87 protein-coding genes, 2 tRNA genes, 1 other RNA gene and 2 pseudogenes are annotated in these 98,939 nt (G+C 62.0%); 48 read left to right on the top strand and 44 right to left on the bottom strand.

What is annotated here, in order from left to right; genetic code table 11:
* A pseudogene (locus RT582_RS13160) lies at positions 1 to 205 on the top strand (hypothetical protein); the annotation flags it as partial.
* Between the two features lie 17 nt (positions 206 to 222).
* On the opposite strand, the gene msrQ reads toward RT582_RS13160, so the two are convergent.
* The 6 genes from msrQ to RT582_RS13190 form a co-directional block, all read right to left on the bottom strand.
* Positions 223 to 846, bottom strand: coding sequence for a protein-methionine-sulfoxide reductase heme-binding subunit MsrQ (gene msrQ, locus RT582_RS13165; RefSeq protein ID WP_313477760.1), 624 nt, complete (start codon positions 844 to 846; stop codon positions 223 to 225).
* The gene (msrP, locus tag RT582_RS13170; RefSeq protein ID WP_313477763.1) at positions 846 to 1,853 is read right to left on the bottom strand and encodes a protein-methionine-sulfoxide reductase catalytic subunit MsrP; all 1,008 of its coding nucleotides are present in this window, start codon (positions 1,851 to 1,853) and stop codon (positions 846 to 848) included. Before msrP ends, msrQ begins: the two co-directional genes overlap by 1 nt.
* A 54-nt stretch (positions 1,854 to 1,907) precedes the next feature.
* Positions 1,908 to 2,747, bottom strand: coding sequence for a CDP-diacylglycerol--serine O-phosphatidyltransferase (gene pssA, locus RT582_RS13175; protein WP_003279867.1), 840 nt, complete (start codon positions 2,745 to 2,747; stop codon positions 1,908 to 1,910).
* A gap of 153 nt (positions 2,748 to 2,900) precedes the next feature.
* Complete coding sequence (ilvC, locus tag RT582_RS13180; protein ID WP_011914321.1) at positions 2,901 to 3,917, bottom strand: ketol-acid reductoisomerase; 1,017 nt, start codon at positions 3,915 to 3,917, stop codon at positions 2,901 to 2,903.
* A gap of 76 nt (positions 3,918 to 3,993) precedes the next feature.
* Entirely contained in the window at positions 3,994 to 4,485 is a 492-nt protein-coding gene (gene ilvN, locus RT582_RS13185; protein ID WP_003279875.1) for an acetolactate synthase small subunit, read from the bottom strand.
* A gap of 2 nt (positions 4,486 to 4,487) precedes the next feature.
* The gene (locus RT582_RS13190; protein ID WP_058065614.1) at positions 4,488 to 6,212 is read right to left on the bottom strand and encodes an acetolactate synthase 3 large subunit; all 1,725 of its coding nucleotides are present in this window, start codon (positions 6,210 to 6,212) and stop codon (positions 4,488 to 4,490) included.
* Between the two features lie 407 nt (positions 6,213 to 6,619).
* Here RT582_RS13190 and RT582_RS13195 point away from each other — a divergent pair, with 407 nt between their 5' ends.
* Positions 6,620 to 7,057 carry a DUF4124 domain-containing protein gene (locus RT582_RS13195; RefSeq protein ID WP_003279878.1) on the top strand — a complete coding sequence of 146 codons (438 nt, stop codon included), beginning with the start codon at positions 6,620 to 6,622 and terminating at the stop codon, positions 7,055 to 7,057.
* Positions 7,058 to 7,093: 36 nt separating this feature from the next.
* On the opposite strand, the gene RT582_RS13200 is transcribed toward RT582_RS13195, so the two are convergent.
* From RT582_RS13200 to mrcB, 3 genes are all read right to left on the bottom strand, one after another.
* Positions 7,094 to 7,429 carry a YqcC family protein gene (locus tag RT582_RS13200; RefSeq protein ID WP_058065488.1) on the bottom strand — a complete coding sequence of 112 codons (336 nt, stop codon included), beginning with the start codon at positions 7,427 to 7,429 and terminating at the stop codon, positions 7,094 to 7,096.
* Positions 7,429 to 8,133, bottom strand: a complete 705-nt coding sequence (locus RT582_RS13205; protein WP_003279883.1) for a tetratricopeptide repeat protein — start codon at positions 8,131 to 8,133, stop codon at positions 7,429 to 7,431. Before RT582_RS13205 ends, RT582_RS13200 begins: the two co-directional genes overlap by 1 nt.
* Positions 8,134 to 8,199: 66 nt before the next feature.
* Complete coding sequence (gene mrcB, locus RT582_RS13210; RefSeq protein ID WP_058065490.1) at positions 8,200 to 10,512, bottom strand: penicillin-binding protein 1B; 2,313 nt, start codon at positions 10,510 to 10,512, stop codon at positions 8,200 to 8,202.
* Positions 10,513 to 10,670: 158 nt separating this feature from the next.
* Here mrcB and RT582_RS13215 point away from each other — a divergent pair, with 158 nt between their 5' ends.
* The 4 genes from RT582_RS13215 to RT582_RS13230 all read left to right on the top strand — a co-directional run bounded on the left by RT582_RS13215 (position 10,671) and on the right by RT582_RS13230 (position 14,283).
* Entirely contained in the window at positions 10,671 to 12,233 is a 1,563-nt protein-coding gene (locus RT582_RS13215) for a bifunctional aminoglycoside phosphotransferase/ATP-binding protein (protein ID WP_313477775.1), read from the top strand.
* Positions 12,234 to 12,306: 73 nt separating this feature from the next.
* On the top strand, positions 12,307 to 13,092 hold the full coding sequence (locus RT582_RS13220) for a class I SAM-dependent methyltransferase (protein WP_102821446.1): 786 nt from the start codon (positions 12,307 to 12,309) through the stop codon (positions 13,090 to 13,092).
* 18 nt (positions 13,093 to 13,110) lie between these two features.
* Positions 13,111 to 13,374, top strand: a complete 264-nt coding sequence (locus RT582_RS13225) for a TfoX/Sxy family protein (RefSeq protein ID WP_003279889.1) — start codon at positions 13,111 to 13,113, stop codon at positions 13,372 to 13,374.
* Between the two features lie 111 nt (positions 13,375 to 13,485).
* Complete coding sequence (locus RT582_RS13230; protein WP_003279890.1) at positions 13,486 to 14,283, top strand: Crp/Fnr family transcriptional regulator; 798 nt, start codon at positions 13,486 to 13,488, stop codon at positions 14,281 to 14,283.
* 207 nt (positions 14,284 to 14,490) lie between these two features.
* On the opposite strand, the gene RT582_RS13235 is transcribed toward RT582_RS13230, so the two are convergent.
* From RT582_RS13235 to RT582_RS13245, 3 genes are read right to left on the bottom strand one after another with little or no spacing between them, the layout of a single operon-like run.
* Entirely contained in the window at positions 14,491 to 15,384 is an 894-nt protein-coding gene (locus tag RT582_RS13235) for a ChaN family lipoprotein (RefSeq protein ID WP_104096847.1), read from the bottom strand.
* Positions 15,385 to 15,395: 11 nt separating this feature from the next.
* Positions 15,396 to 16,163, bottom strand: a complete 768-nt coding sequence (locus RT582_RS13240; protein WP_313477784.1) for a heme ABC transporter ATP-binding protein — start codon at positions 16,161 to 16,163, stop codon at positions 15,396 to 15,398.
* Positions 16,163 to 17,200, bottom strand: coding sequence for a FecCD family ABC transporter permease (locus tag RT582_RS13245; protein WP_104096845.1), 1,038 nt, complete (start codon positions 17,198 to 17,200; stop codon positions 16,163 to 16,165). The genes RT582_RS13240 and RT582_RS13245 overlap by 1 nt, the downstream gene beginning before the upstream one ends.
* Positions 17,201 to 17,333: 133 nt before the next feature.
* Between RT582_RS13245 and RT582_RS13250 the strand changes: the two genes are divergently transcribed.
* The 14 genes from RT582_RS13250 to RT582_RS13315 all read left to right on the top strand — a co-directional run bounded on the left by RT582_RS13250 (position 17,334) and on the right by RT582_RS13315 (position 34,232).
* Positions 17,334 to 17,657, top strand: a complete 324-nt coding sequence (locus tag RT582_RS13250) for a Rieske (2Fe-2S) protein (RefSeq protein ID WP_312144909.1) — start codon at positions 17,334 to 17,336, stop codon at positions 17,655 to 17,657.
* Positions 17,658 to 17,700: 43 nt separating this feature from the next.
* On the top strand, positions 17,701 to 19,518 hold the full coding sequence (locus tag RT582_RS13255; protein WP_312965593.1) for a protein-disulfide reductase DsbD: 1,818 nt from the start codon (positions 17,701 to 17,703) through the stop codon (positions 19,516 to 19,518).
* 209 nt (positions 19,519 to 19,727) lie between these two features.
* On the top strand, positions 19,728 to 20,171 hold the full coding sequence (gene aroQ, locus RT582_RS13260; protein ID WP_125859640.1) for a type II 3-dehydroquinate dehydratase: 444 nt from the start codon (positions 19,728 to 19,730) through the stop codon (positions 20,169 to 20,171).
* Positions 20,172 to 20,246: 75 nt separating this feature from the next.
* A complete protein-coding gene (gene accB / locus RT582_RS13265) occupies positions 20,247 to 20,705 on the top strand; it encodes an acetyl-CoA carboxylase biotin carboxyl carrier protein (RefSeq protein ID WP_023446134.1) in 459 nt (152 codons plus the stop codon).
* A 17-nt stretch (positions 20,706 to 20,722) separates the two neighbouring features.
* Positions 20,723 to 22,072, top strand: a complete 1,350-nt coding sequence (gene accC / locus RT582_RS13270; RefSeq protein WP_014819268.1) for an acetyl-CoA carboxylase biotin carboxylase subunit — start codon at positions 20,723 to 20,725, stop codon at positions 22,070 to 22,072.
* A gap of 145 nt (positions 22,073 to 22,217) precedes the next feature.
* The gene (gene prmA / locus RT582_RS13275) at positions 22,218 to 23,099 is read left to right on the top strand and encodes a 50S ribosomal protein L11 methyltransferase (RefSeq protein ID WP_313477792.1); all 882 of its coding nucleotides are present in this window, start codon (positions 22,218 to 22,220) and stop codon (positions 23,097 to 23,099) included.
* A gap of 109 nt (positions 23,100 to 23,208) precedes the next feature.
* Positions 23,209 to 24,453, top strand: a complete 1,245-nt coding sequence (locus tag RT582_RS13280) for a DUF3426 domain-containing protein (RefSeq protein WP_313477795.1) — start codon at positions 23,209 to 23,211, stop codon at positions 24,451 to 24,453.
* Positions 24,454 to 24,654: 201 nt separating this feature from the next.
* The gene (gene dusB / locus RT582_RS13285) at positions 24,655 to 25,668 is read left to right on the top strand and encodes a tRNA dihydrouridine synthase DusB (protein WP_313477799.1); all 1,014 of its coding nucleotides are present in this window, start codon (positions 24,655 to 24,657) and stop codon (positions 25,666 to 25,668) included.
* On the top strand, positions 25,665 to 25,985 hold the full coding sequence (fis, locus tag RT582_RS13290) for a DNA-binding transcriptional regulator Fis (protein ID WP_003279911.1): 321 nt from the start codon (positions 25,665 to 25,667) through the stop codon (positions 25,983 to 25,985). Before dusB ends, fis begins: the two co-directional genes overlap by 4 nt.
* Before the next feature lie 76 nt (positions 25,986 to 26,061).
* Complete coding sequence (gene purH / locus RT582_RS13295; protein WP_313477802.1) at positions 26,062 to 27,666, top strand: bifunctional phosphoribosylaminoimidazolecarboxamide formyltransferase/IMP cyclohydrolase; 1,605 nt, start codon at positions 26,062 to 26,064, stop codon at positions 27,664 to 27,666.
* 199 nt (positions 27,667 to 27,865) lie between these two features.
* Positions 27,866 to 29,158, top strand: a complete 1,293-nt coding sequence (gene purD / locus RT582_RS13300) for a phosphoribosylamine--glycine ligase (protein ID WP_313477805.1) — start codon at positions 27,866 to 27,868, stop codon at positions 29,156 to 29,158.
* 116 nt (positions 29,159 to 29,274) lie between these two features.
* The gene (locus tag RT582_RS13305) at positions 29,275 to 32,082 is read left to right on the top strand and encodes a response regulator (RefSeq protein ID WP_313477808.1); all 2,808 of its coding nucleotides are present in this window, start codon (positions 29,275 to 29,277) and stop codon (positions 32,080 to 32,082) included.
* A gap of 370 nt (positions 32,083 to 32,452) precedes the next feature.
* Positions 32,453 to 33,400: a lysylphosphatidylglycerol synthase transmembrane domain-containing protein gene (locus RT582_RS13310; protein ID WP_041016163.1), complete on the top strand. Its 948-nt coding sequence runs from the start codon at positions 32,453 to 32,455 to the stop codon at positions 33,398 to 33,400.
* A gap of 100 nt (positions 33,401 to 33,500) precedes the next feature.
* Positions 33,501 to 34,232 carry a VC0807 family protein gene (locus RT582_RS13315; RefSeq protein WP_281429800.1) on the top strand — a complete coding sequence of 244 codons (732 nt, stop codon included), beginning with the start codon at positions 33,501 to 33,503 and terminating at the stop codon, positions 34,230 to 34,232.
* A 55-nt stretch (positions 34,233 to 34,287) separates the two neighbouring features.
* Here RT582_RS13315 and RT582_RS22480 read toward each other — a convergent pair whose 3' ends face one another.
* The 5 genes from RT582_RS22480 to RT582_RS13335 all read right to left on the bottom strand — a co-directional run bounded on the left by RT582_RS22480 (position 34,288) and on the right by RT582_RS13335 (position 38,551).
* Positions 34,288 to 34,374 (bottom strand): hypothetical protein, encoded by an 87-nt coding sequence (locus tag RT582_RS22480; protein WP_443977743.1) that lies wholly within the window; start codon positions 34,372 to 34,374, stop codon positions 34,288 to 34,290.
* A gap of 93 nt (positions 34,375 to 34,467) precedes the next feature.
* On the bottom strand, positions 34,468 to 35,367 hold the full coding sequence (locus tag RT582_RS13320) for an AEC family transporter (RefSeq protein ID WP_090523134.1): 900 nt from the start codon (positions 35,365 to 35,367) through the stop codon (positions 34,468 to 34,470).
* A 112-nt stretch (positions 35,368 to 35,479) separates the two neighbouring features.
* Positions 35,480 to 36,400: a dTDP-4-dehydrorhamnose reductase gene (rfbD, locus tag RT582_RS13325; RefSeq protein ID WP_313477811.1), complete on the bottom strand. Its 921-nt coding sequence runs from the start codon at positions 36,398 to 36,400 to the stop codon at positions 35,480 to 35,482.
* 271 nt (positions 36,401 to 36,671) lie between these two features.
* Positions 36,672 to 37,379: a DNA/RNA nuclease SfsA gene (gene sfsA, locus RT582_RS13330; RefSeq protein WP_313477814.1), complete on the bottom strand. Its 708-nt coding sequence runs from the start codon at positions 37,377 to 37,379 to the stop codon at positions 36,672 to 36,674.
* A complete protein-coding gene (locus RT582_RS13335; protein WP_313477817.1) occupies positions 37,379 to 38,551 on the bottom strand; it encodes a pyridoxal phosphate-dependent aminotransferase in 1,173 nt (390 codons plus the stop codon). Before RT582_RS13335 ends, sfsA begins: the two co-directional genes overlap by 1 nt.
* Positions 38,552 to 38,742: 191 nt before the next feature.
* Here RT582_RS13335 and dksA point away from each other — a divergent pair, with 191 nt between their 5' ends.
* The 16 genes and pseudogenes from dksA to RT582_RS13415 all read left to right on the top strand — a co-directional run bounded on the left by dksA (position 38,743) and on the right by RT582_RS13415 (position 57,513).
* Positions 38,743 to 39,189 carry an RNA polymerase-binding protein DksA gene (gene dksA / locus RT582_RS13340; RefSeq protein ID WP_003284903.1) on the top strand — a complete coding sequence of 149 codons (447 nt, stop codon included), beginning with the start codon at positions 38,743 to 38,745 and terminating at the stop codon, positions 39,187 to 39,189.
* A gap of 90 nt (positions 39,190 to 39,279) precedes the next feature.
* Positions 39,280 to 40,185 (top strand): tRNA glutamyl-Q(34) synthetase GluQRS, encoded by a 906-nt coding sequence (gene gluQRS, locus RT582_RS13345; RefSeq protein ID WP_044315869.1) that lies wholly within the window; start codon positions 39,280 to 39,282, stop codon positions 40,183 to 40,185.
* A 95-nt stretch (positions 40,186 to 40,280) separates the two neighbouring features.
* Positions 40,281 to 40,457: a hypothetical protein gene (locus RT582_RS13350; RefSeq protein ID WP_003284901.1), complete on the top strand. Its 177-nt coding sequence runs from the start codon at positions 40,281 to 40,283 to the stop codon at positions 40,455 to 40,457.
* Positions 40,441 to 43,395 (top strand): sensor histidine kinase, encoded by a 2,955-nt coding sequence (locus tag RT582_RS13355; RefSeq protein ID WP_313477821.1) that lies wholly within the window; start codon positions 40,441 to 40,443, stop codon positions 43,393 to 43,395. Before RT582_RS13350 ends, RT582_RS13355 begins: the two co-directional genes overlap by 17 nt.
* Before the next feature lie 61 nt (positions 43,396 to 43,456).
* Positions 43,457 to 44,869 (top strand): sigma-54-dependent transcriptional regulator, encoded by a 1,413-nt coding sequence (locus RT582_RS13360; protein ID WP_313477825.1) that lies wholly within the window; start codon positions 43,457 to 43,459, stop codon positions 44,867 to 44,869.
* A gap of 737 nt (positions 44,870 to 45,606) precedes the next feature.
* Positions 45,607 to 47,001 (top strand): polynucleotide adenylyltransferase PcnB, encoded by a 1,395-nt coding sequence (locus tag RT582_RS13365; RefSeq protein ID WP_014819252.1) that lies wholly within the window; start codon positions 45,607 to 45,609, stop codon positions 46,999 to 47,001.
* A 1-nt stretch (position 47,002) separates the two neighbouring features.
* Complete coding sequence (gene folK / locus RT582_RS13370; protein ID WP_014819251.1) at positions 47,003 to 47,530, top strand: 2-amino-4-hydroxy-6-hydroxymethyldihydropteridine diphosphokinase; 528 nt, start codon at positions 47,003 to 47,005, stop codon at positions 47,528 to 47,530.
* Positions 47,531 to 47,657: 127 nt separating this feature from the next.
* Positions 47,658 to 48,458: a 3-methyl-2-oxobutanoate hydroxymethyltransferase gene (panB, locus tag RT582_RS13375; protein ID WP_014819250.1), complete on the top strand. Its 801-nt coding sequence runs from the start codon at positions 47,658 to 47,660 to the stop codon at positions 48,456 to 48,458.
* The gene (panC, locus tag RT582_RS13380; protein WP_313477828.1) at positions 48,455 to 49,315 is read left to right on the top strand and encodes a pantoate--beta-alanine ligase; all 861 of its coding nucleotides are present in this window, start codon (positions 48,455 to 48,457) and stop codon (positions 49,313 to 49,315) included. The genes panB and panC overlap by 4 nt, the downstream gene beginning before the upstream one ends.
* Positions 49,316 to 49,398: 83 nt before the next feature.
* Positions 49,399 to 49,779 carry an aspartate 1-decarboxylase gene (panD, locus tag RT582_RS13385; RefSeq protein ID WP_014597581.1) on the top strand — a complete coding sequence of 127 codons (381 nt, stop codon included), beginning with the start codon at positions 49,399 to 49,401 and terminating at the stop codon, positions 49,777 to 49,779.
* Positions 49,780 to 50,148: 369 nt separating this feature from the next.
* Positions 50,149 to 51,813 (top strand): glucose-6-phosphate isomerase, encoded by a 1,665-nt coding sequence (gene pgi, locus RT582_RS13390; RefSeq protein ID WP_042924339.1) that lies wholly within the window; start codon positions 50,149 to 50,151, stop codon positions 51,811 to 51,813.
* Positions 51,814 to 51,956: 143 nt separating this feature from the next.
* Positions 51,957 to 52,832 (top strand): oxygenase MpaB family protein, encoded by an 876-nt coding sequence (locus RT582_RS13395; protein WP_104096830.1) that lies wholly within the window; start codon positions 51,957 to 51,959, stop codon positions 52,830 to 52,832.
* Positions 52,833 to 52,896: 64 nt separating this feature from the next.
* On the top strand, positions 52,897 to 53,913 hold the full coding sequence (locus tag RT582_RS13400; RefSeq protein WP_313409971.1) for a class I SAM-dependent rRNA methyltransferase: 1,017 nt from the start codon (positions 52,897 to 52,899) through the stop codon (positions 53,911 to 53,913).
* Between the two features lie 85 nt (positions 53,914 to 53,998).
* A pseudogene (locus RT582_RS13405) lies at positions 53,999 to 56,888 on the top strand (DUF748 domain-containing protein).
* Positions 56,888 to 57,184, top strand: coding sequence for a DUF2845 domain-containing protein (locus RT582_RS13410; RefSeq protein WP_101275046.1), 297 nt, complete (start codon positions 56,888 to 56,890; stop codon positions 57,182 to 57,184). The pseudogene RT582_RS13405 and the gene RT582_RS13410 overlap by 1 nt, the downstream one beginning before the upstream one ends.
* A 17-nt stretch (positions 57,185 to 57,201) precedes the next feature.
* Positions 57,202 to 57,513: a DUF2845 domain-containing protein gene (locus RT582_RS13415; protein WP_014819243.1), complete on the top strand. Its 312-nt coding sequence runs from the start codon at positions 57,202 to 57,204 to the stop codon at positions 57,511 to 57,513.
* 73 nt (positions 57,514 to 57,586) lie between these two features.
* Here the strand turns inward: RT582_RS13415 and RT582_RS13420 are convergent, their stop codons facing one another.
* The 15 genes from RT582_RS13420 to ftsH form a co-directional block, all read right to left on the bottom strand.
* A complete protein-coding gene (locus RT582_RS13420) occupies positions 57,587 to 57,955 on the bottom strand; it encodes a BON domain-containing protein (RefSeq protein ID WP_014819242.1) in 369 nt (122 codons plus the stop codon).
* 264 nt (positions 57,956 to 58,219) lie between these two features.
* On the bottom strand, positions 58,220 to 60,325 hold the full coding sequence (gene pnp / locus RT582_RS13425) for a polyribonucleotide nucleotidyltransferase (protein WP_125859672.1): 2,106 nt from the start codon (positions 60,323 to 60,325) through the stop codon (positions 58,220 to 58,222).
* 164 nt (positions 60,326 to 60,489) lie between these two features.
* On the bottom strand, positions 60,490 to 60,759 hold the full coding sequence (gene rpsO / locus RT582_RS13430; RefSeq protein ID WP_003293213.1) for a 30S ribosomal protein S15: 270 nt from the start codon (positions 60,757 to 60,759) through the stop codon (positions 60,490 to 60,492).
* 114 nt (positions 60,760 to 60,873) lie between these two features.
* A complete protein-coding gene (gene truB / locus RT582_RS13435) occupies positions 60,874 to 61,791 on the bottom strand; it encodes a tRNA pseudouridine(55) synthase TruB (protein WP_313477839.1) in 918 nt (305 codons plus the stop codon).
* 2 nt (positions 61,792 to 61,793) lie between these two features.
* Positions 61,794 to 62,183, bottom strand: a complete 390-nt coding sequence (gene rbfA, locus RT582_RS13440) for a 30S ribosome-binding factor RbfA (protein ID WP_090523108.1) — start codon at positions 62,181 to 62,183, stop codon at positions 61,794 to 61,796.
* A 102-nt stretch (positions 62,184 to 62,285) separates the two neighbouring features.
* Positions 62,286 to 64,787 (bottom strand): translation initiation factor IF-2, encoded by a 2,502-nt coding sequence (gene infB / locus RT582_RS13445; protein WP_014819238.1) that lies wholly within the window; start codon positions 64,785 to 64,787, stop codon positions 62,286 to 62,288.
* A 28-nt stretch (positions 64,788 to 64,815) separates the two neighbouring features.
* Positions 64,816 to 66,297, bottom strand: coding sequence for a transcription termination factor NusA (gene nusA / locus RT582_RS13450; RefSeq protein WP_014819237.1), 1,482 nt, complete (start codon positions 66,295 to 66,297; stop codon positions 64,816 to 64,818).
* A gap of 47 nt (positions 66,298 to 66,344) precedes the next feature.
* Complete coding sequence (gene rimP, locus RT582_RS13455) at positions 66,345 to 66,803, bottom strand: ribosome maturation factor RimP (RefSeq protein ID WP_041016123.1); 459 nt, start codon at positions 66,801 to 66,803, stop codon at positions 66,345 to 66,347.
* Between the two features lie 127 nt (positions 66,804 to 66,930).
* A tRNA-Met gene (locus RT582_RS13460) sits at positions 66,931 to 67,007 on the bottom strand.
* Between the two features lie 96 nt (positions 67,008 to 67,103).
* Positions 67,104 to 67,189, bottom strand: a tRNA-Leu gene (locus tag RT582_RS13465).
* 7 nt (positions 67,190 to 67,196) lie between these two features.
* The gene (secG, locus tag RT582_RS13470; protein ID WP_313477844.1) at positions 67,197 to 67,580 is read right to left on the bottom strand and encodes a preprotein translocase subunit SecG; all 384 of its coding nucleotides are present in this window, start codon (positions 67,578 to 67,580) and stop codon (positions 67,197 to 67,199) included.
* Between the two features lie 4 nt (positions 67,581 to 67,584).
* Positions 67,585 to 68,340 (bottom strand): triose-phosphate isomerase, encoded by a 756-nt coding sequence (gene tpiA, locus RT582_RS13475; RefSeq protein ID WP_312723490.1) that lies wholly within the window; start codon positions 68,338 to 68,340, stop codon positions 67,585 to 67,587.
* A gap of 65 nt (positions 68,341 to 68,405) precedes the next feature.
* A complete protein-coding gene (glmM, locus tag RT582_RS13480) occupies positions 68,406 to 69,743 on the bottom strand; it encodes a phosphoglucosamine mutase (protein ID WP_313477847.1) in 1,338 nt (445 codons plus the stop codon).
* A 10-nt stretch (positions 69,744 to 69,753) separates the two neighbouring features.
* Positions 69,754 to 70,605, bottom strand: a complete 852-nt coding sequence (gene folP / locus RT582_RS13485) for a dihydropteroate synthase (RefSeq protein ID WP_041016120.1) — start codon at positions 70,603 to 70,605, stop codon at positions 69,754 to 69,756.
* A 172-nt stretch (positions 70,606 to 70,777) separates the two neighbouring features.
* Positions 70,778 to 72,688 carry an ATP-dependent zinc metalloprotease FtsH gene (gene ftsH / locus RT582_RS13490; RefSeq protein ID WP_041016119.1) on the bottom strand — a complete coding sequence of 637 codons (1,911 nt, stop codon included), beginning with the start codon at positions 72,686 to 72,688 and terminating at the stop codon, positions 70,778 to 70,780.
* 490 nt (positions 72,689 to 73,178) lie between these two features.
* Between ftsH and yhbY the strand changes: the two genes are divergently transcribed.
* A complete protein-coding gene (yhbY, locus tag RT582_RS13495; protein WP_221102666.1) occupies positions 73,179 to 73,490 on the top strand; it encodes a ribosome assembly RNA-binding protein YhbY in 312 nt (103 codons plus the stop codon).
* A gap of 33 nt (positions 73,491 to 73,523) precedes the next feature.
* On the opposite strand, the gene RT582_RS13500 is transcribed toward yhbY, so the two are convergent.
* The 8 genes from RT582_RS13500 to grpE form a co-directional block, all read right to left on the bottom strand.
* Positions 73,524 to 73,955 carry a DUF4149 domain-containing protein gene (locus tag RT582_RS13500; protein WP_313477851.1) on the bottom strand — a complete coding sequence of 144 codons (432 nt, stop codon included), beginning with the start codon at positions 73,953 to 73,955 and terminating at the stop codon, positions 73,524 to 73,526.
* Positions 73,933 to 74,409, bottom strand: coding sequence for a transcription elongation factor GreA (greA, locus tag RT582_RS13505; protein ID WP_014819228.1), 477 nt, complete (start codon positions 74,407 to 74,409; stop codon positions 73,933 to 73,935). The genes RT582_RS13500 and greA overlap by 23 nt, the downstream gene beginning before the upstream one ends.
* Positions 74,406 to 77,627, bottom strand: a complete 3,222-nt coding sequence (carB, locus tag RT582_RS13510; RefSeq protein WP_125859674.1) for a carbamoyl-phosphate synthase large subunit — start codon at positions 77,625 to 77,627, stop codon at positions 74,406 to 74,408. The genes greA and carB overlap by 4 nt, the downstream gene beginning before the upstream one ends.
* Positions 77,628 to 77,799: 172 nt before the next feature.
* Complete coding sequence (gene carA / locus RT582_RS13515; RefSeq protein WP_313477854.1) at positions 77,800 to 78,948, bottom strand: glutamine-hydrolyzing carbamoyl-phosphate synthase small subunit; 1,149 nt, start codon at positions 78,946 to 78,948, stop codon at positions 77,800 to 77,802.
* 216 nt (positions 78,949 to 79,164) lie between these two features.
* Positions 79,165 to 79,971 (bottom strand): 4-hydroxy-tetrahydrodipicolinate reductase, encoded by an 807-nt coding sequence (gene dapB, locus RT582_RS13520; protein WP_014819225.1) that lies wholly within the window; start codon positions 79,969 to 79,971, stop codon positions 79,165 to 79,167.
* Positions 79,972 to 80,048: 77 nt separating this feature from the next.
* The gene (gene dnaJ / locus RT582_RS13525) at positions 80,049 to 81,179 is read right to left on the bottom strand and encodes a molecular chaperone DnaJ (RefSeq protein ID WP_003280872.1); all 1,131 of its coding nucleotides are present in this window, start codon (positions 81,177 to 81,179) and stop codon (positions 80,049 to 80,051) included.
* A 122-nt stretch (positions 81,180 to 81,301) separates the two neighbouring features.
* Positions 81,302 to 83,215 (bottom strand): molecular chaperone DnaK, encoded by a 1,914-nt coding sequence (gene dnaK, locus RT582_RS13530; protein WP_125859677.1) that lies wholly within the window; start codon positions 83,213 to 83,215, stop codon positions 81,302 to 81,304.
* Positions 83,216 to 83,313: 98 nt separating this feature from the next.
* Positions 83,314 to 83,883, bottom strand: coding sequence for a nucleotide exchange factor GrpE (gene grpE / locus RT582_RS13535; protein ID WP_041016112.1), 570 nt, complete (start codon positions 83,881 to 83,883; stop codon positions 83,314 to 83,316).
* 201 nt (positions 83,884 to 84,084) lie between these two features.
* Between grpE and recN the strand changes: the two genes are divergently transcribed.
* Positions 84,085 to 85,758 (top strand): DNA repair protein RecN, encoded by a 1,674-nt coding sequence (gene recN / locus RT582_RS13540; RefSeq protein ID WP_179485763.1) that lies wholly within the window; start codon positions 84,085 to 84,087, stop codon positions 85,756 to 85,758.
* A 56-nt stretch (positions 85,759 to 85,814) separates the two neighbouring features.
* On the opposite strand, the gene fur is transcribed toward recN, so the two are convergent.
* Complete coding sequence (fur, locus tag RT582_RS13545) at positions 85,815 to 86,219, bottom strand: ferric iron uptake transcriptional regulator (protein ID WP_003280866.1); 405 nt, start codon at positions 86,217 to 86,219, stop codon at positions 85,815 to 85,817.
* A gap of 95 nt (positions 86,220 to 86,314) precedes the next feature.
* On the opposite strand from fur, the gene RT582_RS13550 reads away from it, so the two are divergent.
* Positions 86,315 to 86,830, top strand: a complete 516-nt coding sequence (locus RT582_RS13550; protein ID WP_014819220.1) for an outer membrane protein assembly factor BamE — start codon at positions 86,315 to 86,317, stop codon at positions 86,828 to 86,830.
* A 41-nt stretch (positions 86,831 to 86,871) separates the two neighbouring features.
* Here RT582_RS13550 and RT582_RS13555 read toward each other — a convergent pair whose 3' ends face one another.
* Together RT582_RS13555 and RT582_RS13560 are read right to left on the bottom strand one after the other, a co-directional pair.
* Positions 86,872 to 87,186 carry an RnfH family protein gene (locus tag RT582_RS13555; protein WP_014819219.1) on the bottom strand — a complete coding sequence of 105 codons (315 nt, stop codon included), beginning with the start codon at positions 87,184 to 87,186 and terminating at the stop codon, positions 86,872 to 86,874.
* Positions 87,179 to 87,613 carry a type II toxin-antitoxin system RatA family toxin gene (locus RT582_RS13560; RefSeq protein ID WP_023446175.1) on the bottom strand — a complete coding sequence of 145 codons (435 nt, stop codon included), beginning with the start codon at positions 87,611 to 87,613 and terminating at the stop codon, positions 87,179 to 87,181. The genes RT582_RS13555 and RT582_RS13560 overlap by 8 nt, the downstream gene beginning before the upstream one ends.
* Positions 87,614 to 87,823: 210 nt before the next feature.
* Between RT582_RS13560 and smpB the strand changes: the two genes are divergently transcribed.
* On the top strand, positions 87,824 to 88,306 hold the full coding sequence (gene smpB / locus RT582_RS13565; RefSeq protein ID WP_003299438.1) for an SsrA-binding protein SmpB: 483 nt from the start codon (positions 87,824 to 87,826) through the stop codon (positions 88,304 to 88,306).
* Positions 88,307 to 88,378: 72 nt separating this feature from the next.
* On the opposite strand, the gene RT582_RS13570 is transcribed toward smpB, so the two are convergent.
* Positions 88,379 to 89,164 carry a GntR family transcriptional regulator gene (locus RT582_RS13570; protein WP_041016108.1) on the bottom strand — a complete coding sequence of 262 codons (786 nt, stop codon included), beginning with the start codon at positions 89,162 to 89,164 and terminating at the stop codon, positions 88,379 to 88,381.
* Positions 89,165 to 89,431: 267 nt separating this feature from the next.
* Here RT582_RS13570 and RT582_RS13575 point away from each other — a divergent pair, with 267 nt between their 5' ends.
* The 8 genes from RT582_RS13575 to RT582_RS13610 all read left to right on the top strand — a co-directional run.
* Positions 89,432 to 91,126, top strand: coding sequence for an L-lactate permease (locus RT582_RS13575; protein ID WP_313477858.1), 1,695 nt, complete (start codon positions 89,432 to 89,434; stop codon positions 91,124 to 91,126).
* A gap of 169 nt (positions 91,127 to 91,295) precedes the next feature.
* Positions 91,296 to 92,117, top strand: a complete 822-nt coding sequence (locus tag RT582_RS13580) for a (Fe-S)-binding protein (RefSeq protein WP_313477859.1) — start codon at positions 91,296 to 91,298, stop codon at positions 92,115 to 92,117.
* Complete coding sequence (locus tag RT582_RS13585; RefSeq protein ID WP_313477862.1) at positions 92,114 to 93,574, top strand: LutB/LldF family L-lactate oxidation iron-sulfur protein; 1,461 nt, start codon at positions 92,114 to 92,116, stop codon at positions 93,572 to 93,574. Before RT582_RS13580 ends, RT582_RS13585 begins: the two co-directional genes overlap by 4 nt.
* Positions 93,571 to 94,242: a LutC/YkgG family protein gene (locus RT582_RS13590; protein ID WP_038663056.1), complete on the top strand. Its 672-nt coding sequence runs from the start codon at positions 93,571 to 93,573 to the stop codon at positions 94,240 to 94,242. Before RT582_RS13585 ends, RT582_RS13590 begins: the two co-directional genes overlap by 4 nt.
* Positions 94,239 to 97,091 carry an FAD-binding and (Fe-S)-binding domain-containing protein gene (locus RT582_RS13595; protein ID WP_313477865.1) on the top strand — a complete coding sequence of 951 codons (2,853 nt, stop codon included), beginning with the start codon at positions 94,239 to 94,241 and terminating at the stop codon, positions 97,089 to 97,091. Before RT582_RS13590 ends, RT582_RS13595 begins: the two co-directional genes overlap by 4 nt.
* A 181-nt stretch (positions 97,092 to 97,272) precedes the next feature.
* Positions 97,273 to 97,578 (top strand): hypothetical protein, encoded by a 306-nt coding sequence (locus tag RT582_RS13600; RefSeq protein ID WP_313477868.1) that lies wholly within the window; start codon positions 97,273 to 97,275, stop codon positions 97,576 to 97,578.
* A gap of 132 nt (positions 97,579 to 97,710) precedes the next feature.
* Positions 97,711 to 98,089, top strand: a transfer-messenger RNA (tmRNA) gene (ssrA, locus tag RT582_RS13605).
* 173 nt (positions 98,090 to 98,262) lie between these two features.
* On the top strand, positions 98,263 to 98,939 hold a 677-nt coding region (locus RT582_RS13610), incomplete at its 3' end, for a tyrosine-type recombinase/integrase (RefSeq protein WP_313477871.1).

Below are 98,939 nucleotides of genomic sequence, written 5' to 3' on the forward strand. Positions count from 1 at the left end.
CAAAACCGCTGTCAACCACCTCTTTCAACCGCTTCCGATCAACCCGACCGAAGCCACCAACAGGACTCAACCACCACCCTGTCAGCCCGGCGCATTCTACTCGAATCCGCCATCCGTGCAATCCTTTTATTTAGCTAACCTTTTGATTTACAAGAGGTTTTGCTTGAGGACTGCGCCGGAAGTGGTGCGCATTATAGGGGCCTGAAAACTACCGTCAACCGTTTATTTCAGTTTTCTTCCTGACTTACCTCTTATGCCACGCAGCGTATCGAGAGCAGCAGCTACGACAGGAACGCGTAGCAGAAGTAGAGCTACACCGGTGCCGGCATAGAGGAACCAACGCGCAGAGTCCGCACGAACCACCCAGAGCATATGTAACAGCACCACTATGACGATGATGTAAACCAGGCGATGCACCTTTTTCCAGCGCTTACCAAGCCGACGCATGCTCCACCGGGATGATGTCATCGCCAAGACGGTCAGTCCGACAAACCCTAGTCCACCGACCAGAACATAGGGGCGTTCGCGCAATTCCTCGCCCAAACGAGAAAACTCGCCACCCAATAAGAAGTATAGATAACCACTCAGGTGCAGCAGTGCATAGGTGAAACACCACAGTCCGAGCTGACGTCGGACGGCAAGCCAGCCACCCCATTCAGTCAGCCGTTGCATCGGAGTCATCGAAAGCGTCAGAAGCAGCAAAACCAGCGCACCCTCACCGAGATTATCGACCAGCACCTTGCCTGGGTCAGGACCAAGCGCGAACTGCCAGCCCAGATACAGCCAATACAACGGCAAGCTCGCGGCGCAGGCGAAAACCGCCGGCCGCCACACGGGGTAGCGCATCAATAGTCCTTACTGAGATCCATCGAGCTATATAACCCCGCGACTTGCTCCGCGTAGCCGTTGAACAGTTGGGTGTCCCGGAGGTTTGTGCTGAACAGGCTTCCTGGGAGCCGGCGCTCACGAGCTTGCGACCATCGCGGATGCGATACCCTCGGATTCACGTTCGCATAGAACCCATATTCCTGCGGCGCCATCGACTGCCAAGTCGTTGCCGGCTGGTCGCGTACGAAACTGATGCGCACGATCGACTTGATGCTTTTGAAACCGTACTTCCACGGAACAACCAAACGCAGCGGCGCCCCATTCTGATTAGGCAAAGTACGACCATACATGCCCACCGCGAGCAAGGTCAGCGGGTGCAAGGCTTCATCCATTCGCAACCCTTCGACATAGGGCCAATCGATCAGGCCAAACCCGGAGCGGGTTCCGCGCATTTCCTCCGGCCGGTACGCCGTTTCGAAGCGAATGAACTTGGCGGACGAGTGCGGCTGTACCTTGCGAACCAGATCGGCGAGAGGAAAACCCAGCCAAGGAATGACCATCGACCAGGCTTCTACACAGCGAAGCCGATAGATGCGCTCCTCAAGCCGACTTTCCGAACATAGATCCTCAAGAGCGTAGCGCCCGGGCCGGTCGACCTCGCCGTCGATCAAGACCGACCAAGGCTCGACCTTCAAAGCCGAAGCGTATCGCGCCGGGTCCCCCTTATCAGGGCCGAACTCGTAGAAGTTGTTGTATTGGCTAGCATCTTTAAAAGGCGTTATGGCCTCGCCTTCGGGGACCACCGCCTCCCACCTGGCCTCGGCCATTTTGTCAGTGAACCATTTCGGCCCAGGCGGCGGGGTAACACCCGGGTAGCGCTCGGAAGCACTGGAGAGAGAAGGCACTCCGGCCACGGCACCGGAGAGCACCGCTCCAACGAGCACCTGTCGGCGACTGAAGTAAGCCGCCTCGGGTGTTACTTCTGATTCACGACACTGGCCAGAGGCGGCAATCTTGATAAGCATGGGTAGCTCCGCGTATTGGCTCCGTTGAAGCAATACGCGCAGCCGGATTGAAAATCAACCCTCGACACGTTTGCGACGGCGCACCTGCATCAGGTACTGCACGGGACCGGAAACCGCATACGCCAGGAAGATCAAAAGCAGAATACGCGGCGGATCACTAAACACAACGGCGAACACCAGTACCACTACAAGAATGGCAACAAAGGGAACGCGCCCCTTCAGATCCAGATCCTTGAAGCTGTAGTACTTGATATTGCTCACCATCAATAGACCGGCAGCAGCGACCATCAGCGCGAACAGCATGACCAGTACCAGCGGCAGATCGCCCCCACGGATGCCGACATCATCCAGCGCCCAAACGGCCCACACCCAACCGGCTACGACACCCGCTGCGGCCGGACTGGCCAGACCGATGAACCAGCGCTTGTCCACCTTGCCAATCTGCGTATTGAAACGAGCCAAGCGCAGCGCGGCGCATGCGACATAAATGAACGCAACGGTAAGGCCGACATTGCCCAGCTCGGACAAAGCCCACTCGTACGCCAGCACCGCTGGCGCCAGACCAAACGCTACCATGTCAGACAGCGAATCGTACTCGGCACCAAAAGCGCTTTGAGTATTGGTCAAACGCGCCACGCGGCCATCCAGCCCATCGAGCACCATCGCGACAAACACCGTGGCCGCGGCTACATAGAAGTTTCCGTTAATGGCCGTAATGATCGAAAAGAATCCGGCAAACAGATTGGCGGTGGTGAACAGGTTGGGCAGCAGGTAAATGCCACGATGGCGCACCTTGCGGCCGTCAGGCTCCTGGATTTCCTCGACATGCTCGTCGATCGGCAGAATGCTCTCTGGCTCGACTGGCTTGTTTGGCTCTTCGGGTTGTCCACTCATGCGCATTCACCTTCTACAACAGGTACGGATAGATTTCGACCAGGCCGATGGACCTGCGGTTCAGCCTGGCCAAACCCGCGATTTATACCAGAAGCCAGGCAGACAGAACGAAAAAACGCGGCCGAAGCCGCGTTTTGTTGAGCAGGAGAAGGATCAGTTCTTGCTCTTGTCGACGATCTTGTTCGCCGCGATCCAAGGCATCATTGCGCGCAGCTTCTCACCAACCACCTCGATACCGTGAGCCGCATTGTTGCGACGGTAGGCAGTCATCGACGGATAGTTTGCGGCACCTTCGGTGATGAACATCTTGGCGTACTCACCATCCTGAATGCGCTTCAGGGCATTGCGCATGGCAGCACGGGATTCGGCGTTGATTACTTCAGGACCGGTCACGTACTCGCCGTACTCGGCGTTGTTGGAGATCGAGTAGTTCATGTTGGCGATGCCGCCTTCGAACATCAGATCGACGATCAGCTTCAGCTCGTGCAGGCACTCGAAGTAGGCCATTTCCGGCGCGTAGCCAGCTTCGACCAGTGTTTCAAAGCCAGCCTTGACCAGCTCAACGCAACCACCACAAAGAACAGCCTGCTCGCCGAACAGATCGGTTTCGGTTTCGTCCTTGAAGGTGGTTTCGATGATGCCGGTACGACCACCGCCAACGCCACAGGCGTAGGACAGTGCGACGTTACGAGCATTGCCGGAAGCGTCCTGGTAAATCGCGATCAGATCAGGGATGCCGCCGCCCTTGACGAACTCGGAACGCACGGTGTGACCCGGCGCCTTGGGAGCGATCATGATCACGTCCAGATCGGCACGCGGTACAACCTGGTTGTAGTGGATCGAGAAGCCGTGAGCGAAGGCCAGAGTCGCGCCCTGCTTCAGGTTCGGCTCGACTTCGTCCTTGTACAGACGGCCCTGGAACTCGTCCGGGGTCAGGATCATTACCAGATCGGCAGCGGCAACGGCAGCCGGCACGTCGCTGACCTTCAGGCCATGGGCCTCGGCCTTGGCAATGGAGGACGAGCCCGGACGCAGGCCGACGGTGACGTCGACGCCGGAATCCTTCAGGTTGCACGCGTGCGCGTGACCCTGGGAGCCGTAACCGATGATGGCGACCTTCTTGCCCTGAATGATGGAGAGGTCGCAGTCTTTATCGTAAGAAACCTTCATGAATTACCCCTGTTGCCGGCCTCGTGGGCCATTCGATAAAACGTAGTTGAGTGCCGAGACGCGTGTCCGACAGCCGTTAGATACTCAGTACTTTGTCACCGCGAGAAATCCCGGTAACGCCACTGCGCACAACTTCCAGGATCGAAGCGGTGCCCACGGCCTGAATGAAACTGTCCAGCTTGTCACTGGTTCCGGCGAGCTGAATCGTATAGACGCTGGTAGTCACGTCGACGATCTGCCCGCGGAAGATATCGGTGGTGCGCTTAACCTCGGCACGCTGGGCGCCGGTGGCCTTGACCTTGATGAGCATCAGTTCACGCTCGATATGGGCGCTTTCCGACAGGTCTACCAGCTTGACCACCTCAACCAGCTTGTTGAGGTTCTTGGTGATCTGTTCGATCACCTCCTCGTGACCTACCGTGGTCAGCGTCAGACGCGACAGGGTCGGATCCTCGGTCGGCGCCACGGTGAGGCTTTCGATGTTGTAGTTGCGTTGCGAAAACAGGCCGACCACACGAGACAATGCACCCGGTTCGTTTTCCATCAGCAGGGAAATGATGTGTCTCATGATCAGGTCCGCTCCGTCTTGCTCAGCCACATATCGCGCATTGCACCGTCTTTGATCTGCATCGGATAGACGTGCTCGGCGGTATCGACAGCGATATCCAGGAAGACCAGGCGATCCTTCATGGCGAACGCCTCTTCCATCATTGGCTTGAGGTCCTTGAGGTCGGTGATGCGCATTCCGACGTGACCATAAGCCTCGGCCAGCTTGACGAAGTCAGGCAGCGACTCCATGTAGGAGTGCGAATAGCGGCTGTTGTACACCATGTCCTGCCACTGGCGAACCATTCCCAGCGCACCGTTGTTGAGGTTGATGATCTTCACCGGCAGGTCGTACTGCAGGCAGGTGGACAGCTCCTGGATGTTCATCTGGATGCTGCCCTCACCCGTCACCACCGCGACATCGGCTTCGGGGAAGTTCAGCTTCACGCCCATGGCTGCAGGCAGACCAAAGCCCATGGTGCCGAGGCCGCCCGAGTTGAGCCATCGGTTGGGCTTGTCGAACTTGTAATACTGGCAGGCGAACATCTGGTGTTGACCGACGTCCGAAGCTACATAGGCATCGCCCTTGGTCACTTCGCAAAGGACCTCGATGGCGGCCTGAGGCTTGATGATCGAACCATCGCCCTTGTCGTAGGGGAACAGGCCACGGTTGCCGCGCCACTCGTCGATCTGTTTCCACCAGCTGGCGACCGTCTCGGCATTCGGCGTCTGACCGATTTCCTTGACGATGGCGACCATCTCGGTCAGCACACTGTCGACCGGACCGACGATCGGAATGTCGGCCTTGATGGTCTTGGAGATGGACGCCGGGTCGATGTCGATATGGATGATCTTGGCGTTCGGGCAGAATTTCGCAGCACCATTGATGACGCGGTCATCGAAGCGCGCACCGACCGCCAGGATCACGTCGGAATGGTGCATGGCCAGGTTGGCGGTGTAACTGCCGTGCATGCCGAGCATGCCGACGAACTGGCGGTCACCGCCCGGATAGCAACCCAAGCCCATCAGGGTGTTGGTCACCGGCAGGTTGAGCATCTTCGCCAGCTCGGTCAGTTGCGCCGAGGCCTTGCCCAGAATCACGCCGCCACCGGCGTAGATGATGGGTCGCTTGGCTCCCAGCAGCAGTTCCGCCGCTTTGCGAATCTGGCCCGAATGCCCACGCACGGCCGGGCTGTACGAACGCAGCTTGGCCTTCTTCGGATAGACGTACTCGAACTTCTCGGCCGGGTTGGTCATGTCCTTCGGAATGTCGATGACAACCGGCCCTGGACGCCCGGATTCGGCGAGATAGAACGCTTTTTTCATCACTTCGGGGATTTCCGAAGGATGCTTGATCATGAAGCTGTGCTTCACGATGGGCCGGGAGATACCGATCATGTCGGTTTCCTGGAAGGCATCGGTGCCGACCATGTTGCTCGGCACCTGACCGGAGATGACCACCATCGGGATCGAGTCCATGAAGGCGGTGGCGATACCGGTGATGGCGTTAGTCGCCCCTGGTCCGGATGTCACCAGCACCACGCCGGCCTTGCCGGTCGCGCGCGCATAGCCATCAGCCATGTGCGTGGCGGCCTGCTCGTGACGAACCAGGATATGTTCGATGGCCTTTTCCTTGAAAAGCGCATCGTAGATATGCAGGACGGCACCGCCCGGGTACCCGTAGATGTACTTAACGCCTTCGTCACGCAGGGAGCGGACGACCATTTCAGCGCCGGATAAGAGTTCCACGTTGTTCACCTCTGAAACGCCAGATAGCGATTCCAAGTCGGAGCCGCCAGAAATAGGTTTACTGCTAGCAGGGCATGAGCGACGGTGGTCGCCGACTACGTCAGCCACTGACTGAGCCAGTATTGGAAGAGACCCTGGTGTCTCGGGCTCTCCACCCAGCGCGAGGTAACGCGTTGCGGGTGATGCAGGTCGGCGCGGGTAGCACCTCATGTCTGTCTAGACTGAGCCGGTATCGCTTGCGGCGAGGCGACTCAGGACAGCAAGCTTCGAATTGTTCGGATTCAGCACCAGCAAGTCAAGCTTGCCGTTGTGTTTGAGCAACCTTGAGCTGTGACAGGGTGCAGAAGCAGCGCGTTGGCTTTTGGGTATAGTGACTGCCGGTTTCCGATTCCAATGAAGGTAACGACATGCGATTCATGTTTCTTGCGGGCGGCTTGCTACTGGCGCTTTGCGGCAACGTCATGGCTGCCCAGGTGTACAAGTGGGTAGACGCTCAGGGAGTTACGCACTTCGGCGCGCAACCGCCGCAAGGGCAGCAGGTGGAAACTGTCAACACAGTGACGGCGCCGGCAAAACCAGCCGCGAAGCCAGACACCAGCGCACCGGATGAAACCGGTAGCGAGGCAGACCAAAACAGCATTGACCGCAAGGTTAAACAGCAGGTCGCCGCCCAAGAAGCTGAGCGCAAGCGTTATTGCGAAAGCATGCGCACGAACCTGGCCCAGTTGCAGAACAATCCACGCGTGCGCGTCGAGGACAATGGCGAGACCCGGCGGGTTACCGAAGAAGAGCGGCAGGCGCGGATCGCTGAAACCCGCGACAAAATCGCCGAACACTGCAACTGATCAAGCCACTGAGCGAGAACGCGCTACAGCAGCGCCTCATGAACCCGAGGCGCTAGGCGCATCGATCAGCTCGTCGAAGCCTCGCAACGCCTCTAGCAGGCTCGCGACTTGCGCATCTCGATAGGCCATCTCAGCCATTGCACAGATGCCAGACACAGCCGGTAATGGATGATCCGCCTCAACGATGGTTTTCATCCGGGGCAGGAAAATCCATTGCAGCCACTCCTCGAACCGCAGCGTATCCACGCAAAACGGTTCGACACTGGCAAGCGCCTCCGCCCCCGGACTCTCGACACCCCAAAGCTCCAACGCCCGCAGCTCACGCTCGATCAATAGCAGCTGCTGCGCGACCGCCGGCAGGCGCTTATCCATCACAGGCTGACCTTGGCGCGCTCACGAGCCTGAGCGGCACCTGCGCTGTCGCCCTGCCTCTCGCGCGCCTGAGCGATCAGCTCCCACAGGCTCGCCTGCAAGGCCGGGCGGTCACCGGCATAACTCAGCGCGCGCCGTGACAGCTGCTCGGCCTGCGTTGCATCGCCTTGAGCCAGACGAACCTGGGCCAAGCGATAAAGCACCTGCGGCTCGCGCGGAGCGATGCGCTGGGCACGCTCGAGGCTGGATGCAGCACCATTCAAGTCGCCACCACCCTGCTGTTGCTGGGCAGTGGTCAGCAGAGCCAGGACGGGACCATCGAGTTGCTCGTCGGCAGCTAGGCCACTACGGGACGAGGGAATGCCACTGGGCATGCTTGGCTGGGGCGCACTGACCGGGGCGGATATCGAAGGTGCAGGCTGCCAGGCTGGCTGCTGCGTCCCGCTCGTCGTATCGATCGCGCCGGAGAACGGCACATCAGGCGCGGCGAATGTCTCAAGAGGTGCAGAGGTGCCCTGCGGCACCATTACGACCACACCTGAGTCCTCCTGCTGCTGACGCGGCGCCGCGGCGGCCGGCGCACGATAGCCCTGACGAGCGGCAATTTCCTCGGACACGGGAGCCCCCGCATCAACAACCGGAATCGAGCGGCGATCCACGGTGGCACAGCCCTGAATCAGAGCCACCGCTGCAACAACAGTCATCCACTGCTTGTTCACTAATTACAACCTCTTCGACAAATAGCACGAGATGCACCGCGGGCCGCGCTGCTATTGCAGCCAGCCACGCACCCAATCCATGACCGACTCCGCAGGTGCCTGAATGCCGCAGCCAGGTCCTGCGGCTGGTTCGCTGCCGCGAATATAGGGCATCTGTACGGCATCCGGGCAACGCTCATCGGTGCCCAGACCACTTCTAGCATCTACCCAGGCATAAGCCACGTTATCCGGCATCGGCATCTGCAGAGGCAGCGGATCAGCACGACGCATGAAATCACTCCACACCTGCAGCGCACCCGTTGCCCCGGTCAGCGACGTCTTACCGTTGTCATCACGCCCCAACCAGACCACCGCCAGCAAATCCTGGCTGAAGCCGGCAAACCAGCTGTCACGCGAATCATTGGTGGTGCCGGTCTTGCCGGCCAGATTGAGCGACCGCGGCAGACGATTGTAGGCAGATCGCCCCGTCCCCTCGCTCATGGCGCGCTGCATCGCGTACTGCGTAAGGTAGATGGCTCCCGGATCGAAGCGCTGCTGAATCTGAAACGGATAGCGCTTGAGCGGTTCGCCGTCAGCTGTCAGCACACTGCGGATGCCGCGTAACGGTGTATTGAAGCCACCATTGGCGAGCGTCTGGTACATGTCCGCCACTTCGATCGGCTTCAGCCCACCCGCGCCGAGCAACATCGAAGGATAGGCCGGCCATTTCGGCGAGGCACCCAGCCGCTCGAGTGTCTTCAGTACGTTCGGTACGCCCAGATCGAGCCCCAGCCTCGCTGTGGACAGGTTGTAGGAGTTGGCGAGCGCCTGATAGAGATAGACGGTGCCGTAAGCCTGACGGCCATAGTTCTGTGGCTTCCATATCTGCCCGTCCGCACCCTTGACCGAAAAGGGCTCATCTTCGAGCAGACTGGTCAGCGTGTACTGGCTGGGCTTCTCGAGCGCGGCTAGGTAGATGGCAGGTTTGATCAGCGAGCCGATCGGCCGCGACGCGTCCAATGCCCGGTTGAAGCCGGCGTACCCAGGCTGGCGACCGCCCAGCATTGCCTGAATCTCCCCGGTTTCAGGGTTGGTCACGATCATCGCGCCCTCAACGCCCTCGGTGCTCTTGCCGAGGCGCTTGAGCGTTTCGCTCATGGCCTGCTCGGCCTTCAGTTGAAGGATCGGATCGAAACTGGTGAAGACTCGCAGGCCCTCTTCGGTAAGGTCCTCATCTCGATAATCCTCGCGCAGCTGGCGTTTGACGAGGTCGAGGAACGCCGGATACGAGCTGTCCGCCATGCTGCCACGCTGGGTCACGCCCAAAGGTGCCTGCTTGGCCTTGGCTACGACCTCAGCGCTGACGACCTGCTGTTCAGCCAGCAGATCGAGAACCAGATTGCGCCGCTCTAACGCCCGCTCGGGGTTGCGGCGAGGATTGTAGTAAGTCGGACCTTTCACCATGCCGACCAGCAGAGCTACCTGCGGAAGCTTCAACTCGGCCAGCGGCTGTCCAAAGAAGTACTGGCTCGCCAGGCCGAAGCCATGCACGGCGCGACGGCCATCCTGACCAAGAAACACCTCATTCAGATAGGCTTCGAGGATTTCCTCTTTTCCGTAATGCAACTCCAGCAGCACCGCCATCATCGCCTCGGTGGCCTTGCGGTTGAGGCTGCGCTCATTGGTCAGGTAAAAGTTCTTTACCAACTGCTGGGTAAGAGTACTGCCACCCTGCCGGACCTGGCCCGCAGTCAGGTTGACCCACACGGCGCGAGCAATCGACTTGGGTGACACACCGAAGTGATTGAAGAACTCACGGTCCTCCACCGCCACAAGTGTCTCTATCAGATATGGCGGCACCTGATCGAGCTTGATCAGAATCCGGTCCTCGTTATGCGCCGGGTACAGCCCGCCAATCAGCACAGGTTCAAGGCGAGCAACGGGCGTGGCGCTGCCGTTGCCCGCGTTCAGGCCGGCAACAAAATCGCCGGAGAAGCGCACCCGCAGTCGCTGCGACTGCTCCGCTCCTTCGTAAAACTGAAAGCCGCGGGTATGCAATTCGATGTCGTTGCCCGCAACAGAAGCCCCGCCCGGACCGCTGACCGCCTTTTCGCGGCGATAGCCCAACGCGTCCAATTCCGCCAAGAAGTCGTTCTTGTCCAACTTCTGGCCCACGAACAGCTCCAGCGGCCGCGCATAGACCTTGGCCGGGATCGTCCAGCGCTTGCCGGAAAACTTCTCCTGCACCACGGCATCGAGATAGATAGCGAAACCGGCCAGGATTACCAGGCCGACAATGGACAGTTTGATCGCCCAGCCCAACCAGGGGCGAGCGCCCGCAGAGCGGCGCTTGGAGCGTGTACGAGAGGAGCGAGGTTTAGTCATGGCGGCGCATTATACGCACTTTGCAGCGACGGACCGACGGCCTCTCAGCAGTTTGCAGTGCACCGCTCAACGGCCATAATGCCAGCGACTTTTCGACTGTGTGAACTGCTTTGCAGTGGACTCGCACGCCCGTTCAAGAACTTCAACAAGGAATGACCGTGAGCCAAGCACTGATCGCCGCCCTGCAGAACCCTGCGTGTTATCCGCACCCCGCCGAGGGATGCAGGGTCATCGAAACCCACATTTCCTGGGTGATCCTCACCGGCACTTACGCGTACAAAATCAAGAAGCCAGTGGACTTCGGCTTCCTCATTTTCACCGATCTCGCGGCGCGCAAGCATTTCTGCGAAGAGGAGCTGCGCCTCAATCAGCGCATGGCACCGGATCTTTACCTCGAAGTGCTGCCCGTCAGCGGCTCGCCAGAGGCACCAGAGATCAACGGTACAGGTGAACCCTTCGAATACGTATTGAAGATGCGCGAATTTCCGCAGACCCAGCTGCTGGCCGAGCTGCAGGCACGGGGCGAGCTGACGGATGCGCATATCGACGCGCTGGCCGAGCAAATCGCACAGTTTCACCAGAGCACTCCTCAGGTACCGGAGGGGCATGCACTGCGCAGCGCCGACGCAATCGTCGCGCCGATGCGGCAGAACTTCGAGCAGATTCGACCGCTACTCAGCGAAGCGGCGGATCTGCGCCAGCTGGACGCGCTCGAAGAGTGGACCGAGACCAGTGTCGAGCGCCTGCGCCCGTTGCTTGATCAGCGCTGCCAGCAGGGTTTTGTCCGCGAGTGCCACGGCGACCTTCACTTGGGCAATGCCACATTGATCGATGGCAGCGTCGTGCTGTTCGATTGCATCGAGTTCAACGAGCCGTTCCGCTTGATCGATGTCGCTTCCGATGCCGCATTCCTGGCGATGGACCTCGAAGACCGAGGCCTGAAGTGCCAGGCGCGCCGGTTCATCAATGGCTGGTTTGAGCACACCGGTGACTATGCGGCACTGGCGCTGCTGAATCTGTACAAGGCCTATCGTGCACTGGTGCGTGCCAAGGTCAGCCTGTTCCGCCTGTATCAAGAGCAGGACGCCGTGCAGCGCAAAGTGATCGTGCGCCAGTACCGCAGCTACGCCAACCTGGCCGAGAGCTACAGCGCCATTCCCTCACGCTTTCTCGCGATCACCCATGGCGTATCCGCCGTTGGCAAGAGCCATGTCGCACTGCGTCTGGTCGAGGCTCTTGGCGCGATACGTCTGCGTTCGGATGTCGAACGCAAACGCCTGCACGGCGAGCAGTCCGAGGCGCAGCAGGGCCAACTCGATACCGGCATCTATAGCCGGCAGGCCAGCGACGAGACCTATCAGCGCCTGCACCAGCTGGCGACAACTGCGCTACAGGCAGGCTTCTCCGTGGTGATCGATGCCGCATACCTGAAACAACAGCAACGTCAGGATGCTTGGCAGGCGGCAGAGACCACCGGCGTGCCCTTCCTGATTCTCGATTGCCAGGCTCCGGATGCGGTGATCGCCCAGTGGCTGGCGCAACGTCAGGCAGAAGGTGTCGACCCATCCGACGCCACCATGGACGTAGTACACGCCCAGCAAGCCAGCCGCGAAGCGCTAAGTGAAAGCGAGCGCCTCCACAGTCGTCGCGTCGATACGCAGGACGCAGGCAGCCTCGACGAACTCGTCGCGAGCATTCGCCAGCATCTGCCAGGTCTCTGACCGGTAGGCACCGCCGCCAGCAGAGCGCGGCGGTGCTTCTATACTTGCGGTATTCCAATCATGGAACACTGCCATGTCTGCCAGCGAAGCACCTACGGCTAAGCCAGCCAGCGATAGCATTCAGCTGTTCTCTAGCCGCTCTACTGACTATGCACGCTTTCGCCCGACTTACCCCGAGGCGCTGTTCAGCTGGCTCGCAAACCAGTGCGCAACGACCGACACAGCACTGGATCTCGCCGCAGGTAACGGGCAAGCCAGCTCGCCGCTGACGCGATATTTTCGCCATGTCTTGGCGTGCGATGCCAGTGCTGAGCAGCTCAGCGCAGGGGGTGATTGGCCGGAGGTGCAGCGATTCGTCGCCGACGCGGAACACCTCCCGCTGCGTCGTGGCCAGCTCGATCTACTGGTAGTCGCGCAAGCGCTGCACTGGTTTGCCACGCCACCATTCTTCTCCCAGGTACAGCTAGCGCTGAAGCCGAGCGGCCTGTTCTGCGCGTGGTGCTACAGCCTGCTGGAGGTATCGGCTGAGGTAGATGCGCTCATCCGCACTCTGTATAGCGAGACCCTCGCTGGTTACTGGCCAGCCGGTCGCGCCAGCGTCGACGCTGGTTACAGCGATATCCAGGTTCCATTTACATGTATCGACACCCCGGCCTTCGCACTCGAAGCGTATTGGAACCTCTCAGAACTGATTGGCTATCTAGGCACCTGGTCAGCCGTAAAGCAGTGGCAACGGCGCCAAGGCCGCGACCCCATTGCGATGATCGAGTCGCAGCTGTCGTCGGCGTGGGGCTCAGCCGAACAGCGACGTCTCATCCGCTGGCCGTTACATTTTCTGACGGGATTCCCCAACCGCTAGCACCGCAAGGACGCCACCATGCACGACGAACTGCTTTCGCTCCGCAATCTCGGCAAGACCTCGGTGCAATGGCTGCACGCATCGGGCATACACACCGCGGCGGATCTACGCCGTCTGGGCGCGGTGAGCTCATATCGCGCAGTGAAGTCTCGGGGCTTCGGCGCCTCGAAGGTGCTGCTGTATGCCATCGAAGGCGCACTACGCGACGTGCCCTGGCAGCAATTGCCAGCGCCGCTGAAAGAAGAGCTCAATCGAAATCTAGGCACCAATCCCGACAACTAGAGCTAGCTCACAACCTCTGCTCGACGAGATTTACTCAGAACCTTGCCCGAGCCTATTGTGCGCCGACGTGACCCTGCCAATCGTCTGCCCGTTCGTTCAAGGATTACCGACATGTATTTACTCGGGGAGCAACCGGCGTACGCCGATCGCCTGATCAACCGCCTGCAAACAATCCCCTGCCAATTGCTGGAAGGCCTGCAGCCATCGGGGCCAAATATTGAACTCAAACACACCGACAACCTGTGCGCCGAGCTTCCTGCGCAGCAGCTGTTCATCATCGAGAGCGGCCTGCTGCATGCGCTGATCGACGATAAGGCGCTGTTCTATCTACAGGAAGGCGACCTCGTCGGGCTGCGTCAGTCTGGCGACCTGCCGGACTGCCGCTATTGCAGCGATGAGCCCGTCAGCCTGATCCCCTACTCGCGCAATGCAGTGTTTCAGCATATACACGCAGACGAGCATCGCCAGGAGCTGTTCACTCAGTACCTGATCGGGCATACGGCCCTACTCGGCGACGCCCTAGCGCGCCTAAAGCAACCGGAGATACGCCCGGCTACTGGCTTCAAGCACTTCGCCGTTGGTGAAGAGCTGATTCACCAAGGAGACGAGGCGGACAATGTGTTCATCATCATCGAAGGCCATGCCGAGGCCGTAGTCGATGGACAGAAGGTGGGCGACGTACAAAAGGACGAGATCTTTGGCGCAATGGCAGTCTTCACCCGCGAGCGACGCAGCGCAACAGTGGTTGCCAGCGAACCCTGTACGGTCATGGTCATTCCCAAGGAGCAGTTTCTCGGTCTGACCCAAAGCAATCCGCGCATTGCTCATAGCCTTATTGAGAGCATGGCTCGGCGCATCGACTTACTAAATAAAGAAGTCACTCACCTGCGAGTCAATGTCGCCGTTTGAGGCGAACAAGGCGTTTTTGCAGCGCAAAAATATTTTCACGAAAGACTGTTGACGCAGAAATGAGAATTGTTATTATTATCGCAACTGATCGCGAGGTCAGCCGATAGCTGAAGGCTCAGGCAGTCGATCCTTCAGGTTATCTCCTCATCAGGCTAATCACGGTTTTGACCCGGCTCTGCCGGGTCTTTTTTTTGCCTGTAGAAAATGTCAGCCAGGTTGCTTCCCCGGTCGGCGCAGCTGTTCGCAATGATCCTGCTCCGGTTGCGCCGGGGTGTACCAGACATAGTCGGCCTGCGCAGCGGATACCGTCTCGCCCACTTCAGCAAGCATCAACACCGCGACTGACTTCCCTGACAGATCCTCGATATGCAACGGCACGCCCAGGTCTCGACGGACATGGAACGCGCCGGCCAGCAGCATGGCTGGCTCGGCTGCGGCGAGCGTTCGCTCGGCCATGCGTCGATCACGCTGCTGCTGCACCGCCAGCATCGCCGGCAGCTGGGAGGCCGGCAGCATCCCGCAGTGAGAGACCTCGATCTGCGCCAGTAATGCCTCGCTTACCGCCGCAGCCGCAGATTTGCGCCCCTGCAATGACGGTGCGGCACGATAGATCGACATGATTTCGTCGCGCCCGAGATTGGCATGCAGCAATGGGTAAGGCTGCGCGAGTGCATGTGAAACCAGGGCTCCGTACTGAGCCCAATCCCAGCCCCTCTGCCAGCCCAATGCATCAGGAAGATCGGCTGGCGCTCGCCCCTCACGCACCTCGCGGCGCACTGCATCGACTAGCGCCTGCTGTTGGGGGGCGAGCATCTCCAGCAACAAGCTGCCCTGCGGACGTTCTTCGGCCAACGCCCGCAGCAACCAGAGCTGCAGCGCATGGTGATCCGGGTTGTCGTGCCGCTCGCCGACCAGCAGCCGATCCTGCGCCTGCAGCTTCGCTACCAGCTGCGCGGGCGTGAGTACCGCGTCACTGCGCAGATCGACGATCAGACCGAGCTCCGGATGCTCACGCCCTTCGGGACTTTGCCACTCAGGTAGCGACGGTAGCGAATGGCATGCCGTCAGCAAACCCAGCACAAGCAACACAAGAATGCGCACGATGAACCTCCTCAACGGGCAATGATCAGCGGGTGACCGAGTTCCGGATGTCGCTGCACCAACACATCCAGACCGAATACCGCTCGCAGCGGCTCGGCTTGCAGCACTTCATCGGGTGGCCCTGCCACGATTGGCCGACCATCCTTTAGCAGCAGTAACCGATCACAATAGCGCGCAGCCAGATTCAGATCGTGCAGGATCACCAGAGCGGCGGCGCCTTGCGCGGCGAAGGCCCTGACCGCCTTTAAAATGCTGTGCTGGTGCGCAGGATCGAGCATCGACGTAGGCTCGTCGAGCATCAGCACCTGCCCTGTCTCGCCCGGCCACAGCTGCGCCAGCACCCGAGCGAGATGCACACGCTGACGCTCGCCTCCAGACAGTTCGAGGTAGCTGCGCGTCGCAAGGTGCCGCGCGTCCGCCGCAGCCATCGCTGCTGCAACGAAGGCGGCATCGGCTCCGCGCCCGGTGCGATGAGGCAGGCGCCCCATGGCCACCACATCCGCCACGCGGAAGGCGAAGCTGAGCGTCGAACTCTGCGGCAGCACGGCTAGGCAACGCGCGCGCTCCACATCCGCCCAGTCGCCGAGCGGCCGCCCGTGGAGCAAGACCTGCCCCCTGGAAGGCCTGAGCTCGCCGGATAACGTCGCCAGCAGCGTGCTCTTGCCCGCACCGTTCGGGCCGAGCACACCGAAAACCTGCCCAGGGCGCAGCTCGAGGGAAACATCCTGCAGCGCCGTTATCGCGCCACGGCGCACGGTCAGATCGCGGCCCACCAGCATCAGAGGCGCTCCCGCAACAGCAGATAAAGGAAGAAAGGTGCACCGAGCAACGCAGTGACAATGCCGATCGGCAGCTCCGCCGGCGCTATCACCAGCCGCGCGGCGACATCGGCAAGCAGCAGCAAGCTGCCGCCAGCAAGTGCCGAAGCTGGTAGCAGCAAGCGGTGATCGGGGCCGACCAACAGGCGCATCAGGTGCGGAACCACCAATCCGATAAAGCCGATCAGACCGGTAGCAGCCACCGCTGCGCCGACACCCAGCGCCGTGCAGACCACCAGTTCACGCTTGATCCGCTCCACATCGAAACCGAGATGACGCGCTTCCGATTCGCCGAGCAACAACGCATTCAGGGCTTTCGCCCGCCGCGGCAGCCACAGTGCGACTGCGATGGTGATCAGCAGCAGCGGCCATAGCCGTGCATAACTGGCGCCGTTCAGACTGCCGAGATTCCAGAAGGTCAGCGAGCGCAACGTTCTGTCGTCGGCCAGATAACTGAACAACCCAACCACTGCACCGGCCAGCGAGGTCAGCGCAATGCCGGCCAGCAGCATCGTGCCGACGTGGGTCTGCCCGTCGCGCCGGCCGAGTCGGTAAACCAGCAAGGTCACGCCCAGCCCGCCAACGAAGGCGAAGACCGACAGCAGGTAGGGCTCCCACCCCGCAGGCAACGCCGGAATGAATGTGCTACCGACTATGGCGACCGCCGCGCCCAACGCAGCACCGCTGGAAACCCCGACCAGCCCTGGATCGGCCAGCGGGTTGCGGAACAGCCCCTGCATCGCCACCCCGCAAAGCGCCAGTACTGCCCCGGCGGCGCAGCCCAGCAAGGTCCGCGGCAGGCGGATCTGCGCAAGAATCAGCTCAGCCTGCTCGAGCCCGGACGCTTCGATCGGCACGCCTACCAAGCGCAGCGCCGCAGCCAGACTGTCGCCCAGCGCCAGGCTCAGCGGTCCCAGCGCCAGCGACAGCCAGATCGCGACCAGCAACAACAAGCCGAGTACGAAGAACAGAAAGCGCGCAGGAACCGGACTACCCATCGGATTGCTTTGCCAAGCGGTATGTGCGGCGAAGGATAAGAGCCCGCCGCCGCAGCCGCCAGCCCGGCAAAAATTATCCGACTGCACTTCCTCGCCGGCTGCGGGATAATTCCGGCTTATGGCGGAGGACCCGATGATCAGATTGTGCGCGACATCCGAGCTTCTCGAAGGGCAGAGCCGCGGCTTCACGGTCGGGGAGCTGAAAGTGATCGCCGTGCGCCGGGATGGCCGGACATACCTGTACGAGAACCGTTGCCCACACCGCGGTGTTCCGCTGGAGTGGCGTCCCGACCAGTTCCTCGACGACAGTGGCAGCCTGCTGCAATGCGCCACTCACGGCGCGCTGTTTCTCATCGAATCCGGTGAGTGCGTGGCCGGCCCCTGCGCCGGCCAGACGCTGCGCCAGCTGGATGCAGTCGAGGACAAGGACAGCATCTGGTTGCAAACTGATCGGTAGAGCGACAGTTGAGCACGGGCGCCGGGCGTCGGGCTTGGTTATCATGCCGCCACAGCTTTACCGTGAGATCGCCATGCTTCGCCTGCTGAGTCTGCTGCTCCTGCTATTCGTACTTCCTGCCCACGCCGGCCTGTTCGACAACAAGCCCAGCGCCAGTCTTGGCGGTGCGCTGAACAACAGCAGCGATTTCCTGCCGGTACGCGAAGCCTTTCGACTGAGTCTCGTTGAAGCTACGCCTGAACAGATCACCCTGCGTTTCGTCGCAGCGGAGGGCTACTACCTCTACCGTCATCGTTTCGCCTTCAAGGCCGACCAGTCAGGTGTCGTGATCGGTGAGCCGAAGCTGCCCGCCGGCGTGCCCAAGGTCGATGACTATTTCGGTGAGATCGAAGCCTATTACGGCATTGTCGATGTCGAGCTACCGCTGACCAACCCGGACAACCGCCCCTTCGTCCTGCAGGTCTCCTACCAGGGCTGTGCCGATAAAGGCCTGTGCTACCCGCCGGAAACCGAATCGCTCCCCATCGGCGACGTTGCCGGCGCCCCCAGCGGAGCGACCACCGAAGCGTCAGCCAGCCAGCAGGCCAGCGAACGCGACCTCTCCTGGCGCTCCATCGCGCTGTTCTTCCTCGCCGGTCTGGGCCTGACCTTCACCCCCTGCGTGCTGCCGATGTTGCCGATTCTCACCGGCGTCGTGCTGCGCGACCAGCCCGGCGGAATGCGCAGCTTCCTGCTGTCGCTCGCCTACGTACTGCCAATGGCTGGCGGCTTCGCCCTGCTCGGCGCGCTGATGGGCGTATTCGGCGCCGAGCTGAATCTGCAGGCGCGCCTGCAATCACCTTGGATTCTTGTACCCTTCGCATTATTCTTCGTCGCCTTCGCCCTGGCCATGTTCGGGCTGTTCGAGCTGCGCCTACCACAGGCACTCAGCAGTCGACTCGACCGTCTTGCCGGCAACGCACGCGGCGGCTCGTTTACCGGAGCGGCGCTGCTCGGTGCCGTGTCCAGTCTGCTGGTATCGCCTTGTGTTTCCGCTCCGCTGGCCGGCGCACTGCTGTACATCAGTGCCAGCGGCGATGCGCTAGGCGGCGGCCTGAAGCTGTTCGCCCTGGGCCTGGGTATGGGCGCACCGCTGGTGCTGTTCGCCACCGGCGGTGGCGCGCTACTGCCCAAGAGCGGCCCATGGATGATCAGCGTGCGCAACGTATTCGGCGTACTGCTGCTCGCCGTCGCCGTCTGGATGCTCGAGCGCGTACTGCCCGGTCCGCTTGCTCTGGCGGCGTGGGGCCTGCTCGCGGCCGGCAGCGCCGTATTTCTCGGGACCCTGGAATTCACCAGCAAGACGCCCAGGCAGAAGCTCGCGCAGCTGATGGGACTGGTATTGCTGGTCTACGCGCTGGCCGCGTGGGTCGGGGCGCTACAGGGCGGCTCCGATCCACTTCGGCCGTTGCCAACCTCCGTAGCCGGATCAGCGCCGGGCAGCATGACCAGTGAAGGCTGGCACACCATTTCCACGCCGGCCGAGCTCGATACCCAACTGGCCGCCGCCCGCGCCGCCGGCCAACCGCTGATGCTCGACTGGTACGCCGACTGGTGCATCAGCTGCAAGGTGATCGAACGCGAGGTGTTCGCCAACCCACAGGTGGCACCGCGGCTGACCGACTATCGTCTGATCCGCTTCGACATCACCGAAAGCAACGCCGCCCAACGCAGCCTGCTGGACCGCTACAAACTGTTCGGCCCCCCGGCCATCCTGTTCTTCGATCGGCGTGGCAATGAGATGTCCGAAGTACGCGTAGTCGGCGAGATAGACGCTCCCGGTTTCAGCGAGCGTCTGGATCGCGCGGCACCTCTGCTCTAGCTCACGTACGCATTTTCGCGGGATCGATCCATGACAAGCCGACGATCCTCAGCCCAATGAATCATTGCGGCAATCTTCAGACATAATGCGGGCATTTCCTTCGATCGCGACATGACTGGACAGTCATACCCTGCTTGGGGCATAGTTTTTCCCTTCTCGCGACCAGCCACCTCGACTGATCAGCGCATACAGAAAAACAAGGAATACCGATGGCCACGCTTCTGGTCCTCCACGGGCCGAATCTGAACATGCTCGGCACCCGCGAGCCGGGCGTCTACGGCGCAGTGACGCTGGCGCAGATCAATCAGGATCTGGAGCAGCGTGCCCGAGATCGCGGACATCATCTGCTGCATCTGCAATCCAACGCCGAGTACGAACTGATCGAGCGCATCCATGCTGCACGCAGCGAAGGCGTCGATTTCATCCTGATCAATCCCGCGGCATTCACGCATACCAGCGTCGCATTACGTGACGCGTTGCTGGCCGTGAGCATCCCATTCATCGAAGTGCACCTGTCCAACGTGCACAAGCGTGAACCTTTCCGCCATCACTCCTACTTTTCCGATATCGCGGTGGGTGTGATCTGCGGCCTTGGCGCCAGCGGCTACCGACTGGCCTTGGAGGCCGCCCTGGAACAACTCGCTGCTTCCTGAGGGGCTCGTGCACATGCCGAGCCTTGAAGAAGCGAGCAGCAATGCCCTTTGAACTTACCTGGGAGTCAATGCTTCATGGATATTCGCAAAGTCAAAAAGCTGATCGAACTGCTGGAAGAGTCCGGTATCGACGAACTGGAGATCCACGAGGGTGAAGAGTCGGTACGCATCAGCCGCCACAGCAAGCAGGTAGCGATGCAGCAGCCGATCTACGCTCAGGCTCCGGCTGCACCGGCTCCTGCTCCGGTAGCTGCTGCCGCCCCGGCTGCCGACGCTGCCCCGGCCGCGCCCAAGCTGAACGGCAATGTGGTCCGCTCGCCGATGGTCGGCACCTTCTACCGTGCGTCCTCGCCGGAATCCAAGGCGTTCGTCGAAGTCGGTCAGAGCGTCAAGAAGGGCGACATCCTCTGCATCGTCGAAGCCATGAAGATGATGAACCACATCGAGGCCGAGATCAGCGGCACCATCGAATCCATCCTGGTGGAGAATGGTCAGCCGGTCGAATACGACCAGCCGCTGTTCACCATCGTTTGAACCGCGGAGAGCCAGCGATGTTGGAAAAAGTACTGATCGCCAACCGCGGCGAGATAGCCCTTCGAGTTCTGCGCGCATGCAAGGAACTGGGCATCAAAACCGTGGCTGTGCACTCCACTGCAGACCGTGACCTGATGCACGTGTCGCTGGCCGACGAGTCCGTCTGCATCGGCCCGGCCGCCTCTGCCAAGTCCTACCTGAGCATCCCGGCACTGATTGCCGCTGCCGAAGTCACCGGCGCCGACGGCATTCATCCCGGCTACGGCTTCCTCGCCGAGAACGCCGACTTCGCCGAACAGGTGGAGAAGTCTGGCTTTACCTTCATCGGCCCGACCGCCGACGTTATCCGCCTGATGGGTGACAAGGTATCGGCCAAGGACGCGATGAAGCAGGCCGGCGTACCGACCGTTCCGGGTTCTGACGGCCCGCTGCCGGAAGACGAGAAGGAAGCGCTGCGGATCGCCCGCGAGGTAGGCTATCCAGTGATCATCAAGGCCGCCGGTGGCGGTGGTGGTCGCGGCATGCGCGTTGTGCACAAGGAAGAGGACCTGATCGCCTCGGCCAAGCTGACCCGCAACGAAGCAGGCGCAGCCTTCGGCAATCCGATGGTTTACCTCGAGAAGTTCCTGACCAATCCGCGCCACGTGGAAATCCAGGTCCTGGCCGACGGCCAGGGCAACGCCATCCACCTCGGCGATCGCGACTGCTCGCTGCAGCGCCGTCACCAGAAGGTGATCGAGGAGGCCCCTGCCCCGCTGATCGACGAAGAAGCCCGCCGCAAGGTGCAGGCCCGCTGCGTCAAGGCGTGCATCGATATCGGCTACCGCGGCGCCGGTACGTTCGAGTTCCTCTATGAAGACGGCAACTTCTACTTCATCGAGATGAACACTCGCGTACAGGTCGAGCATCCGGTTACCGAGATGGTTACCGGCATCGACATCGTCAAGGAGATGCTGCTTATCGGTGGCGGCCAGAAGCTGTCGATCAAGCAGGAAGATGTCGTCATCCGCGGCCATGCCGTCGAATGTCGCATCAACGCCGAAGACCCGCGCACCTTCATGCCCAGCCCGGGCAAGGTCAAGCACTTCCACGCGCCGGGCGGCAACGGTGTTCGCGTTGATTCGCACCTCTACGATGGCTACTCGGTTCCGCCGCACTACGACTCGCTGATCGGCAAGCTGATCACCTTCGGGGCGAACCGCGACGAGGCCATGGGCCGCATGCGCAACGCGCTGGACGAGTTGATCGTCGACGGCATCAAGACCAACGCCCCGCTGCACCGCGACCTGGTGCGCGACGAAGGCTTCTGCAAGGGCGGCGTGAACATCCATTACCTGGAGAAAAAACTGGGCATGGATAAGCACTGAGCCACGCTCGGCGCTGTACTGCAGAGGCCGCCTTCGGGCGGCCTCTGTCGTTTCTGTCAGGCGGATATCTAGTCCACGCTGGCCGCCCAACGCCCCCTCCAGTAAGCTTGCCGGCTTTTCCCGCGACCCCACTCGAGAGGCCTCCATGTCCTGGCTGCAGATCCGACTCGCCATCACCCCCGATCAGGCCGAAGCGCTGGAAGACCAGCTGCTGGATCTGGGCGCGGTTTCCGTGACCTTCATGGACGCCGAGGATCAGCCGATCTTCGAGCCGGATCTCAACACCACTCCGCTGTGGTCGCACACGCACCTGTTGGCATTGTTCGAAGCCGACACCGACCCGGACTCCCTGCTCGCCCACCTGCAGCTGCTGCGCGGCGGCGAGCTGCCCGAGCACCAGGTCGAAGTGATCGAAGACCAGGACTGGGAGCGCAGCTGGATGGACAACTTCCAGCCGATGCGCTTCGGCCGCCGCCTGTGGATCGTCCCCAGCTGGCACGCGGCGCCGGAGCCCGACGCGGTCAACCTGCTGCTGGATCCTGGCCTGGCGTTCGGTACCGGCACCCACCCCACTACCGCACTCTGTCTCGAGTGGCTGGATGCCCAGCCTCTGCAGGACCAGTCCCTGCTGGATTTTGGCTGCGGCTCGGGCATCCTGGCGATCGCCGGCCTGTTGCTGGGCGCCGAGCATGCCGTCGGCACCGACATCGATACCCAGGCGCTGGACGCTTCACGCGACAACGCCGAGCGCAACGGCATCGCCGCAGAGCGTTTCGCGCTCTACCTGCCTGAACAGCTGCCGGAAAAGGCTGCCGACGTGGTGGTCGCCAACATTCTTGCTGGCCCGCTGGTTTCGCTGGCGCCGCGCATCACCGCACTGGTCAAGCCCGGCGGCCGCCTGGCACTGTCCGGCATCCTAGCCGAACAGGCCGAGGAGGTGCGCGCAGCCTACAGCGGTGCATTCGAGCTCGACCCAACCGCCGACAAAGATGGCTGGGTACGCATCAGCGGCGTCCGACGTGCCTGAGCAGCGCCTTGCGACCTCGCCCGCACACTTGCACAACAGGCGCCGCAGCCCCTGCCGCTGCGCGACTGGCATACGCTAGACTAGCCGGCACCTTCGCGCGGAAAGACGCATGACCAGCTTCATCACCCAGTGCCCCAACTGCAGCACCCGCTTTCGCGTCGCCCGCAGCCAGTTGCGCGCGGCCCGCGGCGCAGTGCGTTGCGGCGCCTGCATGGAAGTCTTCAACGCCGCCCATCATCTGCTGCGCGATGAGCTGGACCCGACGCAACCACTGACAACTCCCGTCGACAAGTCGATCCAGACGCAGGCTACCGAGCATCCCAGGGCTACCATGCCGACGCCAACCGCCAAGGCCGATGAAACGCTGTGGATTCACGATGACCTGGACCTCGACAGCCTCGACCTGGACGAAGAGCTGGCCAAACTGGAGCGCCAGGAGCGCGAATTGTCTCGCGACCTGCTCAGCCTCGAAGCCAACGGCGACGCGGCAACCAGGCCTCGCGATCCGCTACCGGAGATATCCTCCACGCAGGACGAAAGCTGGGCCGAGATCCTGCTGAACGCCGAACAAGGCGTCACGCAGTCGCCGGCGAGCCCGAGCGATGAGGTGGTCAGCTTCACCCCGGTCACCTCGGAGTCTCCGCAACCGCTGAGCCCATTGGCAGCCAGTCCCACGCCGTTCGCGATCGCCGAAGCCCAGCAGGCGCACGACGAAAGGGTCGAACCTGAACTGGCAACGCCATCGGCTACCGAACAGCTCGCCCCTGTCGTCGATCCTGCAGCGCCACGCCGCGAGCCCGACCTGCGCGACGAGCCGCTGTTCGAGCTCGACGATGAGCCACTGCAGCTGGACTGGCAGGAAGCGAAGAAACCCTGGGGGCGCTGGCTCGGCTGGAGCGTACTGAACCTGTTGGCACTGCTTGCGTTGGGTACCCAGTACGTTGCCTACAACTACGACGAGCTGTCGAGGCAGCACCAGTATCGCAGCTGGTTCGAGCGTATCTGCCCGACCGTTGGCTGCGAACTGCCGGCCCTGGTCGACATTGGCCAGATCAAGAGCAGCAACCTGGTCGTGCGCAGCCATCCCGAGTTCACCGGCGCGCTGGTCGTCGACGCGATCCTCTACAACCGCGCGGCCTTTGCACAGCCGTTTCCGCTTTTGGAAATCCGCTTCGCCGACCTCAACGGCAAACTGATCGCCAGCCGCAGCTTCAAGCCCAGCGAATATCTTTCTGGAGAACTGGCAGGACAGGCCCAGATGCCACCGCAGGTTCCCATCCATATCGCCCTGGATATCCTCGACCCGGGCGCAAAGGCAGTTAATTACAGCCTGAGCTTCCATTCGCCCAAATAGCGACGAGCTTGCAGTTCAGACTGCCGCCGCCGGCGCTCATCGCGCGGGCGGTGGGCGCGTCCAAACTCCCGGCGATAAGGCGACCACTGTTCAGAATTTGTTCAAAACAGCCTTTAACCCGTCATGCGTAGCGGGTATTATGCCCACCCTTTTTTGCAGTCCCGATCTACCTAACAAGCAGGCCCCAAGCAGGGAATCTTCATGTCAGCGGTACGCATCGGCCCTTACACCTTGACCAATCGATTGATCCTCGCGCCCATGGCCGGCGTGACCGATCAGCCGTTCCGCCAGTTGTGCCGCCGCTTCGGCGCGGCTCTGGTGGTCTCGGAAATGCTCACCAGCGATGTGCGTCTGTGGAACAGTCGCAAATCTCGCCTGCGCATTCCCCATGCGGACGAGCCCGAGCCCCGCTCAGTGCAGATTGCCGGGGGCGACCCGCAGATGCTGGCCGAGGCGGCGCAGCGCAATGTGGAGCTGGGGGCGCAGATCATCGACATCAACATGGGCTGCCCGGCGAAGAAGGTCTGCAACAAGGCCGCCGGCTCGGCGTTGATGCGTGACGAGAAGCTGGTCGCGGATATCCTCGAAGCCGTGGTCGGCGCCGTGACCGTTCCGGTGACGTTGAAGATTCGCACCGGCTGGGATCGGCAGAACAAGAACGGCCTGACCGTCGCGCGTATCGCCGAGCAATCGGGCATCGCAGCACTTGCCGCTCACGGCCGCACCCGCGCCGACCTGTACACCGGCGAAGCCGAGTACGACACCATCGCCGCCATCAAGCAGGCGGTGTCGATTCCGGTGTTCGCCAATGGCGATATCGATTCGCCGCACAAGGCGGCCCAGGTACTACAGGCAACCGGAGCGGACGGTCTGTTGATCGGACGTGCGGCGCAGGGTCGCCCGTGGATCTTTCGCGAAGTGGAGCATTATCTGCGCACCGGTGAGCTGCTCGCGGCGCCGACGCTGGACGAAGTTGAAAGCACCCTGCTGGAGCATGTGCAGGCGCTGCATGAATTCTATGGCGAGGTGATGGGAGTCCGTATCGCCCGCAAGCACGCGGGTTGGTATCTCGCAACACTGCCGGGCGCGCGGGACTTCCGCGCCCGTTTCAATCATCTGGAAGACAGGGATGCACAGGCCTTCAGCATTCAGCAGTTCTTTGCCGAACAACGCTCAGGGCCTGGCTCGGTGGATGGAACAGAGGTGGCCGCATGACGCTGTTGAATGAAACATTGGTAAGTGGAACAACATCCGTGAGTGACAACGTGAACCTCAAGCAGCACCTGAACACGCCGAGCGAAGCGGGGCAGACGCTGCGAGGCAGCGTCGAGAAAGCGCTGCACAACTATTTCGCCCGCCTCGAAGGTGCAGACGTCACGGACGTTTACAACCTCGTACTCTCCGAAGTGGAAGCGCCGTTGCTGGAAACCGTGATGCACTACGTCAAGGGTAACCAGACCAAGGCTTCCGAGCTGCTGGGTCTGAACCGCGGCACCCTGCGCAAGAAACTCAAACAGTACGACCTGCTCTGACGCGGCAGCTGGCAGGCGCGGCTGTCCGCACCTGCCAGCTTCGCGGACTCAAGCCTGTAGCCTCTAGGAAACGTCAATGACCGACCAAACCACCCGCCTTCCCGTGCGCCGCGCGCTGATCAGCGTGTCCGACAAGACCGGCGTCGTCGACTTCGCCCGCGAACTCGAAGCCCTCGGCGTCGAGATCCTCTCCACCGGCGGCACCTTCAAGCTGCTGCGTGACAACGGCATTGCTGCTGTCGAAGTGGCCGACTACACCGGCTTCCCGGAGATGATGGACGGCCGGGTGAAAACTCTGCACCCGAAGATTCACGGCGGCATCCTCGGCCGCCGCGACCTGGACGGCGCGGTGATGGCCGAGCACGGCATTGCCCCGATTGATCTGGTGGCGGTCAACCTCTATCCGTTCGCAGCCACGGTGGCCAAGCCCGGATGCACCCTGCCGGACGCCATCGAGAACATCGACATCGGCGGCCCGACCATGGTCCGCAGCGCGGCCAAGAACCACAAGGACGTCGCCATCGTGGTCAATGCCGAGGACTACGCGGCAGTGGTCGACAACTTGAAGAACGGCGGGCTGACCTACGCCCAGCGCTTCGACCTGGCGCTCAAGGCGTTCGAGCACACCGCCGGCTACGACGGCATGATCGCCAACTACCTGGGCGGCATCGACCAGAGCACCGAGCAGCTCAGCACCGAAAATCGCAGCCTGTTTCCGCGCACCTACAACATGCAGTTCATCAAGGCGCAGGACATGCGCTACGGCGAGAATCCGCATCAGCAAGCCGCCTTCTATGTCGAGAAGCCCGACGAGGCTTGCGTCGCCACCGCCACGCAACTGCAGGGCAAGGAGCTGTCGTTCAACAACGTGGCCGACACCGACGCTGCGTTGGAGTGTGTGAAGAGCTTTACCAAGCCGGCCTGCGTAATCGTCAAGCATGCCAACCCGTGCGGCGTGGCTGTGGTACCGGAAGATGAAGGCGGCATCCGCAAGGCCTATGACCTGGCCTACGCCACCGACAGCGAGTCGGCCTTTGGCGGCATCATCGCCTTCAACCGCGAGCTGGACGGCGAAACCGCCCAGGCCATCGTCGAGCGTCAGTTCCTCGAGGTGATCATCGCACCCAGGGTCTCTCAAGCCGCGCGCGACGTCGTCGCCAGCAAAGCCAACGTGCGCCTGCTCGAGTGCGGCGAATGGCCGGCCGAGCGCAGCCCGGGCTGGGACTACAAGCGCGTCAACGGCGGCCTGCTGATCCAGAGCCGCGACATCGGCATGATCACCGAAGCAGACTTGAAGATCGTCACCCAGCGCGCGCCGACCGAGCAGGAAATCCACGACCTGATCTTCGCCTGGAAGGTGGCCAAGTTCGTCAAGTCCAACGCCATCGTCTATGCCAAGAACCGCCAGACCGTCGGCGTCGGCGCCGGCCAGATGAGCCGCGTCAACTCCGCGCGCATCGCCGCGATCAAGGCCGAGCACGCCGGCCTGCCGGTTCCCGGCGCGGTGATGGCCTCGGACGCGTTCTTCCCGTTCCGCGACGGCATCGACAACGCGGCCAAGGCCGGTATCACCGCGGTGATCCAGCCGGGCGGCTCGATGCGTGACAACGAAGTGATCGCCGCGGCTGATGAAGCCGGCATTGCCATGGTGTTCACCGGCATGCGCCACTTCCGCCACTAAAATCGGCCGCACTCGGACAGGCATCTGCGGCGTTGCCCGACTCTTCCCCCATGCTCATTGCCAGAAGGCAACTCCACTGGGTGAAGAATCGGGCGCCTTGCATCTACCAGCCCGATCGCGACCTCGGTATTCGTAGGGTGGATAACGCTTCGCTTATCCACCAAGCGGGCTACCGGCCCGCCTCCATTGGGAGAGAGAAATGAACGTACTGATCATCGGCAGCGGCGGCCGCGAGCACGCCCTGGCCTGGAAAGTGGCGCAGGACAAACGCGTCGAAAAGGTCTTCGTCGCCCCGGGCAACGCCGGCACCGCCACTGAAGCCAAGTGCGAGAACGTCGCCATCGACGTACTGGCCATCGAGCAACTGGCGGATTTTGCCGCTGCCAACGTACAACTGACCATCGTCGGTCCGGAAGCACCGCTGGTGAAGGGCGTAGTCGATCTGTTCCGTTCGCGCGGCCTGGACATCTTCGGACCGACCGCCGCCGCCGCGCAGCTGGAAGGCTCCAAGGCCTTCACCAAGGACTTCCTGGCGCGCCAGAACATCCCCACCGCCGACTACCAGAACTTCACCGAAGTCGAGCCGGCGCTGGCCTACCTGCGCGAGAAGGGCGCGCCGATCGTCATCAAGGCCGACGGCCTGGCCGCCGGCAAGGGTGTGATCGTCGCCATGACCCTGGTCGAAGCCGAGGAAGCGGTACGCGACATGCTGTCCGGCAACGCCTTCGGCGACGCCGGCGCGCGCGTAGTCATTGAAGAATTCCTGGATGGCGAAGAGGCCAGCTTCATCGTCATGGTCGACGGCGAGAACGTGCTGCCGATGGCCACCAGCCAGGACCACAAGCGAGTCGGCGACGGCGACAGCGGCCCCAATACCGGCGGCATGGGCGCCTATTCGCCGGCTCCGGTGGTCACCGCCGATGTGCATAAGCGCGTGATGGACGAGGTGATCTACCCGACCGTGCGCGGCATGGCTGCCGAAGGCAATGTCTACACCGGCTTCCTCTACGCCGGCCTGATGATCGACAAGGCTGGCCAGCCGAAGGTCATCGAGTTCAACTGCCGCTTCGGCGACCCGGAAACCCAGCCGATCATGGTGCGCCTCGAATCCTCGCTGGTGCTGCTGGTCGAAGCCGCGCTAGCCAAGGCGCTGGACAAGGTCGAGGCGACCTGGGATCCGCGCCCGACCGTCGGCGTGGTGCTGGCCGCTGGCGGCTACCCGGGCGATTACGCCAAGGGCGATGTGATCGAAGGGTTGGACGATGCCGCTGCGCTGGATGGCAAGGTGTTTCATGCCGGTACCGCGCTGAATGACCAGGGCCAGGTCGTCACCGCCGGTGGCCGCGTACTTTGCGCAACTGCCATCGGCCGCACCGTCTCCGAGGCGCAGCAGCAGGCATACCGTCTGGCGGAAAAAATCCACTGGAATGGCTGTTTCTATCGCAAAGATATCGGCTATCGCGCCATCTCCCGGGAGCTGGGCGACAGCTGAGCGTAGCCAGGCGCCAGGAATGCGTGCGGCGCCAAGTTTTATAGCTGCCGCACGCATTACAGGCCGACAAAGGCATGGCTATAATCGGCCGTCACACACATGAACGGACTTCTCAAGTGGGTCGGCTCCGGATTGCCATCGCTGTTTTCTTCGGCCTGCTGCTGATCAACCTGATCCCGCTTCCGGCCCTGGCGTCCATTACCCAGTCGACGCCCTCCCCAGCACTATCTGCTCCACCCAATTCCGTGCCACAGAACTGGCGCATGCTGATCGACCAGTCGGGAGGGCTTACGCTCGACGAGGTGGTTTCCCAGCGCGCACTGTTCCAGCGTCTCGAAAAACTCTCCTACAGCGCTCCGGCCAGCGACCGAGCCGTCTGGCTGCAGGTCAGCCTGCCGTCACTGACCCGACCGAAGTGGCTGTGGCTGTTTGCACCGCGAGTGCAGTATCTGGACTTCTACCTGCTGCGTGACGGCAAGCTCGAGCAGCATACGGCGACCGGGGAACTGCGCCCCTTCAGCGCCCGGCCATTGCCCAACCGGGCGTACCTGTTCAGCCTTCCCAATGACGGGCAGCCACGCGAGGCCTATATCCGCCTGCAGTCCAGCCATCCGGTGATGACCTGGTTCAAGACCATCGATGAAGCCGGCCTGGTCAGCCTGAGCAAGCCTGCCTACCTGTTCGGCGCGCTCTTCGGCGCACTAGCCCTGTTGATGATCTACAACCTGCTGCGCTTTGCCTACACGCTCAGCTACACGCATATCTGGCTGAGCCTGCTGCACGGCGCCCTGCTGGCCTGCGCCATGGCCAATCTCGGGGTCATGGCGGCGTGGCTGCCCTGGCTGACCTACAGTCAGCCGCTGATCGCCGACCTATCGGCGATGGCCGCCAGCGCCGCGCTGCTCGGCTACACGCTGGGTTTCTTCCATCACCGCGGGCGAACCTGGATCACCTGGCTGCTGGGCATCGAACTCAACCTGGTACTGGCGCTGGCAGCCAGCATCCTGCTCGGTCAGTGGCCGTGGTACAGCTGGCTGATCTATTCGCTGGTGCTGGCCGCATCGTGCAGCACTCTGTTCGTCGCGATCTATCACTGGCGCCAGGGCTATCAGCCGGCGCGCCTGGTGGTGGCCGGAACGACCCTGTTCAACGTCGGCATGATCTTCTTCATGCCCATGTTGCTGGGCTTCGACCAGCTCGACCCGGGCTGGTTGACTGGCGGCTTGTTCAGCCTGGCGACCCTCGCAGGGTTGCTGCTCAGCTTCGCCCTGCTCGAACGTCAACGTCAGCGCCACACCGACAGCCGCACCCAATACACAGCAGCGGCAGTCAGCAGCGCGGAGCTCAAGACCAAGGCCGATTTCCTGTCCAAGATCAGCCATGAACTGAGAACGCCAATGAACGGCGTGTTGGGCATGAGCGAATTGCTGCTGGGCACATCGCTGTCGGCCAAGCAACGCGACTACGTCCAGACGATTCATAGCTCCGGCAACGAACTGCTCAATCTGATCAACGAGATTCTCGACATTTCCAAGCTGGAATCCGGCCAGATCGAGCTGGATGACGTGCAGTTCGATTTCAACGCACTGATCGAGGACTGTCTGAGCATCTTCCGCGCCAAGGCAGAACAACAGAAGGTCGAGCTGATCAGCTTTATCCAGCCGCAGCTGCCGCAGGTGGTGACCGGCGATCCGACCCGCCTGCGCCAGACCCTGCTCAACCTGCTGGAGAATGCCTTCAAGCAGACCGACGAAGGCGAGGTGTTGCTGATCGCCGCGGTCGACGGACCGCCCGAGAGCCCGCGCCTGCGCATCACCGTGCAGGATAGTGGGCGGCCACTCGAGGCGTACGAGCGCGATGCGCTGCTCAATGCCGCGGTCGACAGTCATGACTTTCTTGCAGCGACACGCCATGGCGGGCGCCTGGGGCTGATCATCGCGCGCCAGCTGGTGCAACTGATGGATGGTGATTTCGGTATCCAGACTGGCACCAGCCAGGGCAACACCTTGTGGATCAGCCTGCCGCTGGCCAGTGAAGGGCTGGCGCAGAGCAATGCAGACCTGGACGGGCCGCTGCAAGGCACTCGCCTGCTGATCGTCGATGACAACGACACCTGCCGCAAGGTACTGGTCCAGCAATGCAGCGGCTGGGGCCTGGAGGTCAGCGCCGTTGCGTCGGGCAAAGAGGCGTTGGCCCTGCTGCGGACCAAGGCGCACCTCAAGGAATACTTCGATGTGGTCCTGCTCGATCAGGACATGCCCGGCATGACCGGCATGCAGCTGGCGAGCAAGATCAAGGAAGATTACAGCCTCAACCATGACGTCCTGCTGATCATGCTCACCGGCATGAGCAGCGCACCGAGCAAGATCATTGCGCGCAATGCGGGTATCAAGCGCATCCTCGCCAAACCGGTCGCCGGTTACACGCTGAAGACCACCTTGGCCGACGAACTCGCGCAGCGGCAGCCGGGCATCCAGCAGCGCCAGGCAACGGTGCCGCAGAACCTACTCGCGCTCGAAGTCCCGAGTGACTTCCGCATCTTGGTCGCCGAGGACAACAGTATTTCCACCAAGGTCATCCGCGGCATGTTGAACAAACTCAACCTGCAACCGGACACCGCCTGCAACGGCGAAGAGGCGCTGGAGGCGATCAAGGCGCAGCCGTATGACCTGGTCCTGATGGATTGCGAGATGCCCGTGCTCGACGGCTTTCAGGCCACCCACCAGCTGCGTGAATGGGAAGTCAGGAATGCGCGCCGGCGTACTCCCGTCGTTGCCCTGACTGCGCATATCCTCAGCGAGCACCGCGACCGCGCGCGAGAAGCAGGCATGGACGGTCATATGGCCAAGCCGGTGGAACTCTCGAACCTGCGCGAACTTGTCGACCACTGGGTTCGCGTCAAGCAGGCAGAGAGCGTCGACTGACCGCGCCCTACCGTCCCCGCAGGCTTCCAATCCCTGACAACAGTCGACATCCCAGTTTCCAGGCAAGCACCGCACTGGTACCGCTTCTACACCCCCTACACCACATGCACAGCATCGCCTCAGGCTACCGATGCCCAGACGACCGCCCTGGCATCGGCGCTCTCCTGCGAGATACCAATCCAAGAGGAACCCTCCTCCTACCGGTCCGAGCGAGAAGACCACTTGGGTGAAAAACTGAACAAAACCGGTCGCCAGCTGCCGATTGTTTGACGATTCGAGAACAGGTGGAGGTTTGGCATGGCGGTCGATCAGGGATGAGTGTGCTTCAGCGCAAGACGTGGCCAATCCTCTTCCCTCAAGGAGCCACGTGATTATGAAGCGGAGCGATGTCGCCTGGACCCTCATCGGAGTCCTGGCCGTGCTGCTGTCCGGCTACCTGCTGTACCACGAAGTGCGCAACATCTCGCTCGGCGAGCTTACCGACAGCCTGCAGGCGATCGGCGCGCGGCGTTGGCTGCTGGCCGCGCTATCGACCCTGGGCGCCTATGTCGCGCTGGCCTGGTACGACCGCATCGCGATGGCTCATCTGGGCAAGAAGATGTCCTGGTGGTTCATCGCACTCTGTTCCTTCACCACCTACGCGCTGGCGCACAACATCGGCGCATCGGTGTTTTCCGGCGCCCTGGTGCGCTATCGCGCCTACCGCAGCCGGGGCCTGACGCCCCAGGAAATCGGCATCCTGATCGTCTTCTGCTCGCTGACCTTCGCGCTGGGCACCCTGCTTGCCGGGGGTGCCGTGCTGATTCTGAAACCGCAGCTCCTTCATCGGGCTGTCGATAGCGACAGCTGGGTATCCATCGCCGTCGGTTCGACCCTGCTCATGCTGGTCGCGCTCTACGCGTTCGGCGCATGGCGTCAGTTGCCACCCTGGCGGCTGGGCAAATGGCACATCGAGTACCCGCGACTGCCGATCGTCGGCCGTCAGCTGCTGGCGGGCCCGCTTGAGCTGCTCTGCGCCGCGGCGATCATCTACTTCGCGCTGCCGCCGGAACACAGCCCGGGCTATCTGACCGTCCTTGGCGTATTCCTCGCCTCCTTCACCCTGGCATTGCTGTCCCACGCACCCGGCGGGCTCGGTGTGCTGGAGCTGACCTTCGTAGCCGCCCTTCCGGAAATTCCCACGGTGGACGTGCTGGCAGCACTCATCGTGTTCCGCGGTTTCTATCTGCTACTGCCCTTCGCTCTGGCCATGATCGTCGTACTGATATTCGAGTACGGCCAATGGCGCGCGAAACGCAGCACGGCGTCCGAACATTGATGATGGGGAAACGATACCAATCGCCATCCCGACGAAGATGGTATGGCGATTGATCGCAACACAGGCGATCATGCAGCCCTCTCCAGACCAACCCGATGTCATGACCGATACCGACCAGACCCACGCCGAACACAAACCGCGCCCGCTAATTGACCTGGCCGTCAGCATCCTGATTCCTTCGCTGATCCTGATGAAGCTCAGTGGTGAAGACCGCCTCGGCGCAGACGGTGCACTGCTGCTTGCCCTGGCCTTTCCGCTGGGCTGGGGGCTGTGGGAGCTGGCCAAATACCGCAAGTTCAACTGGATAGCCCTGCTCGGCCTGATCAGTGTGCTGCTGACTGGCGGCATCGGGCTGCTTCAGCTCGATACCCAGTGGCTCGCCATCAAGGAAGCAGCGGTTCCCGGCATCATCGGCATCGCTGTGCTGGCCTCGACGCGCACCCGCTACCCGCTGATTCGCACCCTGCTGTACAACCCTAAAGTGCTCAACGTGGACAAGATCCACGAACAGCTCGAGCAAAACGGCCAGGTCGAACACTTCGAAACGCGGCTGCTGCGGGCGACCTACCTGCTCAGCGGCACCTTCTTCTTCTCGTCGTTCATGAATTACGTGCTGGCCAAATGGATCGTCAACAGCCCCGCCGGCAGCGAAGCCTTCAACGCCGAACTGGGCCGCATGACCCTGCTCAGCTACCCGATGATCGCCATTCCCAGCATGTTGATGATGATGGCGATCTTCTTCTACCTCTGGCGCACCATCCACGGGCTGACCGGCCTGCGACTCGAGGACATCATGGCAACCTCGGCGCAGGAACCGCGCAGCAACAAATAGCCGCGCATGAAAAAGGCGGGCGGGCTTGCGCCGGCCGGCCTGTCGCCCCCGCTCGTCAGAACAGCAGCTTGAATATCCCGATCACCACGATCAGGCCGATGATGAAGATGATGCCTGCGGTCCCACCGATGAATTTCAACATGCCGTGCTCTCCGGTTTTTTCAGGTCTGTGATTTTTGTGACAGTCCTGTCCCGGAGCCGTTCGTCAAAACTGCAGCGGAGTCCTAGTCGCTGACTAGCCAGCAGCGAGTAGCATCCATAGCGGCAGGCTGATGACTGCAGTCACGGTCGAGAGAAACACGGTCGAGCTGACTGCTCGCGTGTCCTCGGAATGCTTGACGAACGCCAGCACGTTAACGCCGCTCGGGCAGGCTGCAAGCAGCACCAGCACGTTGCGTGCATCCTGATTCAGCCCTGGCAGCAACCCGCTCAGCCACCAGACCAGTGCCGGAAACGCCGCCAGTTTGACCAGCGTCAGCAGCAGCGCCGTCCCGTTTGGCCGCAGGCGATAGCGCGACAGGCTGATGCCCAGCACCATCAGCGCACAGGGCAATGCCGCCTGCGCCAGCCATACAGCAACACGCCAGAGCGGCTCGGGCAGCTCGAGCCCGGAAAGATTCAACAGGGCACCGAGCACCAGACCGATGATCAGCGGATTCGCCAGATTCCTCAGCAGCGCCGGAGCGCTGACCTTGTCGCCGTCACCCAGTGCCGCGTAGAAGCTCTGCAGCGAGAACAGGACGAGACTGTGAAACACCAGGATGGCGAACACATAGACCAGGCTTTCAGCGCCAAGCAGCGTGGTCACCAGCGGGATGCCGACCAGTACGTTGTTCGAGTAGGCGGCCGTAAGGCCAAGCGGAGTGGCGCGCCCGGCGCGGCGGTGAGCGACCAGATTGACCAGCAGGAACACCAGCAGCACCGGTACGAAATAGGCCAGCAGGAGCATTGGCGACATGCCATTACTCAGCTCGGCGCGGGCGATCCCGGTAAACAGCACTGCCGGCATGAACAGCTTGAAGGTGACACTGGCCAGCCCGGCCGCTCCTTCGTTGTTGAGCCATTGCCGCCAGCCGAACAGATACCCGAGCGTGATCAGACCGAAGATCGGCAGGATTGCCAACACCACTACCATGCTGCGCCCCTTCTAGAGCCGAACGTCAGGCCACGCCTTGGCGTGGGGGCGCAAGAATACACCGGAGGCCAGGAAAATCGCACGGCGCCGGGTAACTGCCGTGCACTTTCTGTCAGGCGCGGGAGGACCGCTCACGGCTGATCGCCGGGTGCTCCTGCTGGCGCAGGATCGCCAGCACATCGGACAGGTCTTCCTGCCAGTGACGGGGCGCGAGGCCAAAGGTCGACTCGAAGCGGCTGCAGTCGAGCACCGACCAGGCCGGCCGCCGGGCGGGAGTCGGGTACTGCGCCGTGGCAATCGGCGACACCGTCGGCTGCCGCGAGATCAACCCGGCGCCTTCGCCCTGACGGAATATTTCCACGGCGAAGTCGTACCACGAACAAGCCGGTACGCCGCTGTAGTGGTACACCCCCCAGGCGAGATCCGCGCCGGCTGCGTAGCGGCGTGCCAGTTCGAGCAACACCGAAGCGATGCTGCCAGCCTGGGTCGGGCAGCCTATCTGGTCGCTCACCACGCCAAGCGCATCGCGCTGCCGGGCGAGCCGCAGCATGGTCTTGACGAAGTTGTGCCCGTGCACGCCATACACCCAGCTGGTGCGAAGGATCAGATGCGATTGCAGACGTTCACGGATCGCTTCCTCGCCCGCCAGCTTGCTCGCACCGTAGACGCCGGTCGGACCGGTTGCGTCGCTCTCGGTATAGGGGCGATCGGCCTCACCGGAGAACACATAGTCGGTGGAAATATGGAACAACGGAACGCCAGCGTGCTCGGCCGCCTCGGCGAGGTGGCGTGCGCCGTCGCGGTTCACCGCATAGGCCTGCTCACGATGAGATTCGGCATTGTCCACATGGGTATAGGCGGCCGCATTGATGATCAGCCCGGGACGTTGACGCATCACTGCCGCAACCTGCTCGGGTTGCGCGATGTCCAGCTGGGCCCGTGCAGGCGCCAGCACCTCCAGCCCGAAACTTGCTGCCCGTTCCACCAGTTCTCGACCCACTTGGCCGCCGGCACCGCAAACGAGGATTCGCATTCTTTGTAGCCTCATCGACGACGCCCGCGCCAGGCGCGAGCGTCCGAAATTAGTTTCATCCACGGTGCTACACGCGCATCAGAGATGTCGCGCTGGCGCCGCAGGAGCCATCGAAAACGGGCTGGAACGCGTCATAACGCCGCGTGGAACAGCGGAGCAGAGCCTTCCCGTATGTGATGGATGTGGTTTCCAGCCTCGTTGAGGCCAGACGAAAGGCGCTTTGTTCCCGAGCCGGGCAGAAAAATTTCCAACCGTCACGACCGTCCACCCATCAGAGCAATACCGGCAATCGGCCAGCAATACGCAACTCCTCGACGGAAAGATCGACGCCGTAAGCCAGCACTTCCACGCCGGCCGCCTGCGCTTCCCGCAGCGCAGCGGCATAGGCCGGATCGATCTCCTCGGCCGGCCGCACAGCTTCGATGCCGCTCAAATTGACGCAGTACAGCTGCACCGCACGCACACCGGCACGGGCCAGCGTCGCCAGCTCACGCAGGTGCCTGGCGCCGCGTGTCGTTACGGCGTCGGGAAAGGCCGCCACTGGCGTTTCGGCAAAGCCGAGGGTGACACTCTTCACCTCGACGAAGGCGACAGTTCCGGCGTAGTCGAGACGAAAATCCACTCGGCTGTTCTCCACGCCATAAGCCACCTCGCGCTTGAGCGTCGTGAAACCGGCCAATTCGGCGATATGCCCATTCAGCAGCGCCTCCTCGACCAGCGGATTGGCCCGCGCCGTGTTCACGCACGCCAACCGCCCCTGCGGGGTTTCGACCAGCTCCCAGGTCCCCGGCAATTTGCGCCGTGGATCGCTGCTGCGCTGGAACCACACTCGCGCACCCTCGCCCATGCAATTGAGCATCGAGCCGGTGTTGGGGCAGTGGATGCACAGCGCCTCACCTTCATCGGTGATGATATCGGCAAGAAAACGCTTGTAGCGCCTGACCAGTCGCCCCTGCTCCAGCGGTTGCGCGAAACGCATCAGGATTGCCAACTGCGCAAGCCGCGGGCAATGCGCTCGACAGCCTGCTCCAGGCGCGGCAGGTCCTGGGTGTAGGCGAAACGCACATGATGTCCGGCCTGGAAACGACCGAAATCCAGGCCTGGGGTGATCGCGACGAACTCCGTTTCCAGCATGTGCTGGCAGAAGGCATAGGCATCGCCGCCAAAGGCGCTGATGTCGGCGTACAGATAGAACGCGCCCTGCGGCTCGACCGCGATACCGAAGCCGAGCTCCCGCAAGGCTGGCAAGAGGAAATCACGGCGGCGGGCGAACTCGCCGCGGCGTGCCTCGAGAATCTCTAGCGTCGCCGGCTGGAAACACGCCAGGGCCGCGTGCTGAGCCATGCTCGGCGCGCTGATGTAGAGATTCTGCGCGAGCTTTTCCAGCTCCGGAACCGCAGCCGGCGGCGCCACCAGCCAGCCCAGGCGCCAGCCGGTCATGCCGAAATATTTGGAGAAGCTGTTGAGCACGAAGGCGTCGTCGTCGACTTCCAGCACGCTTGCCGCGTCCACGCCATAGGTCAGCCCGTGGTAGATCTCATCGACCACCAAATGGCCACCACGCGCTTTCAGCGCTGCCGAAAGCCCAGCCAGCTCCTCGCGATCCAGCAGCGTCCCGGTGGGATTGGCCGGCGAGGCGACCAGCGCACCGACGCTGTCGCGATCCCAGTAGCGCTCGACCAGCTCCGGAGTCAGCTGATAACGAACCTCCGGGCCGACCGGCACCAGTTGCGCGGCACCTTCGACCAGGCGCAGAAAATGCCGGTTGCAGGGGTAACCCGGATCGGCGAGCAGCCAATGCTTGCCGGGGTCCACCAGCAGGCTGGCAGCCAGCAGCAACGCGCCGGAGCCGCCGGGTGTAATCAGGATGCGTTCGGGGTCAATGGATAATCCGTAGCGCTGCGCATAGAAACCGGCAATGGCTTGACGCAGCTGCGGCAGGCCGCGCGCCGGGGTATAGCGCGTGTGCCCGGCGGCCAGCGCGGCCTGCCCTGCCGCCACGATGGGCGCCGCGGTGGTGAAGTCCGGCTCGCCGATTTCCAAATGAATGACGTCGTGGCCTTGAACTTGCAGCTGGTTGGCCCGCTCCAAAAGCGCCATGACGTGGAAAGGTTCGATTGCGCGGCTGCGCGCACTGTATGACGAGGTCATCTGACCTTCCTGTTGAGAACGAAACGTGAATTCTACCCAAGGTCCCGATACCGCTGCAGTTACTGTTGGATTCGGGAGTAGCGCGCCCCGATCCGATCTGGTAAGTTCGCCCGCTTGCAGCCGCAGGGCCGGCACGGGCCGGCAAGGGACAAATCATCCTGCGCAATGGACATAGCGAGAGGCGTTCATCCATGCCCATTACCAAAGAAACACCGTCGAGCAAGCAACTGATTCGCGCCTTCGAGCCCTATAAGGAAAGCAAGGGCGAGGAATACATGAGCGACAAGATGCGCGCCCATTTCACCGGCATCCTGAACAAGTGGAAACAGGAGCTGATGGAAGAGGTCGATCGCACCGTGCACCACATGCAGGACGAGGCTGCCAACTTCCCTGATCCGGCCGACCGTGCCAGCCAGGAAGAAGAGTTCAGCCTGGAACTGCGCGCCCGCGACCGCGAGCGCAAGCTGATCAAGAAGATCGACGAGACGCTGCAGCTGATCGAAGACAACGAGTACGGCTGGTGCGATTCCTGCGGCGTCGAGATCGGCATCCGCCGACTGGAAGCCCGCCCTACCGCTACGCTCTGCATCGACTGCAAGACGCTGGCGGAGATCAAGGAAAAGCAGATCGGTTCCTGATCCCGAACGGGGCGCTTCGGCGCCCCGCTTCATTTCCAGCCCCTGCAGCGTTTCATCCGCCCCGCCATCCCAGATAGCGCCGGCCCCAACATGCCCTTTCCTGCCCCGTTCCAAACCCATCACTACGTCGGCCGTTTTGCCCCGACACCCAGCGGCTATCTGCATTTCGGCTCACTGGTGGCCGCCCTCGCTTCCTATCTTGACGCCCGCGCGATCGGCGGCCGCTGGCTGCTGCGCATGGAAGACATCGACCCGCCACGGGAGATGCCCGGCGCCCAGCGAGCCATCGTCGAGACGCTGTCGAGCTACGGATTCGAATGGGACGGCGAGATGTTGCGCCAGAGCGAGCGTCAGGTCGCCTACGGCGCCGCCATCGAGCGCCTGCTGGATGAAGGCTTGGCGTATGCCTGCACCTGCTCGCGCAAGCAGCTCGAAGGCTATCCGGGCCCATACCCGGGTTTCTGCCGCAACGCCGGCCACGGCCTCGACGACGCAGCCATTCGCCTGCGGGTGCCTGATCGCGAATACGGTTTCATAGACCGCGTGCAGGGCGAATTCCGCCAGCGCCTGGGTCGCGAGGTCGGCGACTTCGTGATCCGCCGTCGCGACGGCTTGATCGCCTATCAGCTGGCGGTGGTGCTGGATGACGCGTGGCAGGGAGTAACCGACGTCGTACGCGGTGCCGATCTGCTCGACTCCACGCCGCGTCAGCTGTACCTGCAGGAAGTGCTCGGTCTACCCCAGCCGCGCTATCTGCACCTGCCGCTGATCATCCAGCCGGATGGACACAAGCTGGGCAAGAGTTACCGCTCGCCACCCTTGCAGCCTCACGAGGCCAGTCCGCTGCTGCTGCGTGCTTTGCGCGCGCTAGGCCAGCAACCGCCCACAGAGCTGAACGACGCACTGCCAGCCGACATCCTCGCCTGGGCGGTGCTGCACTGGGACGCTCAGCGCATCCCTCGCACACGGACACTGGCCGAATCGCAGCTGCGCTAGGCGGATTGCCACGCTGCGCCAGCTTTTGCCTGCCGCAGGTGGCTTGCCGCCCGCCGCTGCTCTACCATCGCCCCACTTCCGACACGAGACCCGGCATGTATATCTACCGACTGGTGCTGCTCCTGGTGGTGGGGATCTATCTGTTCTCCCCCGCCATCATGGACTGGTGGATCGACCCCAACGGGGCCTGGTATCGGCCCTACGTGCTGTGGCTGATCCTCATCGTGGTGACCTTCATCCTCCAGAGCCAGCGTGATGCAGACGAGCTTTAGCCTGAGCCACCTGATCCTGATCAGCGTTGCCTACCTGATCATGCTGTTCGGCGTCGCCTGGGTCAGCGAGCGCGGATTGATTCCACGCTGGGTGATCCGCCACCCGCTGACCTACACATTGTCGCTGGGCGTCTACGCCAGCGCCTGGGCCTTCTACGGCACGGTTGGCCTGGCCTACCAGTACGGTTACGGCTTTCTCGCCACCTATCTGGGGGTTTGCGGTGCTTTCCTGCTGGCGCCGGTGCTGCTCTATCCGATCCTGCGGATCACCCGCACCTACCAGCTCTCGTCATTGGCCGATCTGGTCGCCTTCCGCTTTCGCAGCACCTGGAGCGGGGCGCTGACCACACTGGTCATGCTGATCGGCATGCTGCCGTTGCTCGCCCTGCAGATCCAGGCGGTGGCCGACGCCATCGGCATTCTCACTCTGGAGCCGCTGCAGGAGCGCGTGGCGCTGGGCTATTGCCTGATGATCATGCTGTTCACCATCCTCTTCGGCGCCCGCCACATCGCCACGCGGGAGAAGCACGAAGGCCTGGTGTTCGCCATCGCCTTCGAATCCATCGTCAAGCTGGTGACCTTCGGTGCCATCGGCCTCTACGCCATGTATGTGGTATTCGGCGGCCCGCATCAGCTGGAGATCTGGCTGCTGCAGAACCAGTCGGCGCTGCAGGCACTGCACACGCCCTTGCAGGAAGGGCCCTGGCGCACACTGCTGCTGGTGTTCTTTGCGTCGGCCATCGTGATGCCGCACATGTATCACATGACCTTCACCGAGAACCTTGATCCTCGCGGCCTGGTGAGCGCCAGCTGGGGCCTGCCGCTCTATCTGCTGCTGATGAGCCTGGCCGTGCCGCTGATCCTCTGGGCCGGACTCAAGCTGGGGGTCAGCACCAACCCCGAGTACTTCACCTTGGGCCTGGGCATCGCCGCACAGAGCGAAACCCTGGCGCTGCTGGCCTTCGTCGGCGGTCTCTCGGCATCCAGCGGGCTGATCATCGTCAGCACCCTGGCACTGTCGGGCATGGCGCTCAACCACTTGGTGCTGCCGCTGTATCAGCCATCCAGCGAAGGCAACATCTACCGCTGGCTGAAGTGGACGCGCCGCAGCCTGATCTTCGCCATCATCATGGCCGGCTACGGCTTCTACCTGCTGCTCGGTGCCGAGCAGGACCTGTCCAACCTCGGCATCGTCGCCTTCGTCGCCACCCTGCAGTTCCTGCCGGGCGTGCTGTCCGTACTCTACTGGCCGACCGCCAATCGCCGCGGCTACATTGCGGGCCTGCTGGCCGGCATCGGCGTCTGGGTAGTGACCATGCTGCTGCCGCTGGTGGGCAACCTGGATGGCTTCTACATTCCGCTGTTCAACGTCGTCTATGTACTGGACGACACCAGCTGGCATCTGGCGGCAATCGCGTCACTGGCGGTCAACGTCCTGGCGTTCTCGCTGTTCTCGATCTTCAGTGAAACCAGCCCCGAGGAGCAGAGCGCTGCCGAGGCCTGCGCCGTGGAGAACGTCCGCCGCCCGCAACGGCGCGAACTGATCGCCGCGTCTCCGCAGGAATTCGCCACCCAGCTGGCCAAGCCATTGGGCGCCAAGACCGCGCAACGGGAAGTGGAACAGGCCCTGCGCGATCTGCAGCTACCGTTCGACGAGCATCGCCCCTACGCGCTGCGCCGCCTGCGCGATCGTATCGAAGCCAATCTCTCCGGCCTGATGGGCCCCAGCGTAGCCCAGGACATCGTCGAGAATTTCCTGGCCTACAAGAACGGTGCAGATGGTTACATCACCGAGGACATCCACTTCATCGAAAGCCGGCTGGAGGAGTATCACTCGCGCCTGACCGGCCTGGCCGCGGAACTGGACGCCCTGCGCCGCTATCACCGCCAGACATTGCAAGAGCTGCCCATGGGGGTCTGCTCGCTGGCCAAGGATCAGGAAATCCTCATGTGGAACCGTGCGCTCGAGGAACTCACCGAGATCCCCGCGCTGCAAGTCGTCGGCTCGCGTCTGACGACCATCGCCGAACCCTGGCGCAGCCTGCTGAGCGACTTCATCGAGCAGGCCGATGAACACCTGCACAAGCAGCGCCTGGCGCACAACGGCCATCGCCGCTGCCTCAACCTGCACAAGGCAGCCATTGCCGAGCCACTGGCACCGGGCAACAGCGGCCTCGTGCTGCTGGTCGAGGACCTGACCGAAACACAGCAGCTCGAAGACCGCCTGGTTCACTCCGAACGCCTGGCGAGCATTGGCCGCCTGGCCGCCGGCGTGGCGCACGAGATCGGCAACCCGATCACCGGCATTGCCTGTCTGACGCAGAACCTGCGGGACGAGCGCGAAGGCGATGGAGAGATCGTCGAGATCAGCGGCCAGATCATCGAGCAAACAAAACGTGTCTCGCGCATCGTGCAATCGCTGATGAGCTTCGCCCACGCCGGCGAGCGCCAGCAGCAGCTGTATCCGGTGAGCCTGGCGCAGGTGACGCAGGACGCCATCGGCCTGCTCTCGCTCAACCGCAACCGCACCGAAGTGCAGTTCATCAACATCTGCGATCCGACGCATTTCGCCGAGGGCGATCCGCAGCGGCTCGCCCAGGTGCTGATCAACCTGCTATCCAACGCCCGCGACGCGTCGCCGCAAGGCGGCTTGATCCGCATCAGCAGCGAAGTTGCCGAACAGACGGTGTACCTGACGGTGGAAGACGAAGGCAGCGGCATTCCGAAGGACATCCAGGACCGGCTGTTCGAGCCATTCTTCACCACCAAGGACCCTGGCGAAGGCACCGGCCTGGGCCTCGCGCTGGTCTATTCGATCATTGAAGAGCATTATGGCCAGATCGATATCGACAGCCCGGCCGACCCGGAAACACAGCGCGGCACCCGTTTTCGCATCACCCTGCCGCGGCATGTCGAAGCGTCCCATGCCGTAAGTTGAAGAGGCGACTGCCGTACCGGCCCTTTACCGGTTATGCCTCCAGACCGTCGAGAGAGTACTGATGTCACACATTCTGATCGTCGAAGACGAAACCATCATCCGCTCCGCCCTGCGACGCCTCCTCGAGCGTAACCAGTACGAGGTCAGCGAAGCCGGCTCGGTGCAGGAAGCACAGGAGCGCTACAGCATCCCGGGTTTCGACCTCATCGTCAGCGACCTGAGACTTCCCGGCGCCCCCGGCACCGAGCTGATCAAGCTCGCCGAAGGTACCCCGGTGTTGATTATGACCAGCTACGCCAGCCTGCGCTCGGCCGTGGACTCGATGAAGATGGGCGCGGTCGACTACATTGCCAAACCGTTCGACCATGACGAGATGCTGCAGACCGTGGCACGCATCCTCACCGACCATCAGCACAACCCCGCGGTACAGGCGCAGCCCTCCCGTGGCGCAAGCGCCGCCTCAGCGACAACCGACCGAGAAGACATCGGCATCATCGGCCACTGCGCGCCCATGCAGGACCTGTTCGGCAAGATCCGCAAGGTCGCCCCGACCGACTCCAACGTGCTGATCCAGGGCGAATCGGGCACCGGCAAGGAACTGGTCGCCCGCGCGCTGCATAACCTCTCGCGCCGCGCCAAGGCCCCGATGATTTCCGTCAACTGCGCGGCCATCCCGGAAACGCTGATCGAATCCGAACTGTTCGGACACGAGAAAGGCGCCTTCACCGGCGCCAGCGCTGGCCGCGCCGGGCTGGTCGAAGCCGCTGACGGTGGCACGCTGTTCCTCGACGAGATCGGCGAACTGCCGCTTGAGGCACAGGCACGTCTGCTCCGGGTCCTGCAGGAAGGCGAGATCCGCCGGGTTGGTTCGGTGCAGTCACAGAAGGTCGACGTACGCCTGATCGCTGCCACGCACCGCGATCTGAAAACCCTGGCCAAGACCGGCCAGTTCCGTGAAGACCTCTATTACCGCCTGCACGTCATCGCGCTCAAGCTGCCGCCACTGCGCGAGCGGGGTGGTGACGTGCTGGAGATCGCCAAAGCGTTCCTGGCACGCCAGGGCGAGCGCATGAGCAGCGACGACCTGCATTTTTCCCGCGATGCCGAGCAGGCTATCCGTCACTACTCGTGGCCGGGCAATGTTCGCGAGCTGGAAAACGCGATCGAGCGCGCAGCCATTCTCAGCGAAAGCCCGGAGATCGATGCCGAGCTGCTGGGCATTGATATCGAGCTGGACGAACTGGACGACGATTTCGACGAGCCCCTTGGCACCATTCGCGGCATTGCCACGGGCAACGAGCCGACCGAGGATCTGTCGCTGGAGGACTACTTCCAGCACTTCGTACTCGAGCATCAGGATCACATGACCGAGACCGAGCTGGCTCGCAAGCTGGGCATCAGCCGCAAATGTCTGTGGGAACGCCGCCAGCGCCTGGGCATTCCGCGGCGCAAGTCGAGTAGCGCGGCCGGGTAATCTGTTACCGCCCGCCATGACTCGTAACAAAAACCGGGAGCAACGGTAACGCTGCCCCGGTTTTTTATTGCCCGTCTCAGTCCAGGTAATTACCAAGCCGTTGATAAATAAGGAGTTTCAAAATCTGGCACGGCAACTGCTTACTTACAGGCACAACAACAATAACAAGCAGATCCCACAATAAGAACAAGACGTAACGGCTCCAGCAAAATAACGACAAGAAGGCGGAGGCGCAGCTAACTGATTCTTTTGGAGAGGACTTGCCACGGGGTTCGCCCCACGACCAGGCCGAGAACAACAAAAAACTGCATCAGCAGGGCCCGCACTGGTTGGATCGAAGATCAAGGCAAAGTCAGCGACCAAAGAAATCCGTTTGCTATTAGCTCCCAGTGTGGAGTGCTCCTGACGGCTGCGGCCCGATGGAACAGGCGAACAACAAAAACAGCAACGCCTGAGCGACTAATAACAATAAAGCACGCAACAGTATTCAAAGGGGAGCTTCGGCTCCCCTTTGTGCTATCCGGGGGCTTACCCATTTTCCTTCACAGCAGTCTTACTGCTCGACAATCGCGCGGTCTCCGCCCTGCGCCAAGCACTGCCTGCGTGACGCGGCGCACGATGCTTTTTGACACCTCCCTGCGCATCGTTCAACATCCAGCACTCTCGGTGCTAGAATCCGCGCAGGTTTCGCGGCCATTCGCGACACCGGCCCGTCTTCCGCCACACAGTTGCCCCCCATGCTGAAAAAGCTGTTCCAGTCTTTTCGTCTTCCTCTGCGCCGCATCCCGCATCCCCGCCGCACACCTGAAATTCTGTCCAGCCGGCAGCATTCCCTGCATCGCAACGAGATCAGTCGTTACGCGGTGAGCGTGGTCGAACGACTGCAGCAGGCGGGTTACGAGGCATATGTGGTCGGCGGCTGCGTGCGCGACCTGCTGCTGCAGCTGAATCCCAAGGATTACGACGTCGCGACCAGCGCGACCCCCGAACAGGTCCGCGCCGAATTCCGCAACGCCCGCGTGATCGGACGCCGTTTCAAGCTGGTGCATGTTCATTTCGGTCGCGAGATCATCGAGGTCGCCACCTTCCGCGCCAACCATCCGGAAGAGGATGACGACGATGCCAGCCATCTCGCTTCGCGCAACGAGAGCGGCCGCATACTGCGTGACAACATCTATGGCACCCTCGAAGACGACGCCCAGCGCCGCGACTTCACCATCAATGCGCTGTATTACGATCCGACTACCGAGCGCATCCTCGACCACACCCGTGGCGTACACGACATCCGCAATCGCCTGATCCGTCTGATCGGCGACCCCGAGCAGCGCTACCAGGAAGACCCGGTGCGCATGCTGCGTGCCGTGCGTTTCGCCGCCAAGCTCGACTTCGAGATCGAACGGCACAGCGCCGAACCCATCGTCGACCTCGCCGACCTGCTCGACGGCATTCCCTCGGCACGCCTGTTCGACGAAGTGCTCAAGCTATTCCTCGGCGGCAAGGCCGAGCGCACCTTCGAGCTGCTGCTCGAGTACGATCTCTTCGCCCCGCTGTTCCCGGCGAGCGCCGCAGCACTCGAGCGCAACCCCGAGTATGCCGGAACGCTGATCCGCAACGCCCTGGCCAACACCGACCTGCGCATTCAGCAGGGAAAACCAGTGACGCCGGCATTCCTCTTTGCCGCGTTGCTCTGGCCCGCCCTGCCCGCCCGCGTACTGGAACTGCAGGACCGTGGCATGCCGCCGATCCCGGCGATGCAGGAAGCGGCGCACGACATCATCTGGGAGCAGTGCCAGCGCACCGCGATTCCGAAACGCTTCACCATCCCCATGCGCGAGATCTGGGACATGCAGGAGCGCCTGCCGCGCCGCCAGGGGCGCCGCGCCGATCAGTTGCTGGAAAATCCGCGCTTCCGCGCTGGCTACGATTTCCTTCTGCTACGCGAAAGCGCCGGAGAGAAAACCAACGGCCTCGGCGACTGGTGGACCGAATATCAGGAAGCCAGCGACAGCGAACGTCGCAACATGATTCGCGGCCTCAGCAACAAGGAAGAAGCCGGCGGAGCGAAGAAGCGTCGTCGTGGGGGGCGCCGCCGCCGTGGTCCGGGCGACAACGCCGCCAACCCGGCCGAGTAAAATGGAACGCGTCTACATCGGCCTGGGCAGCAACCTGGCCGATCCGCAACAGCAACTGCGCGGCGCCCTGCAAGCGCTGGCTGACTTGCCACAGAGCAGTCTCGCAGCAGTATCGTCACTCTATGCCAGCGACCCACTCGGACCAGCCGACCAACCACGTTACGTCAACGCCGTGGCCGCACTGGACACCAGTCTCGCGCCGCTCGATCTGCTCGACGCCCTGCAACGCATCGAGCAGGCCCAGGGCCGTGAGCGCAAGGCGGAGCGCTGGGGTCCGCGTACGCTGGATCTGGACATCCTGCTGTTCGGCGATCGCCTGATCGCCGAACCCCGTCTGCAGGTTCCGCATTATCACCTGCAAGCCCGCGCGTTCGTGCTCTACCCGCTCGCTGAAGTCGCTCCGGCGGAGTTGCTGCTGGCCGATGGTCGCCGACTCGTCGACCTGCTCACCGCCTGCCCATTCAGCGGTCTCGAGAGGCTTGGCGATGACGGTGTCACCGCCGCGGTAACGAACGTAACGCGCGGGTAACACTCGCGATTGACTTACTCTGTCGCCGCCGGGACTATAAGCGCCCTCTGCCATCCGCGGCCCCATGCACCCAACCGGTGCGCCGCGCGGCAACCCTGACCTCCGAGGCTCGAAGAGGACGACATTCATGCCAGACGTAACCCTGACCACGCTGCAAGGGCTCAAGCAGAAGGGCGAAAAGATCGTCATGCTCACCTGCTATGACGCCACCTTCGCCAAGACCGCCTGCGATGCGGGCGTCGAGATGCTTCTGATCGGCGATTCACTCGGCATGGTCCTGCAAGGTCACGACAGCACCCTGCCGGTCACCGTTGCCGACATGGCCTATCACACCGCCAGCGTCAAACGCGGTAATCGTGGCGCGATGATCGTCGCCGACCTGCCGTTCATGGCCAACGCCACCACCGAGCAGACCCTGAACAATTCGGCCGTGCTGATGCAGGCTGGCGCACACATGATCAAGCTGGAGGGCACCGCCTGGCTGGCCGAGTCGATCCGCCTGCTGGCCGAGCGTGGCATTCCAGTCTGCGCACACATGGGCCTGACGCCACAGGCGGTCAACATCTTCGGCGGTTACAAGGTACAAGGCCGCGAGGAAGCCCAGGCACTTCAGATGCTGGAGGACGCCAAGGCGCTGGAAGCCGCCGGTGCAGCCATGCTGCTGCTCGAGTGCGTACCCAGCGAACTGGCTGCGCGCATCACCCGGGCGGTGCAGATTCCGGTGATCGGCATCGGCGCCGGCAGCGACACCGACGGCCAGGTGCTGGTGTTGCACGATATGCTCGGGCTCTCGCTCGGTGGCCGCGTACCGAAGTTCGTCAAGAACTTCATGCGTGAGCACGGTGACATCCCATCCGCCATCGCCGGCTACGTGAAGGCCGTCAAGGCCACCGAATTCCCCGCCGTCGAACACGGTTTCTCCGCATGAACATCGTCAAGACCATCGCCGACCTGCGTGCCGCAGTGTCCCGCGCCCGTGGGGAAGGCAAGCGCATCGGCTTCGTACCGACCATGGGCAACCTGCACGCCGGTCACATGGCGCTGGTGAAGAAGGCCGGGCAGCGCGCCGACTTCGTGGTCGCCAGCATCTTCGTCAATCCACTGCAGTTCGGCCCCAACGAAGACCTGGACAACTACCCGCGCACCCTCGCTGCGGATCAGGACAAGCTGTTCGAAGCCGGCTGCCACCTGCTCTTTGCGCCGAGCGTCGAAGAGATGTATCCGCACGGCCAGGCCCAGCAGACCATCGTTCGCGTGCCCGGCGTTTCCGAAGGTCTCTGCGGTGGCAGCCGCCCAGGGCATTTCGACGGTGTCTCCACCGTGGTCAGCAAACTGTTCAACATGGTGCTGCCGGACCTCGCCGTATTCGGTCAGAAAGACTTCCAGCAGCTGGCGGTGATCCGCACCATGGTCCGCGATCTGAACATGCCGGTGCAGATCCTCTCGGAGCCGGTCGTTCGCGCCGCCGACGGCCTGGCGCTGTCTTCACGCAACGGCTATCTGAGTAAAGACGAACGCGCCACGGCTCCATCGCTGTACCGCACCCTGAGCCAGCTGGACGTAGCGATCCGGGGCGGTCGGCGCGACTACCCGGCGCTGATCGCCGAAGGCCTGAGCGCTTTGCAGGCTGCTGGCCTGCGTCCGGACTATCTGGAGATTCGCAACGCAATCGACCTGCAGCCAGTCAGCGAGCGCTCCACCGAGCTGGTCATCCTCGCCGCCGCCTACCTGGGCAAGACGCGGCTGATCGACAACCTGCTGGTGGACATCCACACATCGGCCTGATCCCAGCCATTTGCCCGCAGCCTTGATCACGTTCGAGGCTTAAGGCACACTCTGCGCCGCTTGCGCACCCGGAGGACCCCGCCATGCACGCCATCATGCTCAAGGCCAAACTGCACCGCGCCCAGGTAACTCACTCGGTGCTCGATTATGAAGGTTCCTGCGCCATCGACGGCGAGTGGCTGGACCTGGCCGGCATCCGTGAATACGAACAAATCCAGATCTACAACGTCGACAATGGCGAGCGCTTCACCACCTACGCCATCCGCGGCGAGGAAGGTTCGAAGATCATCTCGGTCAACGGTGCCGCTGCTCACAAGGCCGGTGTCGGTCACCGCCTGATCATCTGCGCCTACGCCCACTACAGCGAGGCCGAGCTGGCCAATTTCAAACCGCATGTGCTTTACATGGGTGCCGACGGCGAGCTGAGCCATACCAGCAACGCAATCCCGGTACAGGTCGCCTGAGCCACCGTTCAGGTGTCGTCGAATAGAAGCCCGAAGTGTTCTGCACTTCGGGCTTCTTCGTTTGAACATGGCTGAATGGTCGATAGGTCGATAGGTGCGAGAGTGAAAGCACGGGCTCGAGCAGAATAGAAGGCAATGGCCCGGAACGGAGTGGGGGTTTCCCCTGTCTGAGCTGACTCTGATGGCATAGGATGTGCCTTCACCGGCTCGGTGAAAGCCGGGTTCGGCCAGCATCCGCAGCATTCAGGAGGAGTGCCGGCGCGCCCGCACGGTCATACACATTACTGAATCCCGTCGCGACCAACGCGCGCCTGCGCGTGCAACTGCAGGGGTTCAGCGGCCTGTCAAAGCAAAGGAAGCCGCATCACCATGAGCTACTACCAGCATCCGCTCGATGTCACCGGCCTGCCGTCCTGGAAGGCCCTGGAAGAACACCGCCTGGCCATGCAGAACTTCAGCATGCGCGAAGCATTCAAGGCCGACCCGACGCGCTTCGATGATCTGTCGGTTTCCTGCAGCGGCCTGTTTCTCGACTACTCGAAGAACCTCATCACGCCCGAAACCCGCACCCTGCTGGTGAATCTGGCCCGCGAGGCCGGCGTCGAGCAGGCGGCTCGCGCCATGTTCGACGGCGAGCGCATCAACGCCTCGGAAAACCGTCCCGTGCTGCACACCGCCCTGCGCCGCCCGATGGGCGAATCGGTGATGGTCGACGGCAAGAACATCATGCGTGACGTGCACACCGCGCTGGCGCAGATGACCGACATCGTCACCCGCATCCACAACAACCTATGGCGCGGCTTCAGCGACAAGACCATCACCGACGTGGTGAACATTGGCATCGGCGGCTCGTTCCTCGGCCCGCAGCTGGTATCCGAGGCGCTGTTGCCGTTCACCCAGCACGGCGTACGCACGCACTACCTGGCGAACATCGACGGCAGCGAATTCCGCGAAGTGACCGCCAAGCTGAATGTCGAAACCACGCTGTTCATCATCTCCAGCAAGACGTTCGGCACTCTCGAGACGCTGAAGAACGCCCAGGCCGCACGCACCTGGTATCTGGGCAAGGGCGGCACCGAAGAGAAGCTCTACCGCCACTTCATCGCCGTCACCAGCAACAAGCAGGCGGCGGTCGAATTCGGTATCCGCGAAAAGAACATCTTTCCGATGTGGGACTGGGTCGGCGGTCGATATTCGCTGTGGTCGGCGATCGGCTTGCCCATCGCCCTGGCGATCGGCATGTCCAACTTCAAGGATCTGCTGTCCGGCGCCTACAGCATGGACCAGCATTTCCTCAGCGAGCCGTTCGAAAGCAACATGCCGGTGCTGCTGGCGATGCTCGGCGTCTGGTACCACAACTTCTGGGGTGCACAGAGCTACGCGTTCCTGCCCTACGACCACTACCTGCGCAACTTCGTCAAACACCTGCAGCAGATGGACATGGAGTCCAACGGCAAGAGCGTGCGCCAGGACGGCACACCGGTGTCCTGCACCACCGGCCCGGTGATCTGGGGCGGTGTCGGCTGTAACGGCCAACACGCCTACCACCAGCTGCTGCACCAGGGCACACCGCTGATCCCGGCCGACTTCATCGTGCCCGTGGTCAGCCACAACCCTGTCGCCGATCACCACGAGTGGCTCTACGCCAACTGCCTGTCGCAGAGCCAGGCCTTGATGCGCGGCAAGACGCGCGAAGAAGCCGAGGCTGAACTGCGCGCCAAGGGCCTCAGCGAAGCCGAGGTGCAGCGTCTCGCCCCGCACAAAGTGATCCCCGGCAACCGCCCGAGCAACACCGTGGTGATGGAAACCATCAGCCCCGGCCGCCTCGGCGCACTGATCGCGCTGTACGAGCACAAGGTCTTCGTCCAGGGCGTGATCTGGGGGATCAACTCCTTCGACCAGTGGGGCGTGGAGCTCGGCAAGGATCTGGGCAAGGCCGTCTACAACCAGATGACCCGCTTCGATGCTGCGCCCGCAGAGGATGCCTCCACCCAGGGCCTGATCGACTTCTTCCGCGGTCGCCACCGCGGCTGATTGCGCCACCTGACCGGACAGTGCAACGCTGTCCGGTCACTCCGCCTTGCCATGCCCCCTCGTCCGAACCTGCCTGCAACCGAAAGCAATGATCGTCTCCTCAGGTACTATCGGTCGCTTCGCAAGCCAGCAGCGCCATTGCCATGGAATTCATCCGCCGCCAGATCGAAACCCGCGTGCTGAGCCTCACCGGCCTGGCAATCGGCGGTGTCGACTACGAAAACCCTCCGGGCGACCCCGGCCTGTTCGGGCCTGAGTCAGTGTGCTGGCGGGTGCATGGCGACTTCACCTCGATGATGGTCGGCGGAATCTCCGCACTCCTATTGCAGGCGCTGCACCCGCTGGCGCTGTCCGGTGTGTGGGATCACTCTAATTTTCGCGAGGACCTGCTCGGCCGCCTGCGGCGCACCGGGCAGTTCATCTCCGCCACTACGTTCGGTAGCCACGCCGATGCCGACCGACTGATCGAGCGGGTCAAGCGGATTCATGCAGGCGTATCCGGTACGGCGCCGGATGGTCGTCCCTACGCCGCGTCGGATCCCGACCTGCTGACCTGGGTGCACGTCGCCGAGGTCAGCAGCTTTCTCAAATCACACTTGCGCTACCTCAATCCGGATCTACCCGCTGCCGAGCAGGATCGCTATTACGCCGAAGTGGCGCTGATCGCCGAGCGCCTCGGCGCCGGTGACGTGCCGCGTTCGCGCGCGCAGATCGAGGCTTATCTCGAGCGCACCAGCCCCCAGCTCCGGAGCGACGAGCGTGCGCTAGAAATCCTGCAGATACTGCGTACCGCGCCGGCGCCCAGCCCCCTGCTCAGGCCCTTCGGAACGCTGATGCTGCACGCTGGTGTCGAGCTCTTACCCGAATGGGCTCAGGAAATGCTTGGACTGACACTGAGCGAAAGCCGACGCCAGCTGATCCGCGCCGGGGTTCGCAGCACCGCGCCGGTAGTGCGCTGGGCCGTACGCAGCGGCTCGGTACACCGCGCGCGTCGACGCATGGGCCTGCCGCCACGCTAGCGTCAGGCAACCAGCGCAGCGATTCTTGATAGACTGCGCGCCCTTCTATTTCGAGTCGCCGCGCATGTCATCCCTCGTCCAGGCGCTGCGCGCCGCCTTCGATAGCCGCCGCCCACTGCTCGACGAATTGCAGCAGCAAGGCACCGATTGCTACCGGCTGTTCCATGGCAGCCAGGAAGGCGCTGCCGGCTTGACGGTCGATCGCTACGGCCCGCAGCTGATGGTGCAAAGCTTCCATCAAGCGCTCGACGCGCAAGCGCTGCAGAGCATCCATGACGAAGCCACCGACTTTCTCGGGCAACCGCTCCAGCTCATCTACAACGATCGCTCGCAGAGCAATTCACGGATCGACCGCAGCAACCAGGCGCATCAACCTGAGGACGTGGCGCTGGAAGATCAGGTCGCCCATGAGTGGGGCCTGCGCTATCGCGTGCGAGGTCGCCACAGCGGGCAGGACCCACTGCTGTTCCTCGACCTGCGCAACGCCCGCGGCTGGGTCAAGCAACACAGCGCCGGCAAGTCGGTACTCAATCTGTTTTCCTACACCTGCGGCGTCGGCCTGTGCGCCGCCGCAGGCGGAGCGTCGGAAGTCTGGAATGTCGATTTCGCCGAGCGCAACCTGGCAGTGGGCCGGGAAAACGGCGAGCTGAACCCTTCCCTGCCGCCAATGCAGTTCGTACATTCCGACTACTTCCCGGCGATCCGCCAACTGGCCGGTCTGCCGGTCAGCGCCCGTCGCGGACGAGCCTTGCCGGACTACCCGCGCCTGGTACAACGTCAGTTCGATCTGGTACTGCTCGATCCGCCCGCCTGGGCACGCAGCGCCTTCGGCACGGTGGACCTGCTGCGCGACTATCAGAGCCTGCTCAAACCGGCATTGCTGGCAACCGCTGAAGATGGGGTGCTGATCTGCTGCAACAACCTGGCGAAGGTATCGATGGATGAGTGGCGGCCCCTGGTGCTGCGCTGCGCCGAGAAGGCCGGCAGGCCGGTACGCGAATGGCAGGCGCTGGCACCGGCTGCCGACTTCCCCTCGCGCGATGGGCTGCCCCCACTGAAGACCCTGATTCTGCGGCTTTGAGCGCATTGCCCGTATCGCTCGATTCGGGGAACCGCGTACGCGTGCCATACTCCAAGGCAACCATCCGCCAGGAATACTTCCGGTCATGCCCAATGGAATGAAGCGTGCGTTCACCGGGGGTGGCGCTCGTGCTGATCTGCTACAGCCTGCTTGGCTTTCTGATCCTGCCGGGTATCGCCCAGCGCATCGCCAATCAGCAGCTTGCGGCCTACGCAACCGTGCCGGCCAGCCTGCAACGTATCGAATTCAACCCCTTCAGCCTCGAGCTCTCGCTGTTCGGCCTGCGCATCGGCGAGCAGGACGATCGTCAGCTGGCCTTCGAGCGGCTCTTTCTCGACCTGCAGTGGGACAGCCTCTGGCAACGCACGCTGCACCTGGCCAATGTCGAGCTGATCGAGCCGGACGTCGAGGTGCGCTTCGCCGAAGATGGCACGCTCAATCTCAGCCAGCTGTTCGAGGTGCCTGAATCAGAGCCGACGGCCAGCGAGGACGCTGACACCTTTCCGCTACGCGTGGATCGTCTGCAACTGGCAGGCGGCCGCCTCGCCTTCATGGACCAGCGTCCGAGCGAACCCATTGCCCTGGTCTACGATTCACTGGATTTCGAACTGCACAATCTCGCCACCCGCAGCGACGGCAGCGCCGATGCCCGTCTAACCGCCAGCGGGCCGAGCGGTGGGCGCGTCGACTGGCAGGGCGATATCAGCCTGCAACCCCTGACATCCAGCGGTCAGTTGCAGATCAGCGATCTCCAGCTCAAGGACCTGTGGCCCTATGTACGCGATGCCGTGCCGCTGACACTCAAGGATGGCAGTCTCGAGTTCAGCACGAACTATCGCCTGGACCTCAGCGACGACCTCGCGCTGCGACTGGAGAATGCCAAGGCCGCACTCGGCCCACTGGCCCTCGACAGCCCCGATGGGCACAAGCTGATCCGCATGGAGCGACTCGAGCTGAGCGAAACATCGCTGGACCTGGCCAGGCAGCAGATCAGCATTGGCAAACTGCGCAGCCGCAATCTGGAAACCTGGGCGGCCCGGGAAGCGGACGGAGAACTCGACTGGCAGAAACTGTTCGCCTCGACCAGCGACAAGACAGATGCCGACGCGCCGGCCACGGACGACACAACAAAGGGAGCCAACGCACCCTGGCAGGTGTTGTTACGCGACGCTCAGTTGCGCGACTACCGGGTCCATCTCGTTGATCGCGTCCCGGACGATGAAGTCGCGCTGGAGCTGGGCCCGCTAGATCTGAACATCCGCGAGTTCGACAGCCTCGGCACCAGCCCCTTCTCCCTGGAACTGGAAACCGGAGTCGGTAAGCAAGGCGCCATCCAGGCCAACGGGCAACTTCAGATGAGCCCCGTGAGCGGCAAGCTGGCGGTGACGACGCGAGATATCGACCTGCGCATCGCTCAGGCCTATCTCAGCCCACTGGTCCATCTGGAAGTGCGCAGCGGCCTGCTGGCCAGCGAACTCGAGGTCGAGCTGAAGTCCACCGAGCCACTGGCCTTCAGCGTTCGCGGCAGCGTAGACGCCACTCAGCTGCATACGCTGGACACGATCAACAATCGCGATTTCGTCAAATGGCAGCGCCTGCAACTCAGCGGCCTTGATTACCAGCACCCAAGCAGCCTGGCAATCGAGCGCGTCGACCTCAGCCAGCCTTATGCGCGCTTCATCATCAACCCGGACCTGAGCACCAACATCAACGACCTGCTGGTCGAGCGCAGTGAGGCTGGGGATGACAACGCACAGGCACAAGACTCCTCCGAGCCGCTGGCTATCCGTATCGGCGGCATTGCCATTGCCGACGGCTCGGCGAACTTTGCCGACTTCAGCCTGCGACCGCCCTTCGTCACCGCCATCCAGTCGCTCAACGGAGATATCGGCACCCTGGACAACCGCGAGCAGAAAGCCGCCTCGGTAGATGTCGCCGGCAAGGTGGATCAGTATGCGCCGGTCAGCATCAAGGGCAGCCTGACGCCTTTCGATCCACTGCAGAGCCTCGACATCGCCACGAGCTTCCGCCAGGTCGAATTGACCACGCTGACGCCTTATTCCGGCAAATTCGCCGGCTACCGGATCCGCAAGGGCCGCCTCAATCTGGATCTGCATTACCGGATTGAGCAGGGTCGTCTAAACGCAGAAAACAAGGTCGTTCTGGAGCAGCTGCAGCTTGGCGAGAAGGTCGACAGTCCTGATGCCGTGGATCTGCCTGTTCGGCTGGCGGTCGCCCTGCTCAAGGACAGCAAGGGCACCATCTCCATCGAATTGCCGGTGCAGGGCAACCTGAACGACCCGCAGTTCAGCGTCATGCCGATCGTCTGGCAGACGCTGCGCAATCTGGTGGTTCGCGCAGCCCAGGCGCCATTCAAGTTCATAGCCGGACTGGCCGGCGGAAGCGACGCCGACCTCAGCCATGTCGGCTTCGAACCGGCCAGCAGCGAGCTGGATAGCGAAGCGCGCAAACGTCTGGACACGCTGGCCTCGGCCCTGAAGCAACGTCCGGCTCTACGCCTGGAGGTGGAAGGCATGAGCGCCGCTGCCGTCGATGGCGCGCTGCTGGCCGAGCAACGCCTACAGCAGGAGTTCCGCGAAACCCAGTATCGAATCCTGCAGCGTCGTGGCGACAAGGTGCCCGCGGACGCCAGTCAGATCCAGGTCGAAGCGGACGACGAGGCCGCGTTGCTGGAAGGCATCTACCGCAGTCGCCTCAAGCAGCAGCCGCCAGCCGAGTGGCGCGAACTCGACGACGAAGAGCGCGCCGCACAGATGCGCAAGGCCGTGCTCGATTCCTGGAGGGGCAGTGCAGCGTTGCTGCGCCGCCTCAGCCGCGAACGTGCGGCCGCGATAAAGGACTATCTGGTAGACGTGGGCCTGGACTCGGAGCGGGTGTACCTGCTGGACACCGGCACAACCGAACAGGGAAGCGACGGTAAGGTCGCGACGGCGATGCACCTGGGGAGTGAATGATGATCTCGCGTAAATACGTTGTTGCTTGTGTACTGCTGGTCGCGTTTTCCGGGGCTCACGCCGATACCCTGCGTTGCGGGAGCCAGCTCGTCACCACGGGTGACCGCGCCTTCGAAGTGGAAAGCAAGTGCGGCGTGCCGCAGCACCGCGATCTTGTCGGCTACACGCTCAGCCGTAACGACCGCCAGGAGTTCGCGCTGGAGGAATGGGTTTACGGTCCGCGTAATGGCATGCTCAGCATCCTGACCTTCGAAGGCAACCGCCTGGTTCGCATCGAAACCCGCAGAGCCAACTGATCCCTGGAGCCATACCGATGGACCGTCGCGTTCCCGCCACACTTCTGCTTTGCCTGTTGCTTGTCACCCTGCAAGCGCAGGCCTCTTCTACCTATCGCTGCAACAGCCGCCTGGTGAGCCTGGAAGCCACCGCGGCCGAGGTTCGCAGCAAATGCGGCGAGCCATCCAGCGCCGCCTTGGTCGGTTACAAGGAGATCGTTGATGATCATGGCTACCAACAGGAGGTGCCTGTCGAGGAATGGGTCTACGGGCCGAACAACGGCATGCTCCATTTCCTGCGATTCGAAGGCAATCGTCTCCGGCAAATCACCAGTGAGCGAGGAAACTAGGACACAAAAAACCCCACTATAGAGTGGGGTTTTCTGATTTGCGCCCCGCCAGCGACTGGCGAGGAGAACTCTGTTACTCGGCGGTTTTCAGGCCGTCGGCAGAGACTTCACGAACGCCTTTGATGCCCTTGGCCTTGGCCACGGCAGCTTCTTTCTCGGCTTCGGTAGCTACGGTCCCGGACAGCGAGACGACGCCATCCTTGGTTTCCACTTCGATGTCCATGCCGGGAGTCGCGTCTTCGGCCAGCAGGGTGGATTTCACCTTGGTGGTGATCCAGGTATCGGAAGCAGCATCACCGGCATCGTCCATAGTGTTGGCGGCCAGCATGACGGTATCGGTCTTGTCGATGGCAGGCGTGGTATCGGCCAGAGCGGCACCGGCGAACGGCAGGCTAAGAGCAGCGGCGATGGCAGCGGCAGTAAGTGTCTGAGTAGTCTTCATAGATGTCACTCCTGTTCTCGTGGTTTCTGGGGCATGACTCCGGCCTCAGATGCACGAATAACAGCGCAAGCGTTGTGCCAACTTGCTGTTATTTTTTTATCCTTAATAATCAATAAGTTATGCATGGCAGCAATTCACGAGTTACTTGCACATTGCAAGTTTCCCCCGGCCGCTGCGTGCATCTTGCAATCTCGCACAGGCATTGAATAAATACCACGATCAAACAAAAAGGGCCCGAAGGCCCTTCTGTTCAACTGCCAGCTGTCAAACGCCAGAGGCTTCAGCGGCGGCAACGTCCTTGATGGAGAGCTTGATACGGCCGCGGTTGTCCACGTCCAGCACCAGCACCTTCACTTCCTGACCTTCTTTAAGCACATCGGTGACTTTCTCGATACGCTGATCGCTGATTTGCGAGATGTGCACCAGGCCATCCTTGCCCGGGAGGATGTTTACGAACGCGCCGAAGTCGACGATGCGCTCGATCTTGCCGACGTAGATCTTGCCGATTTCGGCTTCAGCGGTGATGCCCAGTACGCGCTGCTTGGCCGCCTCTGCCGCTTCCTTGGTTTCGCCGAATATCTTGATCGAGCCATCGTCTTCGATGTCGATCGAGGCCTTGGTCTCTTCGCAGATAGCGCGAATGGTGGCGCCACCCTTGCCGATCACGTCACGGATCTTGTCCTGGTCGATCTTCATCGCCAGCATGGTCGGGGCATTGGCCGACAGCTCGCTGCGTGACTGGGCGATGACCTGGTTCATCTGGCCGAGGATGTTCAGGCGAGCTTCCAGAGCCTGCTCCAGCGCCTGCTCCATGATCTCTTCGGTGATGCCCTGGATTTTGATGTCCATCTGCAGCGCGGTCACGCCCTTGGCGGTACCGGCTACCTTGAAGTCCATGTCGCCCAGGTGATCTTCGTCACCGAGGATGTCGGTCAGAACGGCAAACTTCTCGCCTTCCTTGACCAGACCCATGGCGATACCGGCCACCGGAGCCTTCATCGGCACACCAGCGTCCATCAGAGCAAGGGAAGCACCGCAGACGGAAGCCATAGAGGACGAACCATTGGATTCGGTGATTTCCGACACTACACGGATGGTGTAGGGGAATTCGTCGGCGCTCGGCAGCATGGCGGCGACGCCACGACGGGCCAGGCGCCCATGACCGATTTCACGGCGACCGGTAGCGCCCATGCGACCACACTCGCCCACCGAGTACGGCGGGAAGTTGTAGTGAAGCATGAAGGGGTCTTTCTTCTCGCCTTCCAGGGTATCGAGCAGCTGTGCGTCACGGGCGGTGCCGAGAGTGGCAACTACCAGAGCCTGGGTCTCACCACGGGTGAACAGCGCCGAACCGTGGGTCTTGTCGAGTACGCCGACCTCGATGTTCAGCCCGCGGACGGTGCGGGTGTCGCGACCATCGATGCGTGGCTTGCCGTTGACGATGTTCTCGCGAACGGTGCGGTACTCGATCTCACCGAAGGCATCCTTCACTTCGCCGGCAGACGGCTGGCCTTCTTCACCAGAGAACTTGGCAACGACCTGGTCCTTCAGCTCGCCCAGGCGCGCATAGCGATCCTGCTTGATGGTGATGGTGTAGGCCTGGGAGATGGCTTCACCGAACTCGGCACGGATGGCGTCCAACAGCGCGGTGTTGGCCTGCGGAGCAGTCCAGTCCCAGCGCGGCTTGCCGGCTTCGGCGGCGAGTTCTTCGACCGCCTTGATCACGGCCTGGAACTCGTCATGGGCGAACAGCACGGCGCCCAGCATCTGGTCTTCGGTCAGCTCTTTGGCTTCCGATTCGACCATCAGTACAGCGTCTTTGGTGCCGGCTACGACCATGTCCAGGCTGGAGGCCTTGAGCTGCTCGTAGTTCGGGTTCAGCAGGTAGCCGGTTTCCGGGTGGAAAGCCACGCGTGCAGCACCGATCGGGCCGTCGAACGGAATGCCGGAAACAGCCAGAGCGGCCGAAGTACCGATCATCGCGGCGATGTCCGGGTCAGTCTTCTTGCTGGTGGAAACGACGGTACAGATGACCTGCACTTCGTTCTGGAAACCTTCCGGGAACAGCGGACGAATCGGACGATCGATTAGACGAGAGGTCAGGGTTTCCTTCTCGGAAGGACGCGCCTCCCGCTTGAAGAAGCCGCCAGGGATCTTGCCGGCTGCATAGGTCTTCTCCTGGTAATGCACGGAGAGCGGGAAGAACCCCTTGCTCGGATCGGCGGTCTTGGCACCGACCACGCTTACCAGCACGGTGACGTCGTCATCGACGGTGACCAGCACTGCGCCGGAGGCCTGGCGGGCGATACGACCCGTTTCCAGGGTTACGGTCGACTGACCGAATTGAAACTTCTTGATTACCGGATTCACGGTTTTTCCTTCTCTTTGTTGCCTTGGGGAAATTGGCAGAACGTTCGGGAGTCGGCCCGAAACGACCTGCAAGAAAGCCAAAAGCTGGAAGACCGAAGCTGATCGAGGGATACCCCACTTTCAACTTCAGGCTTCCAGCTTCCGGCTTCCAGCGCGGGCGCGTCTTAGCGACGCAGACCCAGACGACCGATCAGGGTGCTGTAACGAGTGGTGTCCTTACCCTTCAGGTAATCCAGCAGCTTGCGGCGCTGGTTAACCATACGGATCAGACCACGACGCGAGTGGTGGTCTTTGCCGTTGGCCTTGAAGTGGTCCTGCAGCTTGTTGATGTTGGCGGTCAGCAGGGCTACCTGCACTTCCGGAGAACCGGTATCGCCTTCAGCTTGCTTGTACTCGTTAACGATCTGGGCTTTTTCTTCAACGCTCAGTGCCATGATAGGGCTCCTTGAGTGAACAGGCCGGGAATCATCCCGTGTTTAATAAAGAGAAATGACCGTGCCTGCTGACAGCCACCCTCTGACGCAACGCGCGAACGCGCCGCGTAACGGTCATTCCGACCGAATCAACCGACGTGGCGCGATGCGCCCGTCCTCGCTCACTTCACCGATGCCGATGAAGCGACCATTATTATCCTGTACGCGAACCATGCCGTACTGCGGCGCCTCCGGTGCCCGCACCGGCTGTCCGTGCAGCCAGTAGTAAGCGCTGTGTTCCGACAACTGCAACAACGGCCAATGCTCCAGCCCGCTGTCCACCGGTTGCAGGAATCCATCCAGGGCCTCGGAGCCGCCGTCAGCATGCGCCCGCTCCAGTGTTTCGAGCGTCACCGTCTGCGAAAGGTCGAACGGACCGGCCTGGGTGCGCCGCAGCTCGGCGACATGCGCGCCGCAGCCGAGCAATTGGCCGATGTCTTCCACCAAGGTCCGGATATAGGTGCCCTTGCTGCAGGTCACAGCCAGTCGCGCCTTGTCGCCTTCGAGCGCGAGCAACTCCAAGCGCGCAATATTAACAGAACGCGGCTCGCGCTCCACCACTTCACCGGCACGCGCCAGCTTGTATAGCGGCTGGCCGTCCCGCTTGAGCGCCGAATACATCGGCGGCACCTGCAGGATGTCACCGCGAAACTGCGGCAGCAGCGCCTCCAGCTGTTCGACGGTGACCGCGACCGGCTTGCGCTCCAGGACCTCGCCCTCGGCATCGGCGGTGGCCGTGGTGACCCCAAGCTGCATGACCGTCTCGTAGGCCTTGTCCGCGTCCAGAAGGTACTGCGAGAACTTGGTCGCCTCTCCAAAACACAGCGGCAACACACCTGTGGCGAGCGGATCGAGACTCCCGGTATGTCCGGCCTTCTCAGCATTCAGCAGCCAGCGAACCTTCTGCAAGGCCGCATTGGAGGTGAACCCACGCGGCTTGTCGAGCAGGATGATGCCGTTGACGTTGCGCCGTACACGCTTGACCTGTGCCACGCTTATTCTCCGCGCTCGTCGCTGTGCTTGCGATCTTCCGCCACCGCACGCTCGATCAGCGAGCTCAGCTCGACACCCCGACGAATGCTCGCGTCGTAGTTGAAGTGCAGCTGCGGAACAGTGCGCAGCTTCATGCTCTTGCCCAGCTGCATGCGCAGGAATCCGGCAGCGTCGTTGAGGATGCGCAGGTTGCCCTTGACCGCCTCTTGGTCGTCATCTTGCCCCATGATGGTGATGAAGATCTTCGCGTGGGACAGATCGCGACTGACGTCGACCGCGGTGATGGTAATCAGGCCCAGACGCGGATCCTTGATCTCACGCTGAATGAGCAACGCCAGTTCGCGCTGCATCTGATCGCCGATGCGCTGGGTACGACTGAATTCTTTGGCCATAAATTTCCACCCGTTTAAAAGCCGAAAGCTGGAAGCTCGAAGCAGTGACCGCATTCAGGCGGCCACCGACTCCTTGCTTCCAGCTTTCAGATTGACGCTTGCTTACAGCGAACGCGCCACTTCGACCTTTTCGAACACTTCGATCTTGTCGCCGACCTTGACGTCGTTGTAGCTCTTCACGCCGATACCACACTCCATGCCGGCGCGGACTTCCGCGACGTCATCCTTGAAGCGACGCAGAGACTCCAGCTCGCCCTCGAAGATGACTACGTCGTCGCGCAGGACGCGGATCGGACGATTGCGGTGCACCATACCCTCGGTGACCATACAACCAGCAATCGCGCCGAACTTCGGCGAACGGAACACGTCACGTACTTCGGCGATGCCGAGGATGTTCTCGCGAACGTCGCTGCCGAGCATACCGGTGAGCGCCTTCTTGACGTCCTCGATGATGTCGTAGATGACGTTGTAGTAGCGCATATCCAGGCCTTCGGCCTCGACGATCTTGCGCGCACCAGCATCGGCACGGACGTTGAAGCCGAACAGCACGGCGTTGGAGGCCAGCGCCAGGTTGGCATCGGACTCGGTGATACCACCGACACCGCCGCCGACCACACGAACCTGCACTTCGTCGTTACCCAGGCCGTTGAGCGAGCCCTGCAGCGCCTCGAGCGAGCCGCGTACGTCCGCCTTGAGCACGATGTTGAGCGTCTTCTTCTCGTCCTGACCCATGGTCTCGAAGATGTTTTCCAGCTTGCCGGCATGGGCACGAGCCAGTTTCACTTCGCGGAACTTGCCCTGGCGGAACAGGGCAACTTCACGGGCCTTCTTCTCGTCGGCCACAACGGTGAGGTCGTCACCGGCTTCCGGCGTACCATCCAGGCCGAGGATCTCGACCGGAATCGACGGACCGGCCTCCTTCACAGGCTTGCCGTTCTCGTCGAGCATGGCGCGAACGCGACCGAAGTTGACGCCACACAGGACCATGTCACCCTGACGCAGGGTACCGTCCTGAACCAGCACGGTGGCTACCGGACCGCGACCCTTGTCAAGGCGCGACTCGACCACCACACCGCGACCAGGCGCAGAAGGCGTTGCCTTGAGCTCGAGGAGCTCGGCCTGCAGCAGAACGGCTTCGAGCAGTTCATCGACGCCGGTACCCATCTTCGCGGAGACCGGGATGAACGGCGTGTCGCCGCCCCACTCTTCCGGAATCACGTCGAGCGCGCCCAGGCCGTTCTTGATGTTGTCCGGATTCGCATCCGGCTTGTCGATCTTGTTCACCGCGACCACGATCGGCACGCCGGCAGCCTTGGCATGCTGGACGGCTTCCTGCGTCTGAGGCATCACGCCGTCATCCGCCGCGACCACCAGGATCACGATGTCGGTGGCCTTGGCACCACGAGCACGCATGGCGGTAAACGCCGCGTGACCAGGGGTGTCGAGGAAGGTGACCATGCCACGCTCGGTTTCGACGTGATAGGCACCGATATGCTGGGTGATACCACCAGCCTCGCCGACAGCCACCTTGGCGCGACGAATGTAGTCGAGCAGCGAGGTCTTGCCATGGTCAACGTGACCCATCACGGTCACGACCGGCGCACGCGAGACCGACTCACCTTCGAACTTCAGCAGCTCGGCCAACTGCTCTTCCAGAGCGTTGTCGCTGACCAGCTTGACCTTGTGGCCCAGCTCTTCGGCAACCAGCTGAGCAGTTTCCTGATCCAGCACCTGGTTGATGGTGACGGGCGAGCCCATCTTGAACATGAACTTGATGACTTCGGCCGCTTTCACCGACATCTGCTGGGCCAGTTCGGCCACAGTGATGGTTTCGCCGATCGACACTTCGCGCACTACAGGTCCTGTTGGGCTCTGGAACCCATGCTGATTACGCTTCTTGAGCTTGGACTTGCCGCGACCGCCGCGACGGAAACCATCGGCCTCGTCTTCACCGGTACGTACGGTACGCGCCAGCGGAGCCTTGGTCTTGAGCGAAGGACGATGCTGCGCATGCTTGCGATCACGACGCTCGTCGTCATCACTGCGTGGCTTCTCGACACGACGAGGCTCTTCCTTCTTACGCTCAGGCGCAGGAGCTACAGGCTCGACCGCAACCGGTGCAGGTTCGGCGCTCACCGCCGGCTCAACAGCTGCTGGCGTAGAGGCCTCGCCCTGAGGCTTGACCGACTCAGCCTGACGGCGTGCTTCTTCTTCGGCACGCTCGCGCGCGTCCTGCTCGGCCTTCAGGCGAGCAGCCTCTTCAGCCGCGCGTTGCTCCTCGGCTTCGCGACGCTGTTCGGCTTCGATTTCCTCGGCGCTGCGCTTGACGAAGGTCTTCTTCTTGCGCACTTCAACGCTGATGGTCTTGCTACCGCCAACCTTGAGTTTGGTAGTGGTCTTGCGCTGCAAGGTGATCTTGCGCGGCTCGTCCACTTTCGCCCCGTGGCTGCTTTTCAAATGGGCCAACAGAGCCTGTTTCTCGTTATCGGTCACTACTTGCTCGGCGCTGGTGTGCGACAGTCCTGCCTCACGCATCTGCTGAAGCAGTCGCTCGACCGGTGTGGCGACCACCTGGGCCAGTTCTTTCACCGTGACTTGCGTCATGCATTTCTCTCCTCAGGCCGCTAATTACTTACTCGAACCAATGGGCTCGGGCGGCCATGATCAGCTTGCCGGCACGCTCTTCATCGATGCCGTCTATGTCGAGCAGGTCGTCTATCGACTGCTCGGCCAGGTCTTCGCGGGTGATGACGCCCCGCACGGCCAACTCGACCGCCAGTTCTTTATCCATGCCATCGAGTGCCAGCAGATCTTCAGCCGGCTGAGCATCCGCAAGCTTCTCCTCGTTGGCGATGGCCTTGGTCAGCAGGCGATCTTTGGCCCGCGTACGCAGCTCATTGACGATGTCTTCGTCGAAGCCTTCGATGCCAAGCATTTCCTCCATGGGGACATAGGCAATCTCTTCGAGGGAGGTGAAGCCCTCTTCCACCAGCACCTGTGCAAGTTCCTCATCAACGTCCAACTCATCAATGAAGTTGCGCAGGATGTCACCGGTTTCTTCCTGCTGCTTGGCCTGGATGTCCGCTTCAGTCATGACGTTGAGCGTCCAACCACTAAGCTGACTGGCCAGACGCACATTCTGACCGCCACGACCGATCGCCTGCGCCAGATTGTCTTCGGCAACCGCGATATCCATGGCGTGAGCGTCTTCGTCGACGATGATCGCGGCCACTTCAGCCGGAGCCATCGCATTGATGACAAACTGAGCCGGGTTCTCATCCCACAGGACGATATCGACGCGCTCGCCGCCAATTTCGCCAGAGACGGCCTGAACCCGCGAACCGCGCATGCCGATGCAGGCGCCCTGCGGATCGATGCGCTTGTCCTTGGAGCGAACGGCGATCTTGGCCCGCGAACCAGGATCACGCGACGCACCCATGACCTCAATGAGGCCTTCGGCGATTTCTGGCACTTCGATGCGGAACAGCTCGATCAGCATCTGCGGCGCAGTACGCGACAGAATCAACTGCGGGCCGCGGTTCTCAGTGCGAATTTCCTTGAGCAGTGCGCGAACACGGGCACCGACGCGGAAGGTTTCACGCGCAATGATGTCTTCGCGAGCCAGCAACGCTTCGGCGTTATTGCCGAGGTCGACGATAACGCTATCGCGGGTCACTTTCTTGACCGTGCCGGAGATGATCTCACCCAGACGATCACGATAGGCTTCAACCACCTGCGCACGCTCGGCCTCGCGCACTTTCTGCACGATGACCTGCTTGGCGGTCTGCGCGGCAATACGGCCGAACTCGATGGACTCGATTTTCTCTTCGAACACATCACCAAGCTTGGCGTCGGGATTACGCGCCTGAGCCTGATCCAATGCCAACTGATGGGCCGGATCTTCAAAGTGCTCATCGTCTACGACAGTCCAGCGACGGAAGGATTCGTAGCTGCCATTGTGGCGATTGATTTCCACACGCAGATCAACTTCGTCCTCGTAGCGCTTCTTGGTAGCCGTGGCCAAGGCCAGCTCAAGCGCTTCGAAAATCACACTCGCCGGTACGCCCTTTTCATTGGACACCGACTCCACAACCAGCAGTACTTCTTTGCTCATCGTACGCCTCGCCTTTCGCAATCCATTGGGTTCCGCGGGATCCGTTCTCAGTCAAAACGGGGAATGATGTTGGCCTTATCGATCATGTCGATCGGCAGCAGGTACTCATGGTCGTCCACCTGCACCACGACATCCTGCTCTTCCACCCCACGGAGAAGACCCTGGAAATTGCGCCTGCCCTCGAAGGGCGAGCGCAGCTTTATTTTTACCTGGTCACCGACATGGGCGGTGTACTGCTCAATGGTGAACAGGGGCCGATCCATACCGGGAGAAGAAACCTCAAGGGTGTAGTCCACGCTGATCGGATCTTCCACGTCGAGCACACCACTCAATTGACGGCTGACCTTCTCGCAGTCGTCGATGAGGATGCCGTCGGCATGGTCGATATAGACTCGCAGCAGTGAATGCCGCCCCTGGGAAATGAACTCAATACCCCAGCACTGATAGCCAAGCGCCTCAACCACCGGGGCCAACAAGGCCTGCAACTGTTCTAGCTTGCTCGACATCGAAGTCCCTCGCGCATGCTGTACAAATGAAAAATGGGCGAAACGCCCATCCCTTTGACCGCCTGTAAATGCCGGCGACCTGGCCTCAAGCTAATAAAAAGCCCCTGTACAGGGGCTCTTTATTGACTGGTTGCGGGGGCTGGATTTGAACCAACGACCTTCGGGTTATGAGCCCGACGAGCTACCAGACTGCTCCACCCCGCGTCAAACTGGGCACGAATTATACGACTCACGCCTAATACAGGTCAACTTAAAACCCTTAAAACACAAGAAAGCCCGCACTAGGCGGGCCTGCTTGTTTGGTACCGAGGAGGGGACTCGAACCCCTACAGCCTATGGCCACTACCACCTCAAGGTAGCGTGTCTACCAATTCCACCACCTCGGCAAAAACCTTATTGCCCTTCTTCTACCTCAGGCAGATCACTAGCAGCATCTGCCGGCCTGCGCTGCTCGAGCACAGGCACATCTTCTACCGCCGGCTTACTGACCGGAACTTCCAGCACAGCTGGATCCGGCAACCCCGCCTGAGACAACTGATCAGCCTGCTGCTTCGCGAAGAACGCCAAACCGAGACTAGTCACGAAAAAAACGCCGGCGAGTATAGCAGTAAGACGACTCAAAAAGGTAGCAGAACCTTGGCTTCCGAAAACAGTTGCCGAAGCACCCGAACCGAACGAAGCACCAGCATCTGCGCCCTTGCCCTGCTGCAGCAGCACCAGCGCAACAACACCTAGAGCAACCAGCAGATGCACCACAATCACGACAGTCTGCAACATCTGTTCAGTTCCCCGCGGCGCGACAAATCGCACCAAATTCATCCGCTTTCAGAGAGGCCCCGCCAACCAGCCCCCCATCAATATCCGCCATTGCGAATAGCTCAGCGGCATTCTCCGCCTTGACGCTGCCGCCGTACAGAAGCCTTACGCCTTCAGCGATGCGGCCATCATGACGCGACAACTGCTCTCGAATGGCAGCATGTACTTCCTGCGCCTGCTCAGGCGTTGCGGTCAAGCCACTACCAATCGCCCAAACAGGCTCGTAAGCAATAACCGCCGACTCGAATGCGGCGACACCACGGTCATCCAGCACTCGCGCCAACTGACGCCCAACCACTTCAAGCGTCTTGCCTGCCCGTCGCTCTTCAAGCGTCTCACCCAGGCACAACACAGGCTTAAGACCACCCACCTGCGCTGCCGAAAACTTGCGACTGACCACTTCGTCCGTCTCACCCAACAACAGGCGACGCTCGGAGTGACCAACCAGAACCCACTTACAACCGAAATCAGCGAACTGCTCAGCCGAAACCTCACCGGTCAGCGCCCCGAAGCCATTCTGCGCCGCACAATCCTGGGTACCGACGGCAACGCGCTCACCATCAACACCATCCAGAACCTGAGAGACATGCACAGCGGAGGGAAACACCGCAATCTCGACATCCGCAGGCAAAACCTGCATCCGGAGAGACTCGACAAGCTCTGCGACGCTAGCGCGGGTACCGTTCATTTTCCAGTTACCAGCTACCATGGGGCGACGCATGCTTTACCTCATCGGTCAAAGTGGGCGCAGATGTTACTCAACAGCAAACGCCCTGGCAAGCGCGATTACGCACAAACTTCGGTAACGATCTTCGCCAGCTCCTCAGCCATGCCACGCACCTGACTTTCGTCATCGCCTTCAACCATGACACGTACCAGCGGCTCGGTCCCGGACTTGCGCAAAAGCACGCGGCCACGCCCACCCATGCGCTCGGTAACACTGTCGCAAGCAGTTTGCACGCTAGGATGCGAAATTGGATCGCGCTCGCCAGAAAAGCGCACGTTGATCAGCACCTGAGGGCACTTGTGCCAAGCCAGTCGCTCCTGTGCGAGCGTCTGGCCGCGCCGACGAAGCGCCAGCACCACCTGCAACGCCGCGATGATCGCATCGCCCGTGGTGGTGTGCTGCGCACAGACTATATGCCCGGAGTTCTCACCACCCAATGCCCAGCCACGCTCAAGCATCTCCGCGATCACGTAGCGATCTCCCACCTTGGCGCGGGTGAACGGTATCTCCCGCGCTTTCAAGGCAAGCTCAAGCCCCAGGTTACTCATCAGCGTGCCGACAACGCCGCCAGCCAACCGATCTCGCTCCTGCAAATCAGTCGCGATGATGTAAAGCAGTTCGTCGCCATCCACGACCGCACCGGTGTGGTCGACCATCATCACCCTGTCACCGTCGCCATCGAAGGCTATGCCCAGATCCGCGCCATGATCGACAACCGCCTTCTGCAGCTGCCCGACATGAGTGGAGCCGACATCGGCATTGATGTTCAGACCGTCCGGCTGCGCACCTATAACCACCACCTCGGCGCCCAGCTCACGGAACACGCTGGGTGCAACCTTGTAGGTCGCGCCATGCGCGCAGTCGATCACCAGCTTCAACCCGGAGAAATCAGTGCTGGTTGGCACGCTGCTCTTGCAGAACTCGATATAACGGCCAGCCGCGTCATTGATGCGGGATGCCTTGCCAAGCTGTGCCGAGTCGACCACGGTCATCGGCGCATCGATCAACTCCTCGATCATCAGCTCCACTTCATCAGGAAGCTTGGTGCCGCGACCGGAAAAGAACTTGATTCCGTTATCGTGATGCGGATTGTGCGAGGCGCTGATCACAATACCCGCCTCAGCATGGAAGGTACGCGTCAGATAGGCGACTGCGGGCGTCGGCATAGGCCCAAGCAACAGTACGTCCGCGCCAGCCGCCGACAAGCCCGCCTGCAATGCTGACTCGAACATGTAGCCCGAAATACGCGTGTCCTTTCCGATCAGAATCCGGCACTTTCCCTGCTTGCGAAAGGCCATGCCAGCCGCCCAACCCAGCTTGAGCATGAAGTCCGGGGTGATCGGAGCCTGCCCGACATGCCCACGGATGCCATCGGTACCGAAGTATTTTCTAGTCATGGTGCCTTCCCTATTGCGCCGCTTGCACTGCAGCAATCATTCGAACTACATCAACCGTCTCGGCAACGTCATGAACGCGCACAATTTGCGCGCCCTTGCCTACGGCGAGCGCCGCCAAAGCCAGACTGCCGTACAAGCGCTCATCAACTGGCCGACCCAGTACGGCCCCGATCATGCTCTTGCGCGAGACACCGACCAGCAACGGCCGCCCCAGTCGATGCAGTACCTCCATACGCCTGAACAGCACAAGATTATGGTTCAGCGTCTTGGCGAAGCCGAAGCCGGGATCTAGGACGATGCGATCGAGCGGGATTCCCGCCGCAGCACACGCACCCATTCGCTGCTCAAGAAACGAACAAACCTCCTCCACAACGTCGTCGTAGCGGGGATCCCTCTGCATATCACCTGGCTCGCCGCGCATGTGCATGAGGCAGACCGGCAGGCCAGCGTCAGCCGCGGCATCCAGCGCACCGTCGCGCTGCAGCGAGCGCACGTCGTTAATCAGCCCAGCGCCCAGCCTCGCACACTCGCGGATGACTGCGGGCGTGGACGTATCCACCGAAACGACCACGTCGAGCTCCCGCGCGATCATCTCTACGATCGGTGCGACCCGCTCCAGCTCCTCGGTCGGCGAGACGGCGCGCGCGCCAGGGCGCGTAGACTCGCCACCAACATCGATCAGCGTAGCCCCAGCCACGGCCATTGCTTCGGCATGCCGCAGGGCTGCCTCGCGCTCGGCAAAGCGACCACCATCAGAGAAAGAATCGGGTGTGACATTGAGAATCCCCATCACATGAGGACGGGAAAGATCGAGAACCCGGCTGCCACATACCAGCCGAGCGGGAGAAAGAGATTCGGTCATTTACGAGCCTTGAGCTTTCAGGCCGGACACCCTGGACAGGCGCCCACCACACCAGCTGCACCACCATGGCGCAACGGGCTGGACAATTTACACCAGAAGGGGCGCCTATGCGCCCCTTCTGGTGTACTCCGATTTTCACGCGCCCGATGCAGCCACTGGCTTGCGCATGCCCTCAATGCTCGCCGGCAGGACCACCGATCGGGGTTTGCGGGCGACTATCATCCGGCACGACTGGCGTACCGGACGCGCCCGAGCCACCTTCCCAATCACGCGGCTCCCGAGGGGTGCGCCCAGCCATGATGTCGTCGATCTGCGGCGCATCGATGGTCTCGTACTTCATCAAGGCTTCGGCCATCACATCCAGCTTGTCGCGATTATCGGTCAAGATCTGCTTGGCCGTCCCGTAGCAGTGATCGATGATGCTGCGCACTTCTTCATCGATCAGCCGCGCGGTTTCACCGGATACATTGGAATGCTGGCTGCCAGCACTGCGACCGAGAAACACCTCGCCCTCTTCCTCGGCGTACATCAACGGCCCAAGCTTCTCCGACAAGCCCCACTTGGTCACCATGTTCCGCGCCAACTGCGTGGCGCGCATGATGTCGTTCGACGCACCCGTGGTGACACCCTCGAAGCCCAGCGTCATCTCTTCCGCAATCCGCCCTCCGAACAAAGAACAGATCTGGCTGATCAGCGCGCGCTTCGACAGGCTGTAACGATCTTCCTCTGGCAGGAACATGGTGACGCCTAGCGCCCGACCACGAGGAATGATGGAGACCTTGTAGACGGGATCATGCTCGGGGACCACGCGCCCAACGATGGCATGACCTGCTTCGTGGTAAGCGGTGTTGAGCTTCTCCTTTTCGGACATGACCATGGACTTGCGCTCGGCGCCCATCATGATCTTGTCCTTGGCCAGCTCGAACTCACGCATTTCGACGATGCGCTTATTGGAACGCGCGGCAAACAGCGAAGCTTCGTTGACCAGGTTGGCGAGATCCGCACCGGAGAAACCCGGCGTCCCACGCGCAATTACAGCGGGCTCGACGTTCTCACTGATCGGCACCTTGCGCATGTGCACCTTCAGGATCTGCTCGCGACCGCGAATGTCCGGCAGGCCGACCACCACCTGACGGTCGAAACGACCTGGGCGCAGAAGTGCAGGATCGAGTACGTCCGGACGGTTAGTTGCAGCGATGACGATGATCCCATCGTTCATCTCGAAGCCGTCCATCTCCACCAGCAACTGGTTGAGGGTCTGCTCGCGCTCATCGTGCCCGCCACCGAGACCTGCGCCACGATGACGACCAACTGCATCGATCTCGTCGATAAAGATGATGCACGGCGCGTGCTTCTTCGCCTGTTCGAACATGTCGCGGACACGGCTGGCACCGACACCGACGAACATCTCGACGAAATCCGAACCGGAAATGGTGAAGAACGGCACCTTGGCTTCACCTGCAATCGCCTTGGCCAGCAGCGTCTTACCAGTGCCGGGCGGGCCGACCATCAGCACACCACGCGGAATGCGACCGCCGAGACGTTGAAACTTGCCAGGATCACGCAGGAACTCGACCAGCTCGTGGACTTCTTCCTTCGCCTCATCGCAGCCGGCGACGTCAGCAAAGGTCGTCTTGACCTGATCCTCGGAAAGCAGGCGCGCCTTGCTCTTGCCGAAACTCATCGGCCCACCCTTGCCACCCGCACCGCCCTGCATCTGCCGCATGAAAAACATGAATACAGCGATGATCACCAGAATCGGGAAGCTGGCAACGAGAAGCTGAGTCCAGATACTTTGCTGCTCAGGCTGCTTGCCCTCGATCAGCACATTGTTGTCGAGCAGATCACCGATCAGACCATTGTCCTGAATCGCCGGGCGAATGGTCTTGAAGGTATCGCCTTCGCTGCGCTTGCCGATGATCACGAAACCATCGACCGTCACACGCTCGACGCGCCCTTCCTTGACCTGCTCGAGGAAGTCGGAATAGCTCAGCGTCTGCGGCTCGCTGGGGCTGGAGAAGTTGTTCATCACCGTGACCAGGACGGCGGCGATGATCAGCCACAGAATCAGGTTTTTTGCCATGTCGTTCAAATTAACTACCCTCTGGAGCAAACCCGTTGTCTGCGGGCCGCATGACGGCCGGTTGGTTGCTCGGCCTAACTTACTACACAACGTACTGGAACTGGCAGCCGGTCTGTAACCCTATGAAACAGCCTAGCCCTTGTAACACCGAGCCGTCCATTCAACTGAAGCCTGCACGATAGACCGCAAGATATGGCATTTTGCACCGAGCGCTATTCGCTACATTTTTTGAAGCAGCGCGCCCCGCGACGCAACTCTGCAACCGATATTGGGGCCGTATGGACAATCACAAGGCCGGCATGATTTTTCGTCAGCTGATATCTGACGCGTATCCAGAGACATTCGACGCACGACCCCAGCCACCGAAGAAGAACTTTTTGTCGGTACGGACGGATACAGCATGCCCCAAGCTGACGCCTCATCTGTGCGGTCATGCACCTCTCGGTTACACTAGCCGCCGTTTCCAAGGTTCTGACGCAAGGGTCGACATATGCCGCTCACCAACGAGCAAAAGAAGCAGTACAAATCCATCGGCCACCATCTGAAACCGGTCCTGATCGTAGCCGAGAACGGACTGACCGAAGGCGTTCAAGCCGAACTCGAGCGGGCCCTGAACGACCATGAGCTGATCAAGATCCAGTTCCGCCTCGCAGAGCGTGAAGACCGCCGCGCGCTGATAGAAGAACTGTGCAAGGTCGGCAAGTGCGAGCTGGTACAGACCATCGGCAAGATGGCCCTGGTGTACCGCAAGAATCCAAAGCCGAACAAGCAGCTTTCGAACATTCACCGCTTCCAGGCCTGAGATCGTGCGCGGCAGACTCAATCTGCCGCGCGCTCAGTACTCGCGTCCCGGAGCGGGCTGCAAGACCAGCATCAGGCCACACAGCGCCATCGCCAGAAAGCTGAAGCTGGCCCAGTAGAGCGAGTCGAACCAGCCCGCCCGCATCAACAACTGGCTGCCCGCGAGCATCATTACTGTCAGCAAAAGCTGGCCGCGAACGTCACGCCACAAGCCGCGCAGCCCCATCACCTGAACCAAGACCAGCGCCTGCAGCGCGCTACAGAATGCGGCAAAGCCGACCAGCAGCGGCTTCAGGCTGCCAGCGATCTCATCGACCAATAAAGGTGCCAGCCCGACGCGCCCAAGGGCAGGCAAGACCAGAAATTGCAGCAGCCACAAGCCGCCGACCCAGAACGTCTGGGCCAGCTGCCAGGTGATGATGCCAGCCCGCGCCGGCTGTCGGTCAGACGTGGCGGACTTCGACAATCTCGTACTCGATCAACCCACTGGGCGTTTTGACGGCTACGACATCACCTTCTTCCTTGCCGATCAATGCGCGGGCAATCGGCGAACTGACCGAAAGCTTGCCCTGCTTGATGTCAGCTTCATCGTCGCCGACGATCTGGTAGGTCACCTGCTCGTCGGTCTCGACATTGGCGATATCCACAGTGGTACCGAAGATTACCTTGCCAGTCGGCGTGATGTTGGCGATATCGATAACCTGCGCGTTCTGCAGTCGACCCTCGATGTCGCGGATACGCGCCTCAACCATGCCCTGCTGCTCACGCGCAGCATGATACTCGGCGTTCTCCTTGAGATCGCCGAGTTCGCGCGCCTCGGCGATCGCCTGGGTAATCTGCGGACGCAAAACGGTCTTCAGATGCTTGAGTTCGTCTTCCAGGGCGCGAGCGCCCTGGATGGTCATTGGAAATTTTGTCATGCCTTGATTCCTGCATGGAGATCCTGCAAGCGGCGCACAGTCTTCTCGGGACCGAACTTGAGCGCCTCACAGATTGCCTGGCCACCCGCGATAGTGGTGGTGATGCAGATCTTGTGCTGCAGGGCGTTGCGCCGAATGGAATACGAATCGGCGATGGACTGGCGGCCTTCGGTAGTGTTGATGACCAATGTGACTTCGTCATTCTTGATCATGTCGACCACGTGCGGACGGCCTTCGGTCACCTTGTTCACACGGCGCACCGGCAGTCCGGCCGCCTCGATGATCCGCGCGGTGCCGGCGGTCGCCACCACCTCGAAACCGAGCCCGACCAGATCACGAGCGACCTGCTCGACGTAAGGCTTGTCGTCTTCGCGCACGCTGAGGAACGCGCAACCCGAGGTCGGCAGGATTTCGCTAGCGCCCAGCTGGGCCTTGGCAAAGGCTTCGGCAAAGCTGTCGCCTACGCCCATCACCTCACCGGTGGACTTCATCTCCGGACCGAGGATGGTATCGACGCCGGGGAACTTGGCGAACGGGAATACCGCTTCCTTGACGCTGTAGTAGGTCGGGATGATTTCGCGAGTGAAGCCGATTTCCTTCAGTGTCTTGCCAGCCATCACGCGCGCCGCAACCTTGGCCAACGACTCGCCAATGCACTTGGAAACGAACGGCACCGTACGCGAAGCACGCGGGTTGACCTCGAGCACGTAGATATCTTCGCCCTGCACGGCCATCTGTACGTTCATCAGGCCTATCACGTCGAGCTCCAGGGCCATCTTGCGCACCTGGTCACGAATCTCGTCCTGAATATGCTGCGGCAGCGAGTAGGCCGGAAGCGAGCAGGCCGAGTCACCGGAGTGGACACCGGCCTGCTCGATGTGCTGCATGATGCCGCCGATGACGACGTCAGTACCGTCGCAGACCGCGTCGATATCCACTTCGATGGCGCAGTTGAGGAAGTGATCCAGCAGCACCGGGCTGTCGTTGGACACCTGGACCGCTTCACGCATATAGCGCTTGAGCTCTTCTTCCTCGTAAACGATCTCCATCGCCCGGCCGCCCAGCACGTAGGACGGGCGCACCACCAGCGGGTAGCCAATCGCCTTGGACGCAGCGATGGCTTCCTCCTCACTACGCGCCGTGGCGTTCTGCGGCTGACGCAGATTCAGACGCTGCACCATCTGCTGGAAGCGTTCACGGTCTTCGGCGCGGTCGATTGCATCCGGACTAGTGCCGATGATCGGTACACCCGCCTCCTCCAACGCACGGCAGATCTTCAGCGGGGTCTGCCCGCCATATTGCACAATCACGCCCTTGGGCTGCTCGACACGGACGATTTCCAGCACGTCTTCCAGGGTTACCGGCTCGAAGTACAGGCGGTCGGACGTGTCGTAGTCGGTGGAGACGGTTTCCGGGTTGCAGTTGACCATGATGGTCTCGTAGCCGTCTTCGCGCATCGCCAGCGCGGCGTGCACACAACAGTAGTCGAACTCGATGCCCTGTCCGATACGGTTGGGGCCGCCACCCAGGATCATGATCTTGTCGCGGCTCGACGGGTTTGCCTCGCACTCTTCCTCGTAGGTCGAATACATGTAGGCCGTGTCGGTAGCGAACTCGGCGGCGCAGGTGTCGACGCGCTTGTAGACCGGCAGCACCTTGAGCTTGTGACGGTGACTGCGCAGGTTCTTCTCGGTGACGCCTAACAGCTTGGCCAGACGCGCGTCGGAAAAACCCTTGCGCTTGAGCTTGTACATCATGTCGCGGTCGATGCTGGACAGGCCCAGCGTCTTGACGTGCTCTTCATCCTTGACCAGATCCTCGATCTGCACCAGGAACCAAGGATCGATCTTGGTCAGCGCGAACACATCTTCGACACTCTTGCCGGCACGGAAGGCGTCGGCGACATACCAGATGCGATCGGCGCCCGGCACCGTCAGTTCGCGCTTGAGGGTGCTCTCGGCCTCGGCGTCAGCCAGATTCAGTTTCGGATCGAAACCGGTTGCGCCGACTTCCAGGCCACGCAGCGCTTTCTGCATGGATTCCTGGAAGGTGCGACCAATCGCCATGACCTCACCGACCGACTTCATCTGAGTAGTCAGGCGCGCGTCGGCCTTGGGGAATTTCTCGAAGGCAAAGCGCGGCACCTTGGTCACGACGTAGTCGATGGCCGGCTCGAAAGAAGCAGGCGTGCGACCGCCAGTGATGTCGTTCTGCAGTTCGTCGAGGGTGTAACCGACGGCCAGCTTGGCGGCGATCTTGGCGATCGGGAAGCCTGTGGCCTTGGACGCCAGCGCCGAGGAACGCGACACCCGCGGGTTCATCTCGATCACCACCATGCGGCCGGTATCTGGACAAATGCCGAACTGCACGTTGGAGCCACCAGTTTCCACGCCGATCTCGCGCAGCACCGCCAGCGAGGCGTTACGCAGGATCTGGTATTCCTTGTCGGTCAGGGTCTGGGCCGGCGCGACGGTGATCGAGTCGCCGGTGTGCACGCCCATCGGATCGAAGTTCTCGATGGAGCAGACGATGATGCAGTTGTCCTTCTTGTCGCGGACCACCTCCATCTCGTATTCCTTCCAACCGATCAGCGACTCGTCGATCAGCAGCTCACTGGTCGGTGAAAGGTCCAGGCCGCGGGCGCAGATCTCTTCGAACTCTTCACGGTTATAGGCGATGCCGCCGCCGGTGCCACCCATGGTGAACGACGGGCGAATGATGCAGGGGAAGCCGACCTTGTCGAGCACGCCGTAGGCTTCTTCCATGTTGTGCGCGATGCCGGATACCGGACAGGCAAGACCGATGTCCTTCATCGCCTTGTCGAAGCGCGAACGGTCTTCGGCCTTGTCGATGGTGTCGGCGTTGGCACCGATCATCTCGACGCCGAACTTCTCCAGAATGCCGTGCTTTTCCAGGTCCAGCGCGCAGTTCAGCGCGGTCTGACCACCCATGGTCGGCAGCAGTGCGTCCGGACGCTCCTTCTCGATGATCTTGGCCACGGTGGCCCATTTGATCGGCTCGATGTAGGTGGCGTCAGCCATGGCCGGGTCGGTCATGATGGTCGCCGGGTTGGAATTCACCAGGATGACGCGGAAGCCTTCCTCCTTAAGCGCCTTGCAGGCCTGAGCGCCGGAGTAATCGAACTCGCACGCCTGGCCGATGACGATGGGGCCGGCGCCGAGGATGAGGATGCTTTTGATATCTGTACGTTTTGGCATTTTCGTTACTCGAATCCTTAGGTCAGTCGGCGAGTCATCTTGAGAGTTACTGCGCGCCGCCTGGGCTGCGCTGCGCGGTACTCACTTCCTCGCCGTACTACCTGTACTGTCTCGTCGTTGCGTTCCGGGCGCCTTGCCCAGACCGCGCTCGCTACACTCTCAAGACGACTCGTTACTGTCGTTTGGCCATGGCTTCGATGAAACGGTCGAACAGCGGCGCGACGTCATGCGGCCCCGGGCTCGCTTCGGGGTGACCCTGGAAGCTGAAGGCAACCTTGTCGGTGCGCTCGATGCCCTGCAGGGTGCCATCGAACAGCGACTTGTGTGTCGCACGCACATTGGCCGGCAGACTAGCTTCGTCCACGGCAAAGCCATGGTTCTGACTGGTGATCATCACCACACCGGTCTTCAGATCCTGAACCGGGTGGTTAGCACCGTGGTGACCGTTGGGCATCTTCACGGTCGTGGCGCCGGAGGCGAGCGCCAGCAACTGGTGGCCAAGGCAGATGCCGAATACCGGGATGTCGGTTTCGAGCACTTGCTGGATCGCCTTGATCGCGTAGTCGCATGGCTCGGGGTCACCCGGACCGTTTGCCAGGAAGATACCGTCCGGGTTCAGCGCCAAGGCTTCGCTGGCAGGCGTCTGTGCCGGAAGCACGGTGACGCGGCAACCGCGGGCGACCAGCATGCGCAGGATGTTGTACTTCACGCCGTAGTCGAAGGCGACGACATGGTAGGGCAGCTCGCTGGCGGGAATCTCGGCATGGCCGTCATCCTTCAGGCACCAGACACTGGAGCGCCACTCGTAACGCTCCTTGACGCTGACTTCCTTCGCCAGATCCATGCCCTTGAGGCCAGGGAAGCTGCGCGCCAGCTCCAGCGCTTTCTCTTCTGTCGCATCGCTACCAGCCAGGATGCAGCCGTTCTGCGCACCCTTCTCTCGCAGGATACGGGTCAGGCGACGAGTATCGATGCCGGCGATGGCAACGGTGCCATTGGCCTTGAGGTAGTCAGGCAGGGGTTGCTTGTCGCGCCAGTTGCTGGAAATCAGCGGCAGGTCGCGAATAACCAGACCCGCAGCCCAGACTTTCCTGGACTCGGCATCCTCCGGCGTGGTACCAGTGTTGCCGACATGAGGATAGGTCAGGGTTACGATCTGCTTGGCGTAGGAAGGATCGGTGAGGATTTCCTGATAGCCGGTCATGGCGGTGTTGAACACCACCTCACCAATGGTTTGCCCATCGGCGCCGATGGATTCGCCGCGAAAGATGCTGCCATCGGCAAGAGCCAGAATGGCTGGCGTAAGGGCTGGCTTAGTCAAGAGACCTCCCATAGATCAAGGCTGGAGCAGACGCAGATTGTAAAAAAGCGGGATGACGTGTGAAGGTCATCCCGCTTTTTGTTTGATTCATTTCTGCGCAACTTTTAGTGGACACACTAAAGCGGGAAGCTTACATAAAACCGCCTTTCGGGTCCAGCCAAAATAGCCGGCAAACGCACTCGAACGGTGCGCGACGCTGCCAGCCGACGCAGCGAATCATTTCAGACCGAGCACATCCTGCATGTCGTAAAGACCTGCCGGCTTCTCGTCCAGCCATAGCGCGGCACGCACGGCGCCCTTGGCGAAGGTCATGCGGCTGGAGGCCTTGTGGGTGATTTCCACGCGTTCACCATCGGCGGCGAACAACACTGTGTGATCACCGACCACGTCGCCGGCACGGACGGTAGCGAAGCCGATGGTGTCGCGCTGACGCGCACCGGTTTGCCCCTCACGCCCATATACCGCAACCTTCTGAAGGTCACGCCCAAGCGCCTCGGCGACGACTTCACCCATGCGCAGCGCGGTACCAGAAGGTGCGTCCACCTTGTGCCGGTGATGCGCCTCGATGATCTCGATATCCACGTCGTCACCTAATACCCGCGCTGCCGTGTCCAGCAGCTTGAGGCACAGATTGACGCCAACACTGAAGTTGGCGGCAAAGACGATCGGGATGTCCCTGGCCGCCGCAACGAGACGCTCCTTCTCGTCAGGCGAGAAGCCGGTGGTACCGATCACCATCGCCTTGCCGGCGCGCCGGCAGACTTCCAGATTCTTCAGGGTCACCGAAGGATGGGTGAAATCGATCAGCACGTCGAACTCATCGATGGCCCTGACGAGCTCACCGGTCAGCGGCACACCCAGACGACCGATGGCTGCCAGCTCGCCGGCATCGGCACCCACCAGAGTGCTGTCCGGACGATCGATGGCCGCCGTCAGGCCGGCGGCACCACTGGTCTGCTGCACCGCCTCGATCAAGGTCTTGCCCATACGCCCGGCGGCGCCGGTCACTGCAATACGTCGCATCAATTCAGCTCCAGGCTGCAGGCTTCAAGCGGAGGACGCAGGCACGAAGCCTGTCATCCTCCACCCATAGGCCCTTGTCATACATCACCGAAAAAGCGCTTCACACCTTCGAACCAGCCACTGGCCTTGGGGGAATGCGAGGTGTCACCCTGCAGGGTGCCGCGAAACTCCTCGAGCATCTCACGCTGACGCTTGCTCAGGTTGACCGGCGTCTCCACCGCGACCCGACACAGCAGATCGCCCGCCGCACCACCGCGCACCGGCGCGACCCCCTTGCCACGCAAGCGGAACTGCTTGCCGGTCTGGGTACCTTCAGGAATCTTCAGCTTGACGCGGCCATCCAGGGTCGGCACTTCCAGCTCGCCACCCAACGCGGCATCGGCAAAGCTGATAGGCACTTCGCAATACAAATGTTTACCATCGCGCTGGAAGATCGCGTGCTCGCGCACATTGACCACCACATACAGATCGCCGGCCGGGCCACCCTGAGTGCCCGCCTCGCCTTCGCCAGACAGACGAATGCGATCACCGGTATCGACACCCGGCGGCACCTTGACCGAGAGTGTCTTCTGCTCCTCCACGCGCCCCTGCCCATGGCAGCTGCCACACGGATCGGAAATCATCTTGCCGCTGCCGTGGCAACGAGGACAGGTCTGCTGCACCGAGAAGAAGCCCTGCTGCATGCGCACCTGGCCGATACCGCCGCAGGTGGTACAGGTGACCGGGCTGGTGCCCTTCTTCGCGCCGGAGCCATCGCAGGTCTTGCACTCGACCAGGGTCGGCACGCGAATGGTCACGGTGGTGCCGCGCACTGCCTCTTCGAGATCGAGTTCGAGCGTGTAGCGCAGATCGCTGCCACGCTGTGCGCCGCCACGGCCGCCGCCGCGGCCGCCACTGAAGAAATCGCTGAACACGTCGCCGAAGATATCGGAGAAGTTCGCACCACCGTAACCGGCACCGGCCGCGCCAGCACCCATCTGCGGATCGACACCGGCGTGGCCGTACTGATCGTAGGCAGCCCGTTTGCTCGGATCGGAGAGTACTTCGTAGGCCTCGTTGGCCTCCTTGAAGGCGTCTTCAGCCGCCTTGTCCCCCGGATTGCGGTCCGGGTGATGCTTCATCGCAAGGCGCCGGTAAGCCTTTTTCAGCTCCGCCTCGCTGACGCCGCGCTCGACGCCCAGCACCTCATAAAAATCGCGTTTGGCCATAACTATCCTGAACCCTCAATTTCATGCCTTCCAGACACGCCGACGCGGGAGCAAGCCCCCGCGCAGCGGTCGGGCCCGCCCGAACGAGGTCGGGACGGGCTGGAGCGGAAGCAAGCCAGGGCTTACTTGTTGTCCTTGACCTCTTCGAACTCGGCGTCGACCACGTCGTCGCCCGGCTTGCCCTGCTCGTCTGCCGGCTGACCTTCGCCAGCCTGAGCCTGCTCGGCGTACATCTTCTGCGCGACCGGCGTGGAAGCCTGGGAAACCGCAGCGATCTTGGCTTCGATCTCGGCCTTGTCGTCGCCTTTGATGGCCACTTCCAGCTCGCCAAGCGCTTTCTCGATGGCCGCTTTGTCGTCGTCACTGGCCTTGTCGCCGGCCTCAACGAGCATCTTGCGGGTCGCATGCACCAGCTGATCGCCCTGGTTGCGCGCAGTCGCCAGCTCTTCGAACTTGCGGTCTTCCTCGGCATTGGCCTCGGCGTCGCGAACCATCTGCTCGATCTCCTCCTCGGACAGACCCGAGTTGGCCTTGATCACGATGGATTGCTGCTTGCCAGTGGCCTTGTCCTTGGCAGACACATGCAGGATGCCGTTGGCGTCGATGTCAAAGGTGACCTCGATCTGCGGCATGCCACGCGGTGCCGGCGGAATCTCGGCCAGGTCGAAGCGACCCAGCGACTTGTTGCCGGTCGCCTGCTTACGCTCACCCTGCAGCACGTGAATGGTCACCGCGCTCTGATTGTCGTCGGCAGTGGAGAACACCTGCGACTTCTTGGTCGGGATGGTGGTGTTCTTCTCGATCAACGGAGTCATTACGCCACCCAGGGTTTCGATACCCAGCGTCAGCGGCGATACGTCGAGCAGCAGCACGTCCTTCACGTCACCGGCCAGCACGGCGCCCTGGATGGCAGCACCCATAGCGACGGCTTCGTCCGGGTTGACGTCCTTGCGCGCTTCCTTGCCGAAGAACTCAGCGACCTTCTGCTGAACCAGCGGCATACGGGTCTGGCCACCGACCAGGATCACGTCGTCGATCTTCGAAACGTCGACGCCGGCATCCTTCAGCGCAATGCGGCAAGGCTCGATGGTGCGCTGCACCAGATCCTCGACCAGCGCTTCCAGCTTGGCGCGGGAAATCTTCACGTTCAGGTGCTTCGGACCAGACGCGTCAGCGGTGATGTACGGAAGGTTGACGTCGGTCTGCTGGCTGGAGGACAGCTCGATCTTGGCCTTCTCGGCAGCTTCCTTCAGGCGCTGCATTGCCAGCGGGTCACCCTTGAGGTTCATACCGCTTTCTTTCTTGAACTCGTCGACGAGGTAGTCGATCAAGCGGATGTCGAAGTCCTCACCGCCGAGGAAAGTGTCGCCGTTGGTGGCCAGCACTTCGAACTGGTGCTCGCCATCGACTTCGGCGATCTCGATCACCGAAACGTCGAAGGTACCGCCGCCCAGGTCATAAACGATCACGGTGTGGTCGCCCTTGGCCTTGTCCATGCCGTAAGCCAGCGCAGCCGCGGTCGGCTCGTTGATGATGCGCTTGACGTCCAGACCGGCGATACGACCGGCATCCTTGGTGGCCTGACGCTGGCTGTCGTTGAAGTAGGCCGGAACGGTGATCACCGCCTCGGTCACCGGCTCACCGAGGTAATCCTCGGCGGTCTTCTTCATCTTTTTCAGAATTTCAGCGGAGATCTGCGGCGGCGCCATTTTCTGGCCATTCACCTCGACCCAGGCGTCGCTGTTGTCCGCCTTGACGATCTTGTAAGGGACCATCTGAATGTCTTTCTGCACGACGTCTTCGTCAAAGCGACGACCGATCAGACGCTTCACCGCATACAGGGTGTTGTGCGGGTTGGTCACTGCCTGGCGCTTGGCCGACTGACCAACCAGGATTTCGCCGTCGTTCGCGTACGCGATGATCGACGGAGTGGTACGGCCGCCTTCGGCGTTCTCAATAACCTTGGCCTTGCCGTTTTCCAGAATCGAGACGCAGGAGTTGGTGGTTCCCAGGTCGATACCAATGATCTTGCCCATTTAATTCGCTCTCCAAATTTCGATTGGTCCGCGCCTGCTTACCGGCTGCGGGTAACACAAAAACGCTTGGCTACCAGATGGGGGTCGGCAACCGGATTTCAAGCCTTCTCATCAATCGAAGGCGGCACATCGGCGGGCGCCTTGCTGACGACGACCATCGCCGGACGCAGCAGGCGACCGTTGAGCAGGTAACCTTTCTGGAACACCTTGAGCACGCTGCCCGGCTCGACGTGGGTGCTTTCTTCCATGGCCATGGCCTGGTGATGCTCAGGATTGAACGGCTCGCCATGCGGATCGAGCTGCTCGAGCTGGTGACGCGCCAGCGTGTCCTGAAGCAGCTTGAGGGTCAGCTCGACGCCCTCACGCATGGGCTTGACCGCCTCGTCATCAGCACTGGACAGCTCAAGGCCACGCTCGAGACTGTCGGCAACGGCAAGCAGATCACCGGCAAACTTTTCCAGGGCGAACTTGTGCGCCTTCTCCACATCCTGCTCGGCGCGCCGGCGGATGTTCTGCAGTTCAGCCGCAACGCGCAGTGACTGGTCCTGCGCAGCGGCCAGCTGCTCTTCCAGCGACTGCACGCGGGCGGCCAGATCCTCGGCTACGTCCGCTTCCGAATGCTCGGGCGCTTCCGGGTTCTGGTTATCCAGGTTCTGCTCGTCGGCCATAGGTCCTCCTCTCTATACGATCAGCGGGCAGCAAACCCGCGCTTGTGCCGCTATATGGGGGCGCGAAAACAGGCTTCAAGGGCGGAAAGCGAAGAGCGCCCAGCGAAATGACGAGCAACCGCACATTCATCCTTCAACGCTTGTAGCGCCCAGGAAAACCACTGTATAAATACCCAGCCACGCAAATCGGGAGCCCTTGCCATGCTGGTTCATCTATCGGTCCACAACTACGCCATCGTCGAGCACCTCGACCTCGAGCTGAAACGCGGCATGAGCGTCATCAGCGGAGAAACCGGCGCAGGCAAGTCGATTATGCTCGACGCCCTCGGCCTGACGTTGGGCGACCGGGCCGACAGCAGCGTGGTGCGCATCGGCGCCGACAAGGCCGACATTCTTGCCAGCTTCGACCTGGACGATATTCCCGACGCCCGCGCCTGGCTCGCCGAGCGCGACATGGACCATGACGGGCCCTGCATCCTGCGCCGTGTCATCACCGCCGAAGGTCGTTCCCGCGGCTACATCAACGGCACCCCTTGTCCGCAGGGCGACCTCAAGTCGCTGGGCGAGCTGCTTATCGATATCCACAGCCAGCACGAGCATCAATCCCTGCTGAAGACCGACACCCATCGGCGCCTGCTCGATGAGTACAGCGGCAACCAGGAGCTGGCGCGACAGGTCCAGCTGGCCGCCCAGCGCTGGCGGCAGACGCGACAGACCCTGGAACGCCTGAGCAATAGTGGCGACGAACAGCGCGCACGCCACCAATTGCTCAGCTACCAGCTGGAAGAGCTGGAGAACCTGGCGCTGGGCGAGAACGAACTGGAGCAACTCGAGCGCGAACACAAGAACCTGGCCAATGCTGAGCAGTTGCTCGGCGCCTGCCGCCAGGTCATGGAGCTGTGCAGCGAGAGCGATGCCGGCAACGTGCTGTCGGCACTGACCAGCAGCCTGCAGCGTCTGAGCGCCTTCCAGAACCAACCTCAAGCCCTGAGCGAAGCAGTCAATCTGCTGGCAAGCGCGCAGATTCAGGTCGAAGAGGCGATCGGCGAGCTGAACCGCTTCGTCGATCACTTCGACGCCGATCCGGAGCGCCAGCAGATGCTGGAAGAGCGACTGGATACCATCTACACCCTCGCTCGCAAGCACCGCGTGCAACCGACCGAACTGCCCAACCTGCACCAGCAGCTGCTGGAGGAGCTAGAAGGACTGAACGCCGACGACGAAGCAGTCGAGCGCCTCGGTGAAGAACTGGCGGCCTACGCTCGGCACTACGAAGAAAAAGCCGGCGAACTCAGCCGCATGCGCCAGGCCGCGGCCGAACAACTGGCCTGCGCTGTCGAGGTAGAGATTCAAAGACTGGGTATGCCAGGCGGCAGATTCAGCGTGCAACTCAAGCCTGCAGCCGAAGGCGAACTGATGCCCTACGGCCTGGAGCAGGTCGAGTTCTTGGTCAGCGCCAACCCGGGCCAGCCCCTGCGCGCCCTGGCCAAGGTCGCATCCGGGGGTGAACTATCACGCATCAGCCTGGCGATTCAGGTGATCACCGCGCAGACATCCCGCGTACCGACGCTGGTGTTCGATGAAGTCGACGTGGGTATCGGCGGCCCCACCGCGGAGATCGTTGGCCAGCTGCTGCGCCGCCTCGGCGAGCGCGGCCAGGTGCTGACCGTCACCCACCTGCCCCAAGTCGCCGCCCAAGGACATCACCACCTGTTCGTGCACAAGGCTCGCGGGGCGGATGAAACCCGCACTGCCGTCGCAGAACTGGATCAGAACGGCCGCGTCGAGGAAATCGCGCGAATGCTCGGCGGCGTCGACCTGACCGAGCAGTCTCTGGCACATGCCCGACAGATGGTCACCTCCGCACAAGCCTGAGCCCGGCAGCCAGGCACAAAAAAGGCGGCCTTGGCCGCCTTTTTCATATGTCTGGATCAGTCTTTCTTGCGCACGTAGAGCACCAGATTGTGATCCACCAGCTCGTAGCCGTGACGCTTGACGATTTCTTTCTGCAACTTCTCGATCTCGGGATCGAAAAACTCGATGACGTCGCCGCTATCGACGCAGACCATGTGATCGTGATGCCCGCCGTCGGCCAGCTCGAAGACGGCATGACCACCATCGAAGTTGTGCCGAACTACCAGACCGGCCGCCTCGAACTGGGTCAGCACGCGATAGACCGTCGCCAGACCGACATCCTCACCCGCTTCCATCAACGCCTTGTAGACGTCTTCGGCGCTCATGTGACGGCGATCGGTAGTGTCCAGCATCTGCAGGATCTTGACCCGCGGCAGAGTTACCTTGAGACCAGCTTTACGTAGTTCGCTATTTTCAACCATGGTTGGCTTTCTCGCTGCTGCTGTTTCGCAGCCTCCTTCAATACGGGTATGATCCGGGTTCTTTGCCCAGCCAAGATAGTGGAAGTCACCCACCGATGCAAAACACCAAGCTCATGCTGGCCAGCCTCTCCTTCGCAGGCCTGGTCGCACTCGCCGGTTGTTCATTCCCCGGGGTTTACAAGGTCGACATTCAACAGGGCAATGTCGTCACGCAGGACATGATAGACCAGTTGCGCCCCGGAATGACCCGCCAGCAGGTGCGGTTTATCATGGGCAACCCGCTGATCACCGACACCTTCCATGCCAACCGCTGGGACTACCTGTACAGCATCCAGCCCGGCGGCAGTCCGCGCCAGCAGGAGCGCGTCAGCCTGGTGTTCAACGCCAACGACCAGCTGGCAGGCCTGGCCGGCGACTTCATGCCCGGCGTAAGCCGCGATGAACAGATCCTTGGCCGCGACGCCCAGGCGCCTGACGCGGCTCCTGCCGCCCAGCCAAGTCAGCCTGAAGAGCGCCCTGCGCCTGGCTCGCTGCTGGAGCAGATTCAGCGTGAAGTGGATGAAGCGGAGCCGGTTCCGGTGCCGATTCCCGAACCGCTGGAAACCGAATAAAGAAACGCCCGGCTAGCCCGGGCGTTTTTGTTTCAGCATATTCAAGCGTCTTCGGCCTTGTTCTTTGCTGCCCGTGCGGCGCGCTGTTTGCGCACCTCTTTCGGGTCGGCAATCAGCGGCCGGTAGATCTCCACGCGCTCACCCTCCTCGAGCACGCGCTCATCGGGCTTGGGCACGGCCTTGCCGAAGATACCCAACGGAGCTGCGGCCAAATCGAGCCCCGGGAAGTGCGCATCCATTCCCGAACGCAAGGCCGCCTCGCGCACGGTGGTGCCCGCGGGCACGGTCATCTGCAGCAGCTTCTGCTTGTCGGCCAGGGCATAGACCACTTCGACCGCAATCGATTGCTTATCCATATAACTGCTTCGCCCGCTCGCAGAAGGCATCGACCAAAGTGTTGGCAGCCTGGTTGAACAGCGGCCCGAGCGTTGCCTTGACCAGCGGCCCGGCGTAATCAAAGGTCAGATCCAGGCTTATCTTGCAGGCCTTCTCACCCAGGGCCTTGAATTCCCATATGCCGTGCAGATGGCTGAACGGCCCTTCCTCCAGCGTCATCTCGATACGCTTGCCGAGGTCCAGGGCGTTGCGCGTCATGAAGCGCTGGCTCAACCCGGCCTTCGCCACCGTCATGCTGGCGTGCATTTCGGTCTCGCTACTGGAAAGCACCTCAGTCGCTGAACACCAGGGCAGGAACTGCGGGTAGCTGGCTACGTCGTTGACCATGTCGAACAGCGCCTGGGCCGGGTACGGCAGCAGCGCGGAACGTTGAATGTGCGTCGTCATGCGGACCTTCTACGTCGTCGTTTCATTGCGCGCCATCCAAAGGTTGGCGCAGCCAGCCCGCAACCGCGGCTTCCGGGCGACACCCGGGAAGCGGCTCAGCGCAAAGCGGGGCACATTGTCGGGGATTAACGGCTGCCCCTCAAGTTTCTGCCGCCAGCGCTCTTGCAGGCTGTCGCCAGCCGCAGCGGGACTCCCTATAATGCGGCCCCTATGGCCAAACAGAAGAAACAGTCCCCCGGGACCATCGCGCTGAACAAGAAAGCGCTACACGACTACTTCATCGAACAGAAATTCGAGGCGGGCCTCGTCCTGGCCGGCTGGGAAGTGAAGAGCATGCGCGCCGGCAAGGCTCAGCTGGTCGACAGCTACGTCCTGCTCAAGGATGGCGAAGCCTGGCTGATGGGTGCGCACATCACGCCGCTGACCAGCGCCAGCACACACGTCATTGCCGATCCGACCCGCACCCGCAAGCTGCTGCTGAACAAGCGCGAGCTGGGCAAGCTGTTCGGCGCCGTACAGCAGAAAGGCTACGCCTGCGTAGCGCTGTCGCTGTACTGGAAGAAGCACATGATCAAGTGCGAGATTGCCCTCGGCAAAGGCAAGAAGGAGTACGACAAGCGCCACACCGAGAAGGAACGCGATTCCGATCGGGAGATCCAGCGCGCGATGCGCACCAAGGGCAAGGACGACTGAGCCGCGCCCGTCGCATGGCCCGATAAGCCCACGCGGCAATACCCGAGCCGGCAGGCAGTGCCGGCTCCGCTCTCACCCTTCCTTCTGCATCCGCTCTCCCTGCCTGCGCTGCGCGCGCGCCAGACGCTGAGCCTCCTGCTGACCTTCAGCCAGCACTTCCTGCACGTAATTGATATGCCGATGAATAACCTCCCGCGCCTCGGTCGCTCGCCTGGCCATGATCGCCTCGTACAACTCGCGATGCTGGCTCATCAGCATGTCCCGCGTTTCGTCACGCAGGGCGTACATGCCGCCGATATTGGTCACCACGTTGCGCTTGAGCAGGTCGAACAGGCCACGAATGGTATGCAGCAGCACCGCGTTGTGGCTGGCTTCGGCAATGGCGAGATGGAACTGGGCATCGGCTGCACCCTCTTCCGCCCGGGAGACTTTACCTTCCCGGGCGTAGCAGTCCTGCAATGCGGCAAAGGCCTCGGTGAGCCGCTTCCGATCCACCTCGGTCGCACGCAGCGCTGCGTAGTAGGCGCAGCTGCCCTCGAGCGTGTGGCGAAACTCCAATAAGTCGCGCTGCGCATCGCTGTTGTTTTCCAGCAGATGCAGCAACGGATCACTGAACGTCGAACCCAGCGACTCGGCGACGAACGTACCTCCGCCATGCCGGCTGACCAGCAGCCCCTTGGCCGCGAGCTTCTGAATTGCTTCGCGCAGCGAAGGCCGCGAAACACCAAAGCTTTCAGCCAGGGCGCGCTCCGCAGGCAGACGCTCACCCGCCTTGAGCGTGCCCTCGAGAATCATGGTTTCCAGCTGCGCGACGATATCGTCCGCTAGCCGCCGCTGCCGCACCATCCCCACGTCCATAGCCACCCCGAATGGTCATACCAATCCGAAAATGCTAGCCATGACCGCGCATCTGCACAAGGCCGGTTGTTGCGACCAAAGTCTATAGCTAGCTAATTGACGCCCCTATACGCAGCTCTTACGCTGGCCATTCACTTCTGTTAATTGGTATTACCACTTTACAGAGTGGTCTAAAAATAAGAGGACTCAGCATGAGATCTGCGCACAAAAACTACTCCACGGTCCGCTCAGGGCCCCATCTGAACCGAACCGCAGGGGAAGCCTGACATGTCCAACGGACTGCTCGCACTATTCGCCTTCACACCCATTCTGCTCGCAGCAATCATGCTGATCGGTCTGCGCTGGCCCGCCAGCCGCGCCATGCCGTTGGTCTTCCTGTTCACCGCAGCCATCGGGCTGTTCGTCTGGGACATGAGCGTTAACCGCATCATCGCCTCGACGCTGCAAGGTCTGGTGATCACCCTGGGCCTGCTGTGGATCATCTTCGGCGCAATCCTGCTGCTGAACACCCTCAAGCATTCCGGCGGCATCACCGCCATTCGTGCCGGTTTCACCACCATCAGCCCTGACCGCCGCATCCAGGCCATCATCATCGCCTGGCTGTTCGGTTGCTTCATCGAGGGCGCTTCCGGCTTTGGCACTCCGGCCGCCATCGCCGCACCGCTGCTGGTTGCGGTCGGCTTCCCGGCAATGGCTGCCGTCCTGCTCGGCATGCTGGTGCAAAGCACGCCGGTGTCTTTCGGCGCGGTCGGTACGCCGATCGTTGTGGGCATCAACAGCGGCCTGGATACCGCCACCATCGGCGCGCAACTGGTTGCGCAGGGGTCCAGCTGGAACGCCTACCTGCAGCAGATCACCAGCAGTGTGGCGATCACCCACGCCATCGTCGGCACAGTAATGCCGCTGGTCATGGTGCTGATGCTGACGCGCTTCTTCGGCAAGGAGAAAAGCTGGAAAGCCGGCTTCGAAGTGTTGCCGTTCGCGATCTTCGCCGGCCTGGCGTTCACCCTGCCCTACGCTGCCACCGGCATCTTCCTCGGCCCCGAATTCCCGTCGCTGCTCGGCGGCCTGGTGGGCCTGGCGATCGTTACCACTGCCGCTCGCTTCAAGTTCCTGACGCCGAAGACCACCTGGGACTTCGCCGACGCCAAAGAATGGCCAGCCGAATGGCTGGGCACCATAGAAATGAAGCTGGACGACATCGCGGCGCGCCCGATGAGCGCCTTCCGCGCCTGGCTGCCCTACGTGCTGGTCGGCGCGATTCTGGTGATCAGCCGCGTGTTCCCGCAGGTCACGGCCGCGCTGAAATCGGTATCCATCGCCTTTGCCAACATCCTCGGTGAGACCGGCATCAATGCCGGCATCGAGCCGTTGTACCTGCCGGGCGGCATCCTCGTCATGGTGGTGTTGATTACCTTTTTCCTGCATGGCATGCGCGTTTCCGAGCTCAAGGCGGCAGTGAAGGAATCCAGCGGTGTGCTGCTCAGCGCCGGCTTCGTACTGCTGTTCACCGTGCCGATGGTGCGCATCCTGATCAACTCCGGTGTCAACGGCGCCGAGCTGGCCAGCATGCCAATCGTCATGGCGCGTTATGTCGCCGATAGCGTCGGCAGCATCTACCCGCTGCTGGCACCGGCCGTCGGTGCGCTCGGTGCGTTCCTGGCCGGCTCCAACACCGTCAGCAACATGATGTTCAGCCAGTTCCAGTTTGGTGTTGCGCAGTCGCTCGGCATTTCCGGCGCGATGGTAGTTGCCACCCAGGCTGTTGGCGCTGCGGCGGGCAACATGGTTGCAATCCACAACGTGGTGGCGGCATCCGCTACCGTCGGCCTGCTCGGTCGCGAAGGCTCCACGCTGCGCAAGACCATATGGCCTACGCTGTACTACGTGCTGTTCACGGGGGTGATCGGCCTGATCGCCATCTACGTGCTAGGCGTGACCGACCCACTGGTCGGCGTGTAAGAAACAGGAATCGTGCCCCCGCTTGGGGGCACGGTTGCATTCCAGAAACCGCACCTGACAGGCGCATTGAAAAACGTAGGCGAGGCTGCTTTTAACGACGTCTTGCCAACGCAGATAGTTTTTCAAAAGCCTGTTTGCGGATAACCGGGCTAACCCGGAGACCAAGCCGATGAGCGAACTCTTCTACGATGCTGCGCCGAACGCTACCCGCGTCGCGCCGCCGCTGCCAAAGCCGCGCGAATACCCCGCCAAGCCGAGCCAGGTTTATCTGTTCGGTACCTGCGTGGTCGACCTGTTCTATCCCGAGGCGGGCCTGGATGCCATCCGCCTGCTCGAGCGCGAAGGATTGACCGTGCACTTCCCGCAGGGTCAGACCTGCTGCGGCCAGCCGGCCTACACCAGCGGCTACACCGACGAGGCACGCAACGTCGCACGGGCGCAACTGGATCTGTTCGCCAACGACTGGCCCGTGGTCGTCCCGTCCGGCTCCTGCGCCGGCATGCTGCGCCACCATTATTTGGACCTGTTCAAGGACGAGCCGGCGACGCTGAAGAAGGCGCAGGCCTTGGCCGAGCGCACCTTCGAGCTGGCCGAGTTCCTGCTCAATGTCTGCAAGGTCGAATTCAAGGACGCCGGCACGCCGACCAAGGTTGCCCTGCATACCTCCTGCTCGGCCCGCCGCGAAATGAACACCCACCTACACGGCCGCGCCCTGCTTGCCCAGCTGGGCCAAGTCGAGCGCGTCGAGCATGACCACGAAAGCGAATGCTGCGGCTTCGGCGGCACCTTCAGCGTACGCATGCCCGATATCTCCGGCGCCATGGTGCTGGACAAGACCCGTGCACTGAAGGAATCCGGCGCGCATCAGGTGATCAGCGCCGACTGCGGTTGCCTGATGAACATCAACGGTTCGCTGGAAAAGCAGCGTGAAGTCCTGCGCGGCCAGCATCTGGCGAGCTTCCTCTGGCAACGCACCGGAGGTGCCCGATGAACGCCGAACAGCGTATTCCCGCGATACAGATCGAGAACGCCGGAGACCCGGATTTCCGCGCCCGCGCCCGCAAGTCCCTGAAGGACGACCAGCTGCGGCGCAACTTCCGCACCGCCATGGACTCGCTGATGACCAAGCGCGCCGTGGCCTTCAGCGATGCCGACGAACGCGAGCGGCTGCGCGAGATGGGCAACCGCATCCGCGCCCGCGCACTGTCCAAGCTGCCCGAACTGCTCGAGCGGCTGGAAACCAACCTGACCCGCAACGGTGTGAACGTGCACTGGGCAGAGACGGTTGAAGAGGCGAACAACATCGTCCTCGAGATCGCCCGCGCTCATGAGGCGCGCCAAGTGATCAAGGGCAAATCGATGGTCAGCGAAGAGATGGAGATGAACCATTTCCTCGAAGGCCATGGCATCGAATGCCTGGAGTCGGACATGGGCGAGTACATCGTCCAGCTCGACCACGAAAAGCCTTCCCATATCATCATGCCGGCAATCCACAAGAACGCCGGCCAGGTCGCGTCCCTGTTCCACGAGAAACTCGGCGTGGAGTACACCAAGGACGTCGACCAACTCATTCAGATCGGCCGCCGCACCCTGCGCCAGAAGTTCTTCGAGGCCGATATCGGCGTCTCCGGCGTGAACTTCGCGGTGGCTGAGACCGGCACCCTGCTGCTCGTGGAAAACGAGGGCAATGGGCGCATGTCCACCGGCGTGCCGCCGGTACATATCGCCGTTACCGGGATCGAAAAGGTCGTGGAGAACCTGCGCGACGTGGTCCCGCTGCTCTCGCTGCTGACCCGCTCGGCGCTCGGCCAGCCGATCACCACCTACGTCAACATGATCTCCAGCCCGCGCAAGGCCGACGAGCTCGACGGCCCGCAGGAAGTGCATTTGATCCTGCTGGACAACGGCCGCAGCCAGGCCTTCGCCGACAGCGAGCTGCGCCAGACGCTCAACTGCATCCGCTGCGGCGCCTGCATGAACCATTGCCCGGTCTACACCCGCGTCGGCGGCCATACCTACGGCGAGGTCTACCCCGGTCCGATCGGCAAGATCATCACCCCGCACATGGTCGGCCTGGACAAGGTGCCGGATCACCCCAGCGCCTCGTCGCTGTGCGGCGCCTGCGGCGAAGTCTGCCCGGTGAAGATCCCGATTCCGGCCATTCTGCGCCGGCTGCGCGAGGAGAACGTCAAGGCACCGGACGATCCGCACAAGGTCATGCGCGGCCAGGGCAGCAAATATTCGAAGCAGGAACGACTGATGTGGGCTGGCTGGCGGCTGCTCAACACCAGCCCGACGCTGTACCGCGTATTCGGCTTCTTCGCCACACGCCTGCGCGGCCTGACGCCATCGAACATCGGCCCCTGGACGCAGAACCACAGCGCACCGAAACCTGCCGCCCGCTCGCTGCACGAGCTGGCCCGCGAGCACCTGGAGGGCAAGCGATGAGCGCCAAGGCCAATATCCTCGCCAAGCTGAAAAAGAGCCTGGAAGGCACCACGCCTATCGTCGATGACTACGACGTATCGTTGGTCACCCAGCCATGGAGCTACGCGCCCGAGCAGCGCATTGCCCGCTTGCGCCAGCTGATGGAAGCGGTGCACACCGAGATTCACCTGACCACGGACGCCGGCTGGCCCGCCCTGCTCGAACAGCTGCTGCACGACCGCCAGCTGCCGAGCCTGCTGATCGCCCCGACCACGCCGTACGGCCAGCGCTTCACCGCGCATTGCGCCGGCCGCGAGGGCCTGCCGACGCTGAAGGCCTACGACCGCCCGGTCGAGGACTGGAAGGACGAGCTGTTCAACGACACACCGGCGAGCCTCACCGGCACCCTCGGCGCCATCGCCTCCACCGGTAGTCTGATCATGTGGCCGACCCGCGAGGAGCCGCGCCTGATGAGCCTGGTGCCACCGGTGCACTTCGCCATCCTCAAGGCCAGCGAAATCCACGACAACTTCTACGAGATCCAGCAGAAGTTCCAGTGGGCCGCTGGCATGCCGACCAATGCGCTGTTGGTCTCCGGCCCGTCGAAAACCGCCGACATCGAGCAAGTGCTGGCCTACGGCGCCCACGGGCCGAAGGATCTGATCCTGCTGATCCTGGAGGACGCATGAACGCGGCCGCCCAGCTTGAACGTGCGCCTTTGCCAGCCGCGTTCCTCCGCGAAGTCGAGCAGCTGATCCCTGCCGAGCGCCGCTTCGACGACCCGCTTTCCACCCTCGCCTTCGGCACCGACGCCAGCTTCTACCGGCTGATTCCCAGGCTGGTGGTGCGCGTCGAATCCGAAGCCGAGGTGATCGCGCTGCTCAAGCTGGCCCATGCGGAAAACGTCCCGGTGACCTTCCGCGCCGCGGGCACCAGCCTGTCCGGCCAGGCGATCAGCGACTCGGTGCTGATCGTGCTCGGCGACAACTGGAACGGCCGAGAGATTCGCAACGGCGGCGAGCAAATCCGCTTGCAACCGGGCGTAATCGGCGCCAACGCCAACGCCGTACTCGCCCCCTTCCAGCGCAAGATCGGCCCTGATCCGGCCTCGATCAACGCAGCGAAGATCGGCGGCATCGTTGCCAACAATTCCAGCGGCATGTGCTGCGGCACGGCGCAGAACACGTACAAGACCCTCGCCGGGCTGCGTGTCGTACTGGCAGACGGCACTGTGGTCGACAGCGAAGATGCCGCCAGTGTCGACGCCTTCCGCCAGAGCCATGCGGCGCTGCTCGAACAGCTGGCCGAACTAGGGCGCGAGACCCGCGCCAACACCGAACTGGCCGCGAAGATCCGCCACAAGTACCGGCTGAAGAACACCACCGGTTTCTCGCTCAATGCGCTGGTCGACTACGACGAGCCGCTGGATATCCTCAACCACCTGATGGTTGGTTCCGAAGGCACGCTGGGCTTTATCAGCGCGGTGACCTACGACACCGTGCCGGATCACCCGCACAAAGCCAGCGCGCTGGTGGTGTTCCCTGACGTGGAAACCTGCTGCCTGGCCGTACCCGTGCTCAAGCAGCAGCCGGTGTCGGCCGTGGAGCTGCTGGACCGCCGCAGTCTGCGCTCGGTCGAACACAAGGCCGGCATGCCCGAGTGGGTGAAGGAACTGTCGCCGACCGCCTGCGCACTCTTGATCGAATCGCGCGCCGCCAGCCAGTCGCTGCTGCACGAGCAGATCAACCTGATCATGACCTCCATCGCGCATTTCCCGGTGGAAAAGCAGGTCGACTTCAGCGAAGACCCGGTGGTCTACAACCAGCTGTGGAAGATCCGCAAGGACACCTTCCCAGCAGTCGGCGCCGTGCGCCAGACCGGCACCACGGTGATCATCGAAGATGTCACCTTCCCCGTCGAGCGCCTGGCCGAGGGTGTAAACCGGCTGATCGAACTGCTCGACAAGCACCGCTACGACGAGGCGATCCTCTTCGGCCACGCGCTGGAGGGCAACCTGCACTTCGTCTTCACCCAGGGCTTCGATGATCCGGCGCAGGTCGCCCGTTACGAAGCCTTCATGGGCGAAGTGGCGCAGCTGGTCGCCGTCGAATTCGGCGGTGCGCTCAAGGCTGAACACGGCACAGGGCGCAATATGGCGCCCTTCGTCGAGCTGGAATGGGGCAGCGAAGCCTACGCGCTGATGTGGAAGATCAAGCGCCTGCTCGACCCCACCGGCATCCTCAATCCGGACGTGGTGCTCTCCGAAGACCCGGACATCCACCTGAAGAACCTCAAGCCGATGCCCGCCGCCGACGAGATCGTCGACAAGTGCATCGAGTGCGGTTTCTGTGAGCCGGTCTGCCCATCCAACGGGCTGACCCTCACCCCACGCCAGCGCATCGTCATCTGGCGCGACATCCAGGCCCGTAAGCGCGCCGGCGTCGACACCACGGAAATCGAGCGCCTCTACCATTACCACGGCGTCGAAACCTGCGCCGCCACCGGCCTCTGCGCCCAGCGCTGCCCGGTCGGCATCAACACTGGCGATCTGGTGCGCAAGCTGCGCGGGCGTGAAGCGAGCAAAACCGGAACCGCCAACTGGCTGGCCGATCACTTCTCCACGGCCGTGCAGGGCACTCGCTTCATGCTGCATGCCGCCAACGGCGCGCATATCATCCTCGGCACCAAGCGTCTGGCCAAGCTGTCCGCCACCATGACCAACGCCAGCAAGGGTCGCGTCCCGCAATGGACTCCGGCGATGCCGCAACCCCTGCAGCGCCTGCACCTGCCCCAGCCTGCCGTTCAGGACGAGCGCCCGCGGGTGGTCTATCTGGCTGCCTGCGTTTCCCGTGCCATGGCGCCGGCGGCACGCGATCAGGAACAGGAGCCGCTGCTCGACAAGACCCGCAGCCTGCTGGAAAAGGCCGGCTACCAGGTGATTTTCCCCGAGCAGCTGAACGACCTGTGCTGCGGCCAGCCGTTTGCTTCCAAGGGTTACGCTGAACAGGGCGAGCGTAAGCGTCAGGAAATGCTCGACGCGCTGCTCAAGGCCAGCCGCGGCGGGCTTGATCCGATCTACTGCGACACCAGCCCCTGCACGCTGCGCCTGGTCCAGGGCCTGACCGATCAGCGCCTCGACCTCTACGATCCGGTGCGCTTCATCCGCACGCACCTGCTCGACAAGCTGGACTTCGTCCCGCAGGAAAAGCCGATCGCCGTGCACGTTACCTGCAGCACCCAGCACCTTGGGGAAGCACAGGCACTGATCGATATCGCTCGTCGCTGCGCCAGGGAAGTCGTGGTGCCCGAAGGCATTCATTGCTGCGGTTTCGCCGGAGACAAAGGCTTCACCACCCCGGAGCTCAACGGTCACGCCCTGCGCAGCCTGAAGGATGCGGTGCATATCTGCGAAGAAGGCATATCCACCAGCCGCACCTGCGAGATCGGCCTGTCCCGTCATGGCCAGATCGACTACCACGGACTGGTCTATCTGGTAGACCGCGTCACGCGCAGCAAAACAGCGGCCCAGCCGCTCTAACCCGCGCACCACGGCCCCGCTCAAGAGAGCGGGGCCGCTTCGTTTGTGTCACTTCGATGAACGCTCACGCGCAATCGCAGTCGGAATTTTAGAGCCCCTGACGGGTTCGATTCGACTCGGCGCCGCCGTTTCAGTTGGTATCTGGCAGGCCCGGGAAGTCCATAAGACTGGAGGACCCACAATGAAAGTTCATGCACTGCTCGCATCCGCGGTACTGCTCGCCAGCCCGGCCGTCTTCGCCCAAGACGACCTGTGCCAGCTCAACCTGCAGGAAATCGACGACAACATGGCCACCAACACCGCCACCCTGGGTGAGCCGGCCAAGAGCCAGGTCGACGAGTACGTCAAACAGGCCCGCCAAGCCCAGCAATCTGGCGACACCGATGCCTGCATCGCGCACTCCACCAAAGCGCTGCAAGAGCTGAAAGGCCCCGGCAGCACCGGTAGCGGCGGCACAGCTGGCTCTGGCTCTGGCGGCGGAAACTAAGCCCGACAGGCGGGGTCGTGCGAGCGATCCTGCGCAGCCGAGCTGTACATTTTGTAACCAGCATGGCTACAAACTGATCGACAGCGCAGAGAGATCGCCGTACACTCGCGCCCAGCACCACAAGCGTCACCAGGGGCCGATTAGGATTCGACGCCGGTAACAAAACTTGAGGGGCATGCCGAGTTGGTAACAGAACTCGTAAATAAACTGTTGCAAACTTATAGTTGCCAACGACGACAACTACGAAGGGTACGCGCTAGCCGCCTAACCTTCATCTGGTAGCTTCGGCTCCAGCGGTCACTAGGGGATGCCTGTAAACCCGAAATGACTGTCAGACAGAACAGGATCGCCGCCAAGTTCGCTGTAGACGTAACGGCTAAAACTCATACAGCTCGCTCCAAGCACCCTGCCAATCGGGCGGCGCGGAGTTAACTCAGTAGATCTGGCTAAGCATGTAGAACCGATAGCGGAGAGCTGGCGGACGGGGGTTCAAATCCCCCCGGCTCCACCAATTTGTCTTCCCAAGAAGACCCAGAAAAGCCGTAAAGCCTAGAGAAATCAAAGCTTTACGGCTTTTTTCTTGCCCGCGTTTTCCCACCTGATCCCAGGGCATCCCACAGTTGACGGGGGCATATATGGGGGCATAAAACGCTCATCAGCTCGCTCGGAGAGGATGTGCCCCCAATGCCCCTGAAAGACACCAACTGCCGCAACGCTAAGCCCCAGGACAAGCCCTATCGGCTATACGACGAACAGGGTCTGTACCTTGAAGTGCAGCCCAACGGAGGCCGTTACTGGCGCTTGAAATACCGTTTTCTGGGAAAGGAAAAACGCCTGGCTCTTGGTGTTTACCCTGAGGTCGGCTTGCAGGAAGCTCGGCGCAAACGTGATGACGCTCGTGTCCAACTTGCCAGCGGCCAAGATCCTTCGCTGCAAAGACGCATGGCCAAGGTGGTCAGCCAACTTGATCACCAGCACACTTTTGAATCGGTTGCCACGCAGTGGCTCAATATTCGCGAATCCTCCTGGGACCCGGAGTACACCCGGACTGTACGGCAGCGCCTTGAGCTCAATGCCTTCCCCTGGCTGGGAAAACTCCCGATTAGCAGCATCAGCACGCCCATGCTGGTCGAAAACCTCCAGCGCATCATCAAGCGCGGCGCTCGCGAGACGGCGCGTCGTGTTGCCCAGATCTACAAACAGATTTTTGAGTTCGCCGAAGCTGCCGGCATCACCCCGCCCAACCAGATAGGGAATCTCTCACGGACGCTCCCAGCCAAGCGGGTGAAACACTTTGCTGCCGTGACCGATCCTGAAAAACTCGGGGCACTGCTCAAAGCACTGGATAGCTACACGGGAAC

Source organism: Stutzerimonas kunmingensis (genome assembly GCF_032106285.1).
GTDB classification, from domain to species: domain Bacteria; phylum Pseudomonadota; class Gammaproteobacteria; order Pseudomonadales; family Pseudomonadaceae; genus Stutzerimonas; species Stutzerimonas kunmingensis_B.

Bases quoted from the DNA above. Each gene is read 5' to 3' on its own strand.
- panD (WP_014597581.1), top strand. From the start codon at position 49,399: ATGCACGCCATCATGCTCAAGGCCAAACTGCACCGCGCCCAGGTAACT.
- dnaJ (WP_003280872.1), bottom strand. From the start codon at position 81,179: ATGGCCAAACGCGATTTTTATGAGGTGCTGGGCGTCGAGCGCGGCGTC.
- recN (WP_179485763.1), top strand. From the start codon at position 84,085: ATGCTGGTTCATCTATCGGTCCACAACTACGCCATCGTCGAGCACCTC.
- RT582_RS13320 (WP_090523134.1), bottom strand. From the start codon at position 35,367: ATGGTAGTGGTGTTGGCAATCCTGCCGATCTTCGGTCTGATCACGCTC.
- RT582_RS13355 (WP_313477821.1), top strand. From the start codon at position 40,441: ATGCAGACGAGCTTTAGCCTGAGCCACCTGATCCTGATCAGCGTTGCC.
- RT582_RS13360 (WP_313477825.1), top strand. From the start codon at position 43,457: ATGTCACACATTCTGATCGTCGAAGACGAAACCATCATCCGCTCCGCC.
- prmA (WP_313477792.1), top strand. From the start codon at position 22,218: ATGTCCTGGCTGCAGATCCGACTCGCCATCACCCCCGATCAGGCCGAA.
- infB (WP_014819238.1), bottom strand. From the start codon at position 64,787: ATGACGCAAGTCACGGTGAAAGAACTGGCCCAGGTGGTCGCCACACCG.
- sfsA (WP_313477814.1), bottom strand. From the start codon at position 37,379: ATGCGTTTCGCGCAACCGCTGGAGCAGGGGCGACTGGTCAGGCGCTAC.
- RT582_RS13200 (WP_058065488.1), bottom strand. From the start codon at position 7,429: ATGGATAAGCGCCTGCCGGCGGTCGCGCAGCAGCTGCTATTGATCGAG.
- rimP (WP_041016123.1), bottom strand. From the start codon at position 66,803: ATGTCGAGCAAGCTAGAACAGTTGCAGGCCTTGTTGGCCCCGGTGGTT.
- rbfA (WP_090523108.1), bottom strand. From the start codon at position 62,183: ATGGCCAAAGAATTCAGTCGTACCCAGCGCATCGGCGATCAGATGCAG.
- RT582_RS13595 (WP_313477865.1), top strand. From the start codon at position 94,239: ATGAACGCGGCCGCCCAGCTTGAACGTGCGCCTTTGCCAGCCGCGTTC.
- purD (WP_313477805.1), top strand. From the start codon at position 27,866: ATGAACGTACTGATCATCGGCAGCGGCGGCCGCGAGCACGCCCTGGCC.
- RT582_RS13245 (WP_104096845.1), bottom strand. From the start codon at position 17,200: ATGGGTAGTCCGGTTCCTGCGCGCTTTCTGTTCTTCGTACTCGGCTTG.
- dusB (WP_313477799.1), top strand. From the start codon at position 24,655: ATGTCAGCGGTACGCATCGGCCCTTACACCTTGACCAATCGATTGATC.
- nusA (WP_014819237.1), bottom strand. From the start codon at position 66,297: ATGAGCAAAGAAGTACTGCTGGTTGTGGAGTCGGTGTCCAATGAAAAG.
- RT582_RS13415 (WP_014819243.1), top strand. From the start codon at position 57,202: ATGGACCGTCGCGTTCCCGCCACACTTCTGCTTTGCCTGTTGCTTGTC.
- mrcB (WP_058065490.1), bottom strand. From the start codon at position 10,512: ATGACTAAACCTCGCTCCTCTCGTACACGCTCCAAGCGCCGCTCTGCG.
- RT582_RS13580 (WP_313477859.1), top strand. From the start codon at position 91,296: ATGAGCGAACTCTTCTACGATGCTGCGCCGAACGCTACCCGCGTCGCG.
- dnaK (WP_125859677.1), bottom strand. From the start codon at position 83,215: ATGGGCAAGATCATTGGTATCGACCTGGGAACCACCAACTCCTGCGTC.
- RT582_RS13250 (WP_312144909.1), top strand. From the start codon at position 17,334: ATGATCAGATTGTGCGCGACATCCGAGCTTCTCGAAGGGCAGAGCCGC.
- accB (WP_023446134.1), top strand. From the start codon at position 20,247: ATGGATATTCGCAAAGTCAAAAAGCTGATCGAACTGCTGGAAGAGTCC.
- RT582_RS13400 (WP_313409971.1), top strand. From the start codon at position 52,897: ATGTCATCCCTCGTCCAGGCGCTGCGCGCCGCCTTCGATAGCCGCCGC.
- gluQRS (WP_044315869.1), top strand. From the start codon at position 39,280: ATGCCCTTTCCTGCCCCGTTCCAAACCCATCACTACGTCGGCCGTTTT.
- ilvC (WP_011914321.1), bottom strand. From the start codon at position 3,917: ATGAAGGTTTCTTACGATAAAGACTGCGACCTCTCCATCATTCAGGGC.
- RT582_RS22480 (WP_443977743.1), bottom strand. From the start codon at position 34,374: ATGTTGAAATTCATCGGTGGGACCGCAGGCATCATCTTCATCATCGGC.
- greA (WP_014819228.1), bottom strand. From the start codon at position 74,409: ATGACAAAATTTCCAATGACCATCCAGGGCGCTCGCGCCCTGGAAGAC.
- RT582_RS13590 (WP_038663056.1), top strand. From the start codon at position 93,571: ATGAGCGCCAAGGCCAATATCCTCGCCAAGCTGAAAAAGAGCCTGGAA.
- secG (WP_313477844.1), bottom strand. From the start codon at position 67,580: ATGTTGCAGACTGTCGTGATTGTGGTGCATCTGCTGGTTGCTCTAGGT.
- RT582_RS13205 (WP_003279883.1), bottom strand. From the start codon at position 8,133: ATGACTGTTGTTGCAGCGGTGGCTCTGATTCAGGGCTGTGCCACCGTG.
- smpB (WP_003299438.1), top strand. From the start codon at position 87,824: ATGGCCAAACAGAAGAAACAGTCCCCCGGGACCATCGCGCTGAACAAG.
- RT582_RS13230 (WP_003279890.1), top strand. From the start codon at position 13,486: ATGTATTTACTCGGGGAGCAACCGGCGTACGCCGATCGCCTGATCAAC.
- ftsH (WP_041016119.1), bottom strand. From the start codon at position 72,688: ATGGCAAAAAACCTGATTCTGTGGCTGATCATCGCCGCCGTCCTGGTC.
- yhbY (WP_221102666.1), top strand. From the start codon at position 73,179: ATGCCGCTCACCAACGAGCAAAAGAAGCAGTACAAATCCATCGGCCAC.
- RT582_RS13585 (WP_313477862.1), top strand. From the start codon at position 92,114: ATGAACGCCGAACAGCGTATTCCCGCGATACAGATCGAGAACGCCGGA.
- dapB (WP_014819225.1), bottom strand. From the start codon at position 79,971: ATGCGACGTATTGCAGTGACCGGCGCCGCCGGGCGTATGGGCAAGACC.
- glmM (WP_313477847.1), bottom strand. From the start codon at position 69,743: ATGACTAGAAAATACTTCGGTACCGATGGCATCCGTGGGCATGTCGGG.
- pgi (WP_042924339.1), top strand. From the start codon at position 50,149: ATGAGCTACTACCAGCATCCGCTCGATGTCACCGGCCTGCCGTCCTGG.
- RT582_RS13570 (WP_041016108.1), bottom strand. From the start codon at position 89,164: ATGGACGTGGGGATGGTGCGGCAGCGGCGGCTAGCGGACGATATCGTC.
- RT582_RS13255 (WP_312965593.1), top strand. From the start codon at position 17,701: ATGCCGCCACAGCTTTACCGTGAGATCGCCATGCTTCGCCTGCTGAGT.
- carB (WP_125859674.1), bottom strand. From the start codon at position 77,627: ATGCCAAAACGTACAGATATCAAAAGCATCCTCATCCTCGGCGCCGGC.
- RT582_RS13240 (WP_313477784.1), bottom strand. From the start codon at position 16,163: ATGCTGGTGGGCCGCGATCTGACCGTGCGCCGTGGCGCGATAACGGCG.
- RT582_RS13195 (WP_003279878.1), top strand. From the start codon at position 6,620: ATGCGATTCATGTTTCTTGCGGGCGGCTTGCTACTGGCGCTTTGCGGC.
- RT582_RS13280 (WP_313477795.1), top strand. From the start codon at position 23,209: ATGACCAGCTTCATCACCCAGTGCCCCAACTGCAGCACCCGCTTTCGC.
- RT582_RS13365 (WP_014819252.1), top strand. From the start codon at position 45,607: ATGCTGAAAAAGCTGTTCCAGTCTTTTCGTCTTCCTCTGCGCCGCATC.
- RT582_RS13225 (WP_003279889.1), top strand. From the start codon at position 13,111: ATGCACGACGAACTGCTTTCGCTCCGCAATCTCGGCAAGACCTCGGTG.
- pssA (WP_003279867.1), bottom strand. From the start codon at position 2,747: ATGAGTGGACAACCCGAAGAGCCAAACAAGCCAGTCGAGCCAGAGAGC.
- panB (WP_014819250.1), top strand. From the start codon at position 47,658: ATGCCAGACGTAACCCTGACCACGCTGCAAGGGCTCAAGCAGAAGGGC.
- RT582_RS13555 (WP_014819219.1), bottom strand. From the start codon at position 87,186: ATGGATAAGCAATCGATTGCGGTCGAAGTGGTCTATGCCCTGGCCGAC.
- RT582_RS13410 (WP_101275046.1), top strand. From the start codon at position 56,888: ATGATCTCGCGTAAATACGTTGTTGCTTGTGTACTGCTGGTCGCGTTT.
- accC (WP_014819268.1), top strand. From the start codon at position 20,723: ATGTTGGAAAAAGTACTGATCGCCAACCGCGGCGAGATAGCCCTTCGA.
- RT582_RS13315 (WP_281429800.1), top strand. From the start codon at position 33,501: ATGACCGATACCGACCAGACCCACGCCGAACACAAACCGCGCCCGCTA.
- RT582_RS13600 (WP_313477868.1), top strand. From the start codon at position 97,273: ATGAAAGTTCATGCACTGCTCGCATCCGCGGTACTGCTCGCCAGCCCG.
- tpiA (WP_312723490.1), bottom strand. From the start codon at position 68,340: ATGCGTCGCCCCATGGTAGCTGGTAACTGGAAAATGAACGGTACCCGC.
- RT582_RS13350 (WP_003284901.1), top strand. From the start codon at position 40,281: ATGTATATCTACCGACTGGTGCTGCTCCTGGTGGTGGGGATCTATCTG.
- RT582_RS13550 (WP_014819220.1), top strand. From the start codon at position 86,315: ATGCAAAACACCAAGCTCATGCTGGCCAGCCTCTCCTTCGCAGGCCTG.
- RT582_RS13335 (WP_313477817.1), bottom strand. From the start codon at position 38,551: ATGACCTCGTCATACAGTGCGCGCAGCCGCGCAATCGAACCTTTCCAC.
- fur (WP_003280866.1), bottom strand. From the start codon at position 86,219: ATGGTTGAAAATAGCGAACTACGTAAAGCTGGTCTCAAGGTAACTCTG.
- grpE (WP_041016112.1), bottom strand. From the start codon at position 83,883: ATGGCCGACGAGCAGAACCTGGATAACCAGAACCCGGAAGCGCCCGAG.
- RT582_RS13395 (WP_104096830.1), top strand. From the start codon at position 51,957: ATGGAATTCATCCGCCGCCAGATCGAAACCCGCGTGCTGAGCCTCACC.
- RT582_RS13560 (WP_023446175.1), bottom strand. From the start codon at position 87,613: ATGACGACGCACATTCAACGTTCCGCGCTGCTGCCGTACCCGGCCCAG.
- RT582_RS13575 (WP_313477858.1), top strand. From the start codon at position 89,432: ATGTCCAACGGACTGCTCGCACTATTCGCCTTCACACCCATTCTGCTC.
- RT582_RS13420 (WP_014819242.1), bottom strand. From the start codon at position 57,955: ATGAAGACTACTCAGACACTTACTGCCGCTGCCATCGCCGCTGCTCTT.
- msrP (WP_313477763.1), bottom strand. From the start codon at position 1,853: ATGCTTATCAAGATTGCCGCCTCTGGCCAGTGTCGTGAATCAGAAGTA.
- rpsO (WP_003293213.1), bottom strand. From the start codon at position 60,759: ATGGCACTGAGCGTTGAAGAAAAAGCCCAGATCGTTAACGAGTACAAG.
- folK (WP_014819251.1), top strand. From the start codon at position 47,003: ATGGAACGCGTCTACATCGGCCTGGGCAGCAACCTGGCCGATCCGCAA.
- fis (WP_003279911.1), top strand. From the start codon at position 25,665: ATGACGCTGTTGAATGAAACATTGGTAAGTGGAACAACATCCGTGAGT.
- RT582_RS13220 (WP_102821446.1), top strand. From the start codon at position 12,307: ATGTCTGCCAGCGAAGCACCTACGGCTAAGCCAGCCAGCGATAGCATT.
- purH (WP_313477802.1), top strand. From the start codon at position 26,062: ATGACCGACCAAACCACCCGCCTTCCCGTGCGCCGCGCGCTGATCAGC.
- aroQ (WP_125859640.1), top strand. From the start codon at position 19,728: ATGGCCACGCTTCTGGTCCTCCACGGGCCGAATCTGAACATGCTCGGC.
- msrQ (WP_313477760.1), bottom strand. From the start codon at position 846: ATGCGCTACCCCGTGTGGCGGCCGGCGGTTTTCGCCTGCGCCGCGAGC.
- panC (WP_313477828.1), top strand. From the start codon at position 48,455: ATGAACATCGTCAAGACCATCGCCGACCTGCGTGCCGCAGTGTCCCGC.
- dksA (WP_003284903.1), top strand. From the start codon at position 38,743: ATGCCCATTACCAAAGAAACACCGTCGAGCAAGCAACTGATTCGCGCC.
- folP (WP_041016120.1), bottom strand. From the start codon at position 70,605: ATGACCGAATCTCTTTCTCCCGCTCGGCTGGTATGTGGCAGCCGGGTT.
- rfbD (WP_313477811.1), bottom strand. From the start codon at position 36,400: ATGCGAATCCTCGTTTGCGGTGCCGGCGGCCAAGTGGGTCGAGAACTG.
- ilvN (WP_003279875.1), bottom strand. From the start codon at position 4,485: ATGAGACACATCATTTCCCTGCTGATGGAAAACGAACCGGGTGCATTG.